Here is a 111,782-nt window from a genome sequence, read left to right as displayed (position 1 = left end):
GGACGTCGATGAACAGCACGTAGCTCGGCTGGCGGTGGCCGTGCAGCACGTCGTCGAAGGCCGAGCGGATCGCGTGCGAGATCAGCTTGTCGCGCACGTAGCGGCCGTTCACGTAGACGTACTGCATGTCCGCGCGGGCGCGCGCGGCTTCGGGCAGGCCGACGCGGCCGTGGATGCGCATCGGGCCGACTTCGGCGAAGACCTCGCGGCTCTGGGCGATGAAGTCCTCGTTGAGGACCTCGGCGATCCGTTGCGGCAGCGGGGCGGCGCGCCACTGGTCGACCAGCTTGCCCTCGTGCCAGACGGCGAAGCCGACGTCGGGGCGGGCCAGCGCGTGGCGGCGCAGCGCTTCTAGGCAGTGGGCGAGCTCGGTGCTCTCGCTCTTCAGGAACTTGCGGCGGGCGGGCGTGTTGAAGAACAGCTCGCGCACCTCGACGGAGGTGCCTCTGGCGCGCGCGGCGGGGCTGAGCTCGCCGGTGCGGGCTTCCAGGCGCCAGGCGTGCGCGGCGCCGGTGTAGCGCGACACCAGGGCCAGCTCGGCGATGGACGACACGGCGGCGAGGGCCTCGCCGCGGAAGCCCATCGTGGCGACGGCCTCGAGGTCGTCGAGGGTGCCGATCTTGCTGGTGGCGTGGCGCTTGATGGCCAGGGGCAGTTCGCCGTCGGGGATGCCGTGGCCGTCGTCCTCGACGATCAGGCTGCGGATGCCGCCGGCGATCAGCTTGAGCTGGATCTGGCCGGCGCCGGCGTCCAGCGCGTTGTCGACGAGTTCGCGCACGACGGACGCCGGGCGCTCGACCACCTCGCCGGCGGCGATCTGGGAGATCAGTTCATCGGGGAGTTCGCGGATCGCGCGCCGGCCCGAGGGGGCGGCGGGATCGAAAGCGGCCGCGGCGTTCGCCGTCGGGGCGAGGGTGTCGTCCATGGGGGCGATTGTAGAAGGTGCCGCAGTTCCAGGGCCGACCACGACAGACGGGAGGGCTTGACTCTGTTCGGTGGACCACACTGCCGTCCCGCATTGCTTTGCCAGCACTGCATTTCCGGGGTGGCGCTCTCCCGTTTCTTCATCAGCACTTCAGAAACCGCCCGCCATAATCCGCGCCCATGGATCTGATGCACTTCCTCGTCGACTTCATCCTGCATGTCGACAAGCACCTCGCCGAGTTCGTCGCCGCCTACGGGATGTGGGTCTACGCGCTGCTCTTCCTGATCGTCTTCGTCGAGACCGGCCTCGTCGTGATGCCGTTCCTGCCGGGCGACTCGCTGCTCTTCGTCGTCGGCGCGCTGTGCGGGACGGGGATGATGAGCCTGCCGCTGGCGATCGCCGTGCTGCTGGTCGCCGCGATCCTGGGCGACCAGTGCAACTACACGATCGGGCGCTACTTCGGGCCCAAGGTCTTCCAGTGGGAGCAGTCGCGCTTCTTCAACAAGCGCGCCTTCGACGCCGCGCACGAGTTCTACGAGAAGCACGGCGGCGTCACCATCATCCTGGCGCGCTTCATGCCCTTCATCCGCACCTTCGCGCCCTTCGTGGCCGGTGTCGCCGCGATGACCCGCAGCCGCTTCACGGCGTACAACGTCGCCGGCGGCGTCATCTGGGTCGTGGGTCTCACGCTCGCGGGCTACCTCTTCGGCAACATCCCCTTCGTGCAGACCCATCTCAGCAAGATCATCTGGGCCATGATCATCATTCCGGGCCTGATTGCCCTTTACGGCGGATGGCGCGCCTCGCGCGCCAAGCCCGCGGTCTGACTCGCGGGAAAACACCGACCTGCAGAGCGCGCAATCCCGGGGGGTGAGCTTCGTCACGCTGGCATCGCAGGGCTATTCTCGCCCGCTGCCTTTCACCGTCGACAAGCCCCATGCAACACAGCATTCTCAGCAAGGCCATCACCGTGGCCCTGAGCTTGACCGCCGCGATCGCGGCGGCTCCCACGCAGGCCCAACAGGCCGCGACCGCGACTGCATCCGCCACCTCCGCAACGGCTCCGGCGCCTGCCGTGACCTTGCTGCTGCGCGATCCCGCCGTGTCCGCGCGGCATCTGGCCTTCGTCTACGGCGGCGACTTGTGGATCGCCAACCGCGACGGCAGCCAGCCGCGCCGGTTGGCCGGTCATGCGGCCGGTGAATTCGCGCCGCGCTTCTCGCCCGACGGCCAGTGGATCGCGTTCTCCGCGGGCTACGACGGCAACACCGATGTCTACGTGATCGCCGCCGCCGGCGGTCAGCCCCGTCGCCTGACCTGGCACCCGGCCGCCGACCAGGTGACCGGCTGGAGCCCGGATGGCAAGCGCGTGCTCTTCGCCTCCAACCGCGAGGTGCTGAACACCCGCAGCAAGCAGCTGTTCGAGGTGCCGGTGGATGGCGGCTTCGAGCAGAAGGTGATGGAGGCCGTCGCCTATGAAGGCGTGTGGTCGCCCGACGGCACGCGTCTGGCCTATCGGCCGAACGGCGCCGCCTACTCCGGCCCGAGCGGCTGGCGCCAGAGCCGCGGCGGCACGACGCCGCCGATCTGGATCCTCGATCCCAAGGGCAAGACCTGGGAGCAGATCCCGCACGTCAATGCGACCGACAGCAACCCGATCTGGATGGGCGACGAGGTCGTCTTCATCTCCGACCGCAACGACGGCGCGGCCAACCTCTTCGCGTTCAACACCAAGACCAAGGCCCTGCGTCAGTTGACGAAGGAGACGGTCTGGGACGTCCGCAGCGCCGACGGCCGCGATGGTCGCATCGTGTACGAGGCGGGCGGGCAGCTTAAGGAGATCGGCCTCGACGGCGGCGCCGCGCGCTTCCTGAGCATCGCGCTCAACGAGCCCAGCAACGAAGCGCGCGTGCAATGGAAGGACGCTGCGAAGACGATCACCGGCGCGTCGCTGTCGGCGACCGGCAAGCGCGTCGTCATCAGCGCGCGCGGCGAGGTCTTCACCGTGCCGGTGAAGGACGGCGTGGTGCGCAACCTGACGCAGACCTCCGGCGTGCGCGAGAAGGACGCCCTGTGGAGCCCCGACGGCCAGCAGGTCGCCTACGTGTCCGACGAGCCCGGCATGCGCCACCAGGTCGTGATCCGCGACCAGCTCGGCGATCAGGCCGCCAACCGGACCGCGCGCAAGATGCTGCTGCCCGAGGCGGGCTACTACACGCTGCTCGCCTGGTCGCCGGACGGCGCGCGGCTGGTGCTGCAGGACAACCATCTGAACCTCTACCAGCTGCCGCTGACCGGCGCGCAGTCGGGCAAGCTGGCCAAGATCGACAGCAGCGAGCGCCGCGCCGGATTCGACGTCGGCTTCTCGCCGGACGGCCGTTACCTCGCGTACACGGTGGTGGGCAAGAACTTCTTCAGCCAGGTCCGCATCGCCGACTTCCAGACCGGCCAGCAGCACACCGTCACCGACGGCCTGAGCCACGCCAACCTGCCGGCGTTCTCCACCAAGGGCGACGTGCTGTTCTTCGCCGCGTCGATCAACTCGGGTCCGGCGCAGGTGGGCCTGGACATGTCGACGCAGGAGCGTTCGGTGCGCATGGGCCTGTACGCGGCGGTGCTGAGCGCGGACGGCAAGTCGCCGCTGTCGCCCAAGGCCGGCGACGAGGACAGCAAGGACAAGAAGCCGGACGAGGACAAGAAGGACGACAAGTCCGACAAATCCGACAAGGCCGACAAGGCCGACAAGGACGGGAAGTCCGACAAGAAGGACGAGGGCAAGGACGTCAAGCCCAAGGTCAAGCCGGTGCGCATCGACTTCGCCGGCCTGAAGGACCGCATCGTGGGACTGCCGGTGGCGACCGCGCGTTATGACGACCTTGCGGTGGCGGACGACGGCGCGCTGTTCTACATCGAGCGCAAGCAACCCGGCGTGTCCATCGATGCCGAGGGCGGCAACGGCGGCAAGGGCGACCTGTACCGCTTCGACTTCGAGGAGAAGAAGGCGAAGCTGGTCAAGCCGCAGATCGAGGGCTACAGCCTGAGTCCGGACGGCAAGAAGATCCTGCTGAACCAGGGCGGCGGCCGCCTGGAGATCGCCGATGCCAAGGAGAAGATCGACACCAAGGGCATCGACCTGTCGGGCCTGAAGACCCGCGTGGATCCGCGCGCCGAATGGCGTCAGATCTTCGACGAGACCTGGTGGATGGAGAAGGAGTTCTTCTACGACCCGAAGCTGCACGGCCTCGATTGGAACGGCATCTATCAACGCTACTCGCCGTTGGTGGCGGGCGTGCAGCGCCGCGAGGACCTGAACGACCTGCTGGTCGAGATGATCGGCGAGCTGCAGGTCGGCCACAACCGCGTGGGCGGCGGCGACGTGCACCAGGAGCCGCGCGTCGCGGTGGGCCTGCTGGGCGCGGACTTCGCGTTCGAGAACGGCAAGTACCGCATCAAGACGATCTTCAAGGGCGACCGCTGGGATCCCTACCTGAAGGCGCCGCTGGCGGCGCCGGGCCTGGGCGTCAAGGAAGGCGACTACCTGCTGGCGATCAACGGCCAGCCGGTGGACGGCGCGCACAACCTGTACCAGCAGCTGGAGAACACGGTCGGCAAGCAGGTGCAGCTGACGGTGTCGGCCAACGCGAACGGGCAGGGCGCGCGTCGCGTGACCGTCGAGCCGATCTCGACCGAAGGCCGGCTGCGCCAGTGGGCGTGGATCGACCACAACCGCGAGGAAGTGGATCGCCTGAGCGGCGGCAAGATCGCCTACGTCTACATGCCGGACACGGCGGGGCCGGGCTTCCAGCATTTCAACCGCATGTTCTTCGGCCAGGTGGACAAGCCGGGGCTGATCGTCGACGACCGCCGCAACGGCGGCGGCCAGGCGGCGAACTACGTGACCGAGCTGCTGAACCGCGCCTACCTGGGCAGCTGGAAGGACCGTGACGGCCTGATCTACGACACGCCCGCCGGCGCCATCTACGGCCCGAAGGCGATGCTGATCGACCAGGACGCGGGATCGGGCGGCGACTTCATGCCGTATGCGTTCAAGCGCACGGGCCTGGGCCCGCTGATCGGCAAGCGGACCTGGGGCGGCCTGATCGGCATCTCGGCCAACCCGAGCCTGATCGACGGCGGTTTCCTCGTCGTGCCCTTCTTCCGCTTCTTCACGCCGGAAGGCGAATGGCGCATCGAGAACGAAGGCGTCGCGCCGGACATCGACGTCGATCTGGATCCGGTGGCGGTCAACGCCGGCCGCGATGTGCAGCTCGAAGCGGGCGTGGCGAACGTCCTCGAACGCCTCAAGACCTGGAAACCGATCCAGCGCACGACGGCACCGGCGATGCCGACGCAGGTCGGCAAGTAAGGCATCTCGCCGAGACGGCACAGAACGGGGCTTCGGCCCCGTTTTTTGTTGGTGCCGATTGCTTGCTGAATCCTGACCGATTTCCCACTGAAGAGGGTGCGGGATCTGCTTTGGGGGAGACAGCCACCCAGGCGTCAATCTCGTGTCTACCATCACCTTGACGTGATATCACGCAAAGGTTATGGTCATGTCCTCGTCAGATTGTCTTGCCGGTGCATGGGAAGTCTTCTTTCATGATGACTTCGTCGCCGAATTTGAAGCCTTGGACATGGATGTCCAAGACGCTTTGGTCGGCGCAGCCGGCGCGATTGAACTGACGGGGCCAATGACGGGCAGGCCGCACGTGGACACGCTTCACGGGTCGAAGTTTCCCAACATGAAGGAGCTGCGGTTCACTGCAAATGCCGGCAGGGAAGTGTGGCGCGCTGCATTCGCGTTTGATCCTGATCGACAGGCATGCGTGCTGGTAGCAGGAGCGAAGCAGGGCAGGAGTCAGGCGATGTTCTACGAGCAGTTGATTCGCGTCGCTGATCGGCGATTTGCGGATCATCTGGTCCGCAAGGGCAATCAGGTCAAGACGTTTGCGAGGTAATGAAATGAGCCGATCACTCAAGAGCATCGTCGCGGCGCTTCCGCCGGAGCGGCGCGCCAAGGTTGAGGCCAAGAGCCGCGAGATGGCCGACGACATGATTCGGTATGCGGAGACACTGGCGCAGGCTCGTCGCGCTCTGGAGAAAACCCAGACCGAGTTGGCTGATGTCTTGCAGATCAAGCAGAACGCGGTCGCTCAACTGGAGAAACGGAGCGACATGCTGCTTTCGACGCTCCGGAAATACGTCTCCGCGATGGGCGCGGAGCTGCAACTCACCATTCGCACTGCTGCAGGGGTTGTCATCGTGCTGGATGGTTTCGGAACTCTGTTGCCTGAGACCAGTGCACAGGCTGCCAAAGGGCAAGCCAAGCTGTCCGGCCGCGCGGTCAAGAGCAAGGGCTGAGGGCGCCTACACTCCGATCAAGTCTGCCGCAGTAGCAAATGCGAGCGTCAATACCGCCAGCGCGATCCTGACGAGGACTGCAATTCCGACTGCCGTCAACACGGATCCGAACTTGCCGTCCCCAAGCTGGTGGGCACCGTGGAAAAACAGCGGTCGGGGCGCCGCGGGCTGATCGTCGAACACCGTCACAACGCCCGATGCCTGGCCGCCAGCGGCGGGTTCTTCGCGAAGTAGCGCGCGATGCCGGTCGCCAGCGCCTTGACCAGGTCGTCCTGGTAGTCCGGATCGCGCAATCTGGCTTCTTCCTCGGGGTTGGAGATGAAGGCCGTCTCCACGAGGATCGACGGGACGTCCGGCGCTTTAAGCACGGCGAAGCCGGCCTGCTCGACGCTGCCCTTGTGCAGTTTGGCCAGCTTGCCGATCTGGCCCAGCACTTCGCCGCCCAGCTTCAGGCTGTCCTTGATCTGCGCCGAGGTGCTCATGTCGAGCATCGCGCGCAGCACGCCGGCGTCCTTCACCACCTTGTTGTTGACGCCGCCGATCACGTCGGCCGCGTTCTCCTTGTCGGCCATCCAGCGCGCGTTCGTCGAGCTCGCGCCACTGGTCGACAGCGCGAACACCGAAGCGCCGCGGGCCTTCGGCGTGATGAAGGCGTCCGCGTGGATGGACACGAACAGGTCGGCCTGCACCCGCCGCGCCTTGCGCACCCGCTCGTTCAGCGGGACGAAGAAGTCCGCATCCCGCGTCATCATCACCCGGATGCGCGGGTTGGCGTTCAGCCGGTCGCGCAGCTTCTTGCCGATCGCCAGCACCACGTCCTTCTCTCTCAGGCCCGTCGGGCCGATCGCGCCCGGGTCCTCGCCGCCGTGACCGGGATCGATCGCGATCACGATCAACCGGTCCAGCTTGGTCTGGCTCATCTCCGGCGCGACCTCCTTCAGCGGCGGTGCGGCCGGCGGCGGGGTGTCGATCTTCGCGATCGCCGTCGAACTCGCCGGCCGCTGTGGCGGCGTCGCGGCGGCGCTCGCCGCCTGCTCGGCCGAGGAGGCCGCCGTCAGCGGCCGGTCGATGCGACCGATCAACTCGCCCAGCGCGTCGTTCACCGACTGCGCCGCGGCCGTCTCGGCGGCTTCCTTGCCTCGCACCAGATCCAGCAGCGGATCGCGCTCGCGCGTCGGGTACAGGTCCAGCACCAGCCGGTTCTGATACGCCGCCACCGGCTCGATCGTGAACACCTGCGGCGCCACGGTCTGCTTCAGGTCGAGCACGATGCGCACCACGCGCGGCTGGTTCTGGCCCACGCGCACGCCGGCGATGAAGGGATCGTCCGGCTTCACCTTGCCCAGCAGTTCCTTCAGGCCGGCATTGAGCTCCAGCCCGTCGATGTCGATCACCAGCCGGTCCGGATTCGCCGCCATGAAGCTCTTGGCCGCCAGCTGGCGGTCGGACTCGATGGTCACCCGGGTGTAGTCGCTCGCCGGCCAGACCCGCACCGCGACGATGTTGGCCGAGCTGGCCGCCAGCGCCGGCACGGCGGGCAGCACGGAGAAGCTCAGCACCGTCGCGCCCATGCGGCCCAGCGCCTTGCGGCGGCCGCGGGAGGGCATGTCGACCGGGTTCGAGTCCGACGTCGAAGGGGTGGGCAGGCCGGTCATGTCTGCTTTCATGTCTCCGTGCATGTCTGCGATCGTGGGAAGGCGCGCGGTCGCATCGCCGTCAATCGGAAGCGTCGGCAGCGTCGGCCAACTGGCGGTCGAGCGCTGCCAGCAATTCCTGACCCCGCACCGTGCGGGCCTGCGCCCGAACGTCGCGGCTGTCGTCGTCGTTGACCTGGAGCAGCAGCCGCAGGTCCGGCGTCGGCAGCATGCCGGCCGCCTTCTCGGGCCATTCGCTGAGCTTGAGCCCCGGCGCGGCGAACAGGTCGCGGAAACCCGCGTCCTCCCACTCGCGCGGATCGCTGAAGCGGTAGAAGTCGAAATGATGGGCGGGGAGGCCGGACAGCCCCGGCGGGGCGTAGTCTTCGACCACGGCGTAACTCGGGCTCTTGATGCGGCCGGTGACGCCCAGCGCGCGCAGCAGATGCCGCACCAGGCTGGTCTTGCCGGCCCCCAGGCCGCCGTCGAGTTCGATGCTCAGGTCCGCGATCTGCGGACAGCGGGCCAACGCCTGTGCGAAACGTTCGCAGGCGGCCTCGTCGGGCCAACGGTACGGGCGGGTTTCTAGAATGCTCAACTGCGATGAATTCCCTGGTCAACACCCCACGGCCCGACGCGTCCTCCGAAGACGCGTCCGGCCCCTCCCGACACCCCGACGCGCTGCGCGCGCTGATGGTCGAGGTACGCGCCTGGGCGCTTGAGTTCGGATTCTCACAGATTGGGGTGGCCCACGTCGATCTGAGCGATGCGGAAGCAGGTTTGCAGGCCTGGCTGGACGCCGGTTTCCACGGCGAGATGCAGTACATGGCCGCCCACGGCCTCAAACGCGCCAGGCCCGCCGAGCTGGTGCCCGGCACCATCAGCATCCTGACCGCCCGCATGGACTACCTGCCCGAGGCCGCCGGCGACGACTGGCAGGACCGCGAATGGGCCGCGATGCGCGATCCGGCGCGCGCACAGGTCTCGCTGTATGCGCGGGGCCGGGACTATCACAAGGTGCTGCGCAATCGGCTGCAGCAGCTGGCCGACCGCATCCAGGAGCGCGTCGGCCCGATGGGGCACCGCGTGTTCACCGACTCCGCGCCGGTGCTGGAGGTCGAACTCGCGAGCCGCTCCGGCATCGGCTGGCGCGGCAAGCACACGCTGACGCTGCATCGCGACAGCGGCTCGATGTTCTTCCTCGGCGAGATCTACCTCGATCTGGAACTGCCGCCCAGCGAGCCGGTCACCGCGCATTGCGGCCAGTGCCGCGCCTGCCTCGACGCCTGCCCGACCGGGGCGATCATCGCCCCGTACCGGCTCGACGCCCGCCGCTGCATCAGCTATCTGACGATCGAGCAGGACGGCCCCATCCCGATCGAGTTCCGCGAGGCGATCGGCAACCGCATCTACGGCTGCGACGATTGCCAGCTCGCCTGTCCGTGGAACAAGTTCGCGCGCAGGAACGCGCTGCCGGACTTCGACTGGCGCGAGCCGCTCGGCCACGCGTCGCTGCTGACGCTCTTCGCCTGGGACGAGGCGACATTCCTCAAACGCACCGAAGGCTCCGCGATCCGGCGCATCGGCCATGCGCGCTGGCGGCGCAACATCGCCGTGGCGATGGGCAACGCGCTGCGGCAAGACCTGGCGCCGGCGTTGCGCGCCGATCTGCTGGCGGCGCTGAACGCCGCGCTGCCACAGGCGACGCCGGTCGTGGCCGAGCACATCGAGTGGGCGATGGCTCAGGACGCCTTGCCTCGGGCCGCGCCGCGCGCCGTCGTTCCCCTCATTCCTCGATCGCCTGCCTGAACGCCGCGATGAAGTCCGAGACCGGTTGCGGCGAGCGCAACCCCTGCGGCTGAACCGCGCGCACCTCGACCGGCACCTCGGGCAGCAGCGTGCGGATGTGCAGGTCGCCGCCGCTGGCCTGCGCGGTGAAGGAGTCGATGATCGCCGGCCCGAAGCCCTGTTCGGCCATCACCATCGCGATGTGGTGCGTCTGCACGGTGATGCCGGCGCGCGGCGACAGCGACAGGCGCGCCCACTGATCCGCGAGGACGGCGCCCAGCGGGTCGCGCTCGTCGATGCGGATGAAGGGCTCCCGCAGCAGGTCCTGCAGTGCGACCGTGGTGCGCCGGTCCGCGCCCGCCTTGCCCTTGGATGACGCGCAGACGAGCCGCCCGGTGGCGACGAGTTCCTCCGACAGCGCCGCGTGGGACGGCCGGCCGTACACGATGCCGACGTCGCCCTCCTGCAGCAGCATCGCCCGCGCGATGTCGTTCGAGTGCAGGGTGCGCACGCTGATCGGCAGATCGCGGTAGCGACGCCGGAAGGCCTTCAGCGCCTGGGGCAGGGCCTTCACCGCCAGCGAGGGCACGATCAGGATGCGAAAGCCCTGACCCTCGCCGGTGCCCAGCGCGGTCGCCATGCGACGTACCGATTCGAGCTGCGACATCAGCGCCTGCACTTCCGGGTAGAGCGCCTGCGCCTCGCGCGTGGGCATCAGGCGCCGCCGTTGCCGCGTGAACAGCGCGTAGCCCAGCTGCAACTCGGCCAGCTGCAGCGACTGGGTGACCGCCGGCTGGGTCACGTGCAGCAGCTTCGACGCCGCGCTCACGGAGCCCGTCAGCATGACCGCATGGAAGACCTCGATGTGCTTCAGGCGCATGGATGGCAGTGAGCGACCAACATAAGCCCAGCTTATACGAAGTGTCGTGATCCCGATGCACGGGACAGGCGGTGGTCACTATCGTCCGGTCATTGCACACTCCAACCCTCCGAGAAAAGGAAACGCCATGAAGATGATTGCTCCCCGCGTTGTCGTCCTGTCCATCGCCGTCGCGTTCGCCCTCGGCGGCGCCGCCGGTGCCGCGTCGGCCCAGCCCGCCGGCACGCTCGAGAAGGTGAAGACCTCCGGCGTCATCACCGTCGCGTACCGGGATTCCTCGATCCCGTTCTCCTACCTCGGCGCCGAAGGGCAACCCACCGGCTTCGGCTGGGAGATCTGCGGCAAGGTCGTCGAGCAGGTGAAGAAGGCCGTCGGCCGCGCCGACCTGAAGGTGGCCACGCAGTCGGTGACCTCGCAGAACCGCATCCCGCTGCTGGACAACGGCACCATCGACATCGAGTGCGGCTCCACCACCAACAACAGCGACCGCGCGAAGCAGGTGGACTTCGCGATCAACTACTTCTACACCGGCACGCGGCTGCTGGTGAAGGCGAACTCGCCCATCAAGGGCTTCGCGGACCTGAAGGGGAAGAAGGTCGTGTCGACCACCGGCACCACCAACTTCCAGGTGATGCGCCGGATGAACCAGGAGCAGAACCTGGGCTTCGAGCTGATCAGCGCCAAGGACCATGCCGATGCGGCGCTGCTGGTGCAGTCGGGCCGGGCCGACGCCTTCGCCATGGACGACATCCTGCTGTACGGGCTGCGCGCCGGCGCGCTCAATCCGGCGGACCTCGCGGTCGTCGGCGAACCGGTGCAGGTCGAGCCCTACGCGATCATGGTCCGCAAGGACGATGCCGCGTTCAAGAAGCTGGTCGACACCACGCTGGCGGGGCTGATGAAGAGCGGCGAGTTCGAGGCGCTCTACAAGAAGTGGTTCCAGACGCCGATCCCGCCCAAGGGCATCACGCTGGGCGCCCCGATGAGCCGGGAGCTGCAGGAGAACCTGCAGGCGCTGTCGGACAAGCCCGCGCGCTGATCAGGCGCTGATCCCGTCATGACGCACACCACACCGCGCGACGCGCGCGGCGCGGGCGCAGCCTTGCCCGCCGCGCCGGGCATCGTCGGCATCCTCGGCGGCATGGGCCCGCTGGCGACCGTCGACTTCATGCGCAAGCTGCTGGACGCCACGCCCGCCGCGACGGACCAGGAGCACATCCCCGTCGTCGTGAGCAGCATCCCGCAGGTGCCCGACCGCACCGCGGCCTTCCGCGGCGAGGGCGAATCGCCGCTCGCCGCGATGATCGTCAGCGGCCGGCGTCTGGCCGCGGCGGGCGCGGGCGTGGTCGTCGTGCCCTGCAACACCGCGCACCTCTGGTACGACGACCTCGAACAGGCGCTGGGCCTGCCGATGATCCACCTCGTCGACGCGGCGATCGCCGAGGCCCTCGCCCTCGTGCCCGAGGGCGGCAGGGTCGGGCTCCTCGCCACCGATGCGACCCTGGCGTCCGGGCTCTACCTGAACCGCCGGCCGCCGCAGGGCAGGGCGGTGCAATGGCTGCTGCCGACCGCGGGCGAGATGATCGAGCTGATCGAACCCGGCATCGTGGCGGTCAAGGCGGGGCAGCTCGCGACGGCCGCGTCGCTGCTGGCCTCGGCCGCGGCGCGTCTGAAGGCCCGCGGTGCGGGTGCCATCGTGCTCGGATGCACCGAGATTCCCCTGGTGCTGGACGCCGCGTCGGCAGGGCTGCCGGTGATCGACGCGACCGCGGCTTTGGCACGTCGGGCCGTCGAATGGGCGAAACGGGACAGCGGTTCGAACGATGCCCGTTGATCGACATCGGAACTCCCGAACTCCGCTGCAGGCCGCGCCAGGGGTTTCCCGCCCCTGCGACAAGGGCTCTACGTAGTTCCGCTAGGCCGGGCTCCGAGGGGACATACTTAAGCTGTTTCGATCACGTTACCCATTGTTCAAAAGACGAGGAGCCCAATGAACCGTCGCTCGATCCTCCAACACGGCCTGCTGCTGAGCACGCTGTCGCTGTCCTGCGCCGCGGCGCTGGCCCAGTCCTACCCGACCAAGCCGGTGAAGCTGGTGGTGCCGTTCGCGCCGGGCGGCACGACCGACATCGTGGCCCGCGTCGTCGCGCAACACATCAACGGTCCGCTGGGCCAGACGATGATCGTCGAGAACAAGGCCGGCGGCGGCGGCATCATCGGCGCCAACGACACCGCCAAGTCCGCGCCGGACGGCTACTCGCTGGGCGTGGCGACCGTGTCCACCACGGCCACCAACCCCGCCATCAATCCGAAGACGCCGTACAACCCGCTGACGGACTTCACGCCCATCATCAACCTCGCGGCCACGCCCAACGTGATCGCCGTGCATCCGTCCTTCCCCGCCAAGGACTACAAGGCCTTCGTCGCGGAACTGAAGAAGAGCCCCGGCAAGTACAGCTACTCCACCTCGGGCACCGGCGGCATCGGCCACCTGCAGATGGAGCTGTACAAGAGCCTGACCGGCGTCTTCGTCACCCACATCCCGTACCGCGGCGCGGGCCCGGCGCTCAACGACACGGTCGCCGGCCAGGTGCCGATGATCTTCGACAACCTGCCGTCCGCGCTGCCCTTCATCAAGGACGGCCGCCTGGTCGCGATCGCCGTGGCGGCGCCGCAGCGCCTGGCCGTGCTGCCCAACGTGCCCACCTTCAAGGAACTCGGCCTGGAGCCCGTGAACCGCATGGCCTACTACGGCATCCTGGGTCCGAAGAACCTGCCCAAGGAAGTCGTCGCCAAGATCAACGAGGCCGCCCGCAAGACCGTCGAGATGCCCGAGGTCAAGAAGCGCATCGAGGAGACCGGCTCCATCGTGATCGGCAATACGCCGGAGCAGTTCACCGAGCAGATCAAGGCCGAGTACGCGGTCTACAAGAAGGTCGTCGAGCAGCAGAAGCTCAAGCTCGACTGACGGATCGGCGTGGGCCGGACGGCCTGACGATCCGTTCGTTCGAGTCCGACCGCCAAAGTGGAAGGGGCGTCCCGCAGGACGCCCCTTTTTTCATGCGCGAAGGGATCAGCCGCCGAACAGGCTGCCCAGACCCTTCGTCAGGTTGCCCAGCAGGCCGCCGGTCAGGGTGTTGGCGATGCCGCCGATCCCCGACGCCAGACCGCCGCCGGCACCACCACCCGCCGCGCCCGCGGCGGCGCTGCCGCCCGCGCCCAGCAGTTCAGGAATCGCGCTACCCAGCAATGCAAACATGGTTTTCTCCTTGGAAGCCGCCGCGCGATCGGGAGGTCGCCACGGTGCCGCGGAGCACGACCGGTTTCCCGCCGCGCGGCGGCCTGAATTCAGGTCGCGGCACGAATGCTCTAGTGCGGTGGTCGCCAACGGATGTGCCGTCGACGAACTGCTGTCCATCTTCGAACGGCTGCTGCAAATGCAGGGGGGCCATCCCTCAAAGAGGCAGGCGCCCGCGCGATGCGGCAGATCGCGTCGACACTGAAATTTCAAATCATGAAAAGAACTTGCCGGCATACAAAAAACCGGCGTGCTGCAGCGCCGCAAGATTTCTCATCATGGAAGACTCGTTCTCACGATCCGGTTTTTGTTTTGCAAGCCATTGATTATTAAGGATAAAAAATTCAGTCTTATATAAGACATGAAGCAACACCTGGGGAGGCGTGGCGTCTAGATTTGAGCCATCGGTTTTCAACTTCACTCGAACGAACGGAGCTCACCATGACGACCTCGACCCCCACCCGCGAACAGCAGATTGCCGCCCTCGAAAAGGACTGGGCGGAGAACCCCCGGTGGAAGGGCATCCAGCGCGGCTACTCGGCGGCCGACGTGGTCCGCCTGCGCGGTTCCATCAACATCGAGCACACGCTGGCCAAGCGCGGCGCCGAGAAGCTCTGGAACCTGGTGAACACCGAGCCCTTCATCAACTCGCTGGGCGCGCTCACCGGCAACCAGGCGATGCAGCAGGTCAAGGCCGGCCTGAAGGCCATCTACCTGTCGGGCTGGCAGGTCGCCGGCGACGCCAACAGCAACGGCGAGATGTACCCCGACCAGTCGCTGTACTCGGTGGACTCGGTGCCGAAGGTGGTCAAGAAGATCAACGCCACCTTCAAGCGCGCCGACGAGATCCAGTGGAGCGAAGGCAAGAGCGACATCGACTACTTCGCGCCCATCGTGGCGGACGCGGAAGCCGGCTTCGGCGGCGTGCTGAACGCGTTCGAACTGATGAAGGCCATGATCGAGGCGGGCGCCTCCGGCGTCCACTTCGAGGACCAGCTGGCCGCCGCGAAGAAGTGCGGCCACATGGGCGGCAAGGTGCTGGTGCCCTCGCGTGAAGCGGTGGCCAAGCTGGTCGCCGCGCGCCTGGCGGCCGACACGATGGGCGTGCCCACCGTGCTGCTGGCCCGCACCGACGCCGAGGCCGGCGACCTGGTGACCAGCGACATCGACGACAACGACAAGCCCTTCTGCACCGGCGAGCGCACCGTCGAAGGCTTCTTCCGCACCCGCAACGGCCTGGAGCAGGCCATCAGCCGCGGCCTGGCCTACGCGCCCTACGCCGACATGATCTGGTGCGAGACCGGCAAGCCCGACCTGGCCTTCGCCAAGGCCTTTGCCGAGGCCATCCACGCGAAGTTCCCCGGCAAGCTGCTGGCCTACAACTGCTCGCCGAGCTTCAACTGGAAGAAGAACCTGGACGACGCCACCATCGCCAAGTTCCAGCGCGAGCTGGGCGCGATGGGCTACAAGTTCCAGTTCATCACGCTGGCCGGCTTCCACAGCCTGAACTACTCGATGTTCAACCTGGCCTACGGCTATGCGCGCAACAACATGAGCGCGTTCGTGGAGCTGCAGGAGGCCGAATTCGCCGCCGCCGAGAAGGGCTTCACCGCCGTGAAGCACCAGCGCGAAGTGGGCACGGGTTACTTCGACGCGGTCACCACCACGATCGAAGCGCAGGCGTCGACCGCGGCGCTGAAGGGTTCGACGGAGGACGAACAGTTCTTCGACGCGAAGCACGGCTGATCGCCGCGCCGCAGGCCCCGTCGCGACGGGGTCGGTGAACCGGAAGGGGCTGCTGGGAGCAGCCCTTTTTTTCGTCAGGCGGCGACTGGTCTGTCGCCGTCGCGAGTCTGTCGGCCGACCTTGGTGTGGGCGAGGTCGGTCAGCGCCTCCCGGGTGTCGGCGCGTCCGAAGCGGTCGGCCGACGTCAGATGGCGCGCCAGGGCCTCGTTCTCGTGCCGCAGGAGGATCGCCTTGGCCACGGGGTAGGACCGCAGTCGTGCCAGGAACGCCGCATCCGCCTTGAGCGTCTTCAAGCGGCGGCCCCGATCGTCGTAGAACAGCCGTTCCATGACGGGGTCGCGGCGTCGGGCCAGCGCCGACACGGTGGCGAACAGCACGTCCCGCTGGAAGTCCTGGAGCCCGAGGAGGCGGGCGCTGGCCGGATGCTGCCGCAGGTCCGCCGAGAGCCGTTCGTGCAAGGTCGCCGCCGGGCCGTCGAACCAGGCCTCCGGATAGTGCGCCCTGCGCAGCGCGTGCAGGCGTTCGACGCCGGCAGGCAGCAGGGGTGAGGCGGTCCGCCGGTTCTGGTTGAGGCTGAGCAGCCGGCGATAGCGGTCCTGTGCGGGGGCAGGGCGTGAGCGCTCCCCGACGTCCTCCTTGCCGAGGACCGCCAGGATGTCGCTCCACAGTCGGGTCTGCGCCACCCGGTCCTGGTGAGCTTCGAATCCGTCCGCCACGTCGTGCAGCACCGTGTCGAGCGGCTCGTCGCGAAGCCGCTGTCCCAGGTTGTCCAGGCGCATCTGCCGCTTGAGCGGTTCAACCGTCGCTTCGCCCAGATAGCGCTCGCGATGCGCCTCGTTGACGCCGGCGCCTATGCTGGCCCCGAGGGTGAGCGCAATACCTGGCCCCGCCAGGGCGAGTGCCACGGGCGGGCACACGAAACCCGAGGCGCTGGACGCCAGCATCAGGCCCTGACCGGCACTCAACGCGAGGTCGCAGGCCTGGCTTCTCCGGCTGTCCGCCAGGCGCCACTGCGTGTCCTGCGCATGCAGCGCGCCGGCGCGCGGGATGTCGGCAGCGATCGCCTGAACGGCCGTGCGATCCCGCCTGATCCGCCGATGGTCCGAGAGGTGGACGCGGAGGTTCGTCGCGCCCGCCGCCATCTGGGCTGCCTGGGCACCGATCATGACGCCGCCGGTCGCCGCGTCGAGCGCCCCCTGCGCCGCCTGCGCCGCCGCCAGGCCGGCCGCATGGCCCGAGGCCTGCGCCGCGGCGCAGCCCGCGCCGGCCGCCGAGGCGCCCGCGGACACCACCATGCCGCCGGCCATGCCGGACATGCCGATGCCGGTGAAGAGGGCCGGCCAGCGGGCGCGCTTGGCCTGCCGCTGCAGGTCGGCCGCCTTGTGCGCGAGATGGTGCTGGTAGGACGTCTCGGCCGTCTGCAGGCGGTGGCCGCGCGCCGCCCTTGCTTCCACCACGCGGCCCGCCTCCTTCAGGAAAACACCGCACAGCGCGCTGGTGCCCCGTCTGCCTTGCCATTTCCGGGTGAGGTTGTGCTTCAGCAGCGAGCCGAAACCCCGGGTGCGTTCCCGTTCGCGATCCTCGAACGAGCGAACGCAGTCCGCGTGGAGCTCGGCCAGCCGGGCGAGATCTTCGTCGCCATCGCCATCGCCATCGCCATCGCCATCGCGTTGCAGCGATTCGATGAGCCGCTGCTGCTGGTCCAGGTGGGCGCGGACGTGTTCGGGATACACCCGCGCATATCCGGCGTGCGCCGACTTCACCGCCTCCTTCGCGGAGAGGGCCACGAGCGGGAACAGGGCGGAGAGGAGGCCGAGCTCTGCCGCGGGCTGGTGGGACGTCGAGAACGCCGCCGGGAGCGCACCCGCGACATCGTCGGGACCGTCCAGGTTGCGGATCCGCTTGAGGATGCGCAGTCGCGACAGGAGTCCGGATCCGGAGAAGTCGTCGACCGGCCGGGGATCCGACGAGAGCAGGCCACGGCCCACGGTGAGGGTCACGGGAGCCTGAGGCGCCGGATCGGGAGGGGTCGATGCAAGCGCGCTCGGACTGCCGAGCGCGATGGAGCCAGTCATGGCGTGGTGCTCCGTTCTTTCGAGGAGGACCGTGCCGCGAGATGGACGCCAGCCTGCGGTCCCCCTTCATCTGGGGAGGGCCTGGCCGGTCGTTCTGGCTGGGGCGCGAGGCGGGACCGCCGAAGGGCAGGCGATCCCGCGAGAGGTCGACGGGGGGGCAGCCGCCGAAGATCTTGGCGATGCCGCCGAACATCCCCAGCAGGCCCTTGGCGAGGCCGCCCACGACGGGAATTTCGCCGACGGTCCGGCCGACCGTGTCGACGGCTCCGCTGACGATGCCGGTGCTGCCCGAGCCGGGCCTGATGCCGATGGACATGATGAGTTTCCTTGAAAAAGTGGAGGAGAGAGACGGCTCAGCGGCGGGCGAAGATGGACGGCGTGCTGGACGCCGCGTTCTGCATCACGGCCTGGGTCGCGACATTGCCTGCAGCGCCGACCACCTGGCCCGCATTGGGACCGACGACTTTGGAGACCACCTTCTCGGCGATGCCGCCGACGAGCGAGGTCGCGGCGGGCATGAGCACACCGGCAATGAAGGGGGCGGGGATAGGCATGATGAACGTCCTTGAACTGAGGCCTTCCCGTAGTGCCGCTGCGGCACTTCCCGTTCAGCGCGTCGTTGCCGCCGCATGCCGCGGCGTGCCGTCGCGCTGCCGCCACTCCTGGATCAGTTCGACCACCGCATCCGGATCCGCCGGCTTGACGAGGTGGACGTCGAAGCCCGCCTCGTGCGCCCGGCGTCTGTCGTCCTGCTGACCGTAGCCGGTCAGCGCGATCAGCAGCGTGTCCGCGCCGCCGGGCGCGGTGCGCAGGCGGCGCGCGACCTCGTAGCCGTCCAGCCCGGGCAGGCCGATGTCGAGCAGCACCACGTGCGGCGCCCACGCGGCCGACGCGTCCAGCGCGCAGGGGCCGTCGAGCTGCACCGTGGTCTCGAAGCCCGCGAGCTCCAGGAACACCGCCATCGAATCGGCGGCATCGCGGTTGTCGTCGACGACCATCACCCGGCACGGACCGTCGTTGTCGCGCGTCTCTTCTCCCTGCTCCCTGCCGGCGGGCGGCTCGGCGCGGGAGGGGGCGCCGCGGTCCGCGGAGGCGGGCGGTGTCACGGGGGCGAGGCTCGTCATCGGCGTTTCCTCCACGGCAACCGGCAGTCGCACTTCGAAGGTGGAGCCGTGACCGGGACCTTCGCTGCGCGCCTCCACCTGACCGTGATGCAACTGCACCAGCCGCTGCACCAGCGTCAGTCCGACACCCAGGCCGCCCTGGTTGCGGTCCAGTCCGCGAGGGCCCTGCTCGAACAGGTCGAACACGTGCGGCAGCAGCGACGCGGCGATCCCGCGTCCGTTGTCGCGAACGGTCAGGACGAAGGTGCCTTCGGGGGTGGGGCTGAAGTCGTCGCCGGCGCCCGGACCGGCGTCGACCGCCGCCTTGCGGGCCAGCGTCAACTCGATGAGGCCGCCGGCGGCGGTGTACTTGCTCGCGTTGTGCAGCAGGTTGGTGACGACCTGGATCAGTCGGGCCGCATCGCCGCGCACGCGCGCGGGTCGGTCGGGAAGCTGGAGATGCAGCTGCTGGCCTTGCGCCTCGATCAGCGACTGCACCGGTTCCAGCCCGTGGCGCACGATGTCGCGCAGATCGAGCGTCTCGCTCTTCAGCACGATCTTGCCCTGGCTGATGCGCGCCACGTCCAGGAGCTCGTCGACCAGCCGCGTCAGGTGCCGGGCCTGGCGATCCGTCACCGCGACCGCCTCGCCCAGGCGTCGGGCGCGGTCCTGCGCATCGATGCCGTTGCCGTTGCCGTGGCCGCTGCCGGGGCTGTCGTCGCCGCCGTCGACGGGCGCGTCGGACAAGGTCCGCATCACCTCGATCGCGTTGCGGATAGGCGCCAGCGGATTGCGCAGCTCGTGCGACAGCATCGCGAGGAACTCGTCCTTGCGGCGGCTCGCTTCCAGCAGCTCGGCCTCCGCCTGACGGCGTTCGACGATCTCCGCCTGCAGCGCGCCGTACAGCCGCGCGTTCTCGAAGGCGATCGCGGCGCGGCCCGCCAGCTCTTCCAGCGTCGGCCAGTCGGGCGGCTGGTGCGGCTCGACCAGCAGCAGGCCGCCCAGCGTGCGTTCGCCGGCGACCAGCGGCAACACCGCGCCGGCGGCGGTGTCGCGATGCAGCAGCGCGCGCGGGGCCGGCTCGTCGTCGGACAGGCCGGACGGCGCGAAGGTCGGCAGCGGGTGCGTCGACAACGGGTGCGTCGGCAGGGCGTGCGTCGTCGATGCCCCGCCCGGCAGCAGCGCCGGCACCATCTGTTCCAGCGCGCTGCGCGTGGCGTTGTAGAGCACCTCGGACAGCATCTGCTCGCGGCCCTCGATGAACAGCGCGGGTTCGCCGGCGGCGACGGGCGCGTCGCAGCGCAGCACGCGCTCGTGCCCGTGGCCCGCGTCGCGCAGCCACAGCAGCGCGCGCGGCGCGAAGTTGGGCACCAGCAGCGAGAGCAGCCGCCGCATCGCGACGTCCGCGTCCAGCGAGTCGGCCAGTTCCCGGCCCGCCTGCGCCAGGAAGATCGAGCGCCGCGTGTTCTCCTCGGCGGCGCGCTGGGCGGCCTCGGCGCGCGCGATCGCGATGCGCTCCAGCGCCTGCTGCCGCAGCCGCTGCTGCATGATGAACAGGTCGACGAAGACGCGCACCTTGCTGCGCAGCACGTCGGGGATCACCGGCGAGAGGATGTAGTCGACCGCGCCCAGCGAGTAGCCCTGCGCCGTCTGCAGCTCGTCCGCATAGGCGGTGACGAAGATGATGGGCGTGTGCGCCGAACGCCGGTAGCCGCGGATCAGCCGGGCCGTCTCCAGGCCGTCGATGCCCGGCATGTTCACGTCCATCAGGATCACCGCGAACTGCTGGCGCAGCACCTCGCGCAGCGCCTCGCTGCCGGAGCGCGCGATCACCAGGTGCTGGTCGAGGTCGGCCAGGATGGTCTCGAAGACGAGCAGCTTCTCCGGCAGGTCGTCGACGATGAGGATGCTGGCGCGCTCCGCCGCGTCGGGCGTGGCGTAGCCGTCGAAGAGGGCGCTCAGCGGCATAGCCAGCCCCGCAGCACGGTCAGCATGTTGGCGGGGTCCACGGGCTTGGACAGGTAGTCCCAGGCGCCGGCCTCGATGCACTTCTGCCGGTCGCCCTTCATCGCCTTGGCGGTGACGGCGACCATCGGCAGCTCGCGTCCGCGCGGCAGGCGGCGGATCTGCTGCATGGTCTCCAGACCGTCCATCTCCGGCATCATGATGTCCATCAGGACGATGTCGATCGACGGATCCTCCTGCACCAGCCGGATCGCCTCGCGGCCGTTGTCGGCCGAGACGATGACCATCCCGTGCGAGTCCAGCACCGTGGCCAGCGCGAAGATGTTGCGCATGTCGTCGTCGACGATCAGCGCCTTCTTGCCCACCAGCGGACAGCTGACCTCCTGCGCGTCGTGCAGCGCCTGGCGCTCGCCGTCGCCCATGTCGGCCGGGGCGCGGTGCAGGGCCAGCGCCATCGCCGCGAGCGCGGCGTCGGTCCCGGTGGCGGTGCGCACCGGCAGCCCGTGCGGCCGCGTCCAGCGGCGCGCGGCGGCGAGGTCCTCGGAGGACTCGGTCGTTCCGGTCGACCCTGCGGCACCCGTGGCGGCAGCGGCGTTCAGCGCGACCACCGGCAGCGGCAGCGTGCCGGGCCGCTGTTCGAGCGCATCCAGCACGTCCTGCGGACCGAAGGCGCTCGCGACCGCGTCGACCAGCAGCGCATCCACGCCGGGCAGCACCTCGCGGGCCTGCGCCGCGGTATCGACGAACACCGTCTCGACGTCGCCGGCCAGCGGCGTCAGCAGCGCGAGCCGCTCCGGGCCTTCGGGCATCGCGACCGCCAGGCGTCGTCGCGGACGATCCAGATAACGCTGCAGGTCGCGCAGCGCGACCTCGACGTCGTCGCGCGACTGCAGCGGCTTGGCCAGGAAGCCGAGCGCGCCGGCCTGCAGCGCGCGTTCGCGGGCGTCGTCGGTGGAGACGACGCACACCGGCAGGTGGCGCATGTCCGGGTCCGACTTGAGCCGGTCCAGCACGCGCCAACCCTGCATGTCGGGCAGGAAGATGTCCAGCGTGATCAGGCTGGGCCGGAACTCCTGCGCCATCGCGAGCGCGCCCGCGCCGGTCGTCGCCACCAGGCCCTTCATGCCGCCCTGGCGCGCCGCTTCGAGCAGCACGCCGGCGAAGGCCAGGTCGTTCTCGACGATCAGCAGCACGCGGTCGCCGCTGCCGATGTCGTCGCGGTCGTCCTTGGCGACGTTGGCGAACACGATGCTGTCGGGCGGCGTGTCCATCTGGACGCGGTGCGCGTCCAGCGGGGTCATGCCGCTGTCGCCGCCCACATCGCCCTTGCCGTTCCCCTGATCCTTGCCGTCGCCCGTCCGCGCGGCCGGCGCCCGCCGCGCGGCCGCGCGCTGCACGGCGGCCTCGGCGAGCTCGGCGGCGGTGATCGCGGCCGGGGAGTGGGTGGGCAGGTCGTCGCGCTCATCGCCGGTCGGCGCGGAGGCGTTCCCACTTCCTGACTTGGCCGGCGTGCCGGACGTCCCCGGCGTACCCGGTGCATGACGCGGCCGCGCATTGCGCGCCGGCGCGTAGTGCTGCGGCAGGTAGAGCGTGAAGGTCGAGCCGCGGCCCGGGGCGCTGACGAGGCGGATCTCGCCGCCCAGCAGCCGCGCGAGTTCGCGGCTGATGGCCAGGCCCAGGCCGGTGCCGCCGTACTTGCGCGAGGTCGAGCCGTCGGCCTGCTGGAAGGCCTCGAAGATGATCTGCTGCTTGTCGGCGGAGATGCCGATGCCGGTGTCCGCGACCGCGAAGGCGATCACCTGGCCGGCGTGGTTGAGCGCCTCGTTGTCGACGGACCAGCCCTCGGCCGCCGCGCTGACGCTGAAGGTGACCTGGCCCTGATGCGTGAACTTGAAGGCGTTGGACAGCAGGTTCTTGATGATCTGCTGCAGCCGCTTGACGTCGGTGACCAGCGACTTGGGCAGGGGCTGATCCATCTCGACGGCGAAGCCCACGTGCTTCGAATCCGCGAAGTGGCGGAAGCTGCGTTCCACCGAGCGCTGCAGCTCGTCCAGGCGCAGCTCGCTGACGTCGACGGCCACCGTGCCCGACTCGATCTTGGACAGGTCCAGGATGTCGTTGATCAGCATCAGCAGGTCGTTGCCGGACGCGTGGATGGTCTTGGAGAACTCGACCTGCTTGAGCGTGAGGTTCCCCTCGCTGTTCTTGCAGAGCTGGTCCGACAGGATCAGCAGCGAGTTCAGCGGCGTGCGCAGCTCGTGCGACATGTTGGCGAGGAACTCGGACTTGTACTTCGAGGTCAGCGCCAGCTGCTCGGCCTTTTCCTCCAGCGCCTGGCGGGCCTGCTCGACCTCGGTGTTCTTGCGCTCGACTTCCTGGTTCTGGTGGGCCAGCAGCTGCGCCTTCTCCTGCAGCTCGCCGTTGGTCTGCTGCAGTTCCTGCTGCCGGCGCTGCAGTTCTTCGGCCAGCGACTGCGACTGGATCAGCAGGTCTTCCGTGCGCGTGCTGGCCTCGATGGTGTTGATCACGATGCCGATGGATTCGGTCAGCTGGTCGAGGAAGGCCTGGTGGGTGGAACTGAAGCGCTCCAGCGAGGCCAGCTCCAGCACGCCGCGCACGCGGCCTTCGAAGACGACCGGCAGCACCAGCACTTCCATCGCGGCGGTTTCACTCAGGCCCGAGGCGATGCGGAAGGCCGTGCCCGGCACGTTGGCCAGCAGGATCTTCTCCTGGTCCAGCGCGCACTGGCCGACCAGGCCCTGGCCCAGCGCCAGTTCCTTGCCGTGCGTGGCCAGGCCGCCGGAGGCGTAGCTGGCGATCAGCTTCAGGCGGGGCATCTCGCCGCGCATGTTGAGCACGAAGAACTCGGCCTGCTGCACGCCGACCACCGGCGCGAGTTCGCTCAGGATCAGCTGCCCGACGGTGACGAGATCCTTCTGGCCCTGCAGCATTCGCGTGAACTTCGCGAGGTTGGTCTTGAGCCAGTCCTGCTCGGTGTTCTTCTGCGTCGTGTCCTTCAGGTTGCGGATCATCTCGTTGATCGTGTCCTTGAGGGACGCGACCTCGCCCTGGGTCTCGACGGTGATCGAGCGCGTCAGGTCGCCCTGCGTCACGGCGGTGGCGACCTCCGCGATCGCGCGCACCTGCGTGGTGAGGTTGGCGGCGAGTTCGTTGACGTTCTCCGTCAGGCCCTTCCAGGTGCCGGACGCGCCCGGCACCTTGGCCTGGCCGCCGAGCTTGCCTTCCACGCCCACCTCGCGGGCGACGGTGGTCACCTGGTCGGCGAAGATCGCCAGCGTGTCCGTCATCGAGTTGATGGTGTCGGCCAGCGCGGCGATCTCGCCCTTGGCCTCCACGGTCAGCTTCTGCGCGAGGTCGCCGTTGGCCACCGCGGTCACCACCTTGGCGATGCCGCGCACCTGGCCGGTCAGGTTGCCGGCCATGAAGTTCACGTTGTCGGTCAGGTCCTTCCAGGTTCCCGACACGCCGCGCACCGTGGCCTGGCCGCCCAGGCGGCCTTCGGTGCCGACCTCGCGCGCGACGCGGGTCACTTCCGCGGCGAAGGAGGAGAGCTGGTCCACCATCGTGTTGATGGTGGTCTTGAGTTCCAGGATCTCGCCGAGCACGTCGACGGTGATCTTCTTGGACAGGTCGCCCGCGGCCACGGCCTTGGTCACGTCGGCGATGTTGCGCACCTGCGAGGTCAGGTTGGACGCCATCGAGTTGACCGAGTCGGTCAGGTCCTTCCACGTCCCGGCCACGCCCTGCACGTCGGCCTGGCCGCCGAGCTTGCCTTCGGTGCCCACCTCGCGCGCCACGCGGGTCACTTCCGCGGCGAAGGAGCGCAGCTGGTCCACCATCGTGTTGACGGTGTTCTTGAGCTCCAGGATCTCGCCCTTCACGTCGACGGTGATCTTCTTGGAGAGGTCGCCCGCGGCCACCGCGGTGGTCACTTCCGCGATGTTGCGCACCTGCGAGGTCAGGTTGCCGGCCATGAAGTTCACCGACTCGGTCAGGTCCTTCCACGTGCCGGCCACGCCCTGCACGTCGGCCTGGCCGCCGAGCTTGCCTTCGGTGCCCACCTCGCGCGCCACGCGGGTCACTTCCGCGGCGAAGGAGCGCAGCTGGTCCACCATCGTGTTGACGGTGTTCTTGAGCTCCAGGATCTCGCCCTTCACGTCGACGGTGATCTTCTTGGACAGGTCGCCCGCGGCCACGGCCTTGGTCACGTCGGCGATGTTGCGCACCTGCGAGGTCAGGTTGCCCGCCATGGAGTTCACCGAGTCGGTCAGGTCCTTCCAGGTGCCCGACACGCCTTCCACGCGGGCCTGTCCGCCCAGCGAGCCTTCGGTGCCGACCTCGCGCGCGACGCGGGTCACTTCCGAGGCGAAGGATCGCAGCTGGTCCACCATCGTGTTGATGGTGTTCTTCAGCGTCAGGAACTCGCCCTTGACGTCGACCTCGATCTTCTTGGAGAGGTCGCCTTGCGCGACAGCGGTGGTGACGTCGGCGATGTTGCGGACCTGGTCGGTCAGGTTGCCGGCCATGGAGTTGACGGAGTCGGTCAGGTCCTTCCAGGTGCCGGCGACGCCCTTGACCTCGGCCTGGCCGCCGAGCTTGCCTTCGGTGCCGACCTCGCGCGCGACGCGGGTCACTTCGGCGGAGAAGTCGCCGAGCTGCTCCACCATCCGGTTGATGGTCTTGGCGGTGTGGAGGAACTCGCCCTGCAGCGGGCGGCTCTCGACCTCCAGCGCCATGGACTTGGTGAGGTCGCCCTCGGCGACCGCGCCGATGACGCGGGCGGCTTCGCTGGTGGGATGGACGAGGTCGTCGATCAGCGCGTTGATGCAGTCGATCTGCTGGCCCCAGAAGCCGCGCAGTTCGGGCAGGGTGGCGCGCTGCTTGAGGCGCCCCTCGCGGCCAACGACCTGGCGCAGCCGGGACAGCTCCGCGGCCATGGAGGCGTTCTGCTCGACCACCTCGTTGAACGCGTCGGCGAGCTTGCCGGCCACCCCGGTCCAGTGGAAGGGCAGCCGCACGTCCGGGTCGCCGCGGCGCAGCGCGTGCAGCGCCATCAGCATCGCATTCAGGTGATCGGCCGGGACCACGGCCACCCCTTCTTCCAAGACGCTCATTCAGGACTCCCGACGGCCGTCTGATCGCGGCTCAACCGAGGGACTTTAGCCGTACGACAACGCTGGCGGGGCCTGGGTTTAGGAGGGCGGAGCCGGGCACGCAGCTTGCCGAGATGGGGTGTGGACGGACGGCGGTTGCCGCCCGCGCTTGGTCACGCGCGGACCGCTGTTGCGTCGTGTTGCATTCAGGGAGAAGACTTCGATGTCCGACACATCGGCTCACACGCCGCCGCTCGCGGCGCAGGCATCGCCGCACGCGCTGCGGGTCCTCGTGATCGACGACGATCCGGAGGGCGCGCGCAGCCTCAGCGAGTTGTTCCGCTGCTACGGCTGCGCGACCTCGGTCGCCTACAGCGGCCGGGTCGGGCTGCGGCTGCTCAAGCTGTTCAAGCCCGAGCTGGTCTTCGTCGACTTCGACATGCCCGACATGAACGGCCTGGAGGTCGTGTCCGAGGCCAAGCTCATCGACGCCGAGGCGGGCCGCCACACCATGTACGTGTGCCTGACCGGCGGCGGTCCGGAGATCACCGACGAGTCGGCGGGCGCCGCCGGCTTCAACCGGTTGCTCTACAAGCCGCTGAACGTGACCGACCTGCTGGCGGTATTGCTGGCGGCAAGACCGGGCAATTTCTCGGCCGCGGGCAGCGCGCCGGCGATCCGTCCCGCGCGCGTGACGTACAGGGATCGCACACAGAAGCATTGACGAAGCGGCGAGTGTGGCGGCGCCGCCATGAGGAGGGCCGCTCCTGATCCGATCGGCCCTCCTCCTTGGAGGTAGTGAAGGTCGGTGATCGATGTGGAGATCGATGCGAGGGTCAACTTGGCAATCAATTGCTTGCCAAAAGCAATCAATTGTCGGACGATTCGGCCATGTCCGATCCCGACCGTATCGAAGCCGTCCGCCGCTTCAACCGTTTCTACACACGCCGCATCGGCGTGCTCAATGAAGGCCTGCTCGATTCCCCGTTCAGCCTGACCGAGGGGCGCATCCTGTTCGAGCTCGCCCATCTCGAGAACGGGGAGGGCCTCACGGCGACCGACCTGGGCCGGCTGCTCGACCTCGACGGCGGCTACCTGAGCCGCCTGCTGCGCGACCTGAAGGAACGCGACCTCGTGCGCGCCACGCGCAGCGCGGTCGACGCGCGCCAGTCGCTGCTGCAGCTGAGTCCTGCCGGCCGCAAGGCCTTCAAACCGCTGGAGCGGCGCTCGCAGGAGCAGGTGGGCGAGCTGCTCGACCAGCTCGGCGAGGCGCAGCAGACCGAGCTGCTGCAGGCCTTCCGCCGCGTGCAGGGGCTGCTGGAGGCGCCCGACGACAAGCCCGCGAAGCAGAGCTTCATCCTGCGCTCGCACCGGCCCGGCGATCTCGGCTGGATCGTGTCGCGGCACGGCGCGCTGTATGCGCGCGAGTACCAGTTCGACCAGCGCTTCGAGGCGCTGGTGGCGCGCATCGCCGCCGACTTCATCGAGCGTTTCGACGCGCGCCGCGAGGCCTGCTGGATCGCCGAACGCGACGGCGTGAACATCGGCAGCGTGGCGCTGGTGCAGGCGCGCGACGAGGCGACGGACGCGATCGTCGACGGCGTCGCGCAGTTGCGGCTGCTGCTCGTCGAGCCGGCCGCGCGCGGGCTCGGACTGGGCGACCGGCTCGTCGCCGAATGCCACCGCTTCGCGCGCGAAGCGGGCTACCGGCGCGTGCGGCTGTGGACCAACAGCCAGCTCGACGCCGCCAAGCACATCTACCGCAAGGCGGGGTACCGGCTCGTCGGCACAGAGCCCTTCCGGGGATTCGGGTTGGACCTTGTCGGCGAAACTTGGGAACTCGATCTCCAGACGACCGCCTGAGGGCTCCCCCATCGGCGACCGCGCTGGCGTCCTCCCGTTTCCTTTCCCTGATCCATGAATCTCGACCTGTACCTGGACTCGACCGGCCTGCGCGGCGACCTCGCCGATGCAGCGGCCTTCCCTTCGTTCGCCGAGGCTGTGCGCAAGCACCAGGCAGCGCTGCAGGCGTTGCTGACGCCCGAGGCGTTGGATACCACGCCGGTCGCCTGGAGCTTCCGCGTGCCCGAACTCGGCGAAGGCGGCGCGTGCTCCCTGTTCGGGCAACTGGCCGAACTGCCTTATGAGCTCTCCGCCATCCTGGGCGGGCAGGGCCCGGACAACCAGCGCCTGCTGGCCGAGGCCACCCTCGTCACGCGCTACTACCGCGAGCACAGCCGCAGCCACTGGTTCGGCGTCTACCAGGCGCGGCGCAAGTCCGCCGACGAGTCGGTGCTGGTGAAGCTGGCCTACTTCGGCGCCGAAAGCCGGGCCGAGTTCCCGTTGACCGAGGCCTTCGCCGCAGGCAGCAACAACAGCGCCGTGGGCCTGAGCGGCCGCGCGCGGCTGATCAACGACGTGGCGGCCTTCGTGGCCGAGGGCGGCGGCTACTACACCTGCGATCCGAAGGTGAAGGCCGAGGCCTGCCTGCCGCTGCTGGACGCCGACCGGCGGGTGGTCGGCATCCTGGACTCCGAAGCCTTCGACAAGGACTTCTTCGGCGGCGACGAGCTCGCACTGGTGATCGCCTTGGCGATCACGCTCTCCGGTGGGGTGGTCGCACGCTAGGCCGATGCGGTAAGCGTGAGCCGCTGAGGCTGGCCGTGAGCTGCTGAGGCCGGCTCGCGCCCGCCCATCTCATCCCTTTTTGTCATCCCTTTTGATGAGGCGCCCGGCGGAGCCTCAGGCTTACGCTGAGGGCTCCACTCCTGGAGCCCGCCGTGAGCCTTGAAGAAAGCTTCCGCGACAGGACCTTCGTCGTCGACGATCCCGACGCGCGCATCCGCAGCGACGACGACCTGATGGCCTTCGTCGCCATCCCGGGCAGCGGCTTCAAGAAGATCGCCAAAGGCACGTCGGTGCGGATCCTCGATGTCCGGCTCGAAGAGGCCGGCAGCAAGAAGCGCATCGTCTTCGGTCGCGCCGCCGCGGCCGACGGCGGGGACGTGCTGGGATGGACCTCAACGCGCAACCTCGCCGGCAGCTTCATGAACGAGACCATCGGCCTGGTGCCGCCGGAGCCCGGCGCGACGCGTTTCGGACCGAACGCCGCCTGGGACAACGGGCAGTTCCTCGAGCAGCTCGATCTCGTCGCGATCGTGGATTCGAACCTGGAGATCGAGCGCCTGGCGATGAAGACCATCGCGCCGTTCGCGGCGCTGGTGGCGGCTGCGAAGGACGACGGCGTGCGGATCACGCTCAACAGCGGCTTCCGTTCCTACCCGGAACAGAAGCTGCTGCACGACGGCTTCGTGCGCGGCCTGCCGGGTTTCAACACCGCGGCCAAGCCCGGTTTCTCCAAGCACCAGAACGGCATCGCGTTCGACCTCTCCGTCGCCGGCGGCGACGGCAACCCGACCTACGAGTGGCTCAAGCGCCACGCGACCTCGTTCGGCTTCGTGCGCACGGTGAGCAGGGAGCCCTGGCACTGGGAGTTCGACGAGGCCAAGGCGCAGGCCGCGCAAGTGGGCGGTGGCTTCAAGACGCCGAACGTGCGGGACTGACCTGTCGATCCGACCTCGCCCGTTCGACCTCGTTCGACCTCCGGCCACGACAGGACGCCGCCGCCTCCATTCGCGGGATGGTCCCGGCCTCACGACGGGACGCCGCGGCCTACACTCCCGCGTTGCAACCGGTCCGGGCGCCTGCGCGCCCGCGTCGGCGGTTGACCGTTGGAGTGCCATGGACGATTCATCCGCCATCCTCGCGATGGCCCACATTCGCGGCGACATGGCCGCCCGCGTGCGGGGCTTCGCGTGGGAGACCACGTCGCTGGGCGCCATCGAGCGCTGGCCCGCTTCGCTGCGCGCCGTGGTCGCCACGATGCTGGAGTGCCAGCTGCCGATGTACCTCGCCTGGGGCGGGGACTTCGTGCAGATCTTCAACGACGCCTACCGGCCCATCCTGGGCGCGAAGGCGGACGCCGCGCTCGGCGGCCAGGCGCCGGACACCTGGGCCGAGATCTGGCTGACGATCGGGCCGATGTGGCAGCAGGTCCTGGCCGGCGCGCCGGTCGGCTTCGACGACTTCAAGCTGACCATCGACCGCTTCGGCTACCTGGAAGACGTCTACTTCAACTTCTCGTACAGCGCCGTGCGCGACGACCGGGGTCGCGCGGCCGGCGTGCTGGTGACCTTCGCCGAGACCACCGAGAAGGTGCTGCTGTCGCGCCGGCTGGCCTTCCTGGACGGCCTGGCGCAGGCCACGCGCGCGCTGACCGATCCGGCCGACGTGATGCGCGTGACGGCGCAGCGGCTGGGACGCCATCTCGGCGTCAACCGCTGCGCCTACGCGACGGTGCGCGCCGACGAGGACACCTTCGACGTCATCGGCGACTACAACGACGGCGTGGCCAGCATCGTCGGCACCTACCGCTTCGGCGACTTCGGCCAGGAGGTGCTGCGCCTGATGCGCGCCGAGCAGGCGTTCGTGAACCACGACGTGGACCGCGATCCGGTCACCGCGGGGTCGGACCGCACGGCCTATGCGCGCACCAGCATCCAGTCGGTGATCTGCGTGCCGCTGCACAAGGACGGGCGCTTCGTGGCCGCGATGGCGGTGCACCAGCGCGAGCCGCGCCACTGGACCGACGAGGAGATCGCGCTGGTGAAGGTCGTCGTCGCGCGCTGCTGGGAGGCGCTGGAGCGCACCCGCGCGGAAGCCGCGCTGCGCGAGGAGGCGCGCACGCTGGAGACGCTCAACCGCACGGGCGCGGCGCTGGCGGCGGAGCTCGACATCGGCGCGCTGGTCCAGCGCGTCACCGACGCGGCGACCGAACTCACCGGCGCGCGTTTCGGCGCGTTCTTCTACAACGGCCTCGACGAGCAGGGCGAGGCCTATCTGCTGTACGCGCTCTCCGGCGCGGACCGCAAGCACTTCGACAAGCTCGGTCATCCGCGGCCGACCGCCCTGTTCGGGCCGACCTTCCGCGGGGAACCCACGATCCGGCTGGACGACGTGATGGCCGATCCGCGCTACGGGCAGTGGGGGCCGCATCACGGCAAGCCGCCCGGCCACCTGCCGGTGCGCAGCTACCTGGCGGTGCCGGTGATCAGCCGCTCGGGCGAGGTGCTGGGCGGGCTGTTCTTCGGCCACGAGGACGTCGCCGTCTTCACCGAGCGCAGCGAGCGGCTGGCCGAGGGCATCGCGAGCCAAGCCGCGATCGCGATCGACAACGCGCGGCTGTACGCGGCGTCACGCGAGGCGATGGTCGAGCGCACGCGGCTGCTGGAGAGCGAGCGCACCGCGCGGCTGGCCGCCGAGCAGGCCGGACTGGTCAAGGACGAATTCCTGGCGACCCTGTCGCACGAGCTGCGCACGCCGCTGAGCGCGATCACCGGCTGGGTCCACATCCTGCGGCGCAAGTTCGGCGACGAGCCGCCCGACCTGAAGAAGGGCATCGACGTGATCGAGCGCAGCGCCAAGGCGCAGGCGCAGCTGATCGAGGACCTGCTCGACATGAGCCGCATCACGACCGGCAAGCTGAGCCTGGAGCTCGCGCCGGTCTCTGCCGCGGGCTTCACGCTGGCGGCGGTGGAGCTGCTGGCGCCGGCGGCGGAACGCGCCGGCGTGCGCCTGGGCGTCGAGGTGTCGGCGGATCCCGGCGCGACGGTGATGGGCGACGCCGCGCGGTTGCAGCAGGTGGTGGCCAATCTCATCGCCAACGCCGTCAAGTTCACGCCGCGCGGCGGCGAGGTGCGCGTGCTGCTGCGCGGCGGGCCGACGGCGACGGATCTGGTCGTCGAGGACACGGGCATCGGCATTCCGACGGCCTTCCTGCCGTATGTGTTCGAGCGCTTCCGGCAGGCCGACGGCTCGATGACGCGGCGGCACGGCGGGCTGGGACTGGGGTTGTCGATCGTGCGCAACCTGGTCGAGCTCCATGGCGGCGCGGTGCGCGCGGAAAGCGCCGGGGAAGGGCAAGGCTCGCGCTTCACGGTGACGCTGCCGGTGATGGGCGCGCGGGCGGTCGATGGCGCGGTCCTGGATGCCGGGACCGATGCGGGGACGGCAGCGCGAGCGGGAGTCGGGCCGGTCGATCGCGTGTCGCTCAAGGGCGCGCGCATCCTGGTCGTCGACGACGACGAGTCGGTCCGTGAGATGGTGGCGCGGGCGCTCAGCCTGCAAGGCGCGCAGGTCGTCGCGGCGGCGAGCGGGGCCGAGGCGCTCGGCCTGCTGCCGGGCTCGGATGTCAATCTGCTGATCTCCGATCTCGGCATGCCGGAGATGACCGGATTCGAGCTGCTGGCGCATGTGCGCGCGCTGCCGGCGGGACAGGGCGGAGAGGTGCCCGCGATCGCGCTCACCGCCTTCGCCCGCGAGACTGATCGGCGTCAGGCGCTGGAGGCCGGATTCCGGGCCCACTTCCGCAAGCCGGTGGAGTTTCCCGCGCTGGTGCGGGCGATCCAGGAGATGGGGTTGTCCTGACACGGCCGCTGGCCCTCACCCCCGCCCTCTCCCGCAAGCGGGAGAGGGAGCAGGAAGGTCAGGCCACTTGGGCTCCCGGCCGTCCGGCCTCCACTGCGAATTTCGCCGCGGTGAACATCGCGCTCTTCGCATCCCACGGTGTCTGCACGCTGCGCAGCTCAGCGTCCAGCCGTTCCGCGCGCAGCTCGAATCGCATGTACCCGCGCTGGTCGCTGCGGCCGTAGCGGATGTGCGGATTGAAGGGCAGGGCGTGGTCGAGCCGCGCCTGCTCCATCCCATGACTGGAGATCGATGTCCCGCAGAACTCGCTGGCCAGCACCGGCGCGTTGGCATCGTCCCAATCGAGCTTCAGATCGGCCACGTAGTTCGCATGCACGTCGCCGCCGAGCACCACCGTATTCGGCACGCGCCGCGCTTCGAGATCACGCAGCAACCGCTCGCGGGCGAAGGCATACCCGTCCCATCCGTCGGTCCAGTAGCGCCCCGGCCCCTGCGCCGGATCCTGCGAGTTGAAGCGCGCCATCAGCGTCTGCTGCGCGAGCAGGTTCCAGGGCCGCGTCGCGTCCCAGCTGTCGCGCAGCCACTGCTCCTGCGGCGCGCCCAGCAAGGTGCGCTGCGGATTGCGCAGCGACGGGCAGTCCTTCAGATCGACCGTGTTGGAGCCGCCGCGCCCGGGTTTCGGACAGGCCTGCGGATCGCGCCAGGAGCGGTCGTCGATCGTGACGAAGCGCGCCAGACCGCCCCAGTCGTAGCGCTGGCTCAAGCTCACCTCGGCATCGCGCGGGCGCATCTGCTTCGGGAAGGGCTGGTGTTCCCAATAAGCCTGCGCGGCGGCGATGCGACGTCGGTGGAAGTCGGGGGCCAGGTCTTGCGAGACGTCGCCCGCCCAGTCGTTCTGGACCTCGTGGTCGTCCCAGGTGAGGATCCACGGCGCGGCGGCGTGCATCGCCTGCAGCTGCGGATCGGCCTTGTACTGCGCGTAGCGCTGGCGGTAGTCGTCCAGCGTCCGGCACTCGCCGCCGCGGTGCTGACGCGGCGCCTTGCTCGACGCCGCCGTGGCGTACTCGTAGATGTAGTCGCCGAGGAACAGCACCAGGTCGAGGTCCTGCTTCGCCATGTCGCCCCAGGCGGCGTATTCGCCATGGTCGTAGCGCTGGCAGGACGCGATGGCGAAGCGCAGCGGCGAGCTTGCGGCGCCTTCAGCGGGCGCCGTCCGCGTGCGCCCCACCGGGCTCTGCTGGCCCAACGCCCGAAAGCGGTACCAGTACCAGCGGTCCGGGCGCAGACCGCCCGGTTCGGCGTGCACGCTGTGGGCGGTGCCGGGCTCGGCCCGCTCCGTGCCGCGCGCCGCGATGGTCTTGAAGGACTCGTCCTCCGCGAGCTCCCACTGCACGTCTACCTCTTTCGGGAGCGCTTCTCCGATCAGTCGCGTCCACAGCACGACGCGCTCCGCGCGCGGGCTGCCGGACGCGATGCCCAGGGCGAACAGCGGCGTTCCGGCGGTGCCCGCCGCATCGGCATGGCGGAGCAGGGCCGGAGCGCAGCCGGCGGCCAGGGCGGCCTGCAGCAGGCCGCGGCGCGAGGGGGTCCAGAGGCAAGTCATGACCCCGGAATCTACCTCCGGACGCTGACGTCGGCGTGACCTGTCGCTCTCCTGAATCAGGTGTAAGAGTTGGTCAGGTGGGGGCTGAGAACCTGGAAGGATCGTTGATCATTCGCCGCCTTTTCAGATTCGTATGTCGCACCCATGATGGTTCCCTACCCCAAAGCGGTCATCTCCGTTGCCGCGTTCCTCGCCGCAGCGTCGTTCGCCGCTTTCAAGGCCGGGAGCGATCACACGCCCGTGCGCGCCACCGAGACACCGGTCGCGAAGGGCGGCGGCGGCAACGACATCATCGGTCCCGTGCGTCCGTCGGAGTCGGCGCAGGCCGCCGCGAAGAAGCCGCGATTCGCCGCGACCGGCGGCGTGCCGACACCGCCCCCGCTCGTGCCGCCGGCGGCCGTGCCCGCCACCGTGACGGCCCGCACGGCGTCGTCGGTGCCGATGCGTTCCGCGCCCGCGACGACGCCGGCCACGGCGGTCGCCGCCGCGCCCGCGCCGGTTGGCGTGATGGCCCTCTACCTGCCGGGTCCGAGTGCCGCGCCGTCGCCATCGCCCGCACCGACCCCTGCGCCGACACCGGCACCCGCGCCGGCGCCGGCACCCGACACGGCCGCGGCGATCACGCCCGCGCCGACGCCGGCGCTGCTGGGCGTCGAGCTCGCGCAGACCCATGTGATCCCGCCCGGCGGCCGCACGCTGCAGTCGCCCAACGAGGCCAAGCTCAACAAGAGCCGCAAGCTCCAGCTGGTGGCCGACCGCGCGGCGCTGCTGATGCTGCAGCCCGATGTGGCGGACGGCGCCGTCGTCACGCTGCGGGTCCGCGCGAAGCTGGCCGACGGCCGCACGCTCGGCCCGCTGACGATGAGCGCGCCGGCGCGCCTGCCGACCTCGGACGGCGGCGGTGTCGCGTATTCGTCGGTCAAGTACAGCGCGCTGCTGCCCAAGGAATGGGTGCAGATCGGTACGACGCTGGAGGTCGGCCAGACTGACTTCTCCTCGCCCCGCACGATCGCGCTGACCGTCACGCCGGCCACGACGCTCAAGCTGAACACCGTGCCGATCTACCTCTTCGGCGCGCGTGCCGCGCAGTCGGTGGTGTCGGACTTCAACCTCGGCGCGGCCTCGACGGCCGGTTATGCGATCGACGCCGAGTACCGCGAGAAGCTGCCCGTGGCGAAGCTCGACGCGCGCATCGCGGGCGCGATCACCATCGACCAGCTCGCGGTGCCCGGCCGCAACGACGACAAGTTCTGCTATCCGGCGATGACGGTCTCCTCGTGGGCCGACTTCCGCGCCATCGACGGCGACGCCAACGCCCGCCTGCTGCGCGTGCTGCGCGACATGCGCGGCTGGACCGCCAACCGCGACCGCGCGTTCGCGGCGGGCTTCTACGGCTACATCCAGACCGTGACCGGCGGCAAGCAGGTCGCGGCCTCGACCAACGGCGGCCTGGGCGGCCTCGGCGTGGCCGTGTCGGGCGGGGACACCCGGCCCGAGGCGATCTACTCGGCCGTCTTCCACCACGAGATGGGCCACGCCTACGGCCTGCCGCATGCGGACACGGCGGCGGAGGCGGGCGACGATCCGTATCCGCAAGGCACGAAGAGCGGCTCCGCCTGGGGTTTCGACAGCGTCAAGCAGCAGCTGCTGACGACGCGTGAATTCAGCGGGCAGTCCTGCGACAACCGCACCGTCAACGGCGTCTGTTACCAGCGCACGCCGATGTCGGGCGGCGAGGAAGACAGGAATGCCCAGAGCTACCGGTGGAATGCGTTCTCGGATTACCAGGCGGCGATCCTGCAACAAGGCTTCCTGGACAAGCTGTTCCCGGACGCGAGCTTCGACGGCGGCTACAAGCGCTGGAACCGCACGACCGGCGCCTTCGAGAAGGTCACCGGCGAGGACCGCGCGCGCGCCGGCACGGACGTGCTGCAGCTCGACCAGCAGGTCCAGACGGTCATCGGCACGGTCTCCCACTTCAACGCCGCGCCGACGGCCAGCACGATGGTCGTGACGCCGGCGTGGACCGGCAACCTGCCGCAGCGCGTCGACCCGACGGTGCAGGCCGACGTCGACCGCATCCTGAGCGACAAGCCCGGCGGCTGGAACGGCTACTACTGCGTCAACAGCGGCTGCGACTACACGCTGGTGGCGACTTATGCGGACGGCTCGGTGCTGCGCCACCTGCTGCCGATCGGCTACCGCGAGTGGAACAAGGCCAACGACGCGACCGGCTACAAGCGCGGCGCGAAGGATGCGACCAGCGCGGACAACTTCGCCACCTACGCAGTGAACCTGCCCACGGGCCGGGGCGGCCTGGTGAAGGTGCAGCTGTTCAGCACGCCGCATGGCTCGCTGTGGCAGACGCGCTTCACGGTGCTGAACGCCGCGGACCTCGGCGGCAGCCTGCCGCTGGTCAACGAGTGGACGCCGGCCGACGCCAGCACCGGCGGCCGCGGCGCCGCGGGCACGACGCAGTTCGACACGGCGTCCTGCAAGGTCGGCGCCGTGGTGAAGCGCCCCGCGCGCTGAGCCGCAACACCTGACCCCACCAACCGCGCGCAGTCCATGCGCGCGGTCTTCCTGCGAGCCCTTCGCCACCTGTGGCAGGGCTGAATCAGGTGTAAGACTTGGTCAGGCATGAATGCGCTTTCAAGCCTGATCCACGATCATCGCGGCCCGATCCGATTTGCTCCTCGCCCGTGATGAACTGTCCTCGCCCGCCGCATGTGCTCCCGTCCGTCCTTGCCCTGATCGCAGCCGCCGCCATGGCCGCTTGCGGCGGCGGTGGTGGCGACAAGGACGCCACGCCCACGCCCACGCAGGGCACGACGCCGGGCGAAGGCGGCGGTGGCGCCACACCTGCGCCTGCACCGTCTCCCGCTCCGTCGCCTGCACCGGCCCCGGCACCTGAGCCAGCGCCTGCTCCGTCGCCGGCTCCTGCACCCGCACCCGCACCTGCACCTGCACCTGCACCCGCACCTGCACCTGCACCCGCACCTGCACCTGCACCCGCACCTGCACCCGCACCCGCACCCGCACCCGCACCCGCACCTGCGCCTGCACCGGCTCCTGCTCCTGCTCCTGCTCCGGCTCCGGCTCCGGCTCCGGCTCCGACGCCCGAGCTGCGCGGCGTCGAACTGGCGCAGACGCATGTGATCCCTGCGGGCGGCCGCACGCTGCAATCGCCCAACGAGGTCAAGAACAACACGAGCCGCAAGCTGCAGCTGGTGGCCGATCGCCCAGCGCTGCTGATGCTCGAACCTTCCGGCGGCGTGACCACGCTGGTCGTGCGCGCGAAGCTGGCGGACGGCCGCACGCTCGGTCCGCTGACGATGAACGCGCCGGCCAAGCTGCCCGCGGCGGACGGCGGCGGCGTCGCCTACTCGACGGTCAAGTACAGCGCGCTGCTGCCCCGCGAGTGGCTGCAGATCGGCGCGACGCTGGAGGTCGGCAACGTCGACTTCTCATCGCCGCGCAAGGTCGCGTTGACGGTCACGCCTGCGACGACGCTCAAGCATCACACCGTGCCGATGTACCTGTTCGGCGCCCGCGCGGCGCAATCGGTCGTGGCGGACTTCAAGCTCGGCGTCGCGTCGACGGCCGGTTATGCGATCGACGTCGAATACCGCGAGAAGCTCCCCATCGCGAAGCTCGACACGCGCGTGGCCGGCGCCGTCACGATCGATCAGCTCGCGGTGCCCGGCCGCAACGACGACAAGTTCTGCTATCCCGCGATGACGGTCTCCTCGTGGGCCGACTACCGCGCCATCGACGGCGACACCAACGCGCGCATGCTGCGCATCCTCGGTGACATACGCGGCTGGACGGGCAACCGGGACGGCTCGTTCGCGGCGGGCTTCTACGGCTTCGTCCAGACGATCAGCGGCGGCAAGCAGGTCGCGGCCTCGACCGGCGGCGGACTGGGCGGCGGCGGCGTGGCCGTGTCGGGCGGCGACTACCGGCCCGACACGATCTACTCGGCCATCTTCAACCACGAGATGGGCCATGCCTACGGCCTGCCGCACGCGGACGCCGCGGCGGATGCGGGCGACGATCCGTATCCGATGGGCACGAAGAGCGGCTCCAGCTGGGGCTTCGACAGCGTGAAGCAGCAGCTGCTCACGACGCGGGAGTTCAGCGGCCAGGACTGCGGCGCGCGTACCGTGGGCGGCGTCTGCTACCAGCGCACGCCGATGTCCGGCGGCGACGACGACCGCAACGCGCAGACCTACCGGTGGAACGCGTTCTCGGACTACCAGGCGGCCATCATGCAGCAGGGCTTCCTGGACAAGCTGTTCCCGGACGCGAGCTTCGACGGCGGCTACAAGCGCTGGAACCGCGCGACGGGTGCGTTCGAGAAGGTCTCCAACGACGACCGCGCCCGTGCGGGCACCGACGTGCTGCAGCTCGACCAGCAGGTGCAGACGGTGATCGGCACGGTGTCCCACTTCAACGTGGCGCCGACTGCCAGCACGATGGTGGTGACGCCCGCGTGGACCGGCAACCTGCCGCAGCGCATGGACCCGACGGTGCAGGCCGACATCGACCGCATCCTGAGCGACAAGCCGGGCGGCTGGAGCGGCTACTACTGCGTGTACAACGGCTGCGACTACACGCTGGTGGCGACCTACGCGGACGGCACGGTGCTGCGGCATCTGCTGCCGATCGGCTATCGCGACTTCAACCGGCCCAACGACGCGACCGGCTACAAGCGCGGCGCGAAGGACGCGACCAGCGGCGACAACTTCGCGACCTACGCGGTGAACCTGCCGACGGGCCGCGGCGGATTGACCAAGGTGCAGCTGTTCAGCACGCCGCACGGGTCGCAGTGGCAGACGCGTTTCACCGCGATGACCGCGGCGGACTTCGGCGGCAGCCTCCCGCTGGTGAACGAATGGACGCCGGCCGACGGCGCCACCGGCGGCAAGGGCGCGCCGGGCACGACGCAGTTCGACACCGCGTCGTGCAAGGCGGGCGCGGCGGTGAAGCGTCCCGCGCGCTGAGGCAGCCCGGCGAGGGCGCTCAGTCCGCCGACATGTTGGCGCTGCGCGCCACCTTGCCGAGCCGCTCGTACTCCTGCGCCGACAGCGTGGCGAGTTCCGCGGCGGTCGAGGACTTCGGCGAGAAGCCGGCGGCGACGAGCTTCTCCTTCACGCCGGGATCGGCGAGCGCGGCCTTCAGCGCTTGTTCGAGCCGGCGCACCACGGGCGCGGGCAGGCCGGCGGGGCCGTACACGCCGAACCACGGTTCGATCGCATAACCCGGCAGACCGGCCTCGGCGAGCGTGGGCACGTCCGGCAGCGCGGGGTTGCGCTGCGAGCCGGCGACGGCCAGCGCGCGCAGCTTGCCGGCCTGGATGTGCGGCAGCGAGGCGGGCAGGTTGTCGAAGGCCACGGGGATCTGACCGCCGATGAGGTCCGTGATCAAGGGCGCGCTGCCCTTGTAGGGCACGTGCACCCACTCGGTGTGGCTGAGTTGGCCGAACAGCACGCCGGCCAGATGCATGGACGTCCCCGCGCCGGCGGTGCCGAAGGGCATGCCCGGGTTCTTCGCGACATGCGCGCGCAGCTCGGCGACGGTCTTGACCGGCACGGACGGCGAGACCTCCAGCACGATGGTCGAGTTGCCCAGCAGTCCGATCGCGCTGAAGTCCTTGCGCGGGTCGAAGGCCATCTTCTTGTAGATGTGCGGGTTCAGGGCGTTGGTCGAGATGGCGCCCATGCCGACGGTGTAGCCATCGGGCGCGGACTTGGCGACCGCGTCCATGCCGAGGTTGCCGCCGGCGCCGCCGCGGTTCTCGATGACGACGGCCTGTCCCAGCGTCTGCGCCATGTGCGCGCCGACGGTGCGCGCGACCAGGTCGGTGGTGCCGCCGGCCGCATAGGGCACGATGAAGCGGATCGGTTTGGAGGGGAAGTCCTGCGCCATCGCGGGCAGGACGCCGAACGCGACCAGCGCTGCCGTGGCGGCAGCGATGGCGACCGCACGGCGTGACGGGCACGACGGCGTCGAACGCTGGGAGCGAGGGGGGGAGCGGAGGGCAAAGCGGGGAGTGGACATGGTGTCTCCTGATCTTGTGGATCGATGAGACGTCGATTCCCCGCGCGTCGCGAGCGTGATTACCCGGCCGGTCCGCGCAGCGCAGGCGCACATCGCCCGTTGCCGGGCAAGGCGCGCGCGCCTCGCCCGAACGTGCCGACCGCGACCCGCGGTCGGCGGAGGGACTTGCTCAGTCCGGCTTGATCTTGGCCGCGGTGATCAGCTTCGTGTAGCGCTCGCGCTCGGCGTGCAGGTGCTTGGCGAAGGCCGCGGCGTCGCCGGGCGTGCTGTCGCCGCCGGCCTGGGCCAGCCGTTCCTTGACTTCGTTCGACTGCGCGGCCTTGACGGCGGCGGCGCTGAGCGCGGCCAGCACCGGCTTGGGCGTGCCGGCCGGCGCCATCAGGCCGTACCAGACCGAGGCCTCGAAGCCGGGGAAGCCGGACTCCGCGATGGTGGGCACGTCGGGGAACAGCGCGGAGCGCTTGGCGCTGAGCACGGCCAGCGGGCGCAGCTTGCCGCTCTTCCAGTGCGGCAGGATCTCCAGCGCGTTGAGCGCCACGACGGGCACCTGGCCGCCGATGACGTCGGTGAGCGCCTGGGCGCCGCCCTTGTAGGGCACATGCATCAGGTTGATCTTGGCGGCGCTGGCGAAGAGCTCGACGGCCAGATGCGGCGTGGAGCCGTTGCCGGGCGTCGCGTAGCCGACGGATTCCGGCTTGGCCTTGGCGGCCTCGATCAGCTGGGCGAGCGTCTTGTACGGCGACTCGGGGTTGACCGCGATGATGACGGGCACGCGGCCGATGAGGGCGACCGGGGCCAGGTCTTTCTCGACATCGTAGGGCGGCGGCTGGTAGAGGGCCATGTTGGCCGCGACGGCGTTGGCGGCCATCAGCAGCGTGGCGCCGTCGGCCGGCGCGGTGACGACGGTGCGGGCGGCGATGTTGCTGCCGCCGCCGGGCTTGTTGTCGACGATGACGGGCTGCTTGAGCTCGGTCTGCAGCCGCACGGCGACGGCGCGCGCGACCACGTCCACGGCGCCGCCGGCGGAGTAGCCGACGACGATCTTGACGGGACCGGGCGGGAGGGTCTGCGCGAACGCGAGCGGAGCGGCGAACGCCAATGCGGCGCCGGCCCAGAGGAATGCTTGTCTCTTCATGGGGACCTTGTGGGGGAATCGGCGCCGGAGACGGCGCGCGGAGGGCAGGACCGGGACAGTCCGCCCGCGCGCATTCTGGTCGGGGACCTGATCGGCACCAATGCCGCAACGGCGCTAGCTGTTATGCCGGGGCGGCATGGCTTGCGTGCGGGCGTGAGCGCGTCACAGCAAGTCTTCCGCAGAGACCTGAGGAATCAACGACGCGTGCCTGGCGAGGAGCTCGCAACGATGCCGCAGACGCGCGGCCATGGCATCGAGCAGCGCCGGGGTCACGCCTTGCTCTTCCAGCGCGGAACGCGAGTCGTTGAGCGCCTTGGGCAGTCGGGTGCTCAAGGCCCGGATGCGCGTGGCCAGTTGCCGCGGGGCGAGGCCGCATTCCATGGCCATGCTCGCCCACTGGAAGGCGCCAAGTTCCTCGAGATGGAACGCGTCGCCGATGCCCATGGCGAAGCTCGTGCTCATGTGTTCGTCGGCGACCGCCTCGACGTCCACCAGATCGTAGGCCGGGGCGAGGCTCAGCAATCCGGCGCGCCGTTCGATGAAGAACGACCAGTTCTTGCCGTGCGCATCGGTGTTGCCGATGAGCACATTGAAGATGAGCCGGTCCACGAGCTGCATGCGCATGGACAACGGGGAGGCACTTGCTGCCGAGAGGCTGAACAGCTGCCGCAGCGAAGCGCCGTCGCGGAGATGCTTCACCGCCTCCTGATCGCCATAGGCGCGCTCGTATTTGAGTTCCGGAGTCAGGCCTAGTCCTTGGCACGCATCGATGATGTGCAGCCGCTCCACGCGGCCGTCCGTGGCGCGCTTGCGGTCGAAGCGTTCGACGAGGAGCACCGGTTCCGGCACGTGCAGCAGTCGCGTGCGTGCAGTCGGGATCCCCACGGCCGCTGCCAGATGCATGCAGACATGCTCGATGGCCGGCAGGTCGCCGAAGCGCGGATTCTGCGGCGCGGGCTTGAGGATCACCGTCGAGGCAAACCCGCCGCCATCGGCGAGGAAGAGCTCGCCGTGGTCTTCGAACACGGCGATCTTGTCTTGCAAGCCGGCGATGGACAGCCGCACCTTTCCATCCCAGACGGAGAAGGGGGTCTGCGCCCGGGCACGGATGCGCTCGCTCAACTCGCTGAATGGCAGCGCACGCAACGCCGTCCGCGCGTCGGTCGGTGCTGTCGATGCGTCCGCCAGGGTGACGCTCAATGCACCGGACGTCTCCGCGCCCAGTGCGAGCAGAAGACCTGCCAGGTTGGCCTTGGATAGGCCGTTGGCTTGTGCCGCGACGTCCAGTGCCTGTCCTTCCGGCAACAGATTCTGAAAGAACGCCCTGGCGATGGCGGAGCGCGTTTCGGGCGCCAATGCCTCAAAAGGGGCGCCGTCCACCGCAGTGGTGTCAGATGCCATCGGCATCTGCGGGCTCAGGGGGAAGCTGTCTTCCGATCGGAGCCAGTCCCGGTCGTAGACGAAGTCGAAGAGATTTCGCGTGGGGTCATGGATCAGCGTGCCGACCTGCCGGCCCGACGTCCGGATCGCGAGACGGTTCATTCAGACGTCCCGGCTTGTCGGCGCGAAACGGGGAGCGCGCGTTTGGCGTCGATGCCGCCCCACGGCTCAGGATTCCCGCTCCGCACGTCCTGCAGCGCACGAGCAGCCTCAAGCTGGCTCGCCAGTGGCGTGGTGAAGCACGCGACACCGAGATCTTGAGCGGCGCGGAGGGCAGTAGCCAGCGCGACCGTTCCCCTGCCGCTTTCGAGGTCGCTCATCGTGGCTTTGCTGATTCCCAGTGCTTCAGCCGCTGTTTCCAGGCTGATGCTCGCCGCCGTCCGGGCAGCGCGGATCGCCTGCCCGAAGGCAATGGCATCCCGAACCATGGGGTCGGGAAAGGGCTCGCGAACGACTCTGCGCATTTTTCCTCCTGCTTTGGCAGGAATATACGCCTCTTTGCGGTGGAGTGTGCCTATCCGGATGCTTTGGCAGGTGATTAGAAGTCTACGAGGCTTGAATGGCCTAACCGCCTGTTTTGCCAGGATTTATCGGTCAGCGCTTGCGCTTCGCCTTCGGCGCGAACAGCGCCTCCGCCTGCTCCAGGAACATCCGCGCCAACGGCGCGCGCGGGCTTTGCGCGCTCCAGACGAAGCCGCTCTTGCGGACCGGCGCCGTGCCGGGCAGGGGCACCTTCTGGATCGACAGCCCGCTGGACCACAGCGCCGACCAGTCCGGCAGCAGCGAGATGCCCAACCCCTGGTCCACCATCGCCGCGATGGACATCAGGCCGTTGATCTCCAGCCGCCGTCGCGGGGTCAGGCCTTGCTGGCGAAGGTAGCGATCTGCGAGTTGACCGCCGAGCACCGACCGGTCGTACTGGATGAAGGGCTCCGTGCGGAGCAGGTCGTGCGCGTCGCGCCGGGCGAGTTCCTTGGGTGCGACGACGACGAGCGGCTCGGTCATCAGCTCTCGCCACTCGCAGGTCTTGGGGATCGCGAACTGCGGCTCCACCACCACCGCGGCGTCGAGGTCGCCGGCCGCCACCATGCGGACCAGCTCCGTCGACGCGTTGGAGACCACCGAGACCGAGAGGTTGGGGTGGCTCGCGTACAGCCGCCGCAGCACCGGCGGCAGCACCGTCGTGAGCGCCGAGACGAACGCGCCCAGCCGCAGTTCGCCCAACTGGACCTTCTCGTTGGCGAGCGCGCGGAGGTCGCGCTCCTCGCGGAGCATGTTGCGCGCGCGGTCGAAGATGTTGAGCCCCGCCGCCGTCGGCTTCACCGAGCGCCCCGAGCGCCGGATCAGCGGCGTGCCGAGGTCGTCCTCCAGCGCCTTCAGCCGCGCGGCGACCGCCGGCGCGGTCATGTCCAGCCGTCGGGCCGCCTCCGCGATGGAGCCGCACTCCACCGTCGTCACGAAGCTCTGTACGTAGCGCAGATCCATGTCCTCGTCCCTCGTCCTTCATCGCGCCGGCCCGGACCGGTGTTCCGGAACATAAGGAATTTTTTGCTCTGAATCAATGGGAAGCAAATTGTTCTCAGGTCGTGTTTGACGAAACATGCGACCCACAACAGCGCCATCCTCAAGGCCAGGAGACAACATGCCCAGCTCTTCCCATCCCAAATCCGGAGTCGACAGACGCCAGGTCCTCGCCGCCGCCGCAGGCGTCGCGGCGTCTTCGCTCGCGCTCGGCGGCTCCGCCGTCGCGGCCACCTGGCCGGACAAGGTCATCACGATGATCGTCCCGTTCTCGCCCGGGGGAGCCACCGACATCATCGGCCGCATCCTCGCGGCGGAGCTCTCCACCGGACTCGGCAAGCAGGTCATCGTCGAGAACCGCGCCGGCGCGGGCGGCAACCTCGGCGCGCAGGCCGTCGCCAAGGCCGCGCCCGACGGCTACACGATCCTGATGGGCGCGATGACCTCGCACTCGACCATCGCCACCCTGGAGAAAGGCAAGGTCCGCTACGACCTCGTCAAGGACTTCCAGACCGCCGCCGTCGTCGGCAGCGTGCCGCTGGTCTTCGTCGCCAACACCTCCGTCCCCGCCAAGTCGCTGAAGGAACTCGTCGCCTACATCCAGGCCAATCCCGGCAAGGTCTCGTTCGGCTCCTCCGGCGCCGGCGCGCCGCAGCGCATGGCCTCGGAGATGCTCAAGCTCCAGAGCAAGCTCGCCACCGACAACATCCCCTATCGCGGCAGCGGCCCGGCCGTCACCGACCTGATCGCGGGCCAGCTCCAGTTCATGGCCGAGACCGTGCCGGCGGTCCTGCAGTTCATCAAGGGCGGCAAGCTGACGCCGCTGGCCGTGGCCGCGTCCACGCGGGATCCCAACCTGCCGGACGTGCCGACGACGGCCGAGGCCGGCTTTCCCAACCTGGAGGTGACGTCGACCTTCGGCGTGCTGGTGCCGGCGGGCACGCCGGCCGAGGTCGTGGCGCGCCTGAACGCGGAGATCTACAAGGCGCTGCGCAAGCCCGAGGTGCTGGCACAGTTGGCCCAGCAGGGCGTGGTGGCGCAGGCGCCGCTGACGCCGGCCGCCGCGCAGGAGCGCCTCAAGGGCGAAGTGACGAAATGGGCCAAGGTCATCGCCGCGGCCAACATCAAGGCAGACGAGTGAGGCAGCTGTGAGCGATCAACCCAAGGGCCTGAAGAAGGGCCTGACCAACTACGGCGACCAGGGCTTCTCGCTGTTCCTGCGCAAGGCCTTCATCAAGGGCGCGGGCTACACCGACGATGCGCTGGACCGACCGGTCATCGGCATCACGAACACCGGCAGCAGCTACAACCCGTGCCACGGCAACATGCCGCAGCTGCTGGAGGCGGTGAAGCGCGGGATCATGCTCGCCGGCGGGCTGCCGATGGACTTCCCGACGATCTCGGTGCACGAGAGCTTCTCGGCCCCGACCAGCATGTACCTGCGCAACCTGATGTCGATGGACACCGAGGAGCTGGTGCGCGCGCAGCCGATGGATGCGGTGGTGCTGATCGGCGGCTGCGACAAGACGGTGCCGGCGCAGCTGATGGGCGCGGCGTCGGCGGGCATCCCGGCGATCCAGCTGATCACCGGATCGATGCTCACCGGCAGCCATCGCGGCGAGCGCGTCGGCGCCTGCACCGACTGCCGCCGCTACTGGGGCAAGTACCGCGCGGACGAGATCGACGACCAGGAGATCGCCGACGTCAACAACCAGCTCGTCGCGAGCGTGGGGACCTGCTCGGTGATGGGCACGGCCAGCACGATGGCCTGCGTGGCGGAAGCGCTCGGCATGACGGTGCCGGGCGGCGCGTCGCCGCCGGCGGTCACGGCGGACCGCATCCGCATCGCCGAGCAGACCGGCGCGCAGGCGGTCGAGCTCGCGCGCAAAGGGCTGACCATCGACAAGATCCTGACGCCCGCCGCGTTCGAGAACGCGCTGCGGGTACTGCTCGCGATCGGCGGCTCCACCAACGGCATCGTGCACCTGACCGCGATCGCAGGCCGCATGGGAATCGACATCGATCTCGCGGGGCTCGATCGGTTGGGGCGCGAGACGCCGGTGCTGCTGGACCTGAAGCCGTCGGGCCAGCATTACATGGAGGACTTCCACCACGCGGGCGGCATGGCGACGCTGCTGCGCGAACTCAAGCCGCTGCTGCGCCTGGAAGCGATGACGGTCACCGGCCGGACGCTGGGCGAGGAGATCGAACGCCACGGCGAAGGCTTCAAGCAGGACGTGGTGCGGTCCTTCGACCGGCCCATTTATCCGCAGGGCGGCCTGGCCGTGCTGCGCGGCAACCTGGCCCCGGGCGGCGCGATCATCAAGCAGTCGGCGGCGGATCCCAAGCTCATGGCGCACGAGGGCAGGGCGGTGGTCTTCGAGAACAGCGCGGACCTGGCCGCGCGCATCGACAGCGACGACCTCGACGTGACCGCCGACGACATCCTGGTGCTGAAGAACATCGGACCGAAGGGCGCGCCGGGCATGCCCGAGGCGGGCTACATCCCGATCCCGCGCAAGCTGGCGCGGGCGGGGGTGAAGGACATCGTGCGCATCTCCGACGGACGCATGAGCGGCACCGCCTTCGGCACCATCGTGCTGCACGTGACACCCGAGGCGGCTGTGGGCGGCCCGCTTGCGCACGTGCGCAACGGCGACCGCATCCGGCTGAGCGTGAAGGACCGGGAGATCGCGCTGCTGGTGTCCGATGAGGAACTCGCCAAGCGCGCCGCGGAGAACCCGGTCGTCGAACCGACGGCGGAACGCGGTTATCGCAAGCTGTTTCTGCAGACGGTCACGCAGGCCGACCAGGGCGTGGACTTCGATTTCCTGCGGGCGGTGAAGACCACGGGCAAGGCGCCCGAGGACCGCTGACAGGAACGGACGATCAGACCGGCTGGGTCAACTTGACGATCGCCGGCTGCACGATCGCGCCGAACGCCTTCGGATCGTCGACCGCGCGGGCCACCAGCATCGCGCCGTGCACGACGGCCATGAAGGCGCGCGCCGAATTGGCCGGCGTGCCGACGAGGTGGAACTGTCCCGCCGCCACGCCGCGCTTGAGCACCGACGCCAGCCACGCGCCCAGGTCGTGGAAATGCCCGCGCACTTCCACCGCCACTTCCTCGGGGATCGTCGGCATCTCCGTGGCCAGCATCGCGCAGATGCAGAACGGATGCTCGCCGCTGCGGATGCAGCCGGCCCAGTAGTTCGCGTAGGCGTTCAGCTCCGCCAACGGATCGTTGATCTGGCGCTCCAGCCCGGCCAGGCCGTTGCGCGCGTCCTCGCGATAGAGCGAGACCACGCGCTGGACCAGCACCGCCTTGCTCGGGAAGTGGTGGTGGATGCTCGCCTTGGTGATCTTGACCCGCTCCGCCAGGTCGGCGTAGCTGAAGCTGTTGTAGCCGCCGGAGACCAGCAGCGAACGCGTGTGCGCGACGATCTCGGCGGCCTTGGGGGAGAGCTCGACGGTCATGGGGCCCGATTCGGATGAACGAGGCCCCATTCTACCGGTTGTCTACTAGTTGGTAGGGAGGGTCGGGAATCGCCTCACATCGACTCGTCCAGCATCTTCCGGTAGTCGCTCGCCGAGGCCTCGCGCGGATTGGTCTTGTGGGTGTGATCGTGCAGCGCGCGCTCGACGATCTGCTCGTGGAGGTCGACCGTCACGCCCATCTCGCCCAGCCCGGCGGGCAGGCCCAGCCGCTGGTTCATCGCCTTCACCGCCCCGGCGAGCTCGTCGGCCGGCGTGCCTTCCTGAAGGTTCATCGCGCGGCCCATGCGGGCGATCTTGTCGTCGCGCCGCATCGAGTCGTGCATCCCGTTGAAGCGGATCACCGCCGGCAGGAACACGGCGTTCAAGGTGCCGTGATGGAGTTTCGGCATCAGGCCGCCGAGCGCGTGACTCAGCGAGTGCACGCAGCCCAGCCCCTTCTGGAAGGCGAGCGCGCCCATGGTGCTCGCCGCCATCATGTCGAGGCGGGCGTCGATGTCGTCGGGATGCGTCGTGGCGCGTTCGATCTGTCGCCAGCCGCGTCGCAGTCCTTCCAGCGCGATGCCGTCGGCCGGCGGGTTGAAGGCCGAGGACATGAAGGTCTCCATGCAGTGCGCGATCGCGTCCATGCCGGTCGCCGCCGTCAGCGCGGCGGGCAGCTTGCGCGTCAGCTCCGGATCGCAGATCGCCGACTTGGGCATCAGCTCCCAGTTGTGGAAGCCCAGCTTGCGGCCGTCGTCCACGATGATGATCGCGCCGCGCGCGACTTCGGAGCCGGTGCCCGCGGTCGTCGGCACCGCGATCAGCGGCACTGCCTTTGTCGTGATGTTGCCGGCGCCGCCGAGGATGGTGGCGTACTTCGTCAGCGGTCCCTCGTGCGTCGCCGCGATCGCGACGCCCTTGGCCAGGTCGATGCTCGATCCGCCGCCGATGGCGATCAGCCCGTCGCAGCCGCGGGCGCGGAACAACTCGACGGCCTCACGCACGGCGGCCTCGGTCGGATTGGGCGGCGTGCCGTCGTAGACGGGCATGGCGGCGGCATCGATCGGCGAAGCGGCCCAGGCCTCCAGGACCAGGTCCAGCACGCCGGCGGCGCGCACGCCCTTGTCGGTGACGATCAGCGGCTTGCCGATCCCCGCGCGCACGCATTCGGCGCCGATGAGCCGGCGCGCGCCGGCCTCCAGATGGATGTGGGTGAGGTACTGGATCAAGGCCATGAGCGAGGGTCCTTTGCCTGGTGATGACGGGCCGCGGCGGCGCGAGCCCGCGGGGTCTGGGAGAATCCCGCGATTGGGGCTTGGCAGACAGCCGAGCCTACGCCCTGGAGTTCCCGTTGAGTAGCACCTTGTTGACACCGCGGATGGCCGCGGTGCTCGAGCGCATCCACCGCGCCAACCGCCCGTCGTTCCACAGCCTCACGCCCAAGCAGGCCCGTATCGCCTACCTCATGGGCGCCGAGATCCTGGACCTGCCGCGGGCGCCGCTGCCGCGCATCGAGAATCTGGCAATCCCCGGTCCCGCCGGCGACATCGGCGCGCGCCTTTACGCGCCGCTCACGCGCGAGGACGCCGCGACGCGGCACCCTGAAGGCCTGCCGGTGCTGCTGTACTTCCACGGCGGCGGCTTCGTGATCGGCAGCCTTGAAACCCACGACAGCCTGTGCCGCCAGCTGGCGCTGCGCACGGGCTGCGCGGTGGTCGCGGTCGACTACCGGCTTGCGCCCGACCATCCGTTCCCCGGTGCCGTCGACGACTGCTGGGCCGCGCTCGAATGGCTGGCGACGGCCGCCGCCGACCTGGGCCTGGACCGCGCGCGCATCGCCGTCGGCGGCGACAGCGCCGGCGGCACGCTGGCCGCGGTGACGGCGCTGCACGCCCGCGACATCCGCGACCGCCTGGGCCTGTCGCTGGCGATGCAGCTGCTCATCACGCCGGGCGCGACCGCGCACGCGGACACCGATTCGCACCGCCGCTTCGCCAAGGGTCATCTGCTGGACGCCGACACCATCGCGTGGTTCTTCAACCAGTACATCCCGGCGGAACAGCGCGAGGACTGGCGCTTCGCGCCGCTGCAGGCCGAGGACCACGAAGGCCTGGCCCCCGCGACGCTGATCCTGGCCGAGGCCGATCCGCTGATCGACGAAGGCATCGCCTACGCCGACCTGCTGCGCGCCAACGGCAACGAGGTGCGGCTGGAGCTGTACCGCGGGGTGACCCACGACTTCATCAAGATGGGCCGTAGCATTCCGGAAGCCGAGCAGGCGCTGGACGCCTGCGCGGACGCGCTGAGGACGGCCTTCGGCCTGCCGGCGCCTTCCGCCGCTTCTGCCCCCGCAACGCCTTCGACTTCCTCGACTCCTTCGACATCGCCCCAGGCTTCCGCATGAGCACCACCGCCACCGCCGCCGGCATGAGCCGCGACCGCTTCCGCTTCTTCGAACGCCTGCGCGTGCGCTGGGCCGAGATCGACGCGCAGCAGATCGTGTTCAACGGCCACTACCTGACCTACTTCGACACGGCGGTCGGCGGCTACTGGCGCGCGCTGGCGCTGCCCTACGCGCCGACGATGGCGTCGCTGGAAGGCGATCTCTTCGTCCGCAAGTCGACGATCGAGTACCTCGGCTCGGCACATTACGACGAGCTGCTCGACATCGGCGTGCGCACCGAGCGCGTCGGCACGACCTCGATGACGGTGAGCTGCGCGGTCTTCCGCGGCGACGAGTGTCTGGTGCACGGCGAGCTGGTCTACGTCTTCGCCGACCCGGCGGTGCGCATCCCCAAGGCGGTGCCGCAGGCGCTGCGCGACCTGCTGCTGGGCTTCGAGCGCGGCGAGGCGATGACCGAGGCGCGCGTGGGCAACTGGGCCACGGTGGGCGAGGACGCGCACCGCATCCGCCAGGCCGTGTTCGTCGAGGAGCAGAAGATTCCCGCCGAGATGGAATGGGACGCCGCCGACGAGAGCTGCACGCACGCGGTGGCCTACAACCGGTTGGGCCGGGCGCTGGCCACGGGCCGGCTGCTGGAGCACGTGCCGGGCGTGGCCAAGATCGGCCGCATGGCGGTGCTGTCGTCGATGCGCGGCAGCCGCGTCGGCCGCCAGGTGCTGGACGCGCTGATGCAGGCGGGCAGGGCGCAGGGCTACCGCGAGGTGCTGCTGCACGCGCAGCTCAGCGCCGAAGGCTTCTACACCCGCGCCGGCTTCCAGCGTCGCGGCCCTGTGTTCGAAGAGGCCGGGATCGCGCACGTGGAGATGGTGCGGAGCCTCTGAGCACTGCTCGGCGAGGGTGTCGGCTCGTGGGAAGATCGGTGGGAGAGGGCACCCCACATGTATATCCAACGCATCGAGCTGAAGAACTATCGCGGACATGAGCATCTTGTCGTGCCGTTTCAGCGCGGCATGTCGGTCATCGCCGGCATCAACGGGACAGGGAAGACATCGCTGCTCCTGGGCCTGTTCGAGGCCTTGACCCACGCCGTTCCGGCGCTCCCCGACGCCAGCAGCCTTGCGTTCACGGAGGCAGGCTGCGCCCGTGTCAAAGTCATTTCGCCGCACGGCCGTTCTCGATTCGAAGAGCAGTACCCGATTCAGGTGAAGGTCGACGCCGAGGTCTTGGGTTCGCGAACGTCCTGGGAGGTCGTTTCGTCGCTGCCTGGTGTCAAGCGCTGCGAGGGAACACCGCCGGCGCGACCGCTCTGGGATCAGATGGTGGCGAGCACCTTTGGCTTCGAAGGGGCACCGCTGTCGACCGCTCCTGTGATCGCGTTCTACCGGGATGCACGAGCGTGGCGGTCCGGGCCGATCAAGGAAGTCGATGCGGCGATGGAGCGGAACTCTCGTATTGACGGGTATGAAGCCTGGGCGGATGCAGGATTGAGCGCCAGCGCATTGCAGCGATGGGTTGTGGCGAAGTCCCTTGAACGCCTGCAGGCCGTTTCGCAGTCCGTGCAGGCTGTCTCGACTTTCGAAGGGGATGAACTCGGCCAGATCAATCGCGCGTTGCGATCAGTGCTGGCGGCGTTTCAGTCCATTCACTTTGATATTCAGAGCAAGAAGATCCTCTCCGAATGGCTGAGAGACGACCACGCGCCCAACGATCTGATCTCATTCGAACACCTCAGTGCGGGGCAGCGCGCCGTGATCTGCCTGGTCGCGGACATCGCGCGTCGCATGTGTCTGCTCAATCCGCACTTGGGCGACGATGTGATCGGACAGACGGCAGGCATTGTGCTCATCGATGAGATCGACATGCACCTGCATCCTGAATGGCAACGCGCGTTGACACGTGGGCTGACCAAGGCGTTCCCAAAGGTGCAATTCATCGTTGCCAGCCACTCGCCGCAGGTCATTGGCGAACTGCCTCATGACCACGTCATTCTGCTGACGCCGGAGGGCCCGGTGAACCCTCCAGGCAGCTTTGGCATGACTTCGAATCAAGTGCTCCAGGAGCTGATGTCGGCGGAGGTCCGTGCGACGCCGGTTAAAGCGAGCCTGGATGAGATCGACGAGGCGCTTACGCGAAACCAGCTGGACGTGGCAGAACAGAAGATCGACGAACTCTCCAAGACGGCGCCCGAGCTGCGTGAGTTGATCGGCAAGGAGGCCTTGCTGCAGCGGAAACGGACTTTGGGACGATGAGGTACATCGCAAAGCGGGAGTCACCGCAAGCATTCGAGCGGTGGAAAACTGAAGGGGACGCCGATTGGGACCCCCGATATGTCGACTTGGGAGGGGAGCGGAAGCGCGATCTCCATCAAGCTTTGCGCGAGGAACAGGGGCATCTTTGCTGTTACTGCGGAGGCGAGATCTCGGAATCCGACAGCCACATTGAGCATTTCCGCCCTCAGTCGAAATTTCAGAGTCTGGATCTCGACTATCCCAATTTGCATGTCTCTTGCGTGCGCACGCCGAAAGGAGCGCGATCCGCTTGGCATTGCGGGCACGCTAAGCAAAGTGAGTTCTGTGAGGAACGGGCCGTCTCGCCGATCGACGAAGCTTGCGAGGGGCGTTTCATCTATGCGCTTCAGAGCGGCGCTGTGTATGCAACCGATCCCCACGACGCTGGCGCCAAGTACATGGGGAAACTATTGGGGTTGGACGTAGAAGTGTTGCGGGAGCGGCGTCGAGAAGCGCTCGAGGAAGTCTTCAATGACGAATTTGTGGAGTCGACCAATGAAGAACAACTTCGTGCCTTCGCGCAGACATGGCGACAACCTGCGGAGGACGGAAGGACTCGCAAGTTTGGTCATGTCCTGGCTCGCTACGCCGAGCAAATGATCGAAGAGATGCGGCAGGCCGCAAAGCGCTGAAGCGCATGGGTGCGCTCAGACTGGATCTGAGCAGGCTGCATCCATCCCGGACCCGTCTCCGTAAGTGGATGATGTGCGGCATCGACGCCGCTCGTTCCTCCATCCTCCCAGGAGACTTCCATGATGCGTTTGAGCACCGCCGTCCTGTCCGTTCTCGTCTTTGCCGCCTGCGCGAGCGCGCAGGCCTCCCGTCCTTCTCCGGACGAACTGTCCCGACTGCCGGACGATCCGCCGAGCGCCGGCGCGGCGGGCGCCGCCGAGGTCCCCGCGGCGCTGCGGCCCGCCGACGGCGCGCGCCAGCTGCTCCAGGTCCATGCGACCGGCGTCCAGATCTATGAATGCGCGCAAGCCGCCAACGGCGCCTGGGAATGGCAGTTCCGCGGACCTGAAGCGACGCTGTTCGACGCGCGCGGCACCAAGATCGGCGACCACGGCGCCGGTCCGTTCTGGCGTCTGGAGGACGGCTCCCGCATCGTCGGGCAGGCCAAGGCCTCGTCCCCGGCGCCGACCGCCGGCGCCATCCCCTGGCTGCTGCTGACGGTGAAGTCCCGCAGCGGCGTCGGCGGCCTCGATCCGGTCGACAGCGTCCAACGCCTCAACACCGTCGGCGGCGTCGCGCCGCCCGCACCGGATTGCGTCGCCGCAGCCGCCGCTCGCACCGTCCGCGTCGGCTACAGCGCCGACTACCTCTTCTGGGGCGTCGCGACGGCGCGCTGAGCGCGTTCCTTGCCCGATCATCCCCGGTCCTGGCAGTGAACTACGACCGTCCCGAGCTGGTGGACCACCTCTCGTGCGAGTACGTCCTGGGCACGCTGCAAGGACCCGCGCGACGTCGCTTCATCGCCTTGATGCGCGACTCCCCGCCGATCGCCGAGGCGGTCGCGCAGTGGGAGCGCCGCTTCGAGGCGATGGAACGATGCCTGTTGCCGATCCCGCCGCCGGTCTCGACCTGGCGGGCCATCGAGCGTCGGCTGTTTCTCACCCTGGTGCGAAGCCGATGAACACGGATTGCGCGTGGAACGAGTGGGGGAGGGGCGTCGACCCGGCGCCGCATCAACACGAGGTGAAGGCCGGGGCGCCGGACGAATCGTTACAACGATTTTTCGACCGCGCCTGCATCCGCCTTCACACCAAGCCCGTAGGTCAAGGAGCAGGATGTCCTGCATCACGTTTGAGGAGCAACACATGAAGACTTTGAAGCTGCTGTCCCTGGTGGCCGCCGTCGTGGCGCTGACCGGTTCCCTGCAATCCGCCTCGGCCGCCGACATGGCCCCGTCGCAGGCCGCCGCCCCCGCGCCGTCGGCCAACCGCCTGGCCGCCGCGCGTCAGCTGATCGACGCCCGCCAGTGGGACGCCGCCCGCGACGAACTCAAGCGCGTCGACGACCGCCGCAGCGCCGACTGGAACAACCTGATGGGCTACGTGTCGCGCAAGGCCGCCACGCCGGATCTGGCCGCGTCCGAGCGCTACTACGACGAAGCGCTGCGCATCGACCCGCACCATCGCAACACGCTGGAATACTCCGGCGAGCTCTACCTGATGAAGGGCGACCTGGCGAAGGCGCAGGCCCGTCTGGCGACGCTGGCCGCCGAGTGCAAGTCGTCCTGCGAGCAGCACACGGAACTGAAGGACGCCATCGCGCGCTACCAGGCCAACGGCAACAAGTACGTGGCCAAGAGCGGCTGGTAAGAAGTCAAGGAGTCTGAAATGAACCTCGTGAAGTCGTTGTGTCTGGGCCTGCTCGTGTCCGGCGCCGCCCTGTCGGCCGCCCACGCCGCCGAGCTGACCGTCAATCTGTCCATGGCCCAGGCCGACGGCCCCGGCGCGTCCGCCGGCACGGTGCGCATCGTCGAGACGCCCTACGGCCTGGCGTTCTATCCGCAGCTGACCGGCCTGCCGCACGGCGTGCACGGCTTCCATGTGCATGAGAACCCGTCGTGCGCGCCGTCCACCGCCAACGGCACGGTGACGCCGGCCGGCGCCGCCGGCGGCCACTTCGATCCGAAGGGCAGCAAGCACCACGGCGAACCGTGGGGCGACGGCCATCTCGGCGACCTGCCCCCGCTGTACGTCTCGCATGACGGCCAGTCCAGCAATCCGGTGCTGTCTCCCCGCCTGATGAAGATCGACGAGATCAAGGGTCACGCGCTGATGGTCCATGCCGGCGGTGACAACCACTCCGACCACCCGGCACCGCTGGGCGGCGGCGGAGCGCGCGTCGCCTGCGGCGTCATCGGCGGCTGAGCGGACGCATGAATGCAAAGGGCCCGGAGGTTTGCACCTCCGGGCCCTTGTTCCTTGGGGGCGACCGTCAGGTCGCCCCTGTCATCACGCGACCGTCTTGGCCGTTTCCGCGTATTCCTCGATCTGGTCGAAGTTCATGTAGCGGTAGACGCTGGCCTTGTCGGCGTCGATGACGCCCATTTCCTTGAGGTACTCCTCCTTGGTCGGCAGGCGGCCCAGGCGGGACGCGATGGCGGCCAGCTCGGCCGAGCCCAGGAACACGTTGGTGTTCTTGCCCAGACGGTTGGGGAAGTTGCGCGTGGAGGTGGAGATCACCGTCGCGCCCTCGCGGACCTGCGCCTGGTTGCCCATGCACAGCGAGCAGCCCGGCATCTCGGTGCGCGCACCGGCCGTGCCGAAGGCGGCGTAGTGGCCTTCCTTGATCAGCTCGCTCTGGTCCATCTTGGTCGGCGGCGCGACCCACAGCTTGACCGGGATGTCGCGCTGGCCGCCCAGCAGCTTGGCCGCCGCGCGGAAGTGGCCGATGTTGGTCATGCACGAGCCGATGAAGGCCTCGTCGATCTTGGTGCCGGCGACGTCGGACAGCATCTTGGCGTCGTCAGGGTCGTTCGGGCAGCAGACGATCGGCTCGGTGATGTCGGCCAGGTCGATCTCGATCACGGCCGCGTATTCGGCGTCCTTGTCCGCTTCCAGCAGGTCGGGCTTGGCCAGCCAGGCTTCGACCTTCTCGATGCGGCGCTGCAGCGTCTTCGCGTCGGCGTAGCCGTCGGCGATCATGTTCTTCATCAGGACGACGTTGGAGCTCAGGTACTCCTTGATCGGCGCCGGATTCAGCTTGATCGTGCAGCCGGCGGCGGAGCGCTCGGCGGACGCGTCGGACAGCTCGAACGCTTGCTCGACCTTCAGGTCGGGCAGGCCTTCGATCTCCAGGATGCGGCCCGAGAAGATGTTCTTCTTGCCGGCCTTGGCCACGGTCAGCAGACCGGCCTTGATCGCGTACAGCGGGATCGCGTGCACCAGGTCGCGCAGCGTCACGCCCGGCTGCATCTCGCCCTTGAAGCGCACCAGCACCGATTCCGGCATGTCCAGCGGCATCACGCCGGTGGCGGCGCCGAAGGCGACCAGGCCCGAACCCGCCGGGAACGAGATGCCGATCGGGAAGCGCGTGTGCGAGTCGCCGCCGGTGCCGACGGTGTCGGGCAGCAGCAGGCGGTTCAGCCAGCTGTGGATCACGCCGTCGCCCGGACGCAGCGAGACACCGCCGCGGTTGGAGATGAAGGCGGGCAGCTCGCGGTGCGTCTTGACGTCCACCGGCTTCGGGTACGCGGCGGTGTGGCAGAAGGACTGCATCACCAGGTCGGCCGAGAAGCCCAGGCAGGCCAGGTCCTTCAGCTCGTCGCGGGTCATCGGGCCGGTCGTGTCCTGCGAACCGACGGTGGTCATCTTGGGTTCGCAGTAGGTGCCCGGACGCACGCCCTGACCCTCGGGCAGACCGACCGCGCGGCCGACCATCTTCTGCGCCAGCGTGAAGCCGGCCTTGGTTTCAGCCGGGGCTTGCGGCAGGCGGAACAGCGTCGAGGCGGGCAGGCCCAGGAACTCGCGCGCCTTGGCGGTCAGCGAGCGGCCGATGATCAGGTTGATCCGGCCGCCGGCGCGGACTTCGTCGAACAGCACGTCGCTCTTGAGCTTGAACTCGGCGACGGTCTGGCCGTTCTTCACCAGCTTGCCGTCGTAGGGCAGCACGTCGATGACGTCGCCCATCTCCAGGCCGCCGACGTCCACTTCGATCGGCAGCGAGCCCGAGTCTTCCTGCGTGTTGAAGAAGATCGGCGCGATCTTGCCGCCCAGCGTCACGCCGCCGAAGCGCTTGTTCGGGACGAAGGGGATGTCCTGGCCAGTGGCCCAGATCACCGAGTTGGTCGCCGACTTGCGCGACGAACCCGTGCCGACGACGTCGCCGACGTAGGCCACGACGTGACCCTTCTTCTTCAGTTCCTCCAGGAACTGCATCGGGCCGCGCTTGCCGTCTTCCTCGGGCTTGAAGGCCGCGTCAGGGCGCGTGTTCTTCAGCATCGCCAGGTAGTGCAGCGGGATGTCCGGGCGGCTCCAGGCGTCCGGCGCCGGCGACAGGTCGTCGGTGTTGGTTTCGCCGGGGACCTTGAAGACCGTGACGGTGATCTTCTTTTCCACTTCGGGGCGCGAGGTGAACCACTCCGCGTCGGCCCAGCTCTGCATCACGGCCTGCGCCTGGGCGTTGCCCGCCTTGGCCTTGGTCGCGACGTCGTTGAAGTAGTCGAACATCAGCAGGGTCTTCTTCAGACCCGCGGCGGCGACGCCGGCGACTTCGGCGTCGTCCAGCAGCTCGATCAGCGGATGCACGTTGTAGCCGCCGACCATGGTGCCCAGCAGCTCGGTGGCCTTGGCCTTGGAGATCAGGCCCACCTTCAGGTCGCCGTGCGCGACGGCGGCCAGGAAGCTGGCCTTGACCTTGGCGGCGTCGTCCACGCCCGGGGGAACGCGATGGGTCAGCAGGTCCAGCAGGAAGGCGTCTTCGCCGGCCGGCGGGGTCTTGATGAGCTCGATCAGCTCGGCCACCTGCTTGGCGTCGAGCGGCAGCGGCGGGATGCCGAGCGCGGCGCGTTCGGCTTCGTGTTGGCGGTAGGCTTGCAGCATGCGAACTCCAGTCGTTGTCTCTGCTTGGGTCAAAAGTCGGTCTGAAAAACGGGTCTGAGAATCAGGCCAGAAAACGGGGTCGGTCGATCACGGCGCGCTCGGCACGATGACCTTCAGGCCCTTGAAATAGTCCCGGAAGAATCCGTGATCGCGGGTGATCAGGCCGTCGCACTGCAGCATCGCGTGCGCACCGACCAGGAAGTCGGGCATGGCGCGCGATGAGGCGGCGGCGACGGCGGCGTCGATCTTCGACGCGCCGCCCTTGTCGGCGAGCCGTTGCTTGAACTTGCGTTGCATCTCGCCGGCGCGGATCGCGGCGCGCTGGTCGATGGCCAGGAAGCTCAGGCCCATCTCCTCCAGCGCGTCCATCACCTCGGAGCCGTGGCCCAGGCCGGCGGTCACCTCGGACAGCACCACGTCGCACAGCACCACCGGACCGCTGGACAGCGCCAGGCGCAGCGCGGCCTCGGCCGCGTCGGCGCCGGGCGCGTCGCCCAGGAGGTCGATGAGGACGGAGCTGTCGACGGCGATCATCGGATCAGGCGTCCTGGGACTCGTCGGCGGGGTCGGTGGGCTCACCGGGCGCGCGGCCGCGCAGGTCGCGCATCACGTCGTCGGTGGCGGTGCCCTCGGGCAGCTTGAAGCGGCCGCGGGCGCGGGAGATGGCGTCGTCGACGTTCTTGCGCAGGATGATGCGGGCGCCGTCCAGTTCGACCTTGAGCGTCGTGCCCTTGGTCAGTCCCAGCGCGTCGCGCACGGCCTTGGGCAGGGTGATCTGACCTCGTTCGGCGACGGTGGCTTCCATGCGGGCTCCTGGCGATCCTGGGAGATTAGGCGACGACTCTGGCGAATTCATGACCGCAGGGTGCGGCGTCGCACCAACGGTATGAACCAGAAAGTATGCATGAATTGTACGTACTTCCGGGTTCCGAAAGCCAGCGCCAGCCCGGAAGCCTGAGCAGCGCAGTATGGATAACCGTCCTGTGGAAGGCGCGCCGGGGGAGCGGGCAAGAAAAAGCCGCCTCAAGAGGCGGCTTCGTCCGGCGAGGCGCGATGTTTACTGCGCGCTCGGGGTGATGCCCAGGCCGCCGCCGGCCGGAGCCGAGGCGGAGCGCGCGGCTTCGATCGCGGCGCGCTGTTCCGGATGGACGCAGTCGTCGACCAGGCGCTGGCCGGCCTTCACGTCCAGCAGCATCGACTTGTTGGCGATCTGGACCATCAGCGTGCGGCCGGTGACGTCTTCCAGGCGCAGCGCGCCGGTGGTCGACAGCACGGGCTTCATCACGAAGGTGTCCTTCTTGAAGGCCACGTTGATGTAGCCCGCGTCCTTGGCGTTCGGCTCGATCGTGATCGACTGCTTGAACTCGCACTCGTACAGGCCGAGGTAGGCGCGCTTGGCGGCGGCCAGCTGTTCCTCGTTGGCTTCGGGCAGCGGCGGCGGCGGGGCCTTGACCGGGGCGGCCTTCTTGGCGGCGGCCGTCTTCGGGGCGGGCTTGGCGGCTGCGGGCTTGGCCGGCGCAGGCTTGGCGGTGCCGGTGTTGGCGGCGGGCTGGGCGGCGGCGATGCCGGCGGTCAGCGTCAGCGCGGCGGCAGCGGCGCCGGAGAGGAGGAGGGCGGTCAGTCGCATGGGAGGGGCGTGGCAGTGGGACCTGGAAGTGGGACCTGGAATTCCCAGCCGAAGCAATGACTGGAAAAACGAAACGCCGGAACCCGGCGATGCGCAATTGTCACCGCGGGTCCGTGTCGAAAAACCCGGATTTAATGTGTCAAAGGGTTGATCGACGCTAGGGTCTGCACGGGTTGTGCGCGCTCCGGGGCACGGCGGCGCCCGTTTTGCCCCCGGTGGGGTGATCGCAGCGTGAACTCCTGCACGAACGGCGCCGCTGCACTTTGTTTCGCGATCAGAGCGGCGACGGGTGCGGCGTGAACCACGCCTGCTCGACTTCCGCCGGCAGGTCCTGGCCGGTGCCGTGGGCGCGCTGCAGCAGATGCCAGAAGAGGCGGTAGCTGGCGCGGTCGTGGAGCATGTCCCGGTGCTGGATCGGCGCCCACTGGGCGGCCTGTGCGGCCTGGAGGATGTCGATCGCTTCGTCGATCTCCGCGACGCTGGGGGCGAAGGCGTCGATGATCGGCTGGATCTGGTTGGGGTGGATGCTCCACATCCGCGTGTAGCCCAGCTCGCGCGCGGCGCGCTGGGCGGCGGACTGGATCGCGCGTTCGCTCTTGAACTCGGTGACCACGCAGTGCGACGGCGTCTTGCCGTAGCTGTGCGCGGCGGCGGAGATCGCCAGCTTCGCGCGCTGCACCAGCGGGTGCGTGAACTGGCCGTCGACCGTCAGCGCCGAGCGCGGGATCGCGCCGCGATGCGCGGAGACGAAATCCATCAGGCCGAAGGAGAGCGACTCGATGCGCGGATGCGCGGCGATCGCCATCACGTCGCGCAGCGCGCCGTGGGTCTCGATCAGCGTGTGCAACGGCAGCGGCTTGCGGATGCCGTGGCGCTTCAGGCTGTCGTCGATGAACGCGATGGCGCGGCTCAGGTCCTCGATGCCTTCGGGCTTGGGGATCATCAGGAAGGCGAGCTTCTCGCCGCCGCCGGCGATCACGGCGTCAACGTCGGCTTCGAAGGCCGGGTGCCTGAACGGATGCACCCGCACGCCGACGCGGCCGTGTGCGTTCAGCGAGCCGTTCAGCAGGTGCAGCACCAGCAGCATGTGCTCGGCCTCGCCGCCGATCGGTGCGCCGTCCTCGCAGTCGAGCGTGATGTCGAACACCGGCCCCAACCGCACCTGCAGCTCCAGGCTCTTGAGCATGCGCGCCTCGACGCCGCAGTAGTGGTCGACGACCGGCAGCACGACGGGCGCCTGGCCTTCTTCGAACAGGGCCTGGGCGGGAGTGAGGAGGGCGGTCATGCGAGGAGGGGTGATGAGGGGCGGGAAAGAAGAAGGGCCGGCCTTCTTGCGAAGGTCGGCCCGTCGAGTGTCGCTCAGCGGAAAGGCCCCGAGAGGCCTCCGCGTGGCATCGCCTTACAGCAGATGCTTGACGCCGTTCTGCTCTTCGAGCAGTTCGTCGAGCGTCTTCTTGATCGCGGCTTGCGAGAACTCGTCGATCTCCAGGCCTTGGACGATCTTGTACTCGCCGTTCTCGACGGTGACCGGGTAGCCGAACATCACGTCCTTCGGGATGCCGTAGGAGCCGTCCGACGGGATGCCCATCGTGACCCACTTGCCGTTGGTGCCCAGGGCCCAGTCGCGCATGTGGTCGATGGCAGCGTTGGCGGCCGAGGCGGCCGACGACAGGCCGCGGGCGGCGATGATGGCGGCGCCGCGCTTGCCGACGGTCGGCAGGAACGTCGTGCGGTTCCACTCTTCGTCGTTGATCAGCGCCTTGACCGACTGGCCGTCGATGGTGGCGAAGCGGTAGTCCGCGTACATCGTCGGCGAGTGGTTGCCCCACACGGCCAGCTTCTCGATGCCGGCGACCGGCTTGCCGGTCTTGGCGGCGATCTGCGAGGCGGCGCGGTTGTGGTCCAGGCGCAGCATGGCGGTGAAGTTCTTGGCCGGCAGGTCCGGGGCCGACTTCATCGCGATGTAGGCGTTGGTGTTGGCCGGGTTGCCGACCACCAGCACCTTGACGTTGCGCGAGGCCACGGCGTTCAGGGCCTTGCCCTGCGCGGTGAAGATCGCGCCGTTGATCGACAGCAGTTCCGAGCGCTCCATGCCCGGGCCGCGCGGACGCGAGCCGACCAGCAGGGCGTAGTCGGTGTCCTTGAAGGCGGTCATCGGGTCGCTGTGGGCCTCGATGCCGGCCAGCAGCGGGAAGGCGCAGTCTTCCAGCTCCATGATCACGCCCTTGAGCGCGTTCTGGGCCTTCTCGTCGGGGATCTCCAGCAGTTGCAGGATGACGGGCTGGTCCTTGCCCAGCATCTCGCCGGAAGCGATGCGGAACAGCAGGGCATAGCCAATCTGGCCGGCGGCGCCGGTGACGGCGACGCGAACGGGTTTCTTGCTCATCAGGGTCTCCGAGAAGTGCGAGTGAATGATGCGTGAGGCGCAGTCCGCGCCAGCGGCGGCAAGTGTAGGACAGCGCGGCCTCGGCACGGATCGCGATAGGGTCTTCTTCGCCCACCGGTGTGGGGAGCTGCCCCCAAAAGTAGCGCATCCGCATTGCGCGAAACTGACACTCTTCTGTCTTATATAAGACTAATCCGCTCGGACTCCCTCTACAGGGTGGACGCTGTCTCCGGGTTTGTGCTCGAATCGCGCCCCATGTCGCCCCCCGCCGCCCCGGTCCATCCCGTGACGCCGCTCAATGAGCTGGCGCGCGCGGAAGCCGCGCCGTCGTTCAGCCCGCTGTACCGCCAGATCAAGGGGCTGATCCTGAAAGGGCTGCAGGCCGGCGAGTGGAAGGCCGGGGAGACCATCCCCAGCGAGATGGACCTGGCGGCCCGCTTCGGCGTGAGCCAGGGCACCGTGCGCAAGGCCGTCGACGAGCTCGCCGCCGACAACCTGCTGGTCCGCAAGCAGGGGAAGGGCACCTTCGTCGCCACCCATGCGGAACAGCAGCAGCAATACCGTTTCCTGCGGCTGACGCCGGACGCCGAGGAGGCTTCGTCGCTCGGTCGCCAGCTGCTGGATTGCAAGCGCCAGCGGGCGCCGGCCTTCATCGCCAAGCTGATGCAGCTGCGCGCCGGCGACCCCGTGATCGAGATCCGCCGCCTGCTGCACAGCGGCGGCCATCCGGTGGTGTTGGACGACATCTGGCTGCCCGGCGCGCTGTTCAAGGGGCTGACGACCGAGCGGCTGCTCGAGCATCGCGGCCCGTTCTACAGCCTGCTCGAAACCGAATTCAACGTGCCCATGATCCGGGCGCAGGAAAAGATCCGTGCGGTCGCGGCGGAGGAAGACGCCGCCGCGCTGCTGCAGGTAGCGCCCGGCAGTCCGCTGCTGAGCGTGGAGCGTCTCTCCTTCACCTACGCCGACAAGCCGGTGGAGTTGCGCCGCGGTCTCTACAACACTTCCCACCACTTTTATCGCAACAGCCTGAACTGATGCTTTCGCGTTGCGGCGCTGACGTTTTCATGGCAACGCCAGAAGACGAGATGCGCCCAGGACACCCTTGAGGGGTGTTGCGTTGCCATAAAATCTTCGGGTTTCACATTGATTACAAGGTCGGACATGACGGACGCCACCCAAGCCACCAAGAAGAATCGACCGGTCTACACCAACATCCATGTCACGCAGATCGTGTCGTACCGCTTGCCTCCGGCCGGCATCGTCTCGATCCTGCATCGCATCAGCGGCCTGCTGATGTTCTTCCTGCTCCCGTTCGTGATCTGGATGTTCGACACCAGCCTCACGTCCGAGATCTCGTACGAGACCTTCACCGCGGCCTTCGTGTCCGGCATCGGCTTCCTGCCGGGCTGGTTCATCAAGCTCGTGACGCTGGGCCTGATCTGGGGCTACCTGCACCACTTCATCGCCGGCGTGCGCCACCTGTGGATGGACGCCACGCACAGCGTGAGCAAGGCGCAGGGCAAGAACAGCGCGATCGTCACGCTGGTGCTGAGCATCGTGCTGACGCTGGCGCTGGGCGCCAAGCTGTTCGGCCTGTACTGATTCCGCCGCGACCGCGCGGCGCGCCGTGCGGTCGGGCTGAGTTCCGACGATTGACCCAAGAGGCAAATCAACAATGACAACCTACGGAAGCAAGCGCATCGTCACCGGTGCGCATTACGGCCTGCGCGACTGGATGGTCCAGCGCGCCACCGCGCTGCTCATGGCGCTGTTCACCCTCGTGCTGCTCGCGCAGGTGCTGTTCACCAGCCAGCCGATCGGCTACGACTTGTGGGCCGGCATCTTCAGCAAGCAGTGGATGAAGTTCCTGACCTTCGCGCTCATCGTGTCCCTGGCGTACCACGCCTGGGTCGGCGTGCGCGACATCTGGATGGATTACGTGAAACCGGTGGGCGTGCGGCTGTTCCTGCACACGTTCACGCTGGTGTGGTTGACGGGTTGCGCGGGTTGGGCGATCCAAGTGCTCTGGAGGCTGTAAGAAATGCAAATCGGAACCTCGCTGCCCAAGCGCAAATTCGACGTCGTGATCGTGGGAGCCGGCGGCTCCGGCATGCGCGCGTCGCTGCAGCTGTCGCTGGCCGGCCTGAACGTGGCCGTCCTGTCCAAGGTTTTTCCCACCCGCTCGCACACCGTGGCCGCCCAGGGCGGCATCGGCGCCAGCCTGGGGAACATGTCCGAGGACAACTGGCATTACCACTTCTACGACACCGTCAAGGGCTCGGACTGGCTGGGCGACCAGGACGCCATCGAGTTCATGTGCCGTGAGGCGCCCAAGGTCGTCTACGAGCTCGAACACTTCGGCATGCCGTTCGACCGCAACCCGGACGGCACGATCTACCAGCGTCCGTTCGGCGGCCACACCGCCAACTACGGCGAGAAGCCGGTCCAGCGCGCCTGCGCCGCGGCCGACCGCACCGGCCACGCGCTGCTGCACACGCTGTACCAGCAGAACGTCAAGGCCCGCACCAACTTCTTCGTCGAGTGGATGGCGCTGGACCTGATCCGCGACGCCGACGGCGATTGCGTCGGCGTGACCGCGCTGGAAATGGAGACGGGCGAGATCCACATCCTCGAAGCGAAGACCGTGCTGCTGGCCACCGGCGGCGCCGGCCGCATCTTCGCCGCGTCGACCAACGCCTTCATCAACACCGGCGACGGCCTGGGCATGGCGGCGCGCGCCGACATCCCGCTGCAGGACATGGAGTTCTGGCAGTTCCACCCGACCGGCGTGGCCGGCGCGGGCGTGCTGCTGACCGAAGGCTGCCGCGGCGAGGGCGCGATCCTGCGCAACGCCAACGGCGAGCGCTTCATGGAGCGCTACGCCCCGACGCTGAAGGACCTGGCGCCGCGCGACTTCGTCTCGCGCTGCATGGACCAGGAGATCAAGGAAGGTCGCGGCTGCGGTCCCAACAAGGACTACGTCGTGCTGGACATGACCCACCTGGGCGGCGACACCATCGCCAAGCGCCTGCCGTCGGTGCTGGAGATCGGCCACAACTTCGCCAACGTCGACATCACGAAGGAACCGATCCCCGTCGTGCCGACCATCCATTACCAGATGGGTGGCATCCCGACCAACGTCCACGGCCAGGTCGTCACCCCCAAGGGCGACAACTACAGGGACGTCGTCAACGGCCTGTACGCGGTGGGCGAGTGCTCCTGCGTGTCGGTGCACGGCGCCAACCGCCTGGGCACCAACTCGCTGCTGGACCTGCTGGTCTTCGGTCGCGCCGCGGGCAACCACATCGTCGACGCCGTCAAGAACTCGGGCAAGTCGCACAAGCCGCTGCCCAAGGACGCCGCCGACCAGACGCTGTCGCGCCTGAACCGCCTGGAGTCCAACACCGGCGGCGAATACGCCCAGGGCGTGGCCGACGACCTGCGCGCCGCGATGCAATCGCACGCCGGCGTGTTCCGCACCAGCAAGCTGCTCGACGAAGGCGTCACCGCCGTCGCCGCGATCCGCGAGCGGGTCAAGAACATCACGCTGAAGGACAAGTCCAAGGTCTTCAACACCGCGCGTGTCGAGGCCCTGGAAGTGGACAACCTGATCGAGGCCGCGCAGGCCACGATCGTGTCCGCCGCCGCGCGCAAGGAATGCCGCGGCGCCCACACGGTGAACGACTTCGAGCGCGGCGCGGACGATGCGGAATTCCCGCTGGGCCGCAACGACAAGGAGTGGATGAAGCACACGCTGTGGCACTCCAAGTCCAACAGCCTGACCTACAAGCCGGTCAATCTGCAACCGTTGACCGTCGAGAGCGTCCCCCCGAAGGTCCGTACCTTCTGAGCGCCGCAGGAGCATTCAAATGATCAAGCGCACCTTCAAGATCTACCGCTACGACCCGGACAAGGACGCCAAGCCGTACATGCAGACCATCGAGCTGGAGCTCGCCGGCAACGAACGCATGCTGCTGGACGCCCTGCTCAAGCTCAAGGCCGTCGATCCCACGCTGTCCTTCCGCCGCTCGTGCCGCGAAGGCGTCTGCGGTTCCGACGCGATGAACATCAACGGCAAGAACGGTCTGGCCTGCCTGACCAACCTGCGTTCGCTGCCCGACGTCATCATCCTCAAGCCGCTGCCGGGCCTGCCCGTCGTCCGCGACCTGATCGTGGACATGACGCAGTTCTTCAAGCAGTACAACTCGATCCGTCCGTTCCTGGTGAACGAGGAAGCGCCGCCCGAGAAGGAGCGCCTGCAGTCCCCGGAAGAGCGCGACGAGCTCAACGGCCTGTACGAGTGCATCCTGTGCGCGAGCTGCTCGACCAGCTGCCCCAGCTTCTGGTGGAACCCCGACAAGTTCGTCGGCCCCGCCGGTCTGCTGCAGGCCTACCGCTTCATCGCCGACAGCCGCGACCAGGCCACCGCGGAGCGCCTCGACAACCTCGAGGACCCGTACCGCCTGTTCCGCTGCCACACCATCATGAACTGTGTCGACGTCTGCCCCAAGGGTCTCAACCCGACGAAGGCGATCGGCAAGATCAAGGAATTGATGGTGCGTCGCACCGTCTGAGCCCGCTCGCGCCGCTTCCGGGCGGCTACACGCACACGCATGAACGCCACCGACATCAACACCCTCATCGATGAGAGGGATCTCTCCAAGCTCAAGTGGCGCTGCCGCCGCGGGCTGTTGGAGAATGATCTTTTCATCGAGCGGTTCTTCCGGCGGCACGAAGGCGCGTTGACCGAATTCCACGCGGAAGGCCTGCGTCAGCTGATGGACCTGTCGGACAACGACCTGCTCGATCTGATGCTGGCCCGCAAGGAACCGGCCGACGAGCTGGACCGGCCCGACGTTCATGCCGTGCTCGCGATGCTGCGGACCCCTCAGTAACCAGAACCCCCGAAGTCATAAGGAATGCCCATGACCCCGTCTGACGTCAAAGCCACCCTGTCGTTCTCCGATGGCAGCCCGCAAATGGATCTGCCCCTGTACAAGGGCACCATCGGTCCGGATGTGATCGACATCCGCAAGCTTTACGCCCAGACCGGCAAGTTCACCTACGACCCGGGTTTCCTGTCGACGGCGTCGTGCAATTCCACGATCACCTACATCGACGGCGACAAGGGCGAGCTGCTGTACCGCGGCTACCCGATCGAACAGCTGGCGACCAACTGCGACTACCTCGAGACCTGCTACCTGCTGCTGTACGGCGAGCTGCCCAGCCCGTCGCAGAAGGAGGAGTTCGTCAACCGCGTGACCAACCACACGATGGTCAACGAGCAGATGCAGTTCTTCCTGCGCGGCTTCCGTCGCGACGCGCACCCGATGGCGGTCATGACCGGCCTGGTGGGCGCGCTGTCGGCCTTCTATCACGACAGCACCGACATCAATAATCCCGAGCACCGCGAGATCGCCGCGATCCGCCTGATCGCGAAGATGCCGACGCTGGTGGCGATGGCCTACAAGTACACGATCGGCCAGCCCTACATCTATCCGAAGAACGACCTCTCGTACGCCGGCAACTTCATGCGCATGATGTTCGCCACGCCGTGCGAGGAGTACAAGCCCAACGACGTGCTGGTGCGCGCGATGGACCGCATCTTCACGCTGCATGCGGACCACGAGCAGAACGCGTCGACCTCGACGGTGCGCCTGTGCGGCTCGTCGGGCACCAACCCGTTCGCGGCCATCGCCGCGGGCGTGGCCTGCCTGTGGGGCCCGGCGCACGGCGGCGCCAACGAGGCCTGCCTGAACATGCTCAACGACATCCAGCAGATGGGTGGCGTGGCCAAGATCGGCGAGTTCATCAAGCAGGTCAAGGACAAGAACAGCAACGTCAAGCTGATGGGCTTCGGCCACCGGGTCTACAAGAACTACGACCCGCGCGCCAAGCTGATGCGCGAGACCTGCCATGAAGTCCTGAACGAACTGGGCCTGCACGACGACCCGCTGTTCAAGCTGGCCATGGAGCTGGAGAAGATCGCGCTGGAAGACGAATACTTCGTCGCCCGCAAGCTGTACCCGAACGTCGACTTCTACTCCGGCATCGTGCAGCGCGCCATCGGCATCCCGGTGCCGCTGTTCACGGCGATCTTCGCGCTGGCCCGCACCGTCGGCTGGATCGCCCAGTTGAACGAGATGATCGGCGACCCCGAGTACAAGATCGGCCGTCCGCGTCAGCTGTTCGTCGGCGCCACCAAGCGCGACGTCACCCCGATCGCCCAGCGCTGATCGACAGACGCCGAGCCGGAATGCCGGCTCGACGCACCAAGCCCCTGCGCGCCGCGCCGGGGCTTTTTTGCATCTGAATATTTGATGCGCGGGGTTCGTCCCGATCGGGAGCGCATCGCCGGTGGGTTATGCTCTGCAAACGTTTGCAATTGACTGAACCAGCCAGTTTGGCACGAGCAGAGGACCGGATCGACCGATGAGCACCATCAAGGATGTAGCCGCGCTGGCGGGGGTGTCCTTCACCACGGTGTCGCACGTGCTGAACAACACGCGGCCGGTGAGTGCCGAGGCCCGTGCGCGGGTGCTGGCGGCGGTCGACGAGATCGGTTACCTGCCCAGTGCGGTGGCGCGGTCGCTGCGTCGCAGCGAGACCAAGATCGTCGGCGTGCTGGTGCCCAACGTGCGCAACCCCTTCTTCGCGGAGCTGGTCGTCGGCGCCGAGGAGTGGTGCCGGCAGGCGGGGTACTCGGTCTTCCTGTGCAACTCGGACAACGATCCCAAGCATCAGCAGGCGTATCTGCGCACGCTGCTGGAGAAGCGCATCGACGGCCTGCTGCTGAGCTCCGCCGGCGACGCCGAGACGCTGGCCAGCACCTTCCGCCACGCGAGCGTGCCGGTGGTGACCGTGGACCGCCTGGTGCCCGGCGCGCGCGCGGACCGTGTCAGCGTGAACAACCAGCTCGGCGCCTTCGAGGTCGTCCGCCATCTGTTGGAGCTGGGCCACCGCCGCATCGGCTGCGTGAGCGGCCCCGCCGAATTCGAAGTGACCACCGAGCGTGTCGCCGGCTGGCGCAACGCGCTGCAGCAGCGCGGCCTGGAGGCGCGTCCCGAATGGCTGGCCGAAAGCGACTTCAGCACCGCCGGCGGCTACGAGGCCGTCAAGGCGCTGCTGACGCGCCAGCCCGAGCTCACCGCCGTCTTCACCTGCAACGATTTGATGGGCATGGGCGCGCTGCGCGCCGCCGCCGAGCTCGGCCTGAACGTGCCGCGTCAGCTCTCGGTCGTGGGCTTCGACGCCATCGAACTCGGCAGCTATGTCTATCCCGCGCTGACCAGCGTGGGCTGCTCGATCCGCGACCTGGGCCGCGAGGCCGGCCGCGCGCTGATCGAGCGAATCGAGAATCCCCAGGCGCCCTTCAAGGATCTGCAACTCGTGCCGCAGGTCGTGCTGCGCGAGAGCACCGCGGCGCCGTCGTCTCCGGAGCTTTCATGACTTCAGCAAAGGCTGCCGCCACCGTGGTGGTGGTGGGCAGTGTCAACATGGACCTCGTGGCTCACGCCGCGCGCCTGCCCGCGCCGGGCGAGACCCTGATCGGCGAGGCCTTCGCCGGCACGCCGGGCGGCAAGGGGGGCAACCAGGCGGTGGCCGCGTCGCGGCTGGGCGCGGAGGTCGCGCTGATCGGCCGCGTCGGCATGCGCCAGCACGGGCAGGACCTGCTGAAGGCGCTGGAGGCCGAACGCGTGCATGTCCAGGCGATCCGCCGCGATGACGCCGCGTGGCCCGGCGTCGCCGTGATCATGGTCGCGAGCGAGGGCGGCGAGAACGCCATCGTCGTCGTGCCCGGCAGCAATGCTGACCTGGACGCCGCCGATGTGGAGCAGGGCGGGGCGCTGCTCCGTCAGGCGAAGGTGGTCGTGGCGCAGCTGGAGGTGCCGGTGCCGGCGATCCAGCGCGCCTTCGAGATCGCCCGCGAGGCCGGTGTGACCACGGTGCTGAACGCCGCGCCCGCGCAGGATCTGCCGGCCGCGCTGCTCGGCCTGAGCGACTGGCTGATCGTCAACGAGACCGAAGCGCTGCAGCTGGCCCGCGACGTGGCGTTGCCCGGCGATGCCGACGGCGTCACGATCGCCCGCGCGACCGCCGCGCACCTGCGGACGCAGGGGCCGCGCCACGTGCTGGTGACGCTGGGCGGCGCCGGCGCCTGGCTGCTCAGCGACGAGCATCCGGACGGTCTGCACCTGCGCGCGTCCCGCGTGGACGCGGTGGACACGGTCGGCGCCGGCGACACGCTGGTGGGCGGACTCGCCGTCGGCCTGGCCGAAGGCCTGGTGCCGGCCCGCGCGGCCGCGCTGGGGCAACTGGCGGCCGCGCTCGCGGTCAGCCGGACCGGCGTCCAGCAGGCCATGCCCCACCGCTCCGAGTTGCCGGAATTGCCCGAGCTCGCCGCGCTGATCGCGAACGGGGCACACTCCGCCGACGGCAACCCCTGACCCCCGACCCTGACCCTGGAGCGCAGTAACCCCATGGACAGCAAGATTCCTGCTTCGGACCGCATCCCGGTCCTCTTCGACACCGACCCCGGCATCGACGACGCGCTCGCGCTCGCGCTGCTGGCCTGTCATCCGCGCTTCGAGCTGGTGGCCGTCACGACGGCCTTCGGCAACGGCCCCGTCGCCACGACCACGCGCAACGCGCGCGGGCTGACCGCGCTCTTCCGCCAGGACGTGCCCGTCGCCGCCGGCGCCGAAGGTCCGCTGCGCGATGAGCGCCGTCGCAAGGACGCCGCGCATGTGCACGGCGACGACGGCCTCGGCGGCGTCGCCGACCGTCTGCCGGCACCGACGCGGCCGCTCGATCCGCGTCCCGCGCATCAGCTGATCTGCGACCTCGTCAACGCGCGGCCCGGCGAGATCACGCTGGTGGCCGTCGGCCCGTTCACGAACCTGGCGCTCGCGCTCAAGCATGACCCGACGATCTCCGGCAAGGTCAAGCGTGTCGTCGTGATGGGCGGGGCCTTCGGCCTGAAGGGTCATGGCGGCAACGTGTCGCCGGTGGCGGAGGCCAACATCATGGCCGACCCTGAGGCCGCGGATCAGGTCTTCACCGCCGCGTGGCCGGTGACCATCGTCGGCCTGGACGTGACGCAAGAAGCGATCATGCGCGAGGCCGATCTCGCGAAGCTGCGCGGTCGCGGCGACGGCGCCGGCGACCTGCTCTGGCAGGCCACGCGCCACTACCAGCAGTTCTACGACGCGCGCGACGGCATCGGCGGCATCTACGCCCACGACGCCAGCGCCGCGGCGATCCTGCTGGTGCCGGACGCCTTCACGCTGCGTTCGGGCCCGGTGCGCGTGGCGCTGGAAGGCATCGCCACGGGCCAGACCATCCAGGACTGGCGCAGCGAGCACGGCAGCGGCACGCCGTGGAGCGGCCACCCCGCGCAGCAGGTCTGCGTCGAGGTGGACGCGGCGCGGGTGCTCGCGCTGTTCGACGAGATCTTCTGACCTCGGGTCGTCGCCGCGACGCGATGCAGCGATCGGGCGACGACGCCTCCAAGAATCAAGACAATGCACCTCGCGCCGAGCGGCGCGAGCAAGGAGAACCTGAATGACGACCCAAGCCGTGAAGCTGCTGTTGCCCCGCTGGCTGATCACCATGACCCCGGACAGCCCGGTGCTGGAGCAGCACGCGCTGGCCATCGAGGGCGAGCGCATCGCCGCCGTCCTGCCGCGCGAGGAAGCGCTCAAGCGCTTCGCCGACGCCGAGCGCGTCGAGCTCCCCAACCACGTGCTGATCCCCGGCCTGATCAACGCGCACACGCACTCGGCGATGTCGCTGCTGCGCGGCGTCGCGGACGACCTGGCGCTGATGGACTGGCTCAACAACCACATCTGGCCGCTGGAGCGCCAGTGGGTGAGCGAGGACTGGACCTACCAGGGCTCGCTGCTGTCCGCGGCCGAGGCGCTGCGCGGCGGCGTGACCTACCTGAACGACATGTACTTCTTCCCCGCCGCGATGGCCCGCGCGGCGGTGGACAGCGGCATCCGTGCCGGCGTGTCGATCAACGTCATCGACTTCCCCACCGGCTACGCCGCCAACGCCCAGGACTACATCGACAAGGGTCTGGCCGCCTACGAGCAGTTCAAGGGCGAGAAGCTGCTGGACTGGACCAGCGCGCCGCACGCGCCGTACACGGTCTCGGACGAGACCTTCATCCAGCTGCGCGAGCTGGCCGAGAAGTACGACCTGCAGATGCACTGCCACATCCACGAGACGCAGGACGAGATCGACGGCAGCGTGAAGCAGTACGGCGAGCGCCCGCTGGCGCGCCTGAACAAGCTGGGTCTGCTGAACGCGAAGATGATCGCCGTGCACATGGTCCACCTGACCCCGGACGAGATCGACCTCGTCGCGAAGCAGGGCGTGCATCTGGTCCACAACCCGAGCTCCAACCTGAAGCTGGCTTCCGGCGTCGCGCCGGTGAAGGCCCTGGAAGCAGCCGGTGTCAACACCATCCTCGGGACCGACGGCGCGGCCTCCAACAACCGCCAGGACATGTTCAGCGAGATCCGCGCCGCGGCGCTGCTTGCCAAGGGCGTGACCGGCGACCCGCTGACCGTCACCGCGCGCACCGCGCTGGAGATGGCCACCGTGCGCGCCGCCAAGGCCATGGGCCGCGCCAACGACCTGGGCACCCTCGAAGCCGGCAAGCTGGCCGACGTGGTCGCGGTGGCGCTGGACTCGATCGAGTGCCAGCCCGTGTATCACGCCGATGCGCAGCTGGTTTACGTCGCCGGGCGTGAACATGTCACGGATGTCTGGGTGGGCGGCCGGCAGGTGCTGTCGAATCGCAACGTTCTGACCTTCGACACGCAGGCGATGCTTGGGCGGGTAGCGGACATCGTGGCTAAGATGCGCGCGGGGCGCTGATCCCCCCTGAACATGGGGGTGCCGGCGCCGAGGGGCCGGCGGCGATCTGACCGCCGGCGTGCTGGAGACACAGCCGGTCGCATGACGAGCCGGCGGGACAGACCACCATGAGCAAGTCAACACGCAACCGGCCCCTGAGCCGGTTCGCCGCTTCCATCGCCACCGCCCTGGTGGCCTTCGGCTTCAGTGCCGCCGCGCAGGCCGACATCCTGATCGGCCAGACCGCCGGTTTCACGGGCCAGGTCGCCGCCAGCGTCAAGGAACTGACGCTGGGCGCCAAGCTCTACATCGACAAGGTCAACGCCACCGGTGGCGTCAACGGCCAGAAGATCGACCTGCAGTCGCTGGACGACGGCTTCGATCCCAAACGCGCCGCCGCCAACGCGCAGACGCTGATCGACAAGGGCGCCGTCGCCCTGTTCCTGACGCGCGGCACGCCGCACACGCAGGCCGTGATGCCGCTGCTGGAGAAGGCGCAGGTGCCGCTGATCGCGCCCTCCACCGGCGCGATGCTGCTGCACAAGCCGGTCCATCCCTTCGTCTTCAACGTGCGCTCGACCTACCAGCGCGAGGCGGAACGCGCCGTCCAGCTGCTGCTGGAGATGGGCAACACCCGCATCGCGCTGGTGCAGGTGAACGACACCTTCGGCGCGGACGGCATCGCCGGCGCGATGACGGGGTTCAACGACCGCAAGATGAAGCCGGTCGCCCACTTCACCTACGAGCGCGAGAAGCCGGACATCGCCGGCGTGGTGAAGCAGCTGATCGCCGCGGACCCGCAGGTCGTGCTGATGGTCGCCTCGCAGCAGATCACCGCCGACACGATCAACGCGCTGCGCGCGGCCGGTTCGCGCATCCTGGGCGCGACCCTGTCCAACAATGCTTCCAACGGCTTCGTCCAACTGCTGGGCCAGAACGCCGCCGGCATCATCGTGTCGCAGGTCTTCCCGAGCGAGCGCTCCACCAACGTGCCGATGGTCCGCGAGCTGGGCGACCTGGTGAAGGCGCATCCCGCCGAATCCAACGGTCAGGTGACACCGGCCATGATGGAGGGCTTCGCCTCCGCCAAGGTGCTGGTCGAGGCGCTCAAGCGCGCCGGCAAGGATCCCAGCCGCGCCGCGATCCAGAAGGTGCTCAACAGCATGACGCGCTACGACCTGGGCGGCATGGAGGTGGGTTACTCGCCGACCGACCATACCGGCACGAACTACGCCGACATCGCGATCATCGATCCGAGAGGTCGCTTCCTGCGCTGATCCTCACCGCGGGCCATTCCCTTTGCGACGGGCGCCTTCGGGCGCCCGTTCTGCTTTTCCTGTCGCCCGCATCGACCGAACGGGTCGCCGCGGGGCGGCCTCCCGCGACTGAGTCGAAGCCGCTGGCGCCTGACCTCAATATCGCCAATATCGTTCCCTGAATGGGTGGGTGCCGCCCCCGTATATTCAGTGACTGCTTTGGATGGGCCGAATTCGTTCGTCGACCAACAAATTCGTGATTCGAATCGCTGCAGGCTAGCAGGTTTGAGTCGATAAATGCATTCATGAGTGATTAGCAAACTGATCGCAGTCGGTGACACTGCCGCCAATAGTTTGCAAATGGATTTGTGTCATGAGAAACATGTATGCGATCTCTATCGGCCTCACGCTCGCAGGCGCAGGCTGTCTGCTGGCCGAGCGGGCGGAGTCTTCCGGGCCGGGCCATCCCTTGTTTGAACTTACTGTCATTGGTTACCTGCTGGCGATGGGAGGGCTGATGCTGCTGGTCGCCTGCCTGGCCGCCAGCGCCGAGGACTGGATCAAAGGCCGATGGCGACGGGTCTCCGACCCCGCCGACGGGGATTGGGATCCGCCGCCGCAGCAGCTCCTGGACCATCACTGAATTCAGTAGTCTGGCGTTTTCGGGTTTACTTGCTTCGGTGATTGCTGGTTTCTGCTCGCTCGCGAAACTGTGCCCGCCTCTGGGCAATGGGATAACGAGTGAGAAGGAGCCAACGAATGAGTATTGCCGTCGTGATCATCGAAGACGACCCCACCGTCATGAAGAGGTTGGTGGACGTGATTTCGAACAGCAGTTTCTGCGAAGTGGTGGGTATCGCCAAGAACCGGGGCGAAGCGGTCGCGGCCATCCTGGCCAACCGGGCGGATCTGTACATCGTCGATCTGGGCCTGCCGGATGTCGACGGCGTCGAGCTGATCCGCCTGATCCAGGACAAGTGCCCGGAGTCGCGCAGCGTCGTCGTCAGCACCTTCGGCGACAGCAAGCACGTGATGCGCAGCCTGAGGGCGGGCGCCAGCGGCTACCTGCTCAAGGACGAGATCCAGCCGGCCATGGTGGACAAGCTCGTCAGCGCGCACAACGGGCAGTCGCCGCTCAGCCCGGCCGTCGCGCAACTGGTGGTCGAACGGATCAACATGCTGGAGAACAACGTGCGGCCGCATGTCGACCGGCCGAAGGTGTTGCGCGACCTCGGCCTCGGCGAGCGCGAATGGGAGGTGCTGCGCCACCTCGTCGACGGCCTGCCCATCGTCGAGATCGGGCGCCGGCTGAGCATCTCGCACCACACCGTCAACCAGCATCTGCGCAGCGTCTACCGCAAGCTGGGCGTGAAGTCGCGCGCGATGGCGGCCAACGCCGCGCGCCTGCACGGACTCATCGATGAGTAGTCCGCCGCGGAGTTCGCTGAAGACGGTGTTCTTCTGGCTGACCTTCTTCGTCCTGGCCCTGCTGGTCGTGGCCACCAGCAGCCTGGCGACGCGGGTCTACCGCGTCGAGGGGGCGCAGGACCTGGAGATCGTCGAGGCGGCCACCGCGTCGCGCGACGCGGGCCCGGAGGTGCCCCGCCTGGAGGGCGTCGTCCTGGCCCGCGAGGGCGCGTTCGCGCTTCCGCATCTCTACGACGTCAGCCAGTCGGACGGCTTGAAGCGGGCGAGATTCCGCATCGACCTGGACCGGTATCTCGCGCATCCGGCGCCGTGCTGCGACGCCCGCGCGGGCTACCGCGGGGATTCGCGGATCCCCGGCACCAGCCTGCTGATCAGCCAGGCCCTGGACGGCATGGACGTCTACCTGAACGGCGTCTGGGTCGCCGGCCTGCCGAAGTCGACGGCGCAGGCGCGCTACAAGTGGTACCGCCCGCTGCAGGTGCCGCTGGCGCGCAGCCTCGTGCGGCCCGAAGGCAATGTCCTGACCGTCGAGCTCACCACCTGGGACCGCCAGGTCCACATCGCACCGGTCTACATCGGCGATCTCGACACCATCTCCTACATCGGCGAGCTGACGCTGTTCGTCGGCACCTCGCTCGCCAACGCCTCCAACGTGTTCTGTCTGCTGGCGGGCATGTTCATGCTGGGCGCCTGGCTGGCGAACCGGCGCGAAGGCGCGGTGTTCCTGCATGCGGGCGCCACGACGGTGCTGTGGTCGGTGCTGTTCTCGCTGGTGCTGCTGCCCTACGTCCCGGCCGCGATGGTGCCGCTGTGGCTCTGGGCCCAGTACGCCTGCATCGGGGGCGTCGTCGTCGTGCTGACGCTGTTCATCTTCGCCTTCGTCGACGAGCCGCTGGGGCGGGGCGGGACGCTGGCGCTGTTCGGCGCGGCCGCTTTCGCCGCGGCCACCTATCCGCTGCTGGGGGCGCGCGGGCGCGAGTGGCTGGACGCCTACTGGCTGCCGGTGCTGCTCGTGTTCCATCTCTACGCCTGTTCGCGGCTGGCGCTGCACGTCGCGCGGACGCGCTCGCGCACGGCCATGTCGCTGTTGTTCCAGTCGGTGCTGGCCCAGGTCTTCGCGCTGCGGGACCACAACGCCGTGCGGGAACTCGTGTCTTTCCCGATGCCGGACGCGGGCTGGTCGCTGTCGCACCTGCTGGTCACGCCCATCTATCTGAGTCACCTGAGCGTGCCGCTGCTGCTCTTCGTCGTCGCGCAGATCCTGCTGACGAAGTTCCAGGCGAACGTGAAGCGCGTGCGCGACCACAACCGCATCCTCACCGAGACGCTGCAGCAGCGCGAGCGCGAGCTGGCGATCAGCTACAACCGCCAGCGCGAGATGGAGACCGAATCCGCCGCGCAGGCCGAGCGCGACCGCATCTATCGCGACCTGCACGACGGCATCGGCTCCAAGCTGGTCACGACGCTGTTCAGCGTGCGCGATCGCGACATCGACCACGACCGCCTCGAGCGCGGCCTGCTGGACGCACTGAAGGACCTGCGCGAGATCATTTCGGTCACGGAGGTCCATGAGCAGCGCACCCTCCACGACATCCTGTTCACCTACTGCAGCAACCTGGACGAGTCGCTCAGCCGGGCCGACTTCCAGATCGAATACGACATTCCCGAAGGACCCGAAATCGTGCTGCTGGCCGACCTCTCCAAACAAGTGATGCGCATCGTCGAGGAGTCCGTCGCCAACACCATCAAGTACGCGAACGCGAGTCGGCTCTCGATCCGCATGACGGTGATGCATGGTGAGCGACTGGAGGTGCTCATCGAAGACAACGGCCAGCCTGGCGCCGCGCAGCGGGAGGTGCAGACCCAGGTCGACGAGGCGGCGGATCTGGATGCGCAGGAGGGTGTCGAGCTGGACGCGGACGTGGAGGCCGGCGGCTGCGGCGGGGCGTCGCCCCGGGTCGGCGGCACCGGTCTGGCCGGGCTTCGCCGCCGCGCGGAACGGATAGGCGCGGTCTTCCGTTTCGAACGCACGCCGCAAGGCGCCAGGACCTCGTTGAGCCTTCCTTTGACCGTTTCGGTCCCCCGGGATCCAGCAAACGAGTCGGTCACCGACTGTTCCCAGTCGGAAAGCGCTGCATTGCCACTGAGCTGAGCCATCGAACGTTTGGCCGATCCTGGAAATACTGACGTCCCGCCCGGGCATCCGGGTCTGTCGACGATTTCCATGGCCACGCAATCTTCCCGACCCTCCCGCAGCGGCGTCACGGTAGCCCGGCTGCTGATCCAACCCGATCCTGCCTGCGCCCGTTTCGCACGTCAGCCCATCATCGACGGGTCCGTCGAGCCGATGGGGCAGGAACTGTGCTTCCGCTGGAGCGCCGGCATGCGCCGCGCGCCGCCGCCCAGCGCCTACGCGACCAGCCTGCTGCTGAGCCAGTCCCTGCTGGACGGCGGCATGGCGCACCGCCGCCCCGGCTGCCTGTTCGTCGAGATGGACGCGGCGACCCTGCTCAGTCCGATCGCGGACGTTCTCTGCGGCACGCTGGGCGCCATCCAGATCCCCCTGGGCGTGCCGGTCCAGGAAACGCTGACCCGCCGGATCGCGCAACTGCACGCGCGCGGCTACCGCTTCGCGCTGGCGGGCGTGGTGACGCCGGACGATCCACGCACCGTCTGGCTCCCGATGACCTCGTTCGTGAAACTGGACGTGTCGCTCGCGCCGGTGAGCGCCTGGGCCCCGGTCCAGGAACTCGCGCGTCGGGCCCATGCGACGCTGATCGCCGACCGCATGACCGAGCCTGGCGACTACCTGCGGCTCAAGGCGCTGGGCGTGCGCTACTTCCAGGGGGACCTGCTGATGCCGCCCCAGGAGGAGTCCCCGCGGGCGCTGCCGAGCTGCGACCTGGACGTGCTGGGACGCCTGTTCCGGTTGATGCGTCACGGCGTGCCGAACGAGGCGCTGGCCCTGACCGCCTCCTCGGACCCGGCGCTGGTGATCCGGCTGCTGATGCTGCATCGCCTGCACGCCGGACGGGCGCGCCCGCCGGCGACCTTGACCGAGACGCTGGCGGGTCTGCCGGAGCCGGTGCTGGTCGGCTGGCTGCATGTGCTGCGCAGCAGCACCTTCGACCTGACGCCGAGCACGCAGAGCTGGTCGCACGCGGTGCGGGAGCAGATCCACAACTACCGCGCACGGCTGATCGGCGCACGCGTGTGCTGCAGCCCGGCGGAGCTGGAGGCCAAGGTCTTCGATCTCTACCGCCGGCTGTGCTCGCGCGAGCCCGCGGGCCCGGCGCCCTGGTCCCTGGGCGAGTCCTCCGGAAAGGTCTGAGGGATCGCGACGGGACCTGGCACGACCCCGGCCGGACAGGACCGAAAACGAAGAAGCCCCGCAAGGCGGGGCTTCGAAAGGCTCAGTCGACGGAGGCGGTCAGTGGATCGGCTCGTCCGGTCCCGGGCCGCCGGGGAGGCCGGTGGCCACGGTGAAGCCCGAATCGCCCAGCGTGCCGACTTCGAGTTCTTCCTCGGTGGCCTCGCGCACGTCGTGCACGGTCACGTGGATGCGCAGGCCGACGCCTGCCAGCGGGTGGTTGCCGTCCAGCACCACGTGTTCCGGATAGACCTCGGTGACGGTGTAGATGCGGTCGGCCGGCATGTCCGGCGTCGACGCGCCTTCGGGCAGTCCCTCGAACTGCATGCCGACATCGACGTTCTCGGGGAAGACCTCGCGCGGCTCGAAACAGACCAGGGCGCTGTCGTAGTCGCCGAAGGCGTCCTCGGGCTCCAGCGCCACGCTGACTTCATCGCCGGCGAGCTTGTCGACCAGCGCTTCCTCGACCTTCGTGAACAGGTCCTGGCCGCCGTAAAAGAACTCCATCGGCGGGTCCAGCACCTCGACGGATTGGCCTTGGGCGTCCTCAAGTCTCCAGGTCAGGGAGACGACGCAGGGGGCAGTGATTTGCATCGCGCAATTCTCTCAGACAATGCCCGCCCATGAGCTCCACGTCCAAGTCCCCCCAGACCGTCCCGTCCCCCTCGGCCCGCGTCAGACCTGCCAGATCCGCAAGAGGGGCGGCATCCGCGGCTGATGCCGCCAGCGCTTCCGGCATCGACATCGCCGCGAAGCTGCCGCTGCTCGGCCACCTGAGTCCCGCGCAGTTCATGAAGCGCCATTGGCAAAAGCAGCCGCTGCTGGTGCGCCAGGCGCTGCCCGGCGTGGTGCCGCCCATCGATCGCGTGGGTCTGGCCCGCCTGGCGGCCAGCGACGAGGTCGAATCGCGCCTCGTGTCGCAGCAGGACGGCGACCGCTGGTCGATGCGTCAGGGACCGATCGCCAAGCTGCCGGCCTGGAGCAAGCCGCAGTGGACGCTGCTGGTGCAGGGGCTGGATCTTCACGTCGAGCCGGCGCAGGCGCTGCTGAGCCGTTTCCGCTTCATCCCGGAGGCGCGCCTGGACGATCTGATGCTGTCTTACGCCAGCGAGGGTGGCGGTGTCGGCCCGCATTTCGATTCCTATGACGTGTTCCTGATCCAGGTCAGCGGCCGCCGTCACTGGCGCATCGGGCGCCTGGGCGTTTCCACCACCGGCGCGCTGCGCGAGGACCTGCCGCTGAAGGTGCTGGCGGACTTCGAGCCGGAGCAGGAGTTCGTGCTCGAACCCGGCGACATGCTCTACCTGCCGCCCGGCTGGGCGCACGACGGCGTGGCGGTGGGCGGCGACTGCATGACCGCCTCGGTGGGCTTCCGCTCGCCGTGGCGCAGCGAACTGGCCAATGAGCTGCTGGTCCGACTGACCGACGATGAAGAGGCGCCGCGCGGCGACCGGATGTACATGGATCCCCGCCAGACGGCCACCGGCGAACCGGGCCGCATTCCCGAGGCGCTCACGACCTTCGCCCGCGAGGCGGTCCTGAAGGCCGCGTCGCAGCCGCTGGCGCTGGAGCGCGCGCTCGGCGAGGCGCTCACCGAGCCCAAGCCCAAGGTCTTCTTCGAGCCGGGCGAGGCGTTGCCGGCGGGGCAGGGCGCGCGCTTGAGCGCCCGCACCCGCATGCTCTACGACGCCGCGCATGTCTTCATCAATGGACAATCGTTCCGGGCCGGCGGACGCGACGCGACGCTGATGCGCCGCATGGCGGACCGCCGTGCACTGACCGCTGCCGAGGTCGCCAGGCTGAGCGACGGCGCACGCGACTTGCTGGACCAATGGACCGAGGACGGCTGGGTCCTGCCCGCCTGAACCTCGCCCGGCCTCAGGCTGCCTGTCCACCTCACCCGCTCAAGCCACCCGCTCAAGCCACCCGCACTCGCCACAGGAGGAGCTCGACATGTCGTCGGAACCCACCCCGCCCGAAGGTCTGAAGCCTGGCCTCGTCGACTCCCCCTCGGAGGTCCGGCAAATGCTGCGGCAAGCGCTGCAGCTGTCGGCGGAGCAGGGCGGACGCGAGTTGTGCTGGATGGACGCGGACTTCGCCGACTGGCCGCTGTCCGAGTCCGGCCTGCTGGACGCACTGCACCGCTGGGCGTTGCCGCACCGAAAGTTGCGGCTGCTGGCGAACAACGACTACGAGACCTTGCGTCGCGTCCATCCTCGTTTCGTCCAGTGGCGCCAGACCCACGATCACGTGGTCCAGGCGCGGGCGGTCGATCCGGCCGACCTCGCCGAGCGCAGCACCCCCGCGCCCATGGGGCTGCTGCTGGCACCCGGATTGCTGACATTGAAGGTGTGGACGCCGGCCCGGGCCTCACTTTCGCTGCACGACGCCCGGGAAGAGGCCATGGCACGCGAGTGGTTTGACGCTATTGAGCAACGTTCTGTCGACTCGTTCGCCAGCAGCACCCTAGGCTTGTAAGGAGATTACAAACTGGCGTCTATAATCATTGGCTAGGCGAGGGAAGCGCTCGAGGTTTCTCACGTCTTGGTCTGCTGAAGTTGTACTTGTCATCTGGTACGACTTCATTAATTACCGGTAATTGATTGTTCGTCTAAAAGTTACTTGAGGACAAGTATGAAAAAGTCGATCCTGTTGGCCTCCCTGCTGGCCGTTGTTGCCCTGACCGCTTGCGGCAAGAAGGAAGAAGCCGTCGCTCCCGTGGCGACCCCGGCTCCGGAAGCTTCGGCTCCGGCCGTTGAAGCCTCGGCCCCGGCCGTGGAAGCTTCGGCTGCCGCTTCCGACGCTGCTGCGCCCGCTTCGGCCGCCAGCAACTAAGACGATCACTCGTCCAGAGAAAGCCGCAAGGGTTCGCCCTTGCGGCTTTTTCTTTGTCTGAGCGCTTTGCCTGCGAGGTCAGTGTCGCTCTCTGACCGCTGGTATTAGAGTGGAGTTTGTCAGGCCCCGCCGAAGCGAATGCGGCCGACGTCCGCGCTGAATGCCAGGCCGTGAAGCCGCCAATGAAAAACGCCACCCGGAGGTGGCGTTTTGTTTTGCGCAAACTGATGGCGTACGGTCCGCCATCCTGTGGGATCAGCGCACGTCTTCCATCAGCAGTTGCAGGATGCGCTTGGCCATCTCGTTGGTCTGCTGCTGGCCCTTGTCGTCCAGGATCATGACGGTGGACGTCGTGCCCTCGGTCTTGACCGAGACGCGGTAGCGCACCGCGGTGGACGCGCTGGTGGCGCCGAACAGGCGCTGGAAGAAGTTGGGTTCTTCCTTGCCGGCCTGGTTGGGGTCGGCGTAGCGCAGGAAGAACAGACCCTGCTTGCGGTCCCGGTCCTCGATCGTGAAGCCGTGGCGGTCCAGCGACTGGCCGACCCGGCGCCAGGCGCGGTCGAAGTCCTCGTTGATCTTGAGTTGGTCCGGTACGTCCGCCAGCGAACGCGGCGCATTGCCGCGCGGCGCTTCGGCGAACGACGGTGCGGGCTGCTGCGCGGTCGCGACCATGGTCTTGGCGTCTTCTTCCTTGCCGCCGAGCTTGAGCATCAGGCGCGAGGTCATCTCGGCTTCCAGCTCCGGATCGGACGGGCGGGGCTGCCAGCCGGTCTCGTCGCGCTGCGAGTTCGTGTAGACCTCGACCAGGCCGCGGTGCGTGACGTAGATGTCGGTGCCGCCCTGGTCGTTGCGCTCCAGGCGGGTGCGGTATTTGTCGCGCTCGCCGGTGGAGTACAGCGAATCCAGCAGCGACCCCAGGGTCTTGCGGATGAAGTCCTGCGGCAGCTTGGCCTTGTTCTCGGCCCAGTTGGTCTCCATCAGGCCGACGTTCTGGTCCTCGGTCTCGATGGTGAAACCGCGGTCCTGCCAGAAGCTCTTGACCTGCGGCCAGACCTGCTCGGGCGGCAGGGCGCTGTGCAGCCAGCGGGCGTTGCCCAGGCGGTGGAACTCGATCGTGCCGGCCTTGTCCAGCGCGACGGGCGCGCCCGCGGCGGCGACGGCCTGGCGCTGCGTGTTGGGCTGCGCGGCCATCTGCGCGGCGCTGATCGGGCCGGTGGGACGGTTCTCCTTGGGCAGCTGCGTCAGGTCCGGCGGCACGTCCAGGCCGGTGGTCTGCTTGGCCTGGGTGCGATAGTCGACCTTGTCGCTGCTGGTGATGCTCTCGAACGTGCTGCACGCCGTCAGCGAGGCCAGCGCCATCAGGCAGGCCACGCGCACTGGAGTGGGCGCGCCGGATTCAGAAAGGGAACGAGTCACGCTGGAGATCTCCGAGGTAGGTCGGTGCGGCCCGCGGCCGCTGAAGGAAAAGGGGGCGGCCGGCGCGCGCCGGCCGGCAGTGATTAGAGCAGGCCGGCGTCGCGCATGGCGCCTTCGACCAGTTCCTGGCCGGCGGGCGTCAGCGGCGTCAGGGGCAGGCGCAGGTTGTTGGGGCAGCGGCCCAGCTTGTTCAGGGCCCACTTGCTCGGGGCGGGGCTGGGTTCGCAGAACAGCTGCTTGTGCAGCGGCAGCAGCTGGAAGTGCAGCGCGGTGGCCTCGCGCACGCGGCCTTCGATGGCGGCCGTGCACATCTCGTGCATCGCCTTGGGCGCGATGTTGGCGGTGACGCTGACGGAACCGCGGCCGCCCATGAGCATCATCGCGATGGCGGTCGCGTCGTCGCCGGAGTAGATGCTGAAGCCCTTGGGGGCATGCTTGATCAGCCAGGCGGCGCGCTCGACGTTGCCGGTCGCGTCCTTGATGCCGAACACGCCGGGCAGCGAGGCGCAGCGCAGCGTGGTCTCCACCGACATGTCCGCCACCGTGCGGCCGGGCACGTTGTACAGCATCATCGGGATGTCGACGGCCTCGGCGATCGCCTTGAAGTGCTGGTAGATGCCTTCCTGCGAAGGCTTGTTGTAGTAGGGGACGACCGACAGCGTGGCGTCGGCGCCGACCTGCTTGGCGAAGCGGCTCAGCTCGATGGCTTCGGCGGTGGCGTTGGCGCCGGTGCCGGCCAGGACCGGCTTGCGGCCCTTGACGTGCTCGACCGCGACGCGGATCACCTCGCGGTTCTCTTCCATCGTGACGGTCGGGGACTCGCCGGTCGTGCCGACGACGCCGATGACGTCCGTGCCCTGGTCGATGTGCCAGTCGATCAGGCTGCGCAGCCCATCGAAGTCGATGCGGCCGTCTTCGTGCATCGGCGTGACCAGCGCGACGATGCTGCCAACAATTGCGTTCATGGAGGATTCCTCTGGATCGGCGGATTCTACTGAAGCGCCGGGGCTCTTTCGGCGCTCATCCCCGGCGCTCGCGGGACGGCGCGCTCAGCGCAGCCGGTATCTCGGGTAGACCCCAGGCGGTGCGGCGTCGGTCGGCCGGTTCTCGCGAACCGCAGCAACGCGCTGGACATACCGGCCGTTGACCGTGCCTCCCCCGGTGACGGGGGGCTCCGCCTCGATGAAGCCGTCCTCGTAGGCGACCACGCGCAGGCCGTGCGCGGCGGTCAGCAACTCGCCAGGTTGCAGCAGGAACTCCGGATTGGCGGGCCGGCCGATGGTCTGTTGTCCATCGGTAAAGGTCTCGTAAATCAGCCATCCGCCCGGGGCGACGGCGTCGACGACGCGCGGCAGCAGCGGCCGCCACAGGTAGTTGGTGACGAGCACCACGTCGAAGACGCGGTCCGCCAGCGGCCAAGGACCTTGCTCGATGTCGGCCTCGATCAATTCGACCCGGTCGGAGAGTCCCGCGAGCGTCGCCAGCGCCGCCGCGTCGCGATCGACGCCGGTGACGGCCGCGCCTTCGCCGGCCAGCAGCCGCAGATGGCGGCCCGAGCCGCAGGCCAGATCCAGCGCGGTGACGCCGTCGCGGTCGCGCCAGGCCTGCGCCCAGCGCAGCACCCAGTCGCTGGGGAAAGAGGTCATGCTCATGCGGGCCGTTGTTCCTTCTTGAGGGCCTTCATCGCCATGCGGTCGACCATGGCAGGCGCCAGCAGCTTGAGCCAGCGGCCCAGCTTGCCCTTGGCGGTCATGACGATGTCGCGCTCGCGCGCCAGCGTGCCGTCGAGGATCAGCCGGGCGCATTCCTGGACCGGCATCGCGCCGCGCTCATCGAGGCTGCTCAGCCCCGACGCCGTTCCCTGCGCGTTGAAGCCGCGGTAGCGGATCTGCGTGTCGACGACGCCCGGATAGGCGATGGTCACGCTGACGCCGCTGGCGGCGACCTCGGTGCGCAGCGCCTCGAAGAAGCCGGTCATCGCGAACTTGCTGGCGCTGTAGGCGGTGCGGCCCGGGATGCCCAGCAGCCCGGCCAGACTGGAGACCGCGACGATGCGGCCCTTGCTGGCCTTGAGCGCCGGCAGCGCGGCTTGCGTGCACCAGGCCGAGCCCCACAGGTTGATCAGCATCAGGCGCTGGTACCAGGCCAGGTCCTTGACCTGGTCGAACAGTGCGTGCGCCGACATGCCGGCGTTGTTGACCAGCACGTCGATCGCGCCGAAGGCGCCCAGCGTGGTGCGGACGAGTTCCTGACAGTCCTCCTGCGATTCGACGTCGCAGCGCTGCACGCGGGTGTGGGCGCCGAGCGTCTCGCACTCCGCCGCCACCTTCTCGAGCTTGTCGACGCTGCGCGCCGCCAGCACGAGCGAGAGCTTGGCGCCTTCGCGCCGCGCCCATTGACGCGCCAGTTCGGCGCCGATGCCGTCGGAGGCGCCGGTGATGATCACGACCATGTTGTCTCCGTTGTCGATGCGCTCGTGGCGCTTGTTGTGTCCGTCGTATCCGTCGTCAGAGCGAAACCGGGGCAAGAACCGGGCACCAGATCAGAAGCACGCCCAGATCGCATCACCCAGCTGCTGCATCAGCGAGGGCTGTGTGTAGGCCAGGAAGACCGCCGCCAGCACGCCGCACGCGCCCACCCATGCCGCGATCCGCCAGAGTCCGTGTCGCGTCGTCATGGCCGTGCTCCGCCTCTCGCCGTCAGGCCGCGGCCGGCAGCGCGCGTCGCGGGATCGCCGTCTCGCGCACCGGCAGGTTGGCCACCATCGCCATCACGCCCAGCGCGATCGCCAGGTACCAGACGACGTCGTAGGAACCCGTCGCGTCATAGAGCTTGCCGCCCAGCCACACGCCCAGGAAGCTGCCGATCTGGTGGCTGAAGAACACGAAGCCGCCCAGCATCGACATGTGCTGGACGCCGAAGATCTGCGCCACGATCGCGTTGGTCGGCGGCACGGTGGACAGCCACAGCACGCCCATCACCGCGGCGAAGACGTAGACGCTCGCCGGCGTCAGCGGCACGTTCAGGAAGACGATGATCGCGATCGAGCGCAGCAGGTAGATGCCCGACAGCAGGTAGCGCTTGGGGAACTTCTGACCGAGCGTGCCCGCGGCATAGGTGCCGAAGACGTTGAACAGGCCGATCAGCGCCAGCGCATTGGTCGCGATCTGGGGCGTGAGGCCGTGGTCCTTCAGGTAGCTCGGCATGTGCACGCCGATGAACACGACCTGGAAGCCGCAGACGAAGTAGCCCAGCATCAGCAACTGGAAGCTGCGGTAGCCGAAGGCCTCGCGCAGCGCCTGGCCGATGCTCTGGTGATGGGCGCCGTGGGCGGCGTCGCGCGCCGGCTCGCGCAGGCCGAAGGCCAGCGGCACGATCAGGCAGGCCGCGATCGCCAGCACGAACAGCGCGTTCTGCCAGCCGTTGTAGCCGATCAGCCAGTTCTCGACCGGCACCATCAGGAACTGGCCGAAGGAGCCCGCCGCCGCGGCCACGCCCATGGCCCAGGACCGTTTCTCCGCGGAGACGTTGCGGCTGATGACGCCGTAGATGACCGCGTAGGTGGTGCCCGACTGGGCCAGCCCGATCAGCACCCCGGCGCTGCCGAGGAAGCCGAGGGTCGAGGTCGACACCGCCATCAGCGCCAGGCCGGCGGCGTAGAGCAGGGCGCCGGCGATCAGCACCCGCAGCGCGCCGAAGCGGTCGGCCAGCATGCCGGCGAACGGGCCGGCCGCGCCCCAGGCGATGTTCTGGACGGCCAGGGCCAGGGAGAAGGCTTCGCGGGTCCAGCCGCGGTCCATCGTGACCGGCGTGAGCCACAGGCCGAAGCCGTGGCGGATGCCCATCGACAGCGTGACGATCGCGGCGCCGCAGATCAGCACCTGCCGCATCGACAGCGTGCGGGAAGAAGAGGAAACGGGGGGCGCGCTCATCCGGTCAATGTACCGGCTGGTGGCGCGTCTCAGCGCGTGCCGCTCTTGGATGCGGGTTTCCCCGATGACTTCTTCTTGGCGGACGACTTGGCCGTGGACTTGGCGCTCGACTTCTTGCCGGAGGCTTTCTTGTCGGCGCCCGCGGCGGCGTTGAGCGCGTTGTTCTCTTCGCCGGCGGTCGCGGCGACGTCGTCCAGCTGCGTCAGCACGCGGCCCTGCTTGATGCGCAGGATCGGCTTGTCCAGGGCGTCGAGGTCCTCCAGCGGATTGCCGATCAGCACCAGGAAGCTGGCCTCGCAGCCGGGCTGGAAGCAGCCGAGCTTGCGCTGCGGGAACAGGGCCTTGGGCGTCTCGACCGTGGCCAGGCGCAGCAGCGCTGTCTTGTCGAGCACGCCCAGCTGGTCGAGGTGATGCACCTCGCTCAGCGCGTTGCCGGTGAACAGGTCGGAGCCGACCAGCAGCCGCGCGCCGGCGGCCTTGAGCCGCTCCAGGTTCTGCTTCTGCACGGCCTCGATGCGCGCCAGCAGCTCCGGCGCGGGCTGGAACAGGCGCGTCGCGACCGTGGCGGTGACGATGCCGATCCTCTTCTCGGCGGCCAGCGCGGCGACGTCCGGCGGGATCAGGTGGGTTTCGGGCTCCTCGCCGTGCTGCGGGAAGTAACCCGGCAGCTCGGCGATGAAGTCGGCGCCGGCGCGCACGGCGGCGGCGAAGTCGGCGGCGCTCTCGATGTGGACCACGACGCGGCGCTCTTCCGCGTGCGCGCGGCGCACCACCTCGGCCACGACCTCGGGCGTCACGCCCAGCCGGCCGCGCTGCTCAGGCACCTGGCGCAGCTCCGGGCGGTCGTGGTAGCTCATGATGACCTTGATCAGGTCGCTGTGGCGGCCGGCGATCAGCGGCCACTTCTGGCCGACCTGCTCCGGCGTGTCCATGACCAGCACCGCCTTGTCGACGATCTGGTCCAGCGCCATGGGCGGGGTGCCGGACTGCAGCATCGCCAGCGGCTGGCCGTCGGAGGAGGTGATGCAGGCGGTGGCGAACAGCACGTCCGGCGTCTCCGGCTGCGAGATGCGGGCGCGGATCGGCTCGATCGCGGCCGGATCGGCGCACAGCATGGCCGCGTAGAACACGCCGTCGCGCAGGTAATCCTGACCGAACTTGTCCAGTCCCCAGGCGCTCTGCAGGTTGTGGTTGTGCGCGTCCGCGAGCGGCGCGACCAGCGTCTGGCCGCGCAGCTCCAGCAGGCGGTTCACCTTGCGGGGCCGCTTCTCGACGAAGCGGCCGTCCTCGACGTAGAGCGTGCCGCTCTGCAGCTTCTCGCCGTCGAACCAGCGGGCGTGGCGCAGCTCCAGGGCCATCTCCGGGCTGGCCTTGAAGTCGTCGGCGCGGGCCGGGCCCGCGCCGAGGAGGGCAGTCAGCGCCAGGGCGAGGGGGGCCAGGGCGGTCAGGACAGCCGAGACAGCCGGGGCAGCCGGAAGGGGGCGCGAGGAACGGGGCAGGAGCGGCATCGGACCAGTCGGGCGGGGCGTGCGGACAAGCGGCGGATGCTACGACAGCGCTCCCATGCCGACGGCGGTCCATCGGTAACCGGAAGTGCGGGAACCGATGCGCCGTGCGGCATGCGCGCGCAGGCCCTCCGAAGGGGGCGTGGAGGCAGTGGAAACCCCCATGGGAACGACCCCTGCCCGCAGGCGGTCGGGAGCGTCTCCGACGCTGCATAGAATCCCGCCCCATGGCAACCAAAGCAGTCACTTCCACCAGCAGCGCACCTGGCAGCTACGGCGAAGGCTCGATCCGTGTCCTCAAGGGACTGGAGCCCGTCAAGCAGCGCCCGGGCATGTACACCCGCACCGACAACCCCCTGCACGTCATCCAGGAGGTGATCGACAACGCGGCCGACGAGGCGCTGGCCGGTCACGGCAAGCGCATCTCCGTCATCCAGCACACCGACGGCTCGATCACCATCGAGGACGACGGCCGCGGCATTCCCTACGGCCTGCATCCCGAGGAGGGCGTGCCGGTCGTGGAGATCGTCTTCACGCGGCTGCACGCCGGGGGCAAGTTCGACAAGGGCTCGGGCGGCGCCTACAGCTTCTCGGGCGGCCTGCACGGCGTGGGCGTGTCGGTGACCAACGCCCTGGCCAAGCGGCTGCAGGTGACGGTCTACCGCGAGGGCAACGTCGCGACGCTGGCCTTCTCGGGCGGCGACGTCATCGAGCCGGTGGCCACGCGCAAGGCCGAGCTCAAGGCCGGCGACCGCAAGCAGGGCACGACGGTGCGCGTCTGGCCCGACGGCAAGTATTTCGAGAGCGCCGACCTGCCCAAGGGCGAACTGGTGCACCTGCTGCGTTCCAAGGCCGTGCTGATGCCCGGCGTCACGGTGACGCTGACGCAGGAGAAGACCGGCGAGACGCAGACCTGGACCTACAAGGGCGGCCTGCGCGACTACCTGATGCAGGCGCTGCCGGCCGATCCGCTGATCCCGCTGTTCGAGGGCGAGCAGTTCGCGACCGCCTCCGAGAGCGAGAACTTCGCCGAGGGCGAGGGCGCGAGCTGGTGCGTGGCCTTCACCGAAGAGGGTCAGGTCATGCGCGAGAGCTACGTGAACCTGATCCCGACGGTGGCCGGCGGTACGCACGAGTCCGGCCTCAAGGACGGGCTGTTCGGCGCGATCAAGGGTTTCATCGAGATGCACGCCCTCGCGCCCAAGGGCGTGAAGCTGATGGCCGAGGACGTGTTCTCGCGCGCCAGCTTCGTGCTGTCGGCCAAGGTGCTGGATCCGCAGTTCCAGGGCCAGACCAAGGAGCGGCTGAACTCGCGCGACGCGCTGCGGCTGGTGTCCGCCTTCGTGAAGCCGGCGCTGGAGCTGTGGCTCAACCAGCACGTCGAACACGGCAAGAAGCTGGCCGAGCTCGTCATCAAGCAGGCGCAGACGCGCCAGCGCGCGGCGCAGAAGGTCGAGAAGCGCAAGAGCTCCGGCGTGGCCGTGCTGCCCGGCAAGCTGACCGACTGCGAAAGCACCGACCTGCTGCACAACGAGCTCTTCCTGGTCGAGGGCGACTCCGCCGGCGGTTCCGCCAAGCTGGGCCGCGACAAGGAGACGCAGGCCATCCTGCCGCTGCGCGGCAAGGTGCTCAACGCCTGGGAGGTCGAGCGCGACCGGCTGTTCGCCAACAACGAGATCCACGACATCTCGGTGGCCATCGGCGTCGACCCGCACGGCAAGAACGACGAGCCGGACCTGTCCGGCCTGCGCTACGGGAAGATCTGCATCCTGTCGGACGCGGACGTCGACGGCGCGCACATCCAGGTGCTGCTGCTGACGCTGTTCTTCCGCCACTTCCCCAAGCTGATCGCCACCGGCCACGTATACGTGGCGCGGCCGCCGCTGTTCCGAGTGGACGCGCCGGCCCGCGGCAAGAAGCCCGCGGCCAAGCTCTACGCGCTGGACGAGGGCGAGCAGACCGCCATCCTCGACAAGCTGCGCAAGGAAGGCGCGCGCGAAGGCAGCTGGAGCATCAGCCGCTTCAAGGGCCTGGGCGAGATGAACGCCGAGCAGCTCTGGGACACCACGCTGAATCCGGAGACGCGCCGCCTGCTGCAGGTGCAGTACGGCGAGCTCGACTTCGGCGACACCGAGGGCGCCATCAACAAGCTGATGGGCAAGGGCGAGGCGGCCGCGCGTCGCGAGCTGATGGAGTTGCACGGCGATTCCATCGAGGTCGACGTCTAAAGCCCGGACCGCGCCATGCTGGAACACCGCGTCACGCTCCGACCCACGATGCTGTCCGACCTGGACTTCGTCGTGGGCGTGGAGCAGGACGCGGGCAACCGGCCCTTCATCACGCCGTGGGAGCGCACGCAGCACGAGGGCGCCGTCCGGTTCCCGGACGCGCGGCATTTCATCGTGGAGCTGGACGCCGGACGCGCCGGCTTCGTGATCCTGCAGGGCTGCCGCAACCCCAACCGCTCGGTGGAGCTCAAGCGCATCGTGCTCGGCCCGAAGGGGCAGGGCGTCGGTCGCCTGTGCGTGCGGCTGCTCAAGAAGATGGCGTTCACGCAGCTGGGGGCGCACCGCTTCTGGCTGGATGTGAAGGGTCGCAACACGCGGGCGCAGTCGCTGTACCGCAGCGAGGGCTACGTCGAGGAAGGCCGGCTGCGCGAATGCGTGCGGGCCGAGGTGCTGGCCGATGCCGACGGCGGTAGCGCCGCAGGCGTGGGCTTGGGTGTGGACGACAGCGCCGGCTTCGACGACCTGATCGTGATGTCGCTGCTCAAGCGCGAGTACGACGCGCGCGCCGCGCAGGGGCTGGAGGCCGCATGAGCCATGGTCGCCCCACCGCCGGCGGACGCTGGCTGCGCAAGCGGCTGGCGCTGAGCATCGCCGTGGCGTTCGCGGCCAAGCTGTCGCCGGCGCATGCGGAGCTGTGGGGCTACGTGGACGCCGACGGCATCGCGCATTTCGCGCCGGTGCAGGTGGACAGCCGGTTCCAGCCGGTGATGTCGCCGCTGAGCGGCATCCGGCGCGTGCCGGGCAAGACCGACCACGGCCAGCGCATGCTGACCTGGCTGGACATCGCGCCCGAGGTCAAGGCGGTGCAGCCGTATCTGCGCGAGGCGGCGGCCGCGACGGGCATCGACGCGGAGCTGCTCAAGGCGATCATCGCGGTCGAGTCCGGCTTCAAGCCCGATGCGGTGTCGCCGCGCGGCGCGACCGGCCTGATGCAGATCACCGTGGCGACGGCGCAGCGCTACGCGACGCCGGACGAGCTGCGGCGCGTCGGCTATCTCCAGGATCCGCGCACCAACGTGCTGATCGGCGCGCGGATGCTGGCGGACCTGACGCGGCGCTTCGGACGCCTGGACGCGGCGCTGGCGGCCTGGAATGCGGGCGAGGGCGCGGTGCGTCGAGCGGGCGGCCACATGCCCGACATCGACGAGACGCAGGCCCACGTGCATCTGGTGATGGAGCTCTACTGGGCGTTGCTGCAGCGCAGCCTCGGCAGCCGGGCCCGGCAGCTGACGATGGTCGCGGCGCCGCTCGAATGAGCGGTCGAGGCAGGCGGCGAGCTGCCAGGACCCAGATTCAACAGATTTCCGAAAAGATTCGAACGACCGGCGCAGGCCGGCATGAGAGAGATGACCCAAGAGACTTTTGATTTCGAGAATCCCAACGGCGCCGGCGGCCCGGGCGGGCAGGCCCCGTCGGGCGACGCGCTGACGCTGGCGCAGTACGCGCAGCAGGCCTACCTGGAGTACGCGCTGTCGGTCGTGAAGGGCCGCGCGCTGCCGTCGTACAGCGACGGCCAGAAGCCGGTGCAGCGGCGCATCCTGTTCACGATGGAGCGGCTGGGCCTGGGCTTCACCGGCGCCACGGGCGCCAAGGCGGTCAAGAGCGCGCGCGTGGTCGGCGAGGTGCTCGGCAAGTACCACCCGCACGGCGACCAGGCCGCGTACGACGCGATGGTGCGCATGGCGCAGGACTTCAGCCAGCGTTATCCGCTGGTCGACGGCCAGGGCAACTTCGGCAGCCGCGACGGCGACAACGCCGCCGCGATGCGGTACACGGAAGCGCGGCTGTCGATCTACTCGCGCCTGCTGCTGGACGAGCTGGACCAGGGCACGGTCGACTTCCAGCCCAACTACGACGGTTCCGAGAACGAGCCCCGCGAACTGCCGGCCCGGCTGCCCTTCGTCCTGCTGAACGGCGCGTCCGGCATCGCGGTCGGCATGGCGACGGAGATCCCGAGCCACAACCTGCGCGAGGTCGCCGAGGCGGCGGTGCTGCTGCTCAAGCGACCCGACGCGAGCGACGACGAGCTCTTCGGCGCGATCAAGGGCCCGGACTATCCGGGCGGCGGCCAGCTCATCAGCTCGGCGGACGAGATCCGCGCGGCCTACAGCACCGGTCGCGGCAGCCTGAAGGTGCGCGCGCGCTGGAAGATCGAGGACCTCGCCCGGGGCCAGTGGCAACTGGTCGTGACCGAGCTGCCGCAAGGCGTCAGCACGGCCAAGGTGCTCGAGGAGATCGAGGAACTCACCAACCCCAAGGTCAAGACCGGCAAGAAGACGGTGACGCCGGAGCAGCTGCAGCTCAAGGGCGCGATGCTGGCGGTGCTGGACAAGGCCCGCGACGAGTCCAACAAGGACGCGCCGGTGCGGCTGGTCTTCGAGCCCAAGAGCCGCACGGTCGACCAGCAGGACTTCATCAACACGCTGCTCGCGCAGACCAGCCTGGAGACGACGGCGCCGCTGAACATGACCATGGTCGGCGACGACGGCCGGCCGACGCAGAAGACGCTGCGCAAGATCCTGACCGAGTGGATCGGCTTCCGCCTGAACACGGTGACGCGGCGCACGCAGCATCGCCTGGACAAGGTCCGCGACCGCATCCACATCCTGGAAGGCCGCCACGAGATCCTGCTGCACATCGACGAGGTCATCGCGCTCATCCGCAATTCGGATGAACCGAAGCCTGCGCTGATCGAGCGCTTCAAGCTCAGCGAGCGCCAGGCCGAGGACATCCTGGAAATCCGCCTGCGCCAGCTGGCCCGGCTGGAGTTCATCAAGATCGAGCAGGAACTGAAGACCCTGCGCGAGGAAGCCGGCAAGCTCGAGGAAATCCTGTCCAACCCGTCGGTGCTGCGCCGCACGGTGGTCAAGGAGATCGAGGCCGACGCCAAGCAGTACGGCGACGACCGGCGCACCGAGATCAAGGAAGACAAGCGCGCGGTGGCCGAGGTGCGCATCGTCGACGAGCCGGTGACGGTGGTCGTCAGCCTGAAGGGCTGGGTGCGCGCGCTCAAGGGCCACGAGGTGGATCCGGCGGCGCTGGCCTTCAAGTCGGGCGATTCGCTGTACGGCGTGTTCCCGTGCCGCAGCGTCGACCCGCTGGTGGTGCTGGGCACCAACGGCCGGGCGTACTCGGTGCCGGTCTCGGCGCTGCCGGGCGGCCGCGGCGACGGCCAGCCGATCACCACGCTGATCGAGCTGGAGTCGGGCACCCAGATCGCGCACTACTACGCCGCCGCGGCGACGCAGAAGCTGCTGCTGGCCGGCACCGGCGGCTTCGGCCTGGTGGCCGAGGTCGGCGACCTGGTCGGCCGCCAGAAGGCGGGCAAGAGCTTCCTGAGCCTGGAAGGCGAGGAACGCCCGCTGCCGCCGTCGGTGGTGCCGGCCAGCGCGGCCAAGGGCGAGGCGGCGGCCGTGCAGGTCGCCTGCCTGACGATGGCCGGTCGCCTGCTGACCTTCGCGATCGAGGAACTCAAGCACCAGCCCAAGGGCGGGCGCGGCCTGACGCTGATCGACCTGGACGCGAAGGATGCGCTGGTCAGCATCGCCGCGTTCACCAACCTGCTGATGGTCAGCGGCACGGTCCGCGGCGGCAAGGCCAAGGAAGAGCCGCTGCGCAACGCGGCCCTCTCGGCCTACGCCGGCAAGCGCGCGAAGAAGGGCAAGCCCTGCGACGTGATGACCAAGCCGATGCGGGTCACGGCGGGGTGATCCGGCGGGGTGATCCGGCGGGCTGATCGCCCGATCGGCCTGATCGCCTGATCGCCTGATCGACGGACCGCGTCACGGTCTGTTCGATCGGCGGCGTGCCTGGAACAGGCGCGGAAGGGACAAGGGAAGGGACAAAACCTGCCCCTTGTCCCTTGCGGCCATGACACGCCGGTGACGCACCGCAACAAAAGTCGCCGATTCCTGCAGGACTGAAACCAATGCTGCAGTGCAAACTCCGTCACGAAATCAACTCGACTGACGGGATCGGCAGCCATGAAATTGAAGTCTCTCGTGCTGGCGCTGGGCGCCGCGCTGATCGCTGGCGCCGCAGGCGCCGCGACCCTGGATCCGGTGGCGGTGACGACCACCGCCACGCCGGCTGGCAGCAGCTTCTCCGATGTCGTGCTGGGGTCCTTCACCCTGACGCAGGCGTCGGACGTGACCGGCTCGGTGCTGGCCGCGACCACCATCAGCTTCGGCAACGGCCTGACGGTGCCCCTGCAGTCGGTGAACTTCAGCTTCGCCGGCCTGAACGGCCTGACCGACCTGGATGCGAGCGCCTCCGGCTTCCGCTACGCCAACCTGGCCGCGGGCACGTATCAGCTGCTCGCCAGCGGCTCGCTGAGCGGCCTCGGTTTCGGCGGCATTGCAGTGCTGTCGACGACGCTCAACGTCACTGCCGCCGCCGCCGCTGTGCCGGAACCCGCGACCTACGCGCTGATGCTGGCCGGCATCGCCGGCATCGGTTTCGTGGCGCGTCGCCGCCGCCAGGACTGATCGGCACCCTGGCCGCAGGTTGCGGCCACTGCCTCTACGGCCGTTCACGCGGCCGTTCTCATTCGGCCGCTGATGCGGCCGTTTGTCTTTCAGCCGCTCAACGCGGCCACAGCACCCTCAGCCATTGCGGGCGCCACGACAGCGTCGCCGCGATGGCCGCCGCCGAGCCCGCCAGCAGCATGAGCCAGACCAGCGCGGCTATCGACGGGTGATCCGCCTGCAGGCACAGCCCGAGCGACAGCGCCAGCGCCAGCACGCCGGCCGCGCGGAGATTCCGGGCAGTCGCCGCCTTCGGCGCCTCGTCGCCGTGGACCTGCTCCCAGTGGGTGTCCATCGCCAATGCCAGCCAGCCGAAGCCCAGCACGGCGTTCACGGCGGCGGCGCTCAGCAGCACGACGGGCTCAGCCATGACGGACTCCCGCGGTCTTGAGGGCGGGCGGCGACGCGGACTCCGCCGACGTTGAACGCCTGGCCCTTTGCGCCAGCTTCCCGGCGGCGAAGAGGGCGACGGCGGCCGTCGCGATCAGGCTCAGGTCCACGCCGGCCACCGGCCAGTAGCCGGCCGACAGCGTCTTGCCGAGGTGGTCGCCCGTCGTGACCGCGTTAGCGACCATCGCTGTCAGCGCGCCGGCGGCGACGATCCAGCATTGCTCGCGCCAGGCCGGATTCATCTTCGCTCGCGCGACCGCGCCGCCGCGGACGAAGGCATGCACCATCGTCAGCGCCCAGGTGCCCCAGAAGACGTTGCGCTCCCACTCGCCCTTGTCCGCGAGCGACTCCGGCAGCAGCCGGTTGGCGATCAGCATCGCCATCGTCGCCACCAGCATGCCGGTGACCGTGGTCACCGCCAGCGCATCGACGACGCGGCTGCCCTGGCCGCCGGTCTTCGCGTGCTGCTGCTTGCGCTTCTCGACGAAGAACAGGAAGCCGGTCGCGATGCACACGCAGCCCAGCAGCCCGCCCAGCACGTAGAGCCAGCGCAGCAGCCAGTGACGGAAGTGCTGCAGGTGCAGCCCGGTGAGGAACTCGTTGACGCTGTCCACGGCGGTGCGGGGCGGATCCTCTCGCAGCAGTTCGCCGGTGCTCGCCTTGAAGTGGATGCCTTCGCCGGTCAGCGCGACGCGGTCGGTGCCGGCGCGATACACGCTCACATAGGCGTTGGCGTCGCCGACGTGCTGCAGGTTGACGAAGCCCACGTCGCCGGCCATGCCCTTGGCGGCCCATCGGCGTTGCGCCTCGGCCACCATGGCGTCGACCGACGCGAGCGGCGCGGCCACGCCGGCGCGCTCGTGCGGCAGGCCGGTTTCCTTCGCCTCGATGCGTTCGGACAGGTCGTGCAGGTCATGCAGCTGCGTGTGCGCCACCGGGAAGTAGATGCCCGCGAAGATCACCAGCCCCGTGAACGCGAAGAAGAAGTGGAAGGGCAGGGCCACCACGCCGGTCAGGTTGTGCAGGTCCAGCGCGCTGCGCTGCACGGTCTTGTTGCGGCGGAAGGTGAAGAACTCGCGGAAGATCTTGCGGTGCATCACGACGCCGCTGACCAGTGCGGCCAGCATCATCAGCGCCGAGAAGCCGACGATCCAGTAGCCCAGGTCCTTCCAGCTGAGGTGCAGGCTGTAATGCAGCGGATAGAAGAACTCGCTGCCGATGCGCAACTGGCTCTGCGGCAGCACCGCGCCGCTGCGCGGATCGAGCGCGTGGACCGCGAAGACGGTCTCGTCCGGATCCTTCGCGTTCGGGACCTTGAAGCCCGCGAACACCGACACCACCGGATCGCGGTGCGTCGTGTACGCGCCCCAGCTGCTGACGTCATCGAAGCGCTGCGGCAGCGGGCCGTTGACGCGGCCTTCGAGCAGCGCGACGGTTTCTTTGGCCGGCTGCATCTTCTCGAAGGCGGGCTTGAGAATCTGGTCGAAGGACGGCATCGGCTGCGGCTCGAAGCGCGAGGACGGGATCGCCCAGCGGTCGATCTCGCGGTCGAAGACCGACAGCGCGCCGAAGAAGAACACCACCATCAGCACGAAGCCCAGCATCAGGCCGAACCAGGTGTGCAGCCAGGCCATCGAGAGCCGGAAGTTCTGGAACACGGTCCGCTCCTTTCGCGTCAGGCGAGCAGCGCGCGCTGGATCAGCGCGGCCGCTCCGGTCATGAGGCCGCCGCCGCCCAGCAGCACCGCCCAGCACAGGCCGACGCGGCGTGCCGCGAAGGTCCACAGGAACGCCACCAGGAAGAGCAGCACGCCCAGGATGGCGCTCAGGTGCTCGGCGTCGTGGAAGGACATGCCCAGTGCGTACAGCCCGCTGTGCGCGATCGCGACGAAGCCCCAGCAGAACGCGTAGCCGCCGAGGATCGCCGCGGCGATGCGCGACAGGAGCGCGAGCGGCAGCGGTCGGCTCCCTCTCGGAGCGGAGCTGGTAGCGGTGTCAATCATGGTCGGCCAAGCGTCTGACAAATGTGAATGCGAGGCATTATCGTCTTGACGATGGCTCGACCGAACGAAGTTCTACGTCGGTTCGACAGGTCTTTGCTGAACGCACCAACGAAAAAGCGCTCCAGGAGGAGCGCTTTCGGAGAACGTCGAGCGGAAGCGGCGTCAGAGCCGCGCCATCGCCTTCGCGCAGTCGGGCACCAGCGCCGGGCCCTTGTAGATCAGGCCGGTGTAGAGCTGGACCAGGTCCGCGCCAGCCTGCAGCTTGGCGCGGGCATCCTCGCCGCTGAGCACGCCGCCGACGCCGATGATCGGGTAGCCGCCGCCCAGCGCCGAACGCAGCAGGCGGATCACGCGGTTGCTGGCTTCGAACACCGGCGCGCCCGACAGGCCGCCGGCCTCGGCCGCATGCGGCAGGCCTTGCACCGCGTCGCGCGAGATCGTCGTGTTGGTCGCGATGACGCCGTCGATGCCGTGGCGCTTCAGGCTGGCCGCGATGACCGCGACCTGATCCTCTTCGAGGTCGGGCGCGATCTTCACGAACAGCGGCACCTGACGTCCGCTCTCGTCCTGCAGCGCCAGGCGGCGCGCCTGCAGCGGACCGAGCAGCGCATCCAGCGCCTCGTCGCTCTGCAACTGGCGCAGGTTCTTGGTGTTGGGGCTGGAGATGTTGACGGTGATGTAGTCGGCGTGCGGGAACACGCCTTCCAGGCCGATCAGGTAGTCGTCGACCGCGCGCTCGATCGGCGTCGCGGCGTTCTTGCCGATGTTCAGGCCGAGCAGCCCGCCGTGGTGGCGGAAGCTGTGCGAGCGCTTGACGTTGGCGATGAACGCGTCCAGGCCCTCGTTGTTGAAGCCCAGGCGGTTGATCAGGGCCTGCTTCGCGGGCAGGCGGAACATGCGGGGTTTGTCGTTGCCGGGCTGCGCCTTGGGCGTGACGGTGCCGACCTCGATGAAGCCGAAGCCCATCGCGCCGAGGCCGTCGATGCAGCGGCCGTTCTTGTCGAGGCCGGCGGCCAGGCCGATGCGGTTGGGGAAGCGCAGTCCGGCGACGGTCACCGGATCCGAGACCCGTGTCTGCGCCCAGGCGCATTGAGCGGGGGTGTTCTGCAGACGGGCGATGCTGCCCAGGGTCAGTTCGTGCGCGTGTTCGGGATCCATACCGAACAGGAAGGGACGGGCGAAGCCGTAGGGGATGAGAGCCATGATGGGGGCGGATTGTCGCATCGCGCCCCGAACCGCCCGCGTCGCGCCTACTCCTGGCGTGCGAACGGTGATGGGGGACTCTCCGTGGCCCGAACGGGCCGGGGCCCGGAGGAGGCCCGTCGACAGTCCGTCTTCATGCAAGTTCCGGGCGGTCCCACGGCGGGACGTCCCCGAATCGTTCGACACAGAAATCGATCAGCGCCCGGACCTTGGGGCTGGGGAAACGGCTGGGCAGATAGACGGCGTAGAGCCCATCGGCCTCGGCCGGTCCGCCCAGCGGCGTCCAGTCCGGGAGCAGGGCGGTGAGCCGGCCCTCGCGCAGGTCGCGGCCGATCGCGTAGGTCGGCAGCACCGCCAGCCCCATGCCGGCGAGCGCGGCCACGCGCAGCGACTCGCTGCTGTTGGCGGTGAGGCCGCTTTCGAAGCGCAGCGCGCCGGAGATCTCCACCTCCGTCTCGCCGTCGACGGGATGCCGGAAGCGCCAGCGCTCAGGCGCATGCAGGTAGCCGAAGCGCAGGCAGCGGTGCTCGGCCAACTCCGCGACCGCCATCGGCGTGCCGTGCCGCGCGAGGTAGTCCGGCGAGGCGCACAGCACGAAGCGGATGTCGGCCAGCTTGCGCGCGACGAGTCCGGGACTCGGACGCCCCGTCAGCCGCATCACGAGGTCGAAGCCTTCCTCGGCGAGATCGACGTAGCGGTCGTTGAGCCCGAGCACGACCTGCAGCTGCGGATGCCGCGCGCAGAACTCCGCCATCAGCGCGGTGAACTGCAGGTTGCCGAAGGCGGTGGAGGTGCTGAGCCGCAACACGCCGCGCGGCTGTTCGCGCTGGCCGGCGAGCTCCGCATCGAGCGCCTGCGCCTCCTCGATCAGCCGCTGGGCGCGCTCGTACACGCTGCGGCCTTCCGCAGTGGGGCTGATGCTGCGCGTGGTCCGGTGCAGCAGCCGCGTGCCGAGCTGCTGTTCCAGTCGCGCAACCTGCTTGCTGACGGCCGACTTGGTCGCGCCCAGCAGCTTGGCCGCGCCCGAGAAGCTGCGCGCGTCCACGACGCGGGCGAAAGCTTGCAAGTCTTCCAGGCGTCCCATGGCGATCCTCCGATTGTTCTCGATCTGGAAACTCTAAAACGAATCAACAGTGGATTGTGTCCAAGGCGTTCGATTTCTAGAGTTCATCCCATCGCTGTTCACTGGGAGTTCGCCATGACGACCTCGACTCTGACGACTGCTTCCCTGCATCGGCCGCCGGCATCGTCCGCATCACCCGTCCCGTCCGCGCAGCCTGCGTCCGCGCGGGTGGACCCTCTCGGTGCGTTCGTCGCGCTGAGCCTGCCGGCGCTCTTCATCCTGCTCTGGAGCACCGGCTACGTCGCCGGCAAGCTGGCGCTGCCGCACGCGGGGCCGTTCACGCTGCTGGCGCTGCGCTTCGGGCTTGCGGCGGTGGTGCTGCTTGCGGTGTCGGTGGCGACGCGCGCGCCGTGGCCCAAGACCGCACGGGCCTGGATCCACCTCGGCGTCGTCGGTCTGCTGATGCAGGTGCTGCACTTCTCCGGCGTCTACTGCGCGATCGCCTGGGGCCTGCCGACCGGCGTGGCGGCGCTGCTGATCGGGATGATGCCGCTGGCCACCGCCATGGGCGCCCACCTGTGGCTGGCCGAGCGCATGAGCGTCGCGCAGTGGCTGGGCATGCTCGGCGGCGCGGCCGGCGTGGCGCTGGTGATCGTCGACCGCCCCCTGGGCGGTGGCGCCTGGATGGCTTACGGCGCGGGGCTGCTGGGCTTGACCGGCCTGGTCGCCGGCACGCTGTACCAGAAGCGCTTCTGCGCCGGCATGGACCTGCGCACCGGCAGCGGCATCCAGATGACGGTCTCCGCGCTCGCCGTGCTGGCGCTGGCGCTCTGGCGCGAGCCCGGCGGGCCGGACTGGAGCCTGGAGCTCGTCGGCTCGACGCTGTGGCTGGGCCTGGTGAACTCGATCGGCGCGTTCAGCCTGATGTTCGTGATGATCCGGCGCGGCCAGGCCGGCGCGGTGGCCAAGCTCTTCTACCTGATCCCCGGCGTGTCGGCGCTCATGGGCATGGGATTGCTGGGTGAGCACTTCGGCGCGCTGGCGCTGGCGGGCTTCGTCGTGTCGGCGACCTCGGTGGGACTCGCCGCGATGTCCCGGTCGGGCGGATAATCCGCGGTTCCATTTCGCGTTTCCGCGCCCGAGAGGGCGCACCGCCGCCGCCATGAAGCACCTCGACCACCCGCAGCACGATCGCGAGATCGGTTCCGCCGATTCCACCCGCGACGACACCCGCACCGACGACACCCGCATCGATGCGGTCCGTCCGCTGATCTCGCCGGCGCTGCTGCTCGACGAGCTGCCGCTGCCGGAGGCCTCGCTGAAGGTCGTCGAGACCGCGCGCCGCGAGATCAGCGACGTGCTGCACGGCCGCGACGACCGGCTGCTGTGCATCGTCGGGCCGTGCTCCATCCACGACCACGGTCAGGCGATGGACTACGCCCGGCTGCTCAAGGACCTGCGCGGCGAGCTCCAGCAGGACCTGCTGATCGTGATGCGCGTGTACTTCGAGAAGCCGCGCACGACGGTGGGCTGGAAGGGCTACATCAACGACCCGCACCTGGACGGCAGCTTCCACATGAACGAAGGCCTGCGGCTGGCGCGCCAGCTGCTGCTGGACGTGACGGCGCTGGGCCTGCCCGCGGGCACCGAGTTCCTGGACCTGCTGTCGCCGCAGTACATCTCCGACCTGATCGCCTGGGGCGCCATCGGCGCGCGCACCACGGAGAGCCAGAGCCACCGCCAGCTGGCGTCGGGTCTGTCCTGCCCGGTGGGCTTCAAGAACGGCACGGACGGCTCGGTGAAGATCGCCGCCGACGCGGTGCTGGCGGCGCGCGCGAGCCACGCCTTCATGGGCATGACGAAGATGGGCCTGGCCGCGATCTTCGAGACCCGCGGCAACGACGACTGCCACCTGATCCTGCGCGGCGGCAAGGCGCCGAACTACGACGCGGCCTCGGTGCAGGCGGCGGCCGAGGTCCTGAAGGCGGCGGGGCTGCGCGAGCAGCTGATGATCGACTTCTCGCACGCGAACTCGTCGAAGAAATACGAGCGCCAGATCGACGTCGGTCACGACGTCGGCGCGCAGATCGCCGGCGGCGACGAGCGCATCACCGGCGTGATGGTCGAGTCGCACCTGCAGCCGGGTCGCCAGGACCTGCTGACGGGGCAGACCAAGGCGGACCTGCTGCCCGGCGTGTCCATCACCGACGCCTGCCTGGGCTGGAGCCAGACCGAGCCGCTGATGCGCTCGCTGGCCGCTGCGGTGCGTCAACGACGCGAGCGTCGCGCGACCTGACCGCATGTGGAGCACGATGACGACGCTGGTGGCCCATCCGTGGGCTTACCCGGCGTTCTCCGTCGTGCACCTGATCGGACTCGGCGCGCTCTTCGGCGGTCTGCTGATCTTCGAGTTGAGAACCTTGGGTCTGCGGCGCGAGTTGGATCCGTCCTCGCTGGCGCGGCTGGCGATTCCCACGGCGCTCGCGGGCTTCGGGTTGTGCGCGGTGTCGGGTGCGGCGATGTTCGCGATCCAGCCGCAGGAGCTGTGGGTCAATCCGGCATTGCGGATCAAGGTCGCGCTGATCGCGTTGGCGGGCCTGAACGCGGCGTGGTTCCACTGGCGCGGCGGCGTCCGCGCGCAGGACCGCCTCGGGCGCTGGCAATGCCTGCTGTCGTTGGGGATTTGGGTCGCTGTCATCATCTGCGGGCGCTGGATCGCGTTCGTCTGACGCGCTCGTCCGACATCCCGCCCGCCGGCGCGTCCTTCTCTTCCTTCTCTTCCTTCCGGGAGGCTCCGATGGAACGTCGTCTGTTGCTGGCCGCGCTCGCGGCCGCGCCCCTCATGCCCGCCACTGTCCGCGCCCACCACGGGTGGAGCGGCTTCGACCAGGATCGTCCGCTGTACCTCGAAGGCCGCGCGGCCAAGGTCACCTGGCGCAATCCGCATGCGGAACTCGATCTGGACGTGCCGGAGCGGCTCGTGCTGCCCGCGGACCTGAAGCAGCGGACGCTGCCGAAGCAGACGACCGCCGTCGACGGCGAGGCGTTGCTGGCGAAGACGCAGGTGCCGACGCGGCGCGACCGGCGCTGGGAGGTCGAACTCGCGCCGCTGACGCGGCTGGAGGCCTGGAAGGTCGAGGAGATCAGACCTGGCACCGAGGTGTCGGTGATCGGCTTCGCCGCGCCGGGCGAGCAGGGCGCGGCGGTGCTGCGGGCGGAGTACCTGTTCGTCGGCGGCAAGGTGTACGGGCTGCGGTCGTCGCCCGCCTGAGCGTCTTTGAGCGGCGGAGATAATCCCGCCTTTCCTCCCTCGCCATCTACGACGAGCCGTCGCTCGCTCCTCTCATGACCCAAGACGAATTGAAGACCCTGGTCGGCCAGGCCGCATTGCAGTACGTGACGCCGGACACGGTGGTAGGCGTGGGCACCGGATCGACGGTGGACAAGTTCATCGACGCCTTGGCCGCGAGTGCGATCCGCATCTCGGGCGCGGTGTCGAGCTCGGTGCGCAGCACGGAGCGCATGAAGGCGCTGGGCATCGCGGTGCTGGACGCGTCGGAAGTGGAGTCGCTGCAGGTCTACATCGACGGCGCCGACGAGATCGACCGCCAGGGGAGCATGATCAAGGGTGGCGGCGCCGCGCTGACGCGCGAGAAGATCGTCGCCGACCTGGCGAAGACCTTCGTCTGCATCGCCGACGAGAGCAAGCTGGTCGACGTGCTGGGCGGCTTCCCGCTGCCGGTCGAGGTGATCCCGATGGCCGCCGCGCAGATCGCGCGCCGCTTCCGGACGATGGGTGCGGAGCCGGTGCTGCGCAAGGACTGCGTGACGGACAACAGCTGCCAGATCCTGGACGTCAAGGGCCTGAAGATCACCGACCCGGCCGCGTTCGAGGCCGAGGTCACCCAGTGGCCCGGCGTGGTCACCGTCGGCGTCTTCGCGCGCAACAAGGCCGGCGTGTGCCTGCTGGGCACGGCGCAGGGCGTGAAGACGATGACGTTCTGAACAAGATCCACCCTGACGCGGGAGCGTCGGGCAAATCCACAAATTATGGATATGAATCCATAATTTGTGGATTTTGATAGCATCTGGCCTTTCACCCCCTCGCGGGAAGGCCATGAGCGCCGCTGATTTCCTTTTCACCCCGACCGTGCAACGCGTGTTGGGGATCACGCTCACTGCCCCTGATCGGGTCTTCACGCTCGCTGAATTGCTGCGGGAGGCGGGTAGCGGGCGAGGCAGTACGCAACTGCAGATCGAACGCTTGCTCGTGGCAGGCGTACTGGTCGAAGGACCTCGACAGGGCCGGCAGCGAAGCATCCGTGCCAATACCGAGTTCTTTCTTTTTCCCGAGCTCAGCAGCATCGCACTCAAGACCTTCGGTCTGGCCCGGCCCATCGAGGAGGCCCTGGCGCCATTCGCGGACAGGATCGAGGAGGCGTTCGTCTTCGGCTCGGTGGCGAAGGAACTCGACACGGGCAGGAGCGATATCGACGTGATGGTGATCGGAGACGTCACGCATCTGGAACTGATCGAGGCAGCAGACAAGTTGCAGTCGCGCCTCCAACGTTCATTGCAATTTGTCCTCTACGACCCGGTCGAATGGCGAGATCTGGTCGAGAGCGACCCCGTCATTCGCCAGATCGTCGGCGGCCCGAGGCTGCAGGTGGTGACTCATGCAACGACCGGTGGAGTACGAGAATCTGATTCAAAGGCGGGCCCTTGAGCAGGTGAGCCCGACGCCTGGCGCCGTAGGTGGCTTTCTCAGCAATGCGGAGGCGTTTCTGGCGCTGGCGAAGACCTTGTTGGCTGGTGCGCCAGTGAAGACGCATCCGATGCAGATCTTCACGAACGCCTACGAGGGCTACCACCAAGTGGTACAGGCGGTGCTCGAACACTATGAAGTGAGGACCAAGGAGGCTGGCCGCGCAATGGCGATCGCGCGCGTCAGTGCAGACCTCCAGCTTTCCACCCCGGAAATGAGTGCTGTCCTTCGGGCGCATGAGCGCCGCAACGACACGTGCTATCGCTCACCTCTGCCACCGTTGTCCAAGGCTGAGGCCTCCACGATGGTGACGATTCTGTAGAAGTATCTGCCTGCCGCTCGCGCTTTGACTGGAGAGGGGGGCATGCCAGTCACGGTTGACCAATGACTACGAGGCCCCGCGGGGCCTCGTTCTTCATCCTGATTCAGGAGCGCTCAGCGCAGTCGGAACACAGAGATCGCGGTAGCGAGTCGTTGCGACTGCTCCTTGAGGCTCTCCGCCGCAGCGGCCGATTCTTCGACGAGCGCGGCGTTCTGCTGCGTCATCTGGTCCAGCTGGCCGATGGCCGCGTTGACCTGGTTGATGCCGTCGCTCTGCTCGCGCGATGCGGCGCTGATCTCGCCGATGATGTCCGCCACACGCTGCACGCTGGCCACGATCTCGGTCATCGCGCCGCCGGCGTCTTCCACCAGGCGCGAGCCCGATTCGACGCGCTCGACGCTGGCGCCGATCAGCGTCTTGATCTCCTTGGCCGCTTCCGCGCTGCGTTGCGCCAACGAGCGCACCTCGCTCGCGACCACCGCGAAGCCGCGGCCCTGTTCGCCGGCACGCGCGGCTTCCACGGCGGCGTTCAGCGCCAGGATGTTGGTCTGGAACGCGATGCCGTCGATGGTGCCGATGATGTCGGCGATGCGGCGCGAGCTGTTGCTGATGTCGCCCATGGTGCTCACCACCTGACCCATCACCGCGCCGCCGCGTTGCGCCGTTTCCGCGGCCGAGCTCGACAGCTGGTTGGCCGTCATCGCCGAGTCCGCCGTCTGGCGCACCGTGCCCGTCAACTGCGTCATCGACGCGGCGACTTCCTGCAGGTTGGACGCGGTCTGCTCGGTCCGCGCGCTCAGGTCGTGGTTGCCGGTGGCGATCTCCGCGCTGGCCGTGCCGATGTTCTCGGCCGAGCCGCGCACGTCGCCGATCAGCTTCAGCAGTTGCGATTGCATGCCGCCCAGCGATCCCAGCAGTTGTCCCGTTTCGTCGCGACCGCCCTGCGGCACGCGTTGCGTCAGGTCGAAGTGCGCGATGGCGTCGGCCACTTCGGCGGCGCCGCGCAGCGGGCCGGTGATCGACCGCGTCAGCGAGACGGCGAACCACACGCCCAGACCCAGCGCGACCAGCGAGAACACCAGCAGCGCCGTCCGCGCCCGGCCGTTGGTTGCGTCGAGCTGCTTGGCCGCGTCGTCCAGCAGCGAGCGCTTGTGCTGCACGATCGCCTGGATCGCTTCCTGGAACTTGGCCGCGGCGGGCTGGAACTCGCGGTCGAAGACCTCTCGCGACTTGTCGGCGTCGCCGGCCTTCTTGGCCGCGGCCACCGCGTCGCGCGTGCTCAGGTAACCCTTGCGGGCTTCGCTGAGCGTCTCGAACATCTTGCGTTCCTCCGGCGTGACCATGTAGCCGTCGAGCTGCTTCTGCAGCTCGCCCGATTGCTTGGTCGATTCCGCGGACGTGGTCGCGAAGAACTGCGCCAGGCTGGGATCCGCGCTGACGGCGATCGCGCTGGTGCGGTTCACGCCGTTGGTGATGTTGCGGTACCAGTCGGAGGCGACGCGCTCGGCGGCCAGATCCTGGTTGAGCATCACGTCGGTCTCGGCGGCCACGCGGCCCAGGGCCAGGTAGCTCAGGCCCGAGCCCACGAAGGCGATCAGCAGCACCAGGCCCAGCACCACGCCGAGCCGCTGGCCGATCGATCGGCCCGCCACGAGATGAATCATGAATGTGTCTCCCGGAATATGAATCCGCTTGGATCCGTTTGGATTCGTGTGCCTGCGCCCATGCGGGCGCGCAGCGCCCTTGATGGCACCTTCGCTCCATATCGACGGGTACGTGATGAAACTTAAATGGTTCGGCGTTGGGGCGCCGGACAATGCGCCATCCGTCACGACACCCGGCCCGACGCCGAGCTCCGCCATGTCCGACACGACTTCCCCGAACGCTTCGACGACCCCGTCAGCGACCGCCTCCGGCGACAGCTTCCTGCAGGTCATCGCGCATTACCACGTCAAGCCGGGCCTGGGCGACCAGGTCGGCGCGCTGCTCGTCGAACTGACAGCGGCCACGCGCCGCGAGCCGAAGAATCTCGGCTATGCGTTCTACCGCTCGCCGCAGGATCCGGACCGTTACGTGATCCTCGAGCAGTACACCGATGCGAGCGGTCTGGACGACCACCGCGCCTGCGAGCATTTCCAGCGCCTGGGCTTCGGCACCATCATCCCGATGCTGGTGTCGCGCGAGGTGACGAGCTACGTCGTGCGCACCGGCACCGACGGCAAACCGGTGGACGCCGTCAAGGCCTGACCCCCCGAAATGACGAGGGGAGTTGACGCCGCGCAAAGGGGGATCGAATCCCCCGTTGTTTCCCCCGGAAGTTGAATTGCGCATCTCTGACGCAGTGGCAGAGTGATTGCCTGGGACGGGCGAGGGCGCCCGTCATTGCGATGGAGAAGTTCATGCAGTTCAATGAAGACGGGCAGCGCGCCGGCGCGATGGCCGGCAACGCCGAACTGGCGTTGCAGGTGCAGATGCTGAAGACGCGCCTGGATGTGGTGCTGCCGACCCTGGCGACGCGAGAACAGTTGCAGCAGGAAGTGGGTGCAATCCGCGGGGAACTCAAGCACGAGATCGGCATCTTGCGTGCCGAAATGCGTGCCGAGATCGGCAGCCTGCGATCGGACATGCATCAGGCCTTCACCAACTTGTTGAAGTGGGGCGTCGGCGTCGCGTTGACGTCGATCGTGGCGGCGGCGGCCGTCGTGACGGCCATGGCGCCGATGCTCCAGCTCTCCCAGCGCGGTCGGGATGCCCTGGCATTGGCGACGGTGGTCGACGAGGCGCCGGTCGCGCAGCGCGAGCAGGCGATCTGCGGCAGGCGATCTACGTCGTGACCCGGTGCGCCTTGGCGGCGAAGCGGGCCGGATCGAGCGCCTCCGCGAGGCTTGCTTCGACCGGCCAGGGCGCGCCGGTCATCTGCGCGGCGACGAGTTCGGCGCACAAGGTCGCCCAGGTGATCCCGCGCGAGGCGAGGGCGCCCACCACCATCAATCCGGGCTGACGCGGCCAGAAGCGCGCCTGCTCGGCGCGGCGTTCCGGCATCCTGGCCGGCAGGGCGCCGACGATCGGCAGCCGGTCCGGCACGAGGCTGCGCCAACCCACGCGACCCGCGAGCGGCAGATCCTCCGGAATCTCGGCCGACGGCAGCAGCGCACGCACCCGACTGATGTTCTCCGCGTGGTCCGAGGCACGAAGGGCAGGATCCATGTCGCCGCCGTCGGTGCTCGCGCCGAAGCACATCACGCCGTCGGGGAGGCTGAGCGCGTAACCCAGCCCTGCCACGGGGACGGCCAAGGGCGGCGGGGCCCGGTCTTGCGGCGTGACGCTCAACTGCCCGCGTTGCGCCACGGAGGGCCACGGCGGCCCGGCCGTCCAGTCGGATGCCAGCGAGCCGCTTCCGATGCCGCCACACAGGACGACGGCGTCGGCGGTCGCAATGATGTCGCCGGCACCATCCAGTGCCGACCAGCGACCATTCGCATCGTCACGATGCAGGCGCGCGACCGGCGAATGGAGGTGCAGCTGGAACCCGTCCGATCCAGCCGCCTCGGCCGCATCGTCGAGCCACGCCGTCACGAGTGCCGGCGGCGACACCGCGCCGCCGCCCGGGAAGAACCAGGCAGGCTGGCTCAATGCGAGACCCGCCTTGGTGCTCGCCGCCTCAGCGCTCAGGGCCTGGACATAGTCGGCGGGCAGGCCGCTCCGGGCGAGGAGCGCCTGCATCGGCGTCAACGCGTCGGGATCCCGCTCGACGCGCAGCAATCCCCATTGCAGCCAGGGCAGGGCAGGCGAGAGGCGGCGCAACTCGCGCTCGGTCGCCTGCGCGGCCGCACGGCTGAAGCGGGCGTGCGGACCGTCTTCCGCGTGCAGCGTGCCGTGGAAGAGTCCGCCCGGGTTGCCGGAGGCTTGAGGCGCGGTCGTGGCGCCGCCTTCGAGGACCGTGACGCGCAGGCCTTCGCGTGCCAGCACGCGCGCGCAGGCCGCGCCCGCCAGACCGGCGCCGATGATCAGCACGTCCCTGGCGTCCGGCGCGATGGCAGTCCGGCCCGGTGGCACCGGCGGCCGATGGCGGGGCGTGAAGCGCGCCACCGTGTTCTGCCATTTACCGCCTATCCCGGGGCGCTTCTCGACCTCGAAACCTGCCGCAGTCAAGCCGTCCCGCACGCCGCGGGCGACGCTCCAGGTCGCGGCCGTGGCGCCGGGCGCGGCCAACCGGCCCACCTGCCTGAGAACGGTCTGGTCCCACAGGTCGGGGTTCTTCGCCGGCGCGAAGCCGTCGAGGAAAAACGCATCCACCGAGGCGACCAGCTCCGGCATCCACTCATGCGCGTCGCCGAATGCCAGCATCAACCGGACGCGACCGCCTTCGAAGTCCAGCGTGTGCAGGTTGGGCGTGAGCGCCGGCCAGGCGTCGAGCAGTTGCCGAGACAGTTCCGGCTCCGACGAGGCCGCGTGCGCGCGTTCGAGATCGGGCCGCGTCAGCGGATGCTTCTCGATGCTGAGGAAGACCAGCCGCTCGCAGCGAGCCGGATCGTCGCGCCACGCGGCCCAGGTGGCGAGGAAGTTGTTGCCGAGCCCGAAGCCCGTTTCGAGCACGACGAAACGTCGTCGGCCGGCCCATCGTCCGGGCAGTCCATTGCCGCCGAGAAACACCTGCCGCGCCTGCGCGAACGCCCCGGACGGGGCGTGGTACGTGTCGCCGAAGTCCGGCGCGCTCGGGATGGCGCCGGAGAAATCGACGCGGGCCGGAAGGATGGGCGCGGTCTTCATGGTTCGCAGGAATGGCCGGGAGTATGCCCAACGTGATCTCCACGGCGTCTGGGCATTGGAAGGCGGAAACGACAACGGCGCCTGAAAAGGCGCCGTTGCATCACGGGGAGTCCGTGATCAGGAGTCCGTGATCAGGAGTTCGACTTCGGACGCGTCAGCGCCGCGCCTGCCGGACGGTTGCCCTGGCTGCCGTGACGGCTGCCCTGGCCCTGGCCCTGACCTTGACCCTGGCCTTGACGCTGACCGCCTTGACCCTGCGTCTGGCGTTGGCCTTGACCCTGGCCTTGTCCGCCCTGGCCCTGGCGCTGACCGCCTTGACCTTGCGATGGGCCGCCAGATCTCTGGCCGCCGCCTTGGGCGCCCTGTGCCGGACGACCTTGGCCCTGACCCTGACCGCCGCCCTGCGGACGACCGCCCTGGCCTTGCGAACGGCCACCGCCACCGCCGCCGCCGCCGCGACGGCCACCACCGCCGCCGCCCGCCGGACGCGGCGAGCCCGAGGACTTGCCCAGGCCGCCGTTCAGCACCATGCGGCCCAGCACGATCGGCTCGGCCTTGGCGTTCGGATCCGGCTCGAAGCCCGGCACGACCTCGCGCGGGATCTCGCGCTTGATCAGCTTCTGGATCTCGCGCAGGAAACCTTCCTCGTCCACGCACACCAGCGACAGCGCTTCACCTTGCGCGCCGGCGCGGCCGGTGCGGCCGATGCGGTGCACGTAGTCCTCGGCGACGTTGGGCAGCTCGTAGTTGATGACGTGCGGCAATTGGTCGATGTCGATGCCGCGCGCGGCGATGTCGGTCGCGACCAGCACCTTCAGGTCGCCGCTCTTGAACTCGGACAGCGCCTTCGTGCGGGCGCCCTGGCTCTTGTTGCCGTGGATCGCCATCGCGGTGATGCCCGACTTGTCCAGGTACTCGGCCAAGCGGTTGGCGCCGTGCTTCATCCGCGTGAACACCAGCACCTGATGCCAGTCGTGCTTGGTGATCAGGTGGGCCAGCAGTTCCTTCTTCTTGTCGCGGTCGACCGGGTGGATGCGCTGGGCGATGGTGTCGGCCGTCGCGTTGCGGCGCGCGACCTCGATCAGGCCCGGGTTGTCCAGCAGGCGGTCGGCCAGCGCCTTGATCTCGTCGCTGAAGGTCGCCGAGAACAGCAGGCTCTGCTTCTTGGCCGGCAGCAGCGCGAGCACCTTCTTGATGTCGTGGATGAAGCCCATGTCGAGCATGCGGTCGGCTTCGTCCAGCACCAGGATCTCGACCTTGGACAGGTCCAGCGTGCCTTGCTGCGCGTGGTCCAGCAGGCGGCCCGGTGTCGCCACCAGGATGTCCACGCCCTTGCGCAGCTGGCTGATCTGCGGGTTCATGCCGACGCCGCCGAACATGACCATGCTGGTCAGCGGCAGGTACTTGCCGTAGGTGCGCACGCTTTCCTCGACCTGGGCGGCGAGTTCGCGGGTCGGGGTCAGCACGAGCGCGCGGATCGCGGGGCGGCCCTTGGCGTCACGCACGGGCTTGCCGGCGGACAGGCGTTCCAGCAGGGGAAGGGTGAAGCCGGCGGTCTTGCCGGTACCGGTCTGGGCGCCGGCCAGCAGGTCGCCGCCGGTGAGCACGGCGGGGATCGCCTGGCTCTGGATGGGGGTGGGGGTCGAGTAGCCGGCATCGGCGATCGCGCGGAGCAGGGGCTGGGAGAGCCCCAATGCGTCAAAACTCATAAGCTGCTTTGTTGGTGCCCGAACGGGCTTTGTGTGCAGCACGCCGACCCGGTGAGGGCCTGGCGCCAGTCTTCGGCTGCCGTGGGAGAGCGTGAGCTCAAAAGATAAAGCCGCGGCAAGACTGAGCCGCGGCGATGGGGCCATTGTAGCTGACGGGGTCTGTCGCCCTGGTGAGCGATCGGTTCGGGGCGTCGATCCGACCGTGCAGCGGCACCGGTCCGAGGCTTGGGCGATGGGCGGCACCGGCGCTGCGGAAAAACGGGGA

The 111,782-nt window shown here is 68.7% G+C and carries 99 protein-coding genes (1 of these 99 running past the window's edge); 59 read left to right on the top strand and 40 right to left on the bottom strand.

Going from position 1 to position 111,782, the window contains the following annotated elements; translation table 11 throughout:
• On the bottom strand, positions 1-925 hold the 5' portion of the coding sequence (gene mutL / locus ACQZ13_RS18675) for a DNA mismatch repair endonuclease MutL (protein WP_431046994.1). The gene continues 1,148 nt to the left of window position 1, outside the view; the window shows 925 of its 2,073 coding nt (coding positions 1-925); the start codon lies at positions 923-925; its stop codon lies off the left edge, out of view.
• Positions 926-1,104: 179 nt separating this feature from the next.
• Between mutL and ACQZ13_RS18670 the strand changes: the two genes are divergently transcribed.
• From ACQZ13_RS18670 to ACQZ13_RS18655, 4 genes are all read left to right on the top strand, one after another.
• On the top strand, positions 1,105-1,752 hold the full coding sequence (locus ACQZ13_RS18670) for a DedA family protein (RefSeq protein WP_431046992.1): 648 nt from the start codon (positions 1,105-1,107) through the stop codon (positions 1,750-1,752).
• 110 nt (positions 1,753-1,862) lie between these two features.
• Positions 1,863-5,291, top strand: coding sequence for a S41 family peptidase (locus ACQZ13_RS18665; protein WP_431046990.1), 3,429 nt, complete (start codon positions 1,863-1,865; stop codon positions 5,289-5,291).
• A 187-nt stretch (positions 5,292-5,478) separates the two neighbouring features.
• Positions 5,479-5,883 carry a type II toxin-antitoxin system RelE/ParE family toxin gene (locus ACQZ13_RS18660; RefSeq protein ID WP_431046988.1) on the top strand — a complete coding sequence of 135 codons (405 nt, stop codon included), beginning with the start codon at positions 5,479-5,481 and terminating at the stop codon, positions 5,881-5,883.
• 4 nt (positions 5,884-5,887) lie between these two features.
• Positions 5,888-6,286 carry a helix-turn-helix domain-containing protein gene (locus ACQZ13_RS18655; RefSeq protein ID WP_431046986.1) on the top strand — a complete coding sequence of 133 codons (399 nt, stop codon included), beginning with the start codon at positions 5,888-5,890 and terminating at the stop codon, positions 6,284-6,286.
• 185 nt (positions 6,287-6,471) lie between these two features.
• Here the strand turns inward: ACQZ13_RS18655 and ACQZ13_RS18650 are convergent, their stop codons facing one another.
• Entirely contained in the window at positions 6,472-7,953 is a 1,482-nt protein-coding gene (locus ACQZ13_RS18650) for an N-acetylmuramoyl-L-alanine amidase (RefSeq protein ID WP_431046984.1), read from the bottom strand.
• Positions 7,954-8,002: 49 nt separating this feature from the next.
• Positions 8,003-8,518 carry a tRNA (adenosine(37)-N6)-threonylcarbamoyltransferase complex ATPase subunit type 1 TsaE gene (gene tsaE, locus ACQZ13_RS18645; protein WP_431046982.1) on the bottom strand — a complete coding sequence of 172 codons (516 nt, stop codon included), beginning with the start codon at positions 8,516-8,518 and terminating at the stop codon, positions 8,003-8,005.
• Between the two features lie 95 nt (positions 8,519-8,613).
• Here tsaE and queG point away from each other — a divergent pair, with 95 nt between their 5' ends.
• Positions 8,614-9,729 (top strand): tRNA epoxyqueuosine(34) reductase QueG, encoded by a 1,116-nt coding sequence (gene queG / locus ACQZ13_RS18640; RefSeq protein ID WP_431053284.1) that lies wholly within the window; start codon positions 8,614-8,616, stop codon positions 9,727-9,729.
• Here queG and ACQZ13_RS18635 read toward each other — a convergent pair.
• Positions 9,707-10,588, bottom strand: coding sequence for a LysR family transcriptional regulator (locus ACQZ13_RS18635; protein ID WP_431046980.1), 882 nt, complete (start codon positions 10,586-10,588; stop codon positions 9,707-9,709). The two genes, queG and ACQZ13_RS18635, sit on opposite strands and share 23 nt — an antisense overlap.
• Before the next feature lie 127 nt (positions 10,589-10,715).
• On the opposite strand from ACQZ13_RS18635, the gene ACQZ13_RS18630 reads away from it, so the two are divergent.
• The 3 genes from ACQZ13_RS18630 (at position 10,716) to ACQZ13_RS18620 (ending at position 13,556) form a co-directional block, all read left to right on the top strand.
• Positions 10,716-11,627: an amino acid ABC transporter substrate-binding protein gene (locus ACQZ13_RS18630; RefSeq protein ID WP_431046978.1), complete on the top strand. Its 912-nt coding sequence runs from the start codon at positions 10,716-10,718 to the stop codon at positions 11,625-11,627.
• Between the two features lie 18 nt (positions 11,628-11,645).
• Entirely contained in the window at positions 11,646-12,422 is a 777-nt protein-coding gene (locus tag ACQZ13_RS18625; RefSeq protein WP_431046976.1) for an aspartate/glutamate racemase family protein, read from the top strand.
• 156 nt (positions 12,423-12,578) lie between these two features.
• A complete protein-coding gene (locus ACQZ13_RS18620; RefSeq protein ID WP_431046974.1) occupies positions 12,579-13,556 on the top strand; it encodes a tripartite tricarboxylate transporter substrate binding protein BugE in 978 nt (325 codons plus the stop codon).
• 105 nt (positions 13,557-13,661) lie between these two features.
• On the opposite strand, the gene ACQZ13_RS18615 is transcribed toward ACQZ13_RS18620, so the two are convergent.
• Both ACQZ13_RS18615 and ACQZ13_RS18610 read right to left on the bottom strand, forming a co-directional pair.
• On the bottom strand, positions 13,662-13,847 hold the full coding sequence (locus tag ACQZ13_RS18615) for a hypothetical protein (RefSeq protein WP_431046972.1): 186 nt from the start codon (positions 13,845-13,847) through the stop codon (positions 13,662-13,664).
• A 253-nt stretch (positions 13,848-14,100) separates the two neighbouring features.
• Positions 14,101-14,307 (bottom strand): hypothetical protein, encoded by a 207-nt coding sequence (locus ACQZ13_RS18610; protein WP_431046970.1) that lies wholly within the window; start codon positions 14,305-14,307, stop codon positions 14,101-14,103.
• 20 nt (positions 14,308-14,327) lie between these two features.
• On the opposite strand from ACQZ13_RS18610, the gene aceA reads away from it, so the two are divergent.
• Positions 14,328-15,632 (top strand): isocitrate lyase, encoded by a 1,305-nt coding sequence (aceA, locus tag ACQZ13_RS18605; protein ID WP_088408174.1) that lies wholly within the window; start codon positions 14,328-14,330, stop codon positions 15,630-15,632.
• Between the two features lie 74 nt (positions 15,633-15,706).
• Here the strand turns inward: aceA and ACQZ13_RS18600 are convergent, their stop codons facing one another.
• The 4 genes from ACQZ13_RS18600 to ACQZ13_RS18585 form a co-directional block, all read right to left on the bottom strand.
• Positions 15,707-17,632 carry a hypothetical protein gene (locus ACQZ13_RS18600; protein ID WP_431046968.1) on the bottom strand — a complete coding sequence of 642 codons (1,926 nt, stop codon included), beginning with the start codon at positions 17,630-17,632 and terminating at the stop codon, positions 15,707-15,709.
• Between the two features lie 428 nt (positions 17,633-18,060).
• On the bottom strand, positions 18,061-18,261 hold the full coding sequence (locus ACQZ13_RS18595; RefSeq protein ID WP_431046966.1) for a hypothetical protein: 201 nt from the start codon (positions 18,259-18,261) through the stop codon (positions 18,061-18,063).
• A gap of 54 nt (positions 18,262-18,315) precedes the next feature.
• A complete protein-coding gene (locus ACQZ13_RS18590) occupies positions 18,316-20,778 on the bottom strand; it encodes a response regulator (RefSeq protein WP_431046964.1) in 2,463 nt (820 codons plus the stop codon).
• Complete coding sequence (locus tag ACQZ13_RS18585) at positions 20,769-25,910, bottom strand: HAMP domain-containing protein (RefSeq protein ID WP_431046962.1); 5,142 nt, start codon at positions 25,908-25,910, stop codon at positions 20,769-20,771. The genes ACQZ13_RS18590 and ACQZ13_RS18585 overlap by 10 nt, the downstream gene beginning before the upstream one ends.
• A 202-nt stretch (positions 25,911-26,112) precedes the next feature.
• On the opposite strand from ACQZ13_RS18585, the gene ACQZ13_RS18580 reads away from it, so the two are divergent.
• The 5 genes from ACQZ13_RS18580 (at position 26,113) to ACQZ13_RS18560 (ending at position 32,375) form a co-directional block, all read left to right on the top strand.
• Complete coding sequence (locus tag ACQZ13_RS18580; RefSeq protein ID WP_431046960.1) at positions 26,113-26,613, top strand: response regulator; 501 nt, start codon at positions 26,113-26,115, stop codon at positions 26,611-26,613.
• A gap of 167 nt (positions 26,614-26,780) precedes the next feature.
• Positions 26,781-27,752 carry a bifunctional helix-turn-helix transcriptional regulator/GNAT family N-acetyltransferase gene (locus ACQZ13_RS18575; RefSeq protein ID WP_431046958.1) on the top strand — a complete coding sequence of 324 codons (972 nt, stop codon included), beginning with the start codon at positions 26,781-26,783 and terminating at the stop codon, positions 27,750-27,752.
• A 54-nt stretch (positions 27,753-27,806) separates the two neighbouring features.
• A complete protein-coding gene (locus ACQZ13_RS18570) occupies positions 27,807-28,517 on the top strand; it encodes a GAF domain-containing protein (RefSeq protein WP_431046956.1) in 711 nt (236 codons plus the stop codon).
• 152 nt (positions 28,518-28,669) lie between these two features.
• Positions 28,670-29,452 carry a M15 family metallopeptidase gene (locus ACQZ13_RS18565; RefSeq protein WP_431046954.1) on the top strand — a complete coding sequence of 261 codons (783 nt, stop codon included), beginning with the start codon at positions 28,670-28,672 and terminating at the stop codon, positions 29,450-29,452.
• 178 nt (positions 29,453-29,630) lie between these two features.
• Positions 29,631-32,375 carry a GAF domain-containing protein gene (locus ACQZ13_RS18560; RefSeq protein ID WP_431046952.1) on the top strand — a complete coding sequence of 915 codons (2,745 nt, stop codon included), beginning with the start codon at positions 29,631-29,633 and terminating at the stop codon, positions 32,373-32,375.
• Positions 32,376-32,433: 58 nt separating this feature from the next.
• Here the strand turns inward: ACQZ13_RS18560 and ACQZ13_RS18555 are convergent, their stop codons facing one another.
• Positions 32,434-33,978 carry an alkaline phosphatase D family protein gene (locus tag ACQZ13_RS18555; protein WP_431046950.1) on the bottom strand — a complete coding sequence of 515 codons (1,545 nt, stop codon included), beginning with the start codon at positions 33,976-33,978 and terminating at the stop codon, positions 32,434-32,436.
• Positions 33,979-34,122: 144 nt separating this feature from the next.
• Here ACQZ13_RS18555 and ACQZ13_RS18550 point away from each other — a divergent pair, with 144 nt between their 5' ends.
• The gene (locus ACQZ13_RS18550; protein WP_431046947.1) at positions 34,123-36,510 is read left to right on the top strand and encodes a M66 family metalloprotease; all 2,388 of its coding nucleotides are present in this window, start codon (positions 34,123-34,125) and stop codon (positions 36,508-36,510) included.
• Positions 36,511-36,746: 236 nt separating this feature from the next.
• Positions 36,747-38,984, top strand: coding sequence for a M66 family metalloprotease (locus ACQZ13_RS18545; RefSeq protein ID WP_431046945.1), 2,238 nt, complete (start codon positions 36,747-36,749; stop codon positions 38,982-38,984).
• 19 nt (positions 38,985-39,003) lie between these two features.
• On the opposite strand, the gene ACQZ13_RS18540 is transcribed toward ACQZ13_RS18545, so the two are convergent.
• The 5 genes from ACQZ13_RS18540 to ACQZ13_RS18520 form a co-directional block, all read right to left on the bottom strand.
• Positions 39,004-40,041, bottom strand: coding sequence for a Bug family tripartite tricarboxylate transporter substrate binding protein (locus ACQZ13_RS18540; protein ID WP_431046943.1), 1,038 nt, complete (start codon positions 40,039-40,041; stop codon positions 39,004-39,006).
• A 169-nt stretch (positions 40,042-40,210) separates the two neighbouring features.
• The gene (locus ACQZ13_RS18535) at positions 40,211-41,176 is read right to left on the bottom strand and encodes a tripartite tricarboxylate transporter substrate-binding protein (protein WP_088408848.1); all 966 of its coding nucleotides are present in this window, start codon (positions 41,174-41,176) and stop codon (positions 40,211-40,213) included.
• A 162-nt stretch (positions 41,177-41,338) separates the two neighbouring features.
• A complete protein-coding gene (locus ACQZ13_RS18530; protein WP_431046941.1) occupies positions 41,339-42,718 on the bottom strand; it encodes a HipA domain-containing protein in 1,380 nt (459 codons plus the stop codon).
• Complete coding sequence (locus ACQZ13_RS18525; RefSeq protein ID WP_431046939.1) at positions 42,715-43,080, bottom strand: helix-turn-helix domain-containing protein; 366 nt, start codon at positions 43,078-43,080, stop codon at positions 42,715-42,717. The genes ACQZ13_RS18530 and ACQZ13_RS18525 overlap by 4 nt, the downstream gene beginning before the upstream one ends.
• Before the next feature lie 130 nt (positions 43,081-43,210).
• Positions 43,211-44,101, bottom strand: a complete 891-nt coding sequence (locus ACQZ13_RS18520; RefSeq protein ID WP_431046937.1) for a LysR family transcriptional regulator — start codon at positions 44,099-44,101, stop codon at positions 43,211-43,213.
• 157 nt (positions 44,102-44,258) lie between these two features.
• Here ACQZ13_RS18520 and ACQZ13_RS18515 point away from each other — a divergent pair, with 157 nt between their 5' ends.
• Positions 44,259-45,278, top strand: coding sequence for a Bug family tripartite tricarboxylate transporter substrate binding protein (locus tag ACQZ13_RS18515; RefSeq protein WP_431046935.1), 1,020 nt, complete (start codon positions 44,259-44,261; stop codon positions 45,276-45,278).
• 7 nt (positions 45,279-45,285) lie between these two features.
• A complete protein-coding gene (locus ACQZ13_RS18510) occupies positions 45,286-47,013 on the top strand; it encodes an IlvD/Edd family dehydratase (RefSeq protein WP_431046933.1) in 1,728 nt (575 codons plus the stop codon).
• A gap of 13 nt (positions 47,014-47,026) precedes the next feature.
• On the opposite strand, the gene ACQZ13_RS18505 is transcribed toward ACQZ13_RS18510, so the two are convergent.
• On the bottom strand, positions 47,027-47,614 hold the full coding sequence (locus ACQZ13_RS18505; protein WP_431046931.1) for a TetR/AcrR family transcriptional regulator: 588 nt from the start codon (positions 47,612-47,614) through the stop codon (positions 47,027-47,029).
• 74 nt (positions 47,615-47,688) lie between these two features.
• Complete coding sequence (locus ACQZ13_RS18500; RefSeq protein WP_431046929.1) at positions 47,689-48,849, bottom strand: iron-containing alcohol dehydrogenase; 1,161 nt, start codon at positions 48,847-48,849, stop codon at positions 47,689-47,691.
• A gap of 143 nt (positions 48,850-48,992) precedes the next feature.
• Between ACQZ13_RS18500 and ACQZ13_RS18495 the strand changes: the two genes are divergently transcribed.
• From ACQZ13_RS18495 to sodC, 8 genes are all read left to right on the top strand, one after another.
• Positions 48,993-50,018, top strand: a complete 1,026-nt coding sequence (locus tag ACQZ13_RS18495) for an alpha/beta hydrolase (RefSeq protein ID WP_431053282.1) — start codon at positions 48,993-48,995, stop codon at positions 50,016-50,018.
• Positions 50,015-50,899: a YbgC/FadM family acyl-CoA thioesterase gene (locus ACQZ13_RS18490; RefSeq protein ID WP_431046927.1), complete on the top strand. Its 885-nt coding sequence runs from the start codon at positions 50,015-50,017 to the stop codon at positions 50,897-50,899. Before ACQZ13_RS18495 ends, ACQZ13_RS18490 begins: the two co-directional genes overlap by 4 nt.
• Positions 50,900-50,956: 57 nt before the next feature.
• Complete coding sequence (locus ACQZ13_RS18485) at positions 50,957-52,267, top strand: AAA family ATPase (RefSeq protein ID WP_431046925.1); 1,311 nt, start codon at positions 50,957-50,959, stop codon at positions 52,265-52,267.
• Positions 52,264-52,938: a retron system putative HNH endonuclease gene (locus ACQZ13_RS18480; protein WP_431046923.1), complete on the top strand. Its 675-nt coding sequence runs from the start codon at positions 52,264-52,266 to the stop codon at positions 52,936-52,938. The genes ACQZ13_RS18485 and ACQZ13_RS18480 overlap by 4 nt, the downstream gene beginning before the upstream one ends.
• Before the next feature lie 120 nt (positions 52,939-53,058).
• Entirely contained in the window at positions 53,059-53,655 is a 597-nt protein-coding gene (locus ACQZ13_RS18475) for a DUF3455 domain-containing protein (protein WP_431046921.1), read from the top strand.
• A gap of 35 nt (positions 53,656-53,690) precedes the next feature.
• Positions 53,691-53,939 carry a hypothetical protein gene (locus ACQZ13_RS18470; RefSeq protein WP_431046919.1) on the top strand — a complete coding sequence of 83 codons (249 nt, stop codon included), beginning with the start codon at positions 53,691-53,693 and terminating at the stop codon, positions 53,937-53,939.
• A 184-nt stretch (positions 53,940-54,123) separates the two neighbouring features.
• Entirely contained in the window at positions 54,124-54,627 is a 504-nt protein-coding gene (locus tag ACQZ13_RS18465) for a tetratricopeptide repeat protein (protein WP_431046917.1), read from the top strand.
• Between the two features lie 18 nt (positions 54,628-54,645).
• Complete coding sequence (gene sodC, locus ACQZ13_RS18460) at positions 54,646-55,182, top strand: superoxide dismutase [Cu-Zn] SodC (protein ID WP_431046915.1); 537 nt, start codon at positions 54,646-54,648, stop codon at positions 55,180-55,182.
• 84 nt (positions 55,183-55,266) lie between these two features.
• On the opposite strand, the gene acnB is transcribed toward sodC, so the two are convergent.
• From acnB to ACQZ13_RS18430, 6 genes are all read right to left on the bottom strand, one after another.
• Entirely contained in the window at positions 55,267-57,855 is a 2,589-nt protein-coding gene (gene acnB, locus ACQZ13_RS18455; protein WP_431046913.1) for a bifunctional aconitate hydratase 2/2-methylisocitrate dehydratase, read from the bottom strand.
• Positions 57,856-57,942: 87 nt separating this feature from the next.
• On the bottom strand, positions 57,943-58,389 hold the full coding sequence (locus tag ACQZ13_RS18450; RefSeq protein WP_431046911.1) for a type II toxin-antitoxin system VapC family toxin: 447 nt from the start codon (positions 58,387-58,389) through the stop codon (positions 57,943-57,945).
• A gap of 4 nt (positions 58,390-58,393) precedes the next feature.
• Entirely contained in the window at positions 58,394-58,660 is a 267-nt protein-coding gene (locus ACQZ13_RS18445) for an AbrB/MazE/SpoVT family DNA-binding domain-containing protein (RefSeq protein ID WP_431046909.1), read from the bottom strand.
• 252 nt (positions 58,661-58,912) lie between these two features.
• Complete coding sequence (locus tag ACQZ13_RS18440; RefSeq protein WP_431046907.1) at positions 58,913-59,482, bottom strand: hypothetical protein; 570 nt, start codon at positions 59,480-59,482, stop codon at positions 58,913-58,915.
• A 274-nt stretch (positions 59,483-59,756) separates the two neighbouring features.
• Positions 59,757-60,767, bottom strand: a complete 1,011-nt coding sequence (locus ACQZ13_RS18435; protein WP_431046905.1) for an HpcH/HpaI aldolase/citrate lyase family protein — start codon at positions 60,765-60,767, stop codon at positions 59,757-59,759.
• A 114-nt stretch (positions 60,768-60,881) separates the two neighbouring features.
• Positions 60,882-61,868 carry a malate dehydrogenase gene (locus tag ACQZ13_RS18430; RefSeq protein ID WP_431046903.1) on the bottom strand — a complete coding sequence of 329 codons (987 nt, stop codon included), beginning with the start codon at positions 61,866-61,868 and terminating at the stop codon, positions 60,882-60,884.
• A gap of 255 nt (positions 61,869-62,123) precedes the next feature.
• Between ACQZ13_RS18430 and ACQZ13_RS18425 the strand changes: the two genes are divergently transcribed.
• From ACQZ13_RS18425 to ACQZ13_RS18350, 16 genes are all read left to right on the top strand, one after another.
• On the top strand, positions 62,124-62,906 hold the full coding sequence (locus ACQZ13_RS18425; protein ID WP_088408867.1) for a GntR family transcriptional regulator: 783 nt from the start codon (positions 62,124-62,126) through the stop codon (positions 62,904-62,906).
• A 126-nt stretch (positions 62,907-63,032) separates the two neighbouring features.
• Entirely contained in the window at positions 63,033-63,473 is a 441-nt protein-coding gene (gene sdhC / locus ACQZ13_RS18420; RefSeq protein ID WP_431046900.1) for a succinate dehydrogenase, cytochrome b556 subunit, read from the top strand.
• Positions 63,474-63,546: 73 nt separating this feature from the next.
• Positions 63,547-63,909 carry a succinate dehydrogenase, hydrophobic membrane anchor protein gene (gene sdhD / locus ACQZ13_RS18415; RefSeq protein ID WP_331614721.1) on the top strand — a complete coding sequence of 121 codons (363 nt, stop codon included), beginning with the start codon at positions 63,547-63,549 and terminating at the stop codon, positions 63,907-63,909.
• Positions 63,910-63,912: 3 nt separating this feature from the next.
• Positions 63,913-65,721 carry a succinate dehydrogenase flavoprotein subunit gene (gene sdhA / locus ACQZ13_RS18410; protein WP_431046898.1) on the top strand — a complete coding sequence of 603 codons (1,809 nt, stop codon included), beginning with the start codon at positions 63,913-63,915 and terminating at the stop codon, positions 65,719-65,721.
• A 19-nt stretch (positions 65,722-65,740) separates the two neighbouring features.
• Positions 65,741-66,445 carry a succinate dehydrogenase iron-sulfur subunit gene (locus ACQZ13_RS18405; RefSeq protein WP_088408871.1) on the top strand — a complete coding sequence of 235 codons (705 nt, stop codon included), beginning with the start codon at positions 65,741-65,743 and terminating at the stop codon, positions 66,443-66,445.
• A 39-nt stretch (positions 66,446-66,484) separates the two neighbouring features.
• On the top strand, positions 66,485-66,766 hold the full coding sequence (locus tag ACQZ13_RS18400) for a succinate dehydrogenase assembly factor 2 (protein WP_297531478.1): 282 nt from the start codon (positions 66,485-66,487) through the stop codon (positions 66,764-66,766).
• 30 nt (positions 66,767-66,796) lie between these two features.
• Positions 66,797-68,107, top strand: a complete 1,311-nt coding sequence (gene gltA, locus ACQZ13_RS18395) for a citrate synthase (protein WP_421037247.1) — start codon at positions 66,797-66,799, stop codon at positions 68,105-68,107.
• A 196-nt stretch (positions 68,108-68,303) separates the two neighbouring features.
• Entirely contained in the window at positions 68,304-69,320 is a 1,017-nt protein-coding gene (locus tag ACQZ13_RS18390) for a LacI family DNA-binding transcriptional regulator (RefSeq protein ID WP_431046895.1), read from the top strand.
• Positions 69,317-70,318 carry a ribokinase gene (locus tag ACQZ13_RS18385; protein ID WP_431046893.1) on the top strand — a complete coding sequence of 334 codons (1,002 nt, stop codon included), beginning with the start codon at positions 69,317-69,319 and terminating at the stop codon, positions 70,316-70,318. The genes ACQZ13_RS18390 and ACQZ13_RS18385 overlap by 4 nt, the downstream gene beginning before the upstream one ends.
• A 33-nt stretch (positions 70,319-70,351) precedes the next feature.
• Entirely contained in the window at positions 70,352-71,332 is a 981-nt protein-coding gene (locus tag ACQZ13_RS18380) for a nucleoside hydrolase (protein ID WP_431046891.1), read from the top strand.
• Between the two features lie 103 nt (positions 71,333-71,435).
• Complete coding sequence (locus ACQZ13_RS18375) at positions 71,436-72,758, top strand: TRZ/ATZ family hydrolase (protein WP_431046889.1); 1,323 nt, start codon at positions 71,436-71,438, stop codon at positions 72,756-72,758.
• Between the two features lie 107 nt (positions 72,759-72,865).
• Entirely contained in the window at positions 72,866-74,014 is a 1,149-nt protein-coding gene (locus tag ACQZ13_RS18370) for an ABC transporter substrate-binding protein (RefSeq protein WP_088408877.1), read from the top strand.
• Positions 74,015-74,366: 352 nt separating this feature from the next.
• Positions 74,367-74,636 carry a hypothetical protein gene (locus ACQZ13_RS18365; protein WP_431046886.1) on the top strand — a complete coding sequence of 90 codons (270 nt, stop codon included), beginning with the start codon at positions 74,367-74,369 and terminating at the stop codon, positions 74,634-74,636.
• Positions 74,637-74,752: 116 nt separating this feature from the next.
• Positions 74,753-75,421: a response regulator gene (locus ACQZ13_RS18360; RefSeq protein ID WP_088408879.1), complete on the top strand. Its 669-nt coding sequence runs from the start codon at positions 74,753-74,755 to the stop codon at positions 75,419-75,421.
• The gene (locus ACQZ13_RS18355; protein WP_431046884.1) at positions 75,414-77,573 is read left to right on the top strand and encodes a sensor histidine kinase; all 2,160 of its coding nucleotides are present in this window, start codon (positions 75,414-75,416) and stop codon (positions 77,571-77,573) included. The genes ACQZ13_RS18360 and ACQZ13_RS18355 overlap by 8 nt, the downstream gene beginning before the upstream one ends.
• A gap of 72 nt (positions 77,574-77,645) precedes the next feature.
• Positions 77,646-78,752 (top strand): hypothetical protein, encoded by a 1,107-nt coding sequence (locus tag ACQZ13_RS18350; protein ID WP_431046882.1) that lies wholly within the window; start codon positions 77,646-77,648, stop codon positions 78,750-78,752.
• 99 nt (positions 78,753-78,851) lie between these two features.
• Here ACQZ13_RS18350 and ACQZ13_RS18345 read toward each other — a convergent pair whose 3' ends face one another.
• A complete protein-coding gene (locus ACQZ13_RS18345; protein WP_431046880.1) occupies positions 78,852-79,385 on the bottom strand; it encodes an FKBP-type peptidyl-prolyl cis-trans isomerase in 534 nt (177 codons plus the stop codon).
• A gap of 143 nt (positions 79,386-79,528) precedes the next feature.
• Between ACQZ13_RS18345 and ACQZ13_RS18340 the strand changes: the two genes are divergently transcribed.
• The 3 genes from ACQZ13_RS18340 to ACQZ13_RS18330 all read left to right on the top strand — a co-directional run bounded on the left by ACQZ13_RS18340 (position 79,529) and on the right by ACQZ13_RS18330 (position 81,626).
• Positions 79,529-80,656 carry a JmjC domain-containing protein gene (locus ACQZ13_RS18340; protein WP_431053280.1) on the top strand — a complete coding sequence of 376 codons (1,128 nt, stop codon included), beginning with the start codon at positions 79,529-79,531 and terminating at the stop codon, positions 80,654-80,656.
• Between the two features lie 88 nt (positions 80,657-80,744).
• Positions 80,745-81,269: a hypothetical protein gene (locus ACQZ13_RS18335; RefSeq protein WP_431046878.1), complete on the top strand. Its 525-nt coding sequence runs from the start codon at positions 80,745-80,747 to the stop codon at positions 81,267-81,269.
• A gap of 156 nt (positions 81,270-81,425) precedes the next feature.
• The gene (locus ACQZ13_RS18330) at positions 81,426-81,626 is read left to right on the top strand and encodes a hypothetical protein (RefSeq protein ID WP_331612821.1); all 201 of its coding nucleotides are present in this window, start codon (positions 81,426-81,428) and stop codon (positions 81,624-81,626) included.
• A 255-nt stretch (positions 81,627-81,881) separates the two neighbouring features.
• Here ACQZ13_RS18330 and bamC read toward each other — a convergent pair whose 3' ends face one another.
• The 7 genes from bamC to ACQZ13_RS18295 form a co-directional block, all read right to left on the bottom strand.
• On the bottom strand, positions 81,882-83,042 hold the full coding sequence (bamC, locus tag ACQZ13_RS18325) for an outer membrane protein assembly factor BamC (protein ID WP_431046876.1): 1,161 nt from the start codon (positions 83,040-83,042) through the stop codon (positions 81,882-81,884).
• A gap of 83 nt (positions 83,043-83,125) precedes the next feature.
• On the bottom strand, positions 83,126-84,007 hold the full coding sequence (gene dapA / locus ACQZ13_RS18320) for a 4-hydroxy-tetrahydrodipicolinate synthase (RefSeq protein ID WP_431046874.1): 882 nt from the start codon (positions 84,005-84,007) through the stop codon (positions 83,126-83,128).
• A gap of 84 nt (positions 84,008-84,091) precedes the next feature.
• On the bottom strand, positions 84,092-84,694 hold the full coding sequence (locus ACQZ13_RS18315; RefSeq protein ID WP_431046872.1) for a class I SAM-dependent methyltransferase: 603 nt from the start codon (positions 84,692-84,694) through the stop codon (positions 84,092-84,094).
• The gene (locus ACQZ13_RS18310) at positions 84,691-85,494 is read right to left on the bottom strand and encodes an SDR family oxidoreductase (RefSeq protein ID WP_088408887.1); all 804 of its coding nucleotides are present in this window, start codon (positions 85,492-85,494) and stop codon (positions 84,691-84,693) included. The genes ACQZ13_RS18315 and ACQZ13_RS18310 overlap by 4 nt, the downstream gene beginning before the upstream one ends.
• Positions 85,495-85,584: 90 nt before the next feature.
• The gene (locus ACQZ13_RS18305; RefSeq protein ID WP_431046869.1) at positions 85,585-85,719 is read right to left on the bottom strand and encodes a hypothetical protein; all 135 of its coding nucleotides are present in this window, start codon (positions 85,717-85,719) and stop codon (positions 85,585-85,587) included.
• Between the two features lie 22 nt (positions 85,720-85,741).
• Entirely contained in the window at positions 85,742-86,974 is a 1,233-nt protein-coding gene (locus ACQZ13_RS18300) for an MFS transporter (RefSeq protein ID WP_431046867.1), read from the bottom strand.
• Between the two features lie 29 nt (positions 86,975-87,003).
• A complete protein-coding gene (locus ACQZ13_RS18295) occupies positions 87,004-88,482 on the bottom strand; it encodes an amidohydrolase family protein (protein WP_431046865.1) in 1,479 nt (492 codons plus the stop codon).
• 224 nt (positions 88,483-88,706) lie between these two features.
• Between ACQZ13_RS18295 and ACQZ13_RS18290 the strand changes: the two genes are divergently transcribed.
• From ACQZ13_RS18290 to ACQZ13_RS18270, 5 genes are all read left to right on the top strand, one after another.
• Positions 88,707-90,707 (top strand): DNA topoisomerase IV subunit B, encoded by a 2,001-nt coding sequence (locus ACQZ13_RS18290; protein WP_431046863.1) that lies wholly within the window; start codon positions 88,707-88,709, stop codon positions 90,705-90,707.
• A 15-nt stretch (positions 90,708-90,722) separates the two neighbouring features.
• Complete coding sequence (locus ACQZ13_RS18285) at positions 90,723-91,298, top strand: GNAT family N-acetyltransferase (protein ID WP_431046861.1); 576 nt, start codon at positions 90,723-90,725, stop codon at positions 91,296-91,298.
• Positions 91,295-92,023: a lytic transglycosylase domain-containing protein gene (locus tag ACQZ13_RS18280; protein ID WP_431046859.1), complete on the top strand. Its 729-nt coding sequence runs from the start codon at positions 91,295-91,297 to the stop codon at positions 92,021-92,023. Before ACQZ13_RS18285 ends, ACQZ13_RS18280 begins: the two co-directional genes overlap by 4 nt.
• Before the next feature lie 90 nt (positions 92,024-92,113).
• Positions 92,114-94,477: a DNA topoisomerase IV subunit A gene (gene parC / locus ACQZ13_RS18275; RefSeq protein WP_431046857.1), complete on the top strand. Its 2,364-nt coding sequence runs from the start codon at positions 92,114-92,116 to the stop codon at positions 94,475-94,477.
• Positions 94,478-94,750: 273 nt separating this feature from the next.
• Positions 94,751-95,254, top strand: coding sequence for an FxDxF family PEP-CTERM protein (locus tag ACQZ13_RS18270; RefSeq protein ID WP_088408894.1), 504 nt, complete (start codon positions 94,751-94,753; stop codon positions 95,252-95,254).
• Positions 95,255-95,351: 97 nt separating this feature from the next.
• Here the strand turns inward: ACQZ13_RS18270 and ACQZ13_RS18265 are convergent, their stop codons facing one another.
• The 5 genes from ACQZ13_RS18265 to ACQZ13_RS18245 all read right to left on the bottom strand — a co-directional run bounded on the left by ACQZ13_RS18265 (position 95,352) and on the right by ACQZ13_RS18245 (position 99,972).
• The gene (locus ACQZ13_RS18265) at positions 95,352-95,663 is read right to left on the bottom strand and encodes a DUF3325 domain-containing protein (RefSeq protein WP_431046855.1); all 312 of its coding nucleotides are present in this window, start codon (positions 95,661-95,663) and stop codon (positions 95,352-95,354) included.
• Positions 95,656-97,341: a PepSY-associated TM helix domain-containing protein gene (locus ACQZ13_RS18260; RefSeq protein ID WP_431046853.1), complete on the bottom strand. Its 1,686-nt coding sequence runs from the start codon at positions 97,339-97,341 to the stop codon at positions 95,656-95,658. The genes ACQZ13_RS18265 and ACQZ13_RS18260 overlap by 8 nt, the downstream gene beginning before the upstream one ends.
• 17 nt (positions 97,342-97,358) lie before the next feature.
• On the bottom strand, positions 97,359-97,685 hold the full coding sequence (locus ACQZ13_RS18255) for an iron uptake protein (protein WP_431046851.1): 327 nt from the start codon (positions 97,683-97,685) through the stop codon (positions 97,359-97,361).
• A 162-nt stretch (positions 97,686-97,847) separates the two neighbouring features.
• Positions 97,848-98,888 carry a quinone-dependent dihydroorotate dehydrogenase gene (locus ACQZ13_RS18250; protein WP_431046849.1) on the bottom strand — a complete coding sequence of 347 codons (1,041 nt, stop codon included), beginning with the start codon at positions 98,886-98,888 and terminating at the stop codon, positions 97,848-97,850.
• A 133-nt stretch (positions 98,889-99,021) separates the two neighbouring features.
• Complete coding sequence (locus ACQZ13_RS18245; RefSeq protein WP_431046847.1) at positions 99,022-99,972, bottom strand: LysR family transcriptional regulator; 951 nt, start codon at positions 99,970-99,972, stop codon at positions 99,022-99,024.
• A 114-nt stretch (positions 99,973-100,086) separates the two neighbouring features.
• Here ACQZ13_RS18245 and ACQZ13_RS18240 point away from each other — a divergent pair, with 114 nt between their 5' ends.
• From ACQZ13_RS18240 to ACQZ13_RS18210, 7 genes are all read left to right on the top strand, one after another.
• The gene (locus tag ACQZ13_RS18240) at positions 100,087-101,061 is read left to right on the top strand and encodes a DMT family transporter (RefSeq protein WP_431046845.1); all 975 of its coding nucleotides are present in this window, start codon (positions 100,087-100,089) and stop codon (positions 101,059-101,061) included.
• 52 nt (positions 101,062-101,113) lie between these two features.
• Positions 101,114-102,247, top strand: a complete 1,134-nt coding sequence (locus ACQZ13_RS18235; protein ID WP_088408901.1) for a 3-deoxy-7-phosphoheptulonate synthase — start codon at positions 101,114-101,116, stop codon at positions 102,245-102,247.
• A gap of 4 nt (positions 102,248-102,251) precedes the next feature.
• Positions 102,252-102,680, top strand: coding sequence for a hypothetical protein (locus tag ACQZ13_RS18230; protein ID WP_431046843.1), 429 nt, complete (start codon positions 102,252-102,254; stop codon positions 102,678-102,680).
• Between the two features lie 68 nt (positions 102,681-102,748).
• Positions 102,749-103,222: a DUF6152 family protein gene (locus ACQZ13_RS18225; RefSeq protein WP_431046841.1), complete on the top strand. Its 474-nt coding sequence runs from the start codon at positions 102,749-102,751 to the stop codon at positions 103,220-103,222.
• A gap of 74 nt (positions 103,223-103,296) precedes the next feature.
• The gene (gene rpiA, locus ACQZ13_RS18220) at positions 103,297-103,956 is read left to right on the top strand and encodes a ribose-5-phosphate isomerase RpiA (RefSeq protein WP_431046839.1); all 660 of its coding nucleotides are present in this window, start codon (positions 103,297-103,299) and stop codon (positions 103,954-103,956) included.
• A gap of 112 nt (positions 103,957-104,068) precedes the next feature.
• Positions 104,069-104,677 carry a nucleotidyltransferase domain-containing protein gene (locus tag ACQZ13_RS18215; protein ID WP_431046837.1) on the top strand — a complete coding sequence of 203 codons (609 nt, stop codon included), beginning with the start codon at positions 104,069-104,071 and terminating at the stop codon, positions 104,675-104,677.
• On the top strand, positions 104,628-105,038 hold the full coding sequence (locus ACQZ13_RS18210) for a hypothetical protein (protein WP_431046835.1): 411 nt from the start codon (positions 104,628-104,630) through the stop codon (positions 105,036-105,038). Before ACQZ13_RS18215 ends, ACQZ13_RS18210 begins: the two co-directional genes overlap by 50 nt.
• 113 nt (positions 105,039-105,151) lie before the next feature.
• Here the strand turns inward: ACQZ13_RS18210 and ACQZ13_RS18205 are convergent, their stop codons facing one another.
• A complete protein-coding gene (locus ACQZ13_RS18205) occupies positions 105,152-106,702 on the bottom strand; it encodes a methyl-accepting chemotaxis protein (RefSeq protein ID WP_331612848.1) in 1,551 nt (516 codons plus the stop codon).
• Positions 106,703-106,898: 196 nt separating this feature from the next.
• Here ACQZ13_RS18205 and ACQZ13_RS18200 point away from each other — a divergent pair, with 196 nt between their 5' ends.
• Both ACQZ13_RS18200 and ACQZ13_RS18195 read left to right on the top strand, forming a co-directional pair.
• The gene (locus tag ACQZ13_RS18200) at positions 106,899-107,285 is read left to right on the top strand and encodes a putative quinol monooxygenase (protein ID WP_431046833.1); all 387 of its coding nucleotides are present in this window, start codon (positions 106,899-106,901) and stop codon (positions 107,283-107,285) included.
• Between the two features lie 140 nt (positions 107,286-107,425).
• Positions 107,426-107,872 carry a hypothetical protein gene (locus ACQZ13_RS18195; RefSeq protein ID WP_431046831.1) on the top strand — a complete coding sequence of 149 codons (447 nt, stop codon included), beginning with the start codon at positions 107,426-107,428 and terminating at the stop codon, positions 107,870-107,872.
• On the opposite strand, the gene mnmC is transcribed toward ACQZ13_RS18195, so the two are convergent.
• Positions 107,862-109,808: an FAD-dependent 5-carboxymethylaminomethyl-2-thiouridine(34) oxidoreductase MnmC gene (gene mnmC, locus ACQZ13_RS18190; RefSeq protein WP_431046829.1), complete on the bottom strand. Its 1,947-nt coding sequence runs from the start codon at positions 109,806-109,808 to the stop codon at positions 107,862-107,864. The two genes, ACQZ13_RS18195 and mnmC, sit on opposite strands and share 11 nt — an antisense overlap.
• Before the next feature lie 131 nt (positions 109,809-109,939).
• A complete protein-coding gene (locus tag ACQZ13_RS18185) occupies positions 109,940-111,517 on the bottom strand; it encodes a DEAD/DEAH box helicase (RefSeq protein ID WP_431046827.1) in 1,578 nt (525 codons plus the stop codon).
• Positions 111,518-111,782 lie beyond the last annotated feature (265 nt).

It is taken from the genome of Roseateles sp. L2-2, assembly GCF_050613215.1.
Taxonomy (GTDB): domain Bacteria; phylum Pseudomonadota; class Gammaproteobacteria; order Burkholderiales; family Burkholderiaceae_C; genus Roseateles; species Roseateles noduli.
Note: the sequence above shows the minus strand (reverse complement) of the source record. Positions and strands in the feature narration are given on the sequence as shown.

What these genes read in the sequence shown, in the direction of transcription:
- ACQZ13_RS18670 (WP_431046992.1), top strand. Translation starts at nt 1,105, where the DNA reads ATGGATCTGATGCACTTCCTCGTCGACTTCATCCTGCATGTCGACAAG.
- ACQZ13_RS18665 (WP_431046990.1), top strand. Translation starts at nt 1,863, where the DNA reads ATGCAACACAGCATTCTCAGCAAGGCCATCACCGTGGCCCTGAGCTTG.
- ACQZ13_RS18660 (WP_431046988.1), top strand. Translation starts at nt 5,479, where the DNA reads ATGTCCTCGTCAGATTGTCTTGCCGGTGCATGGGAAGTCTTCTTTCAT.
- ACQZ13_RS18655 (WP_431046986.1), top strand. Translation starts at nt 5,888, where the DNA reads ATGAGCCGATCACTCAAGAGCATCGTCGCGGCGCTTCCGCCGGAGCGG.
- ACQZ13_RS18650 (WP_431046984.1), bottom strand. Translation starts at nt 7,953, where the DNA reads ATGAAAGCAGACATGACCGGCCTGCCCACCCCTTCGACGTCGGACTCG.
- queG (WP_431053284.1), top strand. Translation starts at nt 8,614, where the DNA reads ATGGTCGAGGTACGCGCCTGGGCGCTTGAGTTCGGATTCTCACAGATT.
- ACQZ13_RS18635 (WP_431046980.1), bottom strand. Translation starts at nt 10,588, where the DNA reads ATGCGCCTGAAGCACATCGAGGTCTTCCATGCGGTCATGCTGACGGGC.
- ACQZ13_RS18630 (WP_431046978.1), top strand. Translation starts at nt 10,716, where the DNA reads ATGAAGATGATTGCTCCCCGCGTTGTCGTCCTGTCCATCGCCGTCGCG.
- ACQZ13_RS18625 (WP_431046976.1), top strand. Translation starts at nt 11,646, where the DNA reads ATGACGCACACCACACCGCGCGACGCGCGCGGCGCGGGCGCAGCCTTG.
- ACQZ13_RS18620 (WP_431046974.1), top strand. Translation starts at nt 12,579, where the DNA reads ATGAACCGTCGCTCGATCCTCCAACACGGCCTGCTGCTGAGCACGCTG.
- ACQZ13_RS18615 (WP_431046972.1), bottom strand. Translation starts at nt 13,847, where the DNA reads ATGTTTGCATTGCTGGGTAGCGCGATTCCTGAACTGCTGGGCGCGGGC.
- aceA (WP_088408174.1), top strand. Translation starts at nt 14,328, where the DNA reads ATGACGACCTCGACCCCCACCCGCGAACAGCAGATTGCCGCCCTCGAA.
- ACQZ13_RS18595 (WP_431046966.1), bottom strand. Translation starts at nt 18,261, where the DNA reads ATGCCTATCCCCGCCCCCTTCATTGCCGGTGTGCTCATGCCCGCCGCG.
- ACQZ13_RS18590 (WP_431046964.1), bottom strand. Translation starts at nt 20,778, where the DNA reads ATGCCGCTGAGCGCCCTCTTCGACGGCTACGCCACGCCCGACGCGGCG.
- ACQZ13_RS18585 (WP_431046962.1), bottom strand. Translation starts at nt 25,910, where the DNA reads ATGAGCGTCTTGGAAGAAGGGGTGGCCGTGGTCCCGGCCGATCACCTG.
- ACQZ13_RS18580 (WP_431046960.1), top strand. Translation starts at nt 26,113, where the DNA reads ATGTCCGACACATCGGCTCACACGCCGCCGCTCGCGGCGCAGGCATCG.
- ACQZ13_RS18575 (WP_431046958.1), top strand. Translation starts at nt 26,781, where the DNA reads ATGTCCGATCCCGACCGTATCGAAGCCGTCCGCCGCTTCAACCGTTTC.
- ACQZ13_RS18570 (WP_431046956.1), top strand. Translation starts at nt 27,807, where the DNA reads ATGAATCTCGACCTGTACCTGGACTCGACCGGCCTGCGCGGCGACCTC.
- ACQZ13_RS18560 (WP_431046952.1), top strand. Translation starts at nt 29,631, where the DNA reads ATGGACGATTCATCCGCCATCCTCGCGATGGCCCACATTCGCGGCGAC.
- ACQZ13_RS18555 (WP_431046950.1), bottom strand. Translation starts at nt 33,978, where the DNA reads ATGACTTGCCTCTGGACCCCCTCGCGCCGCGGCCTGCTGCAGGCCGCC.
- ACQZ13_RS18550 (WP_431046947.1), top strand. Translation starts at nt 34,123, where the DNA reads ATGATGGTTCCCTACCCCAAAGCGGTCATCTCCGTTGCCGCGTTCCTC.
- ACQZ13_RS18545 (WP_431046945.1), top strand. Translation starts at nt 36,747, where the DNA reads ATGGCCGCTTGCGGCGGCGGTGGTGGCGACAAGGACGCCACGCCCACG.
- ACQZ13_RS18540 (WP_431046943.1), bottom strand. Translation starts at nt 40,041, where the DNA reads ATGTCCACTCCCCGCTTTGCCCTCCGCTCCCCCCCTCGCTCCCAGCGT.
- ACQZ13_RS18535 (WP_088408848.1), bottom strand. Translation starts at nt 41,176, where the DNA reads ATGAAGAGACAAGCATTCCTCTGGGCCGGCGCCGCATTGGCGTTCGCC.
- ACQZ13_RS18530 (WP_431046941.1), bottom strand. Translation starts at nt 42,718, where the DNA reads ATGAACCGTCTCGCGATCCGGACGTCGGGCCGGCAGGTCGGCACGCTG.
- ACQZ13_RS18525 (WP_431046939.1), bottom strand. Translation starts at nt 43,080, where the DNA reads ATGCGCAGAGTCGTTCGCGAGCCCTTTCCCGACCCCATGGTTCGGGAT.
- ACQZ13_RS18520 (WP_431046937.1), bottom strand. Translation starts at nt 44,101, where the DNA reads ATGGATCTGCGCTACGTACAGAGCTTCGTGACGACGGTGGAGTGCGGC.
- ACQZ13_RS18515 (WP_431046935.1), top strand. Translation starts at nt 44,259, where the DNA reads ATGCCCAGCTCTTCCCATCCCAAATCCGGAGTCGACAGACGCCAGGTC.
- ACQZ13_RS18505 (WP_431046931.1), bottom strand. Translation starts at nt 47,614, where the DNA reads ATGACCGTCGAGCTCTCCCCCAAGGCCGCCGAGATCGTCGCGCACACG.
- ACQZ13_RS18500 (WP_431046929.1), bottom strand. Translation starts at nt 48,849, where the DNA reads ATGGCCTTGATCCAGTACCTCACCCACATCCATCTGGAGGCCGGCGCG.
- ACQZ13_RS18495 (WP_431053282.1), top strand. Translation starts at nt 48,993, where the DNA reads ATGGCCGCGGTGCTCGAGCGCATCCACCGCGCCAACCGCCCGTCGTTC.
- ACQZ13_RS18490 (WP_431046927.1), top strand. Translation starts at nt 50,015, where the DNA reads ATGAGCACCACCGCCACCGCCGCCGGCATGAGCCGCGACCGCTTCCGC.
- ACQZ13_RS18485 (WP_431046925.1), top strand. Translation starts at nt 50,957, where the DNA reads ATGTATATCCAACGCATCGAGCTGAAGAACTATCGCGGACATGAGCAT.
- ACQZ13_RS18480 (WP_431046923.1), top strand. Translation starts at nt 52,264, where the DNA reads ATGAGGTACATCGCAAAGCGGGAGTCACCGCAAGCATTCGAGCGGTGG.
- ACQZ13_RS18475 (WP_431046921.1), top strand. Translation starts at nt 53,059, where the DNA reads ATGATGCGTTTGAGCACCGCCGTCCTGTCCGTTCTCGTCTTTGCCGCC.
- ACQZ13_RS18465 (WP_431046917.1), top strand. Translation starts at nt 54,124, where the DNA reads ATGAAGACTTTGAAGCTGCTGTCCCTGGTGGCCGCCGTCGTGGCGCTG.
- sodC (WP_431046915.1), top strand. Translation starts at nt 54,646, where the DNA reads ATGAACCTCGTGAAGTCGTTGTGTCTGGGCCTGCTCGTGTCCGGCGCC.
- acnB (WP_431046913.1), bottom strand. Translation starts at nt 57,855, where the DNA reads ATGCTGCAAGCCTACCGCCAACACGAAGCCGAACGCGCCGCGCTCGGC.
- ACQZ13_RS18450 (WP_431046911.1), bottom strand. Translation starts at nt 58,389, where the DNA reads ATGATCGCCGTCGACAGCTCCGTCCTCATCGACCTCCTGGGCGACGCG.
- ACQZ13_RS18445 (WP_431046909.1), bottom strand. Translation starts at nt 58,660, where the DNA reads ATGGAAGCCACCGTCGCCGAACGAGGTCAGATCACCCTGCCCAAGGCC.
- ACQZ13_RS18440 (WP_431046907.1), bottom strand. Translation starts at nt 59,482, where the DNA reads ATGCGACTGACCGCCCTCCTCCTCTCCGGCGCCGCTGCCGCCGCGCTG.
- ACQZ13_RS18435 (WP_431046905.1), bottom strand. Translation starts at nt 60,767, where the DNA reads ATGACCGCCCTCCTCACTCCCGCCCAGGCCCTGTTCGAAGAAGGCCAG.
- ACQZ13_RS18430 (WP_431046903.1), bottom strand. Translation starts at nt 61,868, where the DNA reads ATGAGCAAGAAACCCGTTCGCGTCGCCGTCACCGGCGCCGCCGGCCAG.
- ACQZ13_RS18425 (WP_088408867.1), top strand. Translation starts at nt 62,124, where the DNA reads ATGTCGCCCCCCGCCGCCCCGGTCCATCCCGTGACGCCGCTCAATGAG.
- sdhC (WP_431046900.1), top strand. Translation starts at nt 63,033, where the DNA reads ATGACGGACGCCACCCAAGCCACCAAGAAGAATCGACCGGTCTACACC.
- sdhD (WP_331614721.1), top strand. Translation starts at nt 63,547, where the DNA reads ATGACAACCTACGGAAGCAAGCGCATCGTCACCGGTGCGCATTACGGC.
- sdhA (WP_431046898.1), top strand. Translation starts at nt 63,913, where the DNA reads ATGCAAATCGGAACCTCGCTGCCCAAGCGCAAATTCGACGTCGTGATC.
- ACQZ13_RS18405 (WP_088408871.1), top strand. Translation starts at nt 65,741, where the DNA reads ATGATCAAGCGCACCTTCAAGATCTACCGCTACGACCCGGACAAGGAC.
- ACQZ13_RS18400 (WP_297531478.1), top strand. Translation starts at nt 66,485, where the DNA reads ATGAACGCCACCGACATCAACACCCTCATCGATGAGAGGGATCTCTCC.
- gltA (WP_421037247.1), top strand. Translation starts at nt 66,797, where the DNA reads ATGACCCCGTCTGACGTCAAAGCCACCCTGTCGTTCTCCGATGGCAGC.
- ACQZ13_RS18390 (WP_431046895.1), top strand. Translation starts at nt 68,304, where the DNA reads ATGAGCACCATCAAGGATGTAGCCGCGCTGGCGGGGGTGTCCTTCACC.
- ACQZ13_RS18385 (WP_431046893.1), top strand. Translation starts at nt 69,317, where the DNA reads ATGACTTCAGCAAAGGCTGCCGCCACCGTGGTGGTGGTGGGCAGTGTC.
- ACQZ13_RS18380 (WP_431046891.1), top strand. Translation starts at nt 70,352, where the DNA reads ATGGACAGCAAGATTCCTGCTTCGGACCGCATCCCGGTCCTCTTCGAC.
- ACQZ13_RS18375 (WP_431046889.1), top strand. Translation starts at nt 71,436, where the DNA reads ATGACGACCCAAGCCGTGAAGCTGCTGTTGCCCCGCTGGCTGATCACC.
- ACQZ13_RS18370 (WP_088408877.1), top strand. Translation starts at nt 72,866, where the DNA reads ATGAGCAAGTCAACACGCAACCGGCCCCTGAGCCGGTTCGCCGCTTCC.
- ACQZ13_RS18365 (WP_431046886.1), top strand. Translation starts at nt 74,367, where the DNA reads ATGAGAAACATGTATGCGATCTCTATCGGCCTCACGCTCGCAGGCGCA.
- ACQZ13_RS18360 (WP_088408879.1), top strand. Translation starts at nt 74,753, where the DNA reads ATGAGTATTGCCGTCGTGATCATCGAAGACGACCCCACCGTCATGAAG.
- ACQZ13_RS18355 (WP_431046884.1), top strand. Translation starts at nt 75,414, where the DNA reads ATGAGTAGTCCGCCGCGGAGTTCGCTGAAGACGGTGTTCTTCTGGCTG.
- ACQZ13_RS18350 (WP_431046882.1), top strand. Translation starts at nt 77,646, where the DNA reads ATGGCCACGCAATCTTCCCGACCCTCCCGCAGCGGCGTCACGGTAGCC.
- ACQZ13_RS18345 (WP_431046880.1), bottom strand. Translation starts at nt 79,385, where the DNA reads ATGCAAATCACTGCCCCCTGCGTCGTCTCCCTGACCTGGAGACTTGAG.
- ACQZ13_RS18335 (WP_431046878.1), top strand. Translation starts at nt 80,745, where the DNA reads ATGTCGTCGGAACCCACCCCGCCCGAAGGTCTGAAGCCTGGCCTCGTC.
- ACQZ13_RS18330 (WP_331612821.1), top strand. Translation starts at nt 81,426, where the DNA reads ATGAAAAAGTCGATCCTGTTGGCCTCCCTGCTGGCCGTTGTTGCCCTG.
- dapA (WP_431046874.1), bottom strand. Translation starts at nt 84,007, where the DNA reads ATGAACGCAATTGTTGGCAGCATCGTCGCGCTGGTCACGCCGATGCAC.
- ACQZ13_RS18315 (WP_431046872.1), bottom strand. Translation starts at nt 84,694, where the DNA reads ATGAGCATGACCTCTTTCCCCAGCGACTGGGTGCTGCGCTGGGCGCAG.
- ACQZ13_RS18310 (WP_088408887.1), bottom strand. Translation starts at nt 85,494, where the DNA reads ATGGTCGTGATCATCACCGGCGCCTCCGACGGCATCGGCGCCGAACTG.
- ACQZ13_RS18305 (WP_431046869.1), bottom strand. Translation starts at nt 85,719, where the DNA reads ATGACGACGCGACACGGACTCTGGCGGATCGCGGCATGGGTGGGCGCG.
- ACQZ13_RS18300 (WP_431046867.1), bottom strand. Translation starts at nt 86,974, where the DNA reads ATGAGCGCGCCCCCCGTTTCCTCTTCTTCCCGCACGCTGTCGATGCGG.
- ACQZ13_RS18295 (WP_431046865.1), bottom strand. Translation starts at nt 88,482, where the DNA reads ATGCCGCTCCTGCCCCGTTCCTCGCGCCCCCTTCCGGCTGCCCCGGCT.
- ACQZ13_RS18290 (WP_431046863.1), top strand. Translation starts at nt 88,707, where the DNA reads ATGGCAACCAAAGCAGTCACTTCCACCAGCAGCGCACCTGGCAGCTAC.
- ACQZ13_RS18285 (WP_431046861.1), top strand. Translation starts at nt 90,723, where the DNA reads ATGCTGGAACACCGCGTCACGCTCCGACCCACGATGCTGTCCGACCTG.
- ACQZ13_RS18280 (WP_431046859.1), top strand. Translation starts at nt 91,295, where the DNA reads ATGAGCCATGGTCGCCCCACCGCCGGCGGACGCTGGCTGCGCAAGCGG.
- parC (WP_431046857.1), top strand. Translation starts at nt 92,114, where the DNA reads ATGACCCAAGAGACTTTTGATTTCGAGAATCCCAACGGCGCCGGCGGC.
- ACQZ13_RS18270 (WP_088408894.1), top strand. Translation starts at nt 94,751, where the DNA reads ATGAAATTGAAGTCTCTCGTGCTGGCGCTGGGCGCCGCGCTGATCGCT.
- ACQZ13_RS18265 (WP_431046855.1), bottom strand. Translation starts at nt 95,663, where the DNA reads ATGGCTGAGCCCGTCGTGCTGCTGAGCGCCGCCGCCGTGAACGCCGTG.
- ACQZ13_RS18255 (WP_431046851.1), bottom strand. Translation starts at nt 97,685, where the DNA reads ATGATTGACACCGCTACCAGCTCCGCTCCGAGAGGGAGCCGACCGCTG.
- ACQZ13_RS18250 (WP_431046849.1), bottom strand. Translation starts at nt 98,888, where the DNA reads ATGGCTCTCATCCCCTACGGCTTCGCCCGTCCCTTCCTGTTCGGTATG.
- ACQZ13_RS18245 (WP_431046847.1), bottom strand. Translation starts at nt 99,972, where the DNA reads ATGGGACGCCTGGAAGACTTGCAAGCTTTCGCCCGCGTCGTGGACGCG.
- ACQZ13_RS18240 (WP_431046845.1), top strand. Translation starts at nt 100,087, where the DNA reads ATGACGACCTCGACTCTGACGACTGCTTCCCTGCATCGGCCGCCGGCA.
- ACQZ13_RS18235 (WP_088408901.1), top strand. Translation starts at nt 101,114, where the DNA reads ATGAAGCACCTCGACCACCCGCAGCACGATCGCGAGATCGGTTCCGCC.
- ACQZ13_RS18230 (WP_431046843.1), top strand. Translation starts at nt 102,252, where the DNA reads ATGTGGAGCACGATGACGACGCTGGTGGCCCATCCGTGGGCTTACCCG.
- ACQZ13_RS18225 (WP_431046841.1), top strand. Translation starts at nt 102,749, where the DNA reads ATGGAACGTCGTCTGTTGCTGGCCGCGCTCGCGGCCGCGCCCCTCATG.
- rpiA (WP_431046839.1), top strand. Translation starts at nt 103,297, where the DNA reads ATGACCCAAGACGAATTGAAGACCCTGGTCGGCCAGGCCGCATTGCAG.
- ACQZ13_RS18215 (WP_431046837.1), top strand. Translation starts at nt 104,069, where the DNA reads ATGAGCGCCGCTGATTTCCTTTTCACCCCGACCGTGCAACGCGTGTTG.
- ACQZ13_RS18210 (WP_431046835.1), top strand. Translation starts at nt 104,628, where the DNA reads ATGCAACGACCGGTGGAGTACGAGAATCTGATTCAAAGGCGGGCCCTT.
- ACQZ13_RS18205 (WP_331612848.1), bottom strand. Translation starts at nt 106,702, where the DNA reads ATGATTCATCTCGTGGCGGGCCGATCGATCGGCCAGCGGCTCGGCGTG.
- ACQZ13_RS18200 (WP_431046833.1), top strand. Translation starts at nt 106,899, where the DNA reads ATGTCCGACACGACTTCCCCGAACGCTTCGACGACCCCGTCAGCGACC.
- ACQZ13_RS18195 (WP_431046831.1), top strand. Translation starts at nt 107,426, where the DNA reads ATGGAGAAGTTCATGCAGTTCAATGAAGACGGGCAGCGCGCCGGCGCG.
- mnmC (WP_431046829.1), bottom strand. Translation starts at nt 109,808, where the DNA reads ATGAAGACCGCGCCCATCCTTCCGGCCCGCGTCGATTTCTCCGGCGCC.
- ACQZ13_RS18185 (WP_431046827.1), bottom strand. Translation starts at nt 111,517, where the DNA reads ATGAGTTTTGACGCATTGGGGCTCTCCCAGCCCCTGCTCCGCGCGATC.